Genomic DNA, 115,343 nt, shown 5'->3' with positions numbered 1-115,343 from the left:
TTTTTTACGGTCTACATAATTGAGGCCACCGCCTTCTGTACCAATCCATAAAGCACCATTATCAGCCTTAAGGATTGAGCTGACCACACGATGGGTAAGTCCGGGTTTTTTACCCGCCTGTTCACCAATATAGGAGAAATTGTTACTGCCTGAACTTAAAATATTCAGTCCACCTGCGTAAGTACCGATCCATACATTGCCTGCACGGTCCCTCAAAATGTCCCTGATGGAATTGTGGCTGAGTGTTTTGGGATCATAAGGGTTATACCGGTAATTTACAAAGCGGTTGGTTTGCAGGTTCAGCACACTCAAACCATCCCGGGTGCCTATCCAGAGTTCATCTTTTGCATAAGGGAACAGGGAGCGTACCACATTAACCGGCAAACTATTGTCGTCGCTCACATCGTGCCTGTAATTGGTAACGCTGCGGTTCAGGGGGTTAAATTTATACAGACCCGAAGATTCAGTACCAAACCAGTAATTGCCATAAGCATCCTGTTTAATAACCCTGACATTGCTTTTGCGGAGTGCAATGTTGTTTTTTATGCCATCTGGTAAGGGTAAAAACTGTTTGGTTGCCGGATCAAAGCACTTCAGGTCGTTCCCAATACTGATCCATAGTAGGTTTTGCCGGTCTTCAAAAATAGTCTGCACCTTATTTCCACCGTTAAGGTTGTTGCCGGTAAGTTGATATACAATGATTTTTTTGCTTTGGTAATCATAGCGTTTCAGCCCATCAAAGGTGCCGATCCATAAATTACCGCGAGTATCGTAGAGTAATGAAGTTACAAAATCGTTAGACAGGGTTTTAAAGCTTTCCGTATCCCGGTTTAATAAATTGAGTCCTTTCGAGGTGCCGACCCAAAGGTTTTCTTTGGGATCTTCACACAGGGCATTTACCTGGCTGTTGCTCAGGCTATTTTTATCGTTGTTCTCGTGTTTATAAATGGTGAAATCATAGCCATCATATTTGTTTAAACCATCTTCAGTACCTATCCATATATAGCCTGTTTTATCCTGTAAAATACAGAAAGCCGTGTTTTGCGATAAACCTTCATTTATGGTAAGCCGTTTAAAACTAAGGTTTTGTGCAAAGGTGGCGTTGGCGAAGAAAACTATAAAGGTCAGGAAGACCCCGGTAAGGGTAATGCGCATTTTTTCTCTGGTTAAGCGAATAAGGTTTCTATTTGGATACCTTAAAGTTACGGATTTAACTGTTCTTTTCCATGCGCGTAATTTTTTGGTCAACCAGAACTAAAGATTTATGGCCGCGATGCAAGTTTTTAAAAAATAAAAGGCACTTTTGCAAAACTGAAAATCGATGGTGTCATGATGTAAAAGAAGTATATTTATGGAAGAGGAAGTTGTTGACGAAATCGTTAAACTGATAGAACAGGATGACGATGCACAATTAAAAGTTTACCTGGATGATTTAAACATTTCGGATGTTGAACACCTGATAGATGAGCTTCCCCAGTATGCTGTAAAGATCATCGATACCTTGTCTGTAAAAAGGGCAGTAAATGTGTTCAGGATACTCGACTTTCCAACCCAGGAAAGAATCATTAAAAAACTTCCCGGCAATAAGCTGGCAGAGTTGATTAACTTGTTGCCCCCGGATGACCGTACTGCGTTGTTTAGCGAGCTGAAAGGGGATGCGGTTAAAAAGCTTATCATCCTGTTACCAGCAAAAGACAGGTTAGAAGCACTTTCGCTGCTGGGTTATAAAGAGGACAGTGTGGGGCGTTTGATGACGCCCGATTATGTGGCGGTCAAAAAGGACTGGACGGTGAGCCGGGTATTGTCACACATCAGACGTTATGGCAAGAATTCGGAAACAATTGACGTGATCTATGTTATTGATAAAGAGGGTGTATTATTGGATGACATCAGGATCAGGGAGGTTTTGCTGGCAGATCCTGAAGCTAAGATCGGGGAGCTGACCGATCACCGACTGATCGCTTTAAAAGTAACTGATCCGCAGGAAGAGGCCATCAATGTGTTCAGAATGAATAACAGGGTAGCCTTACCCGTTGTGGATGATCACAATGTATTGCTGGGTATTGTGACGGTGGATGATATTCTCTGGATTGCGAATGAAGAATATACCGAGGATATGCATAAAATTGGGGGTACTGAAGCTTTAGATGAGCCTTACCTGGATATGCCTATTTTAAGACTGGTAAAAAAACGCGCAAGCTGGCTGATTGTACTCTTTTTAGGAGAAATGCTGACTGCCACAGCCATGCAGCATTTTGAAATTGAACTGCAAAAAGCAATAGTACTGTCGCTGTTTATTCCTTTGATCATGAGTAGCGGAGGCAATAGTGGTTCGCAGGCTTCAACACTGATTATCCAGGCGATGGCACTGGGGGAAATTACCATTGCTGAATGGTGGAAAGTAATGCGCCGCGAAATTATTTCGGGTTTGCTGCTCGGGGCCACATTAGGCAGCATAGGGCTTTTAAGGATAGTGCTTTGGCAAAACCTGGATATTTACAATTATGGTGAGCATTGGTTTTTAATTGCACTGACTATATTCTTCACCCTTATTGGCATAGTGCTTTGGGGTAGTTTGATTGGTGCAATGATGCCGATTATTATGAAAAGATTAAAGCTGGACCCGGCTACATCTTCGGCTCCTTTTGTGGCCACTATGGTGGATGTAACCGGTATTGTAATCTATTTTAGTGTGGCGGTGCTGATTTTAAAAGGAGTATTGCTTTAAGGAGGATAATTAATACGTCCCAAATAAGTACTGTTACTAATCCTTTTTCGGTTTTCTGCTACAAAAGAAATATATACTTCCATATATGCTGTTAGCAGTTCAGGCTGCAACAGTAATACGTCAGCTCCTTTTATCCTGCTTACTTATTTCTTTCTTTTTCCTGAATTTGAAACTGCATCCCTTGTTGCGTACTTTTTTCATTATGTCGCCATAGCTCATCTTTTCAGTTCAGTTAAACGAGACGATTTAAAGGAAAGTAGGTGTTTTTGATCGTAAAACGTCAATTATAGAGAGTTTATATTAGATAATTAAATCTAATAATTCATGTTGCAATTCATTCCGCAGTTAGCAGAAATATTTGTAAGTTGCGGCTGACTAACGAAAAATTATATGAAGAAAACGATAGGCTTAATGGTTGGCCTGCTGCTGCCATTTTTAGGTTTTGCACAGCAGCAGCAACAACAGCAAGCGCAAAACTGGCATTTAAAATCTATAACTGAAGACAAAATTTATGGTACCGGAGTAATAAAGGCTTATGCTGAGTTGCTGAAGGGGAAAACGCCAAAAACTGTAATCGTAGCCGTTCTGGATGCGGGGATAGATACCCTGCATGAAGACCTGAGGGCTAATTTATGGAGAAATGTGGGGGAAAAACCCGGTAACCTGGATGTAGATGGTAATGGATATAAGGGGGATGTGCTGGGCTGGAATTTTTTGGGTGGTCCTGACGGACAGGTGACTACGGAAGTACCGGAACAACAACGCATTTATTTTAAATACAGACTCCTGTTCGAAAAGCTGCAAAATGAGCAGGACCTTAAGAAGAAAGACCGGAAGCTTTACCAGCTCTGGTTAAAAAGCAAAAGTTTATTGACCAGTAAGGACAGCGTTGCCCCGGTTGATTATCGTGGTAAGCAGGTGAAAGATGATTATATGAACATCAAAGACCGCTTTTACGGTAACTCCAATTTAATTGGCGATCCTTATTTTCATGGTACGCATGTGGCAGGAATTATTGGTGCTGTTCGCGGAAATGATAAAGGGATGGATGGCATTGCTGATGCTGTACAGCTAATGGGGATCCGGGTAGTGCCCAATGGAGATGAATACGATAAGGATGTGGCTTTAGGAATAAGATACGCTGTAGATAACGGAGCCCAGATCATCAACATGAGCTTTGGTAAAAAACTTTCACCTGAACGGAAAATGGTAGAAGATGCCATTAAATATGCTGAAAAGAAGGGCGTATTGCTAATTAATGCGGCCGGAAATGATGGCGTAAATGTAGACAGCCTGCCACATTATCCCACACCCTTTTATATAAAGGGAAATAAAAAGTTCGCTAATATGATTACGGTTGGTGCCAGTGGTGCTACTGCTGCCGCGCTGGTTGCTCCTTTTAGCAATTATGGCGATCAAACAGTTGATGTATTTGCCCCTGGAGTAGGGATTTATTCGACCATACCTGGCAATAAATATAAGCCTTTGTCGGGCACCAGTATGGCTACACCAGTGGTAGCCGGAATAGCAGCACTGATTAAAAGTTATTATCCGGAACTTTCAGCAAAACGTATAAAATTCATCATCGAACAGTCTGTCACGAAAATCGATTTCCCGGTAATCAAACCAAAATCAAAGGGTCAGAAAGTAGCTATGACCGAACTTTGTACTACAGGTGGAATCGTAAATGCCTATAATGCCCTGCAGATGGCAGCAGAAATGACCAAGCCCTAAACGTTAAACCTGAAGTGCATGATGTCCCCGTCCTCCACTACATAAGTTTTCCCTTCAACACCCAGCTTGCCTGCATCCTTACATGCATTTTCAGAACCTAAGGTTACAAAGTCGTTGTATTTAATTACTTCAGCGCGGATAAACCCTTTTTCAAAATCTGTATGGATCACACCGGCAGCCTGAGGGGCAGTAAAGCCTTTGGTGATGGTCCAGGCCCTCACTTCCTGTACACCTGCTGTGAAATAAGTATATAAGTCAAGCAAACGGTAAGCGGCCACGATCAGCTTGTTTACTCCAGACTCAGTCAGGCCAAGATCGGCAAGGAATTCCTGACGTTCTTCATAACTGTCCAGCTCAGCAATTTCTGATTCTATTTTGGCGGATATCACCAATACTTCAGCATTCTCGTCTTTTACGGCTTCTTTAACACGGTCTACATAAGCATTGCCGTTAATTACAGAACCTTCATCTACATTACAAACGTACATTACAGGTTTTTGTGTAAGCAAACCCATGTCTTGTATATAATCAAAATCTTCAGCAGATACAGCTGCTGAGCGCACAGATTTACCACTTTCAAGATGGGTTTTGATCAGGCTGAGTATATCGAATGTTCTTTTGGCATCCTTGTCGGTCTTTGCCATTTTCTCTACCTTTTGGATGCGTTTGACCACTGTATCCAGATCTTTAAGCTGTAATTCAGTATCAATGATCTCTTTGTCGCGGATGGGGTCAACAGAACCATCTACGTGGATTACATTTCCGTCATCAAAACAACGCAGTACGTGAATGATAGCATTGGTAGCCCTGATGTTGCCAAGAAACTGGTTACCCAGGCCTTCTCCTTTGGATGCACCTTTAACCAGACCGGCGATATCTACGATTTCGATGGTATTTGGAACAACGCGGTTTGGCTTAACCAATTCTGCTAATTTCGTTAACCTTTCGTCCGGTACCGTAATTACACCTATATTGGGCTCGATAGTGCAAAAAGGGAAATTAGCTGCTTGAGCTTTTGCGTTAGATAAACAGTTAAATAATGTAGATTTTCCAACATTTGGTAAACCAACTATACCACATTGTAATGCCATGAATGATTTTATTTCTTGATTTGGCGCAAAGGTATCAATTTTTTAAAAATATTTTTTATGTTTAGGGTAATAAACCCTATTGAACAATTAAAGCGCAATTATGGATAATTTTGAAGATGCAGAGCCGGTAGAAGAAGCAGGTCAGGAACAGGAAACTTTACTGGTAACCGAAGAGATCAGGAGCTATATTTATGAAACGGCGAAATGGACCAGGTTTCTTTCTATTGTAGGGTTGGTGTTTGCTGCTTTTCTGGCCCTTATGGCCCTGAGTGCAAACGGACTGATGGAAACAATGACCGCAGTGGCCCCTTCAAGTCCGTTGGTAAAGCTTGGTGCAGCGTTTTTAACTGTTTATTTTCTATGCATCTCACTGATGTTGTTTTATCCGAGCTATTTGCTTTTTAAATATTCAAATGCAGCGAATACGGCTGTACTATATGCTGATCAGGAAAATTTTACGGTAGCCATGAAAAAGATGAAATCAGTTTTTAAGTTTTGGGGTATTGTTACAATTGTTATACTGGCGATAAATGTGATCAGCATTTTACTTACACTAATTGCCAAAGTAGGTACGGCTTAATAATTTGCATGCCCGTTTACCGTATAAGGTTCACGTTCAATAACATGTTTGAAACTTTTGATCTCTTTTTTGAGGAGGCTTTCAAAATAAGGGTTCAATAGTTTGGCCAGGCCTAAACCAATGCCGCCTGCAGGTGGATGGTAGGAGAGTACAACTTTTAAGGTCGTGCCCAGCTGGTCTGCTGTTTCCCCGAATTCTACCCTGCCTACATGGTGGATCATCGTACCTGGTGCAGACCGCCATCCGATCAGACGGCCGGGTTCGTCTTTAACGATCTCTGCTTCCCAGTCGATCGCAAATACATTTCCCATCACATTCGATTTCCAGCGGGAAAGGTTTTCATCAACCATTTCAACATTTAGCAGGTGTTTGATACTCTCTGGGAGGTTTTTAAGGTTGCGCCAATAGGTATAAACCTCGTGTGGGGGGCGGTCGATCACAAATTCACCCCTTATGTTTACCGCGTGAGGCTTGCTCGCATCAATGCCAAGCCGCTCATAGATCAGACAGCGCCCCGTAAATGCACGATAGGCCAGGTAAGCGCCATAAAGGAAAGGAGCCCTGAAGGGGCGTGTAATGTTTCGGCTGACAAGTATACCGCCTAAAAACATGGAAACCATGCGCTCGTTTAAACCAATGTTTTCGTAATGATGTTTTTCAATAGAAAATTTCCCCGAACGCAGCTTTAGGTTAGTCTGATGTATGCTCATTATACTTTTGGTATTTAGATTTAGTTAATGCTTAGCCGATCTTGGCCGTTATGGCAGCACCGATCATATTTACTGTATGTGGGTCAAGTTTTCCCCATATTTGTTCCCAGTCGCCATCTTTCTCTTTTCTGATTTGGGTTATGTTTATATCATTTATGTTACAATCAAAAAACTCAACCCCATCTGTTGTCTCATTTGGGCTTATTTTGATGGTTTTTGACGCGCCGTTTAATTCAATCCGAATTTCAAATTCCTGTTGTTGTAATTTTTGTTTTTTCATTGTGGTAAAAATTCTACATATTGCGCTGAATATATGAGGCGTTAAATATTAACAATTGACTTAGATACTAACAGATTGTAGGATAATTATGTTTTATTTTTTTACTTTACAATACCAGACAACCAAAAATTGATCATTTCTATGGCATATGATAAAAACTATCCGGATGTGTATATGGGTTATTTCAATTACAGAGATCCTTTCACCGAGAAGCTGGAAAATATTTACCAGAATCCTGTAGTAATTCCCATCTATCACCTTGATCAGCTGTTTAATGATGAAGCCATGCAGACCATTAACAGACTGAATGAGTTAAGGGGCAAACCAGAGTTTAAAAATGAGTATGATACTTTAAATGCGGCGCTGGTTGAGCGTGACCAGCATATTTTTAAATACTTCCATTTTATTGCTGCCCAGCGTCATGTTTTGGATGAACTGAAGATGAAGTACCGCGATTTTTATGAACTGGAACACACTTTAAAGCAATTTGAAGCCATAGGTTATGACGTAAGTAAAGCCCGTGAAACCGATCTGGTTAAGCGTAAAAAGCAGTTGCTAGAGTTTCAGGCACGTTTATGCGTGCACCAGTACGCTTAATACTTTAGATTTTACTAGCTTTGCAGTGTAATTTACCTGTAATGAAACTTAGCTTTATATCTATTTTGCTGTATGTAGTGCCCGTAGCCTTGAAATTTGTATCGGTTATACTTTTTTTATTTCCTATAGCTTTGAAAGCGCAGCAAGACCAGGACACATTGACAAAAATTGGTGATCGGGTTCCGGAATTCTCTTTTGAGCTGGAGAAAGGTAAAATGGCAAACATCAGTGATTATAAAGGAAGGTTGATCTTGATTAATCTTTTTGCTACCTGGTGCCCACCATGTAATACAGAACTGCCATTGGTGCAAAAACAGATATGGGAGAAATATAAAGACAATCCTAAATTTGCTTTTTTTGTTTTTGGCAGGGAAGAAGGCTGGGACATCCTGGTACCCTATAAACAAAAGAAAGGCTTTACCTTCCCCATACTTCCGGATAAAGACCGCAGGATATTTAAAAAGTTTGCAATACAGTCCATTCCAAGGAACATTATTGTTGATCAGGACGGCAAAATTATTTACCAGTCTGTGGGTTATACTGAAAAGGAATTTGCAGAAATGGTGACACTGATTGAGCGGAACCTGAAACAACAGGCCCAGGGAAAATAGGCGCTGGTATGACCTTTTCGGAAGTTATCAGCCAATTAAGGCCAACCCTAAAAACTTATGCCTATCATATTTGTGGCTCTTTAGCCGATGCAGAAGATGTAGTGCAGGATGTATTGCTGAAGTTTTTGGCTCTGGATCAGGAAAATATCGAGCATGTCAGGGCTTACCTCATCAGAATGGTGATCAACCATGCAATCAATCAAAAGAAAAAACTAAAGAAGCAGGCACTGGATTATCCCGGAGAGTGGCTTCCTGAACCGGTGGCTACAGAAAAAGCAGATGCCGGAATTAACCGGAAAGAAATCCTTTCCTATTCGCTGATGGTACTTTTAGAAAAGTTAAACCCCAGACAGCGGGCGGTATTTATTTTAAAGGAGGCTTTTGATTATGAGCATGCTGAAATTGCAAACGTACTGGATATTAAGCCCGATCTTTCCAGACAGCTACTTGCAAGAGCGAAAAAAAGCATTGGGAACCCAAAGCTGCTGCAGCCTGACCGGGTGCCGCAATCTTTTTTAGGCAGGTACCTGAGTGTTCTGCAGTCTGGTGATATGCAGTGCCTGGAGAATTTACTGAACGAGGATATTGTATCGGTATCGGATGGTGGCGGTAAAGCCAGGGCGGCCATTAAGCCGGTGCATGGCAGAAAGTCTGTAGCCGCCCTGTTAATGGGCCTTTATACCAAATTTTATGAGGATTCTATTATAGTTGAAGGCTTTGTTAACCAGGAACCAGCTTTGTTTTACTACCAGGGCGACAAATTGGTTACCTGTATTACTTTTGTCCTTACAGCAGGGCAGATCATCCGTACGTTTATCATCAGGAATCCGGATAAACTGAAAAATTTAAATTAATTCCATCAAACTGTCACATCTGAAGTTGTCTTTTTGTCTGTAAAGGATAAAAAAATATCATTATGGAAAGAATTAAAAACAATGAAGTTCCGCAAGGTTTAATGGCGGCATTAAGAGGCGTTCAGGATTATATTGATCAATGTGGCCTTAACCACAACCTGCTTGAATTGATGAACATCCGTATTTCGCAGATCAATGGCTGTGCGTATTGCCTGGATATGCATTCCAAAAAAGCCATGCATTCAGGGGAAACCGTTCAGCGCCTCATTTCTGTATCGGCATGGAGAGAAGCGCCATATTATACACCTGAAGAACGTGCAGTACTTGAATTTGCAGAATTGCTAACACGCATGGAGGAAGGATCGGATATTGACCATGCTCATCATGAATTGCTTAAATACTATACAAAATCAGAAATTGCGAACTTTACAGTGGCCGTTGCCCAAATGAATTCCTGGAACAGAATTGTTAAATCGACAGGGATTGTTGCAGGAAGTTATACATTGACAAGATGACCGGTTTTTGCATGCCAGGTTATAATTTAAATTGTAAGGTCATGTAATAAGTACGCGGATCGGAAGGTAGTATTCCAGGCCCGGGATACCCATCTGCCCTGCGTGTAAAGTATTTTTCGTTCATCAGGTTATTGATGCTGCCCGACAGGGTAAACCATTTCCAGTTGTAACTGGCCGAAAAATCGACAATTTGGTAGGCAGGCACAATACCGTCTACCGCTGTTGGTGTACTTTCTGCATTGGTAGCATCAGAAAAATGTTGTGCTACGTAAGCATATTGTAAACTGGTATTAAATGTTTTATTCCCGAACGATAGCCCTGTACGAAACAATAGTGGTGGTACAAATTCTACTTCTTTATCTTTTATTGCTGTATTATCTGTATGGATATACCGCGCATTTATTAACGAAAAATTGGTATAAGCCATCAGTTTATACTTACTTGCACCTTGAGTAAAAGCCTTTAATAAATCAGCTTCTATCAAACTTTCGAAACCAATATTTCGGCTATCTGCTACGTTTGTTCTTAAACGGTATATCATATTGTTGGCATCGGTGGTAAAAACTGAGCCAATCCTGTCGTTGTATTTAAGATAAAATACACTTAAATCATAATACAGCCAATCTTTTAAATTCCCTCTTACACCACCATCAGCAGTGTAGCCTCTTTCATCTTTCAATAAAGAATCAACCCTTGCATTTTGATTCTGTACCCTTAAATCGGTAAAATTGATTGACCTGTAGTTTTGGGAAATATTGGCATAAAGTTCAATGGTAGGGTGTGGTTTATAAGAAGTGCCTATGCCAAAGAGAACAAATGAGCGTGGGTTGCTTTTGTTGTCTGTTCTTGTCAAATCGGGAACACCAAATTGAAATTGTGTGTAATTTCCTTTAGCGCCGGTATAAATATACTCGAATCGGGCACCGGGGGTAATACTCAATTTACTGGTTATCTGAAAAATGTTCTCCGCAAACAAGGCTAAATTTGTACCCGGAAACCGGAAATCGGACTTATTGGGTTGACTGTTTAAAAAGTTAAAATCAGGTCCTAATCCCCTATCTGCATCGCCCTGTTTTTTAAATGTTAACCCCTTATATGCTCTTGCACCTATGAGTAAACTGCTGGTCTGGTTGTTAAATAAACTGTATTGGTGCAATACCCTGAGTTCTGAACCGTAATTGTCATATTTATCAGCCATCAAATCCCTTGGTGTGCCTTCACCCGGATCAGGGCGATTGATATAGCTTAAAACCCCTAAGGCTTCCCTGCCAGCAGCTAAATGATAGTTTATCCAATTGAGTTTGGTATGCTCGCCGAGCTGGTAATCAAGGCTTAAGTTAAATAAATTCCATTTTACCTTAAACCAGTTTCTAGCCCTTACAGATACTGAAGGATCTGCTTCAAACTGTTCATCGGTTAAGCCTCCTGGTTGTTGTGCCAGGTAGTCCATATGGGTATATTCGGCAGTTAACTTTAGTTTGTTGGTAAAGGCATAATCTAGGTGGGCATAAGCGGTATTTTGGTCAAAGTGACCGTTTGGTCGCCAGCTATCACCCTTTTTATATTGATAAAAAGCATAATAATTTAGTTTTTTTACTTGTCCGCCAACGCTGTTAAAAGAGTTGAAAAAACCAAACGAGCCGAGGGTTTGCCTGCTTGTAAACTCAAGTTGCTTATCTGTAGGACCCTTTTTCATCTTAAAATTAATCATACCGCCAAATTGTGTACCGTATTGTAAGCTTGCGGCACCCCGTACAATTTCTATTCTATCTAAAGCTTCGGTTGGTGGGGTATAATAGCTTTCGGGATAGCCCAAAGCATCGGCACTAATATCATATCCGTTTTGCCTCATATTAAAGTTTGATACCCTGCTGGGGTTCAGGCCACGACCACCAATACCCAATTGTAGCCCAGCACCATCATACTCCCAGATATTCAGACCGGCAATCCGGGCGTATACCTGCCTTGCATTATTGGTAGCCAGGTTGGCATTGATGTTTTTTAAATTGATGACCTCAGTCTTTTTTCCGGCATAAATTGCAGTTCCTTCTACCTGCATCAGCTTATCGGCAACCCGATCGTTAACCCTGGTGACATCAACTTCATCCAACTGCACAGCTTGTGCTTCCTCAAGCGTTACAACAATATCAATGCTTTTATCTTTTATTTCAACAGTTTGATCAAAGCGCCTGGCTCCCGTAAAGGATACACGGACATGATATTTTCCGGATGGCAGTCCTTTAAAACTAAAGCCACCATTCGCATCACTTATTGTACGCTGATTTACTGTAGTTAAAGTTATGGTTGCACCTTCTGCTGCTGTTTCACGGAATTTAATTTTTCCGGATATTTCCAGTTGCTGTGCACGGATAAAAAAAGGCAGAAGACAAAAAAACAAGATGCCGGTTATTCTCATAAGTCGTGATTTATATTAAATGGCAAGATCCATTTGTAATGTTTAAAACTAAGTTGTTGATCGGCAAGGTTCACCTTGCTGTCAATAAACGGGGCAGACCTCCTGCCGTTCAGCGTTACATAAACTTCGCCATAAACCTGGGGTTTTTTGATTCCTCGCCGCACATAAACATCCGCAAGATAATGTGCGTACTTCAGGATCAGATCGGGCTGGGTACTCATCATTTTTTCCTGTTGCGTGGTCAGGAATTCTGAGTTATTAACTTCGTAACGATTTCCTGTCTGACTATCACGAATGGAGAATATCGCTGTCCCCACCTTTTCCATCAACATCACCCGCCAGGAAAACCGGTACCCCTCTTCAGTCCAGAACAAGGGGCCTGGATAAGCGAGGTATCGCATAGGCAAAACGATCTGAATAAGAAAAAACAAGCCGAAGATCCATAAGCGTTCATTTTGGTAAACCGGCTTGAAAAAAACAGATCTATTCTCAACACCAGAAAAGAGAGGGTTAAAAAAACGGATCAGCTTTAAATGAAAATCCCCACTAAAAAATACCAGGGTACAAACCATCATGATATAAGGGAACATGCCGATAGCCGGAAAAAATATGGCAGTAGCGATGTGAAATATCAGTACCATCAGGTACCCGATAAAACGGGTACGGCGGATCAATAAGAAGAAAACAATAAAAAGATCGTAAGCCGCTCCAAACCAGCTAAAAAAATAAGCCACCCATTCCTCATACATCAATGAACCAATTAAGGGAAGGTGGCTCTTTGTAGGCAGCCATATTTTCATAGGCTGGGCAGCCAGTAACCAGTCTGAATTTAACTTTGCCAATCCTGCAAAAAAATATACCAACCCAAGTTGAAGGCGGATAGACCCGACAGTCCACCTTGGAACCTCAGTAACCTTTAAGGCCGGATTAAATTTTACATCAAGAGAAAAAAAACGGCCTGCCGGAAGCCAGATCATTAAAAAACCGACTACGCTTATAAAGTAATAATGGTTAAGATAATAGGTAACATCAATTAACTCTACATAGGTAAACAGCAGAAAGAATGTAACCATTGCGAACCTGTAACAAAAGCCCAATGCAATGAACAAAGATGAAACTGCAATGGAAAAGAATACCAGGTGCATGCCAACATTCCCCAAAGGATGGATCCAGTCAAAGCCCATGAATGTAAAATGAAATGTCGGATCAACATATTGTGTGGTGATCCATCCCCTTATCCAGAAACGAATGGTACTTAACAACATCAAGATACCAAACAGCACCCTGAAAGTAACCAGAGGAGCAATAGATGTGGGTGATTTTATCCATTTTATGGCTTTGTTAATCGCCGTCATTATCTACATAAGAAATCTGTACGCCTAATTTAGATACCGCATCTGTTTTAATAAGCCTCAATAAAAGCTGTATTTCTTTGTTTGCATCTTCAATAGCGGGCTTATTGTTTGCTAATGCTGATGATAAGGGGGCCGGAATGGCTTTTAATTTTGAATCAACCACATTAAACTGATTTAATATTTCGTCTTTTAGCGATGTATTGCCAAGCGCTGCCAGCAAATCAGCAATTCCTTTACCACTGTTACCACCAGTAAACATATTTTTAAGGCTGTTCATGTTCTCAATGGCCAAATCAAGAGATAGACCGGAATAATAAGCTTCGCAAAGTTCGGGAAATTGAATACCCCCAGATTGGGTGCCAAAAGGCCATCCGATGCGTGGACCTTTAAGCATATCCATTTCGTAAGCAAACTGGTTTAGCAGGTAACTAATCGGACTGCCAGAGTTGCTTTGTGTGTTTGCTATAAACTGGCCACGGTAAGTATTTTTCCAGGTTGACAAAGTTTGATCTAAAAGAGATTTTATCCTGTTTAATACATCTTGTACATATTTTTTACGGTTGGCACTATTGGCATCTGTAAATTTTGCAAGGGCATCATTAGCGAAAAATAAGTAGTCTAAAGCCGGGAAACCTTGTTGGTGTACGGCCGAGTTTTGCACCAAATTCCAATTACCGCTGGCAATATTCTCTTCCATTATAGCCAGATCAGTTTTTTCACCAATTTTTTTCATTGTGTTGGCAGGTAGGGTATTGATAAAACCTACCAAAGAATTATCCCGGGAAGGACCAAATTCCAGTACAGAAATACGCTCGATCTGTAAATAAGTATCCTTAAAAACAATTTTTAACGCAGCCTGATTGGTTAGGTTCGGTGTAGCCAGAAAAGTATTTACGGAAGTTTGTAACCCTGTTAATTTTTGCTGTGCCTGCTCGTATGCCGGAATAATTAATTTATCGGCATAATTGGTTAACATTGTTGTTTTATCAAAACCATTTGTTGTTTTATCATCAGCAGGGTTACTTTTTTTAGAGCACGAAATGTAAAAGAGTATCAATAACATTGATAGAACAGCGATTCCCGGTTTATTTATTTTACCCATCATATTTTTTTTAAACTCAAAAACTCTCCGTACTTTATGGTACAGAGAGTTTTAATATCAATATATTTTAGCTGAATATTAAAGGCCGTATGTTGCTTTTAATATCCCCTGAGCTTCAACCAGTTTTGGATAGCCAGGCTCGTTTAACAATGTATAAAAGCTGGTGTTGATGATATCATTCAGCTTTGTGAAATTCGCTGCCGTAAGTTTACTGCTTGCGGGTCTGTATTTAAAAGCAGCGATGAAGCCCCAACCTTCAGATAAGGCGTGTAACTTAACACCTGGTAAGGCACCTAAACCAAGATCTCCGGTAGTAGGAGAGGTAACATATTCTAATGCAGCAGCAGCAGCTAATTGCTCCCATTTCTCTAAAATAATCTGGATCTGCTCGTCACGTACTTTAACATCTTTGGCACCAATAGCAGCTCTTCCTTTTAAAAAGGCATTAAAAATTACTTCACCAGCTTTAATACCTTTACCACGTTCGGCCAAATATCCACCCCAGGCCAAAGGTCTTTCGGCTGCCGGAAGTGTATTGGCATAAGTAATAGTAGGATCGTAATTTACAGGAACTCCCAAATAACCGAATGCTTCATCAAAATGTTGTTTTTGTAGCGCTATGGTAGCATCTGTTTTTACAGCAGTTAACAAATCAACAGCTTGCTTAAACAATAAACTTCCCATTAAGCCTTTTGCAATAGCCTGAGTATATTCTACACCTTTTGCATCAACAGCTATTTTACCAGTTGCTGTACGATTAACGAAACCTGCAGTTCCATTACTGGCAGCAATAGCTCCTAAAGACTGGCTAACGGTAACCAATCCATCAAAATAGGCTTTGTAGGTAGGACCATCGGTAATTTTTCCGGCTATATTTACGCCGGAAGTGTTCAGCGTAGCATCTGTAAAAGGATTGTTGGTGTTGTTCCAAAAATCGTTTGCCTTTGCAGCGGTTAAAGCCGCAGCACCGGTATTACCGGTTCCTGCATAAGTATTTTGTTCCAGCCACATTCTAACCCTGCTTGTAGAGCTTGCATAATTGGCATCACTGAAGTTATAAGTTGTCGGAACATCATAAGGAGGGATATCATCATTTTTGTCTTTCTTACAAGACGCAAGACCTACTACCGCCAGTGCAATGAACATAGAACTTTTGAAGTATTTATTTTTCATTTCTTATTGGATTATGTTATTTTTATAATATTGTTTGTATTAAGTCTAAATAAGTACTAATCTTGCAGCAAAGATGTAAGGAGATTCTAAAGAAGTTCTAAAGAATGAAAAAAAGTATCAAAGCATAAAAAAGAGGTCGGCAGTATGAAGTTATTATTGGTAGAAGATGAACCTGTGCTGGTTGAAGAAATGGAGCAGTACTTCAGGTCACATGGCTTTTCCTGCGACCAGGCAGTGACTTTTTCGCAGGCCGAAGACAAAATATTAAACAGCCGTTATGATGTGGTGGTGCTTGACATTACCTTACCGGATGGCACAGGTATGGACTTGATTGCCGACATCAGGCAACGGGACGCCGAAACGGGCATCGTGATCCTGTCGGCCCGGAATTCCCTGTCGGATAAGCTGGAGGGACTTGATCTGGGGGCCGATGATTACCTGACCAAACCTTTTTTTCTGGAAGAACTGAGTGCCAGGATCAATGCCCTTTACCGCCGCAAAACCCTCAGGGGTACAGTCGAGATCCTTTTTGATGATTTTACCATTGAACCCCTCGCTAAACTGTTCTTTTATCTTGGTGAGCCGGTATCATTAACTAAAAAAGAATTTGAAATGCTGGTTTACTTTGTGGTAAACAAAAACCGTGTATTGAGCAAAGCGTCCATTTCCGAGCATCTGTGGGGCGATCATTTCGATCAGCACGTAAATTTCGATACGCTTTATATGCACCTCACCAATCTGCGAAAAAAATTAACCCGGCTATCGGGCAAACACTATATCAAAACGGTTTATGGGATTGGTTATAAATTTACCTGCTGATGCGGCTGGTAACTAAAATAAGCCTGTACCATTTTCTGCTCAGCGCTGTCGTGTTGGGGCTTGCCGGGATCCTGCTGTTCATTTTTCTCAGAAATGAAATCTCCCGTGAGATAGAAGAACAACTGGAACTTCAGTTAGATATGGTTGCAGAAGAACTGGGCCGGGGGAAGCAGATTGATTTTCCTTTGGTTACAATCAGAAAAGATAACGAAAAGCTGATGCAGATGCCTAAAATGTTCAAAGATACACTGATCTATGATCATGTGCAGAAAGTAAATGAGGGGTACTATTATTTTGAGGAAAGCAAAAGGATAGGGAGAATGCCTTATCGGATCAGGGTGATGACTACTTACATAGGCTGGGAAAATTATTCTAAAACCATTGCTATTATTTTCATTTCCATTGCGGTAACCCTGGTTTTAATCGGAATACTTTTCAACTATTTTATCAGCCGGCAGATCTGGAGACCATTTCTGATCAATTTAAAACGTATGAAAGGTTATTCTGTAAGTTCAAAGGAAGAATTGCAGCTTATCCGTACCAATGTAACCGAATTTAAGGAAATGAATATGGTGCTTACCGACCTTGCGGCAAGGGGAAAAAGAGAGTATACAGCACTAAAAGAATTTACCGAAAATGCATCGCATGAAATACAAACCCCATTGAGCATTTTAAAGGCCCGGCTGGAAAGTATGAGCCAGATTGCGCTTGACGCGAACTTGGTTAAGCCGTTGAATGATGCAAAACTGGCAGTTACGCGTTTGAGTAAAGTGAATAAAGGTTTGTTGCTGCTGGCCAAGCTGGAAAATAATAGTTTTGCGGATAAGCAAAGCTTGCAACTGGATGAATTGCTGAAGAACAGTTATGAAATGATGGAAGACCTTTTTCAGCATAAAAATCTTTCTGTTAAATTTCAACTTAAGGATAAACAGGTATTTGCCAATCTGTTTTTAATGGAAGTACTGATTACTAACCTGCTTTCCAATCTTTTGTCGCACACGGCATCAGGTGCAAAAATAGGCATAGTATTAAATGATAAAGAATTTACTTTTTTGAATGAAGGCGCAGTTCTGGCATTTCCCGAATCGAAATTGTTTTCAAGATTCGGCAAGGGGGCACCCGGTTATAAGGGGAATGGCCTGGGTCTTTCCATCGTAAAGCAAATATGTGTATTAAATGACTGGCAGATTGGGTATACTTATCAGGATGGGATGCATGTTTTCAAGGTGCAGTTTTAGCTGTAACCAATAATTCTGGAATGGATTTGCGCAGCAATTCAATTACATTTTTTAATGCCGGGTTCCGGTTTGATGCTTTCCAGGCCACGTATAGCTCTGTTCTTTGGGGGATGTTTTTAAGTTCAATGAACCTGACGTTCAGGTTGTACCCGTATTGCAGGGAAGTGGGTACAATGGCAAGTCCCATTCCTTCTTCTACCAGTTTGAATATGGTTAAGGCATTTACAGACCGGTGAAAAACTTTGGGGCGAAAGCCATGGTCTTCACAGATACTGGTAATCAGGTCATGGTAAAAAGGACTGTCCTCACTGGAAAAAAATATAAAAGGCTCATTACCGAACTCAGCTATCCCCTTAAAATTAAGCTCATTTACGGGATGTTGCTTTGGAAGTACCAAAGAGAAGGTCTCTTGCTGAACCAGGTGCCGGGAAATCCCCTCAGGAAGACGGTGCAGCCGAACGAAACCCAGGTCTAATTTATCCTTTTCCAACAGCTCGATTTGCATTTTATTCGGCATTTCGTCTAAAATGGTCTGTATGCCGGGATATTCCTTATTTAAACCGAGTACCAGTTCCGGGACAATCTTTTGTGCTGCCGAACCCAAAAAGCCTATCCGGAGTTCAGTTTCCCTGCCCTGTCCAATGTTATCCAGCTGACGTTTGACGGTTTCGAGGTGGTTGAAAAGAAAATCTACCTCATCTTTTAAATATAAGCCGGCTGCAGTAAGTTCTACTTTTTTCTTGCTGCGGTCAAACAGGGCAACATTGAATATTTCTTCCATCTGCATGATCTGACGGCTAAGACCGGGCTGGGAGATAAACAGTCGCTCTGCGGCCTTTCTGAACTTCAGTTCTTCGGCCAGTACCTGGAAATATTTCAAGTGTCTGAGTTCTATCTGATAACCCATGGTTATTGTTTAATGATGTAAATGGTATTTATACGAATCAAAGATAGGGTTTATCTCTGTGTAAAAGATGGTAAAAATGAGTGCTAAACAGGTTTTTAATTACGGATCAGACTTCCTGACGGCCAGTAAGGCCCTGGAGATCAGCAGGGGTACGATAAGAGGTGTATTAAATCCGGATACCCGCATGAAGGTACAGGAAAGCAGCAGGATAGTGGGCGCAATTGCTTTGGCCGACAAAGCTGTTTACGGCATCAATACAGGCTTTGGTCCGCTGTGTACCACCATGATCTCTGCCGAAGATACCCGTAAATTGCAGGAAAATATTTTAAAGAGCCATGCTGTAGGCATTGGTGAACCCATAGATGAAGAACTCTCGAGATTGATGCTGGTGCTTAAATTGCATGCCCTGGCTATGGGTTATTCGGGTATACAGGAAAATACGCTGGATCGGATCATCTGGCATCTGGAATCCGGGGTGATACCTGTGGTACCTACACAGGGTTCTGTAGGTGCTTCCGGCGATCTGGCGCCTTTATCCCATCTTTTTCTTCCTTTAATTGGCCTCGGAAAAGTACATTATAAAGGGAAGATCATTTCAACAGAAAAGCTGTTGAAAGAACAGGGGCTAGAACCCATTGTACTGGCCGCAAAAGAAGGGCTGGCCTTAATCAATGGTACACAATTTATTGCTGTCCATGCAGTAAAAGTGGTTTCCCGTTTTCATAATGTGCTGGCTACAGCAGATATTGTTGCAGCAATGATGCTGGAAGGGTTAATGGGCTCTGCAAGACCTTTTGATGAACAGCTGCACCTGCTGCGGCCATATAAAGGCAACCAGCATGTTGCAGCCAATATCCGCAATTTGCTGACTGGTTCCGAAATTGTAAATGCGCATAGAGATTGTGCAAAAGTACAGGATCCGTATTCGTTGCGCTGTATCCCTCAGGTGCATGGTGCTTCAAGGAACGCATGGTTACATTTAAAGGAAATACTGGAGACAGAGATCAATTCGGTAACAGATAATCCGGTTATTTTTAGCGAAGAGCTGACCATAAGCGGTGGAAATTTTCATGGGCAGCCTATAGCTATGCCACTGGATTATGCTTGTTTGGCAGCTTCCGAGATGGGCAACATCTCAGATCGCCGGATCTATCTTTCGCTGGAAGGGAATACAGCGGCTGTGCCCAGGCTTTTGATGCGGGAAACGGGACTAAATTCAGGGTTTATGATCTTGCAATATACTTCGGCTGCTTTGGCAAGTGAAAATAAAGGCCTTTGTTTTCCAGCAAGTGCCGATAGTATTCCTACCTCATTGGGGCAGGAAGACCATGTAAGTATGGGTTCTATTAGTGGGCGTAAGGCACTACAGGTAATAGAAAATGTAGAAAAAATATTGGGTATAGAGCTTTTTTGTGCTGCACAGGCCATGGATTATCATGCGCCACTAAAATCGGGAAAGCTCATCAGCGCCATACATGATTTTGTACGTTCAAAAGTTGTTCACCTGGAGCAGGACCAGGTGATGTATGAAATGATGCAGACAACCATTGATCTGGTACAATCAGGAACGATCGTAAAGCTGGCCGAAGCTACTGCGGTTAAAGAACAGCTGATTTACAGTACTGCATTTCAAACACAATTTGAAACATTTTAGCTATGGACTTTAAAGCACAGATCTTACAGGGGATACCAAGGGCACTGCCTAAAAAAAAGGTTTATGATACGCAGGTAAACCACGCGCCTAAAAGAAAGGCCATTTTAACGAAGGAAGAAAAAAAACTTGCTTTACGCAATGCGCTGCGTTATTTCCCGGAAGGCTGGCATGCTGAACTGGCCACTGAGTTTTTAGCAGAACTGGAAACCTACGGACGCATTTATATGTACCGTTTCAGGCCGGATTATGAGATGTATGCCCGGCCAGTACAGGAGTATCCTTTTCAAAGTTTGCATGCTGCCTGTATACAGCTGATGATCCAAAATAATCTTGATCCGGCAATCGCCCAGCATCCGCATGAACTGATCACTTATGGTGGAAATGGCAGTGTTTTTCAAAACTGGGCACAATACCTGATCACAATGCAATACCTGGCCGGAATGACAGATGGCCAAACCTTAAATATCTATAGCGGGCACCCGCAGGGCTTGTTTCCTTCTTCGCCGGCAGCACCACGTGTAGTGGTCACAAATGGCATGATGATCCCGAATTATTCTTCGGCTGATGACCTGGAAAAATACAATGCCTTAGGGGTAACCCAATATGGGCAGATGACTGCCGGTTCATATATGTATATTGGTCCTCAGGGGATTGTGCATGGCACTACAATTACACTGATGAATGCTTTCAGGAGAAAACTGGGGATGTCAGAAAGCCCGGCAGGCCGGGTTTTTCTTACCGCAGGTTTAGGGGGCATGAGCGGCGCACAACCTAAAGCAGGAAATATCACAGGTTGTATTACCGTATGTGCTGAAATTAATCCTGAAGCGGCAAGAAAAAGGCATCAGCAAGGCTGGGTAGATGAGCTCATTTTCAATTTAGATGCTTTATTGCAAAGGGTAAAAGCAGCAAAGGAAATAAAAGAAACAGTATCGCTGGCTTATATTGGAAATGTGGTAGATGTTTGGGAAGGTTTTGATGCCGCAGGTGTTCTGGTAGAGATCGGATCCGACCAGACTTCGCTCCATAACCCCTGGTCTGGCGGCTACTATCCTGCAGGGCTTACTTATGCGGAAGCGAACCAGATGATGGCCGAAGCGCCTGCTCTTTTTAAAGAAAAGGTAGAGGCTTCATTGATCAGGCATGCTGCAGCCGTGAACCGGCATGTAAATAAGGGTACATATTTCTTTGACTATGGGAATGCCTTCCTGCTGGAATGCAGCAGGGCTGGAGCGGATGTAATGGCTGCTGATGGCGTAGATTTTAAATATCCTTCATATGTAGAAGATATTTTGGGGCCGATGTGTTTTGATTATGGTTTTGGCCCCTTCAGATGGGTGTGTACTTCGGGTGACCCTGAGGATCTGGTAACAACGGACGTGATTGCCATGGAGGTTTTGCAGGAGATCAGGGCAGAAGCCCCTGTTGAAATACAGCAGCAGCTGCAGGACAATATAACCTGGATCAGGGAAGCCGGGGCCAATAAGCTGGTGGTGGGTTCCCAGGCCAGGATTTTGTACGCAGATGCTGAAGGCAGGGCCAAAATAGCAGCGGCGTTTAATACCGCTGTTCAGGAAGGCAGGTTAAAAGCACCCATTGTTCTGGGCCGTGATCATCACGACGTGAGCGGCACAGATTCTCCTTTCAGGGAAACGAGTAACATTTACGATGGCAGTCGTTTTACGGCCGATATGGCTATTCAGAACGTTATTGGTGATAGTTTCAGGGGCGCTACCTGGGTGTCGGTCCATAATGGTGGTGGTGTAGGCTGGGGTGAAGTGATTAACGGAGGCTTTGGAATGGTACTGGATGGTACCGCTACAGCTGCTGAAAAACTGAAAAGTATGCTCTTTTTTGATGTAAACAATGGCATAGCAAGACGAAGCTGGGCCCGGAACAAAGAAGCCAGGTTTGCGATTGAAAGGGAAATGGGCAGGACGCCGGATTTAAATATTACCCTGCCAAACCTGGTTGACGATAACCTGCTGGATGCACTGGTTTAACTCAAAACAATTTCCCTGCACCTCTGTTGATAGCATTATAATAAGATGGCCAACAACCAAAAATCAATTTATAGTGCACTTGCTGCTAATTTGCTGATTGCAATAACAAAGTTTATTGCGGGGGCATTTACCAACAGTTCATCTATGATTTCTGAAGGTATACATTCGACAGTGGATACCACCAATCAGCTGCTGCTTTTGTATGGGTTAAAAAGGAGCAGAAAACCAGCAGATCAATATCATCCTTTCGGTTATGGAAAGGAACTTTATTTCTGGTCCTTTGTGGTTTCCATCCTGATATTCGGTTTGGGGGGCGCTTTGTCAATTTTTCAGGGAATTGTACACATCAGGGAACCGGAGCTGATGAAAGATCCAATCTGGAACTATGTGGTATTGGTCCTCTCCCTTATTTTTGAAGGTACATCTTTGTTCATCGCAGTTAAAGCGTTTAACAAGACCCGCAACGGGGCAGGGTGGTGGGACGCCATTATTAAAAGCAAGGACCCTTCCAGTTTTCTGGTTGTTTTTGAAGATGGGGCAGCAGTGGCAGGTTTAATCATTGTGATGATACTGATGGGCCTAAGCCATGCCTTGCAAATTCCGGAACTGGATGGACTGGCATCGGTCATTGTGGGCTTATTGCTGGTTTTTGTTTCTTTTATCCTGGCCAGGGAAAGCAGAAGTTTGCTCATGGGAGAAGGGATAGCTCCGGAAACCAGACAGAAGATTGCAGAACTTGCAGAAAAAGATGCAGCAGTGCTGAAAGTTAAAAATATACTTTCCACTTACCAGTCACCCGAGGAAGTTGTATTAATGCTCATCATAGATTTTGAAGATCATCTGGATACAGAGGAGATTACAGGGGCCATAGAACGCATTCGCGAAAACATAAAAAAAGAGTTTCAACTGGTCCGGTTTGTGCTTATTCAGCCGGAATAAGCTGGTACGGATAATCACTGCAAACCCTGGTTACGCCCAATGCCAGTACTTTTTCGATATCTTTTTTATTGTTCGTATTTCCGCACAACAGTTTTATTCCTTGTTGCTTACAGAAATCTACCACTTCTTTATTGATCAGGTTAGGTGACGGTGCATAATAATCCGGAAGGAAGCTCAGTTTTTTCATATTATCTGACAAGCTGCCTTTAACGGTAATGAGCATTACAGCAACTTTCGGGTAATCCCTTCTTACAATTTCAAGTGTTCTTGGATCGAAAGACTGGATAATTACCCTATCCTGCACTTTAGCTTTATAAATGACTTTCATTAGCCGTTTTACAAATTCTTCGGGCGCTGGCTGGTAAATGCCATCCCTGGCTTTGGATGTTTTGGTTTCTATATTGTAAACAGGTTTTTGATAGCCCTTCAATGTCGCATAGTGTTCAACCGAATCCAATAGTTCTTTCAATAAAGGCATGTGTGCTTTAAAATTCTTTTGCCCGGGAAAATCCTTGTGCTGTTTAGAACCAATGTCGTAAGTTTTAAGTACTTTATATTCCATCTGATAGATGGCCAGATTAGCTGCTTTAGGAATTTCTTTTCCGTCTTTGTCGAGGGTAATGAGATAGTCGAGTTTAGGATCATGAGACACTACTGCCTGTTTATCTTTGGTAAAGGTGATGTCGAATTCCAGTACATCAGCTTTAAGATCCAGGGCATTCTTCATGGCAGGGATTGTGCTTTCTGCCATCAATCCTCTAAAACCCCTGTGGGCATGCCATTCTGGTTTGGATTGTCCATATGCACAGTATAGGAAAAGACAAAAAGTAAAGGAAATTAAAAGTTTCTTTTTTAACATAGTGATAACATTGTGTGTGTGAAATCTGCTGCAATACTAGCTTTTTTTGTTGTTAAAAAATATTGTATTTTGTTATTTTTTGTTTAAAATTATATTAAATTCTACTTGCATTATGCTTCGTTTGTGAGGTGACAAGATTTTTGTGCCATGTATTTGTCGCGAATACCCCTCTTATTTGTCATGTTGAGACCGCATACGCGATGGGCTTTGCCCTTAAATTTGTAATACATATAAAGCGTAACAGATGACACTTCATAATAAAAATGCAGTAATCTATGGTGCAGGCGGATCAATAGGGGGAGCTGTTTCCCTTGCACTGGCTGCCGCAGGAGCGAGGGTGTTTCTTACCGGGCACCGGCTGGCTTCTCTTCAAAAGGTAGCAAAGGAGATTGAGGCTCTTGGCGGGCAGGCTGAAATAGCCGAAGTAAATGCCCTGGACCCAACAGCGATCAATGAGCATATCCATAGCGTAGTCCGTGAAGCGGGGAGTGTTGATCTCTCTTTTAACCTGATCAATACCCAGGATACCCAGGATATTCCCCTGGTAGAAATGTCACTGGATGATTTTACACGTCCCATCAATATCGCTATGGAAACTCACTTTTTAACCACAACAGCTGCGGCCAGGGTGATGATGAAACAGGGATCGGGGGTAATCCTTTCTCTTACAGCAACACCTGGAGGAACAGCTTATCCACTGGTTGGGGGCTTTGGTCCAGCCTGCTGTGCGCTTGAAGGTTTTTCCAGAGACCTGGCTACGGAACTTGGGCCACACGGGGTGCGGGTAGTGAACATCAGGTCGGCCGGATCACCGGATTCAAGACCATTTACGGAAGCACTCGCCAATGGGGGAGCTGAGGTTGCTGCCTTTATCAAAAAGCTGGAAGATGACACCATGCTTAAAAAGCTGCCCATGATGAAGGACATCGCTAATGTAGCTGTATTTCTGACTTCAGATTTGTCGGGAAAAATAACAGGGGTTACCATTGATGTAACTGCTGGCACCACAAATGCATTAAATTATAAAGCAGCAAGGGTACCTTTTGTTTTTAAATAGTTATTGACACTACAAATTTTCTTCAAAATTGTATATTAGCTTTGAAGCTGATTTTTTTGAAGATGATTAGATTGAAATGTCTCCTGTTACTGGGCCTGTGTTTTCCTTTATTAACCCTTGCCCGGCAAGCTGCCCCTATTGATACAACAGCTAAAAAAACGAGCTTTAAAATTGCCCCTTTTATCATTCCGGCCATTTTTTTAGGCTATGGGGCAATGGGCGGCGGCCATAATTTTGTTCATGACCTGGATGTAACAACAAGGAACGAACTTCAGGAAGATCATCCGCTGTTCTCTGTTCATGCAGATGATTTTATGCAATATGCACCGGCTGCGGCTGTTTATGCCTTAAATTTATCAGGAGTAAAGGGCAAACATAACCTGGTAGATGCAACAGGCATTTATGCCATTTCTTTTGGATTGATGAAAGCTTCAACGCTTATGGTGAAATCTGCTACAGGACGCCTGCGTCCCGATGGAAGCACTAACGATTCTTTTCCTTCGGGCCATACGGCAACTTCATTTGCTGCAGCCGAATTTCTGAAACAGGAGTATAAAGATGTTTCTCCCTGGATCGGTTATGCCGGCTATGCTGTAGCTGGTACAACCGGCATTTTCCGGTTGTACAACAACAGGCATTGGGTAAGCGATGTAGTGGCGGGTGCGGGCTTTGGTATCGTGTCAACCAAACTGAGCTACCTGGTATACCCTGCACTGAAAAAATTAATCAGTGGCAACAGATCAGCCAATTTTTCACTTGTACCAACCTATCAGGGCAAAGCGCCAGGTTTTTCATTTGCCAGCCGGTTTTAGGCTGCTGTGGCATTAATGTTTTAAATGGGCCATTCTTTTGTGATAAGCCCAGTATACAACTATCGGGTATACAAAAAGATTGAAGAATGTATTGGTAATCAGTCCGCCAATTACCACTATGGCCAGTGGTTTGGAAGCTTCCGAACCTATACCTGTTGATAAAGCAGCAGGCATCAGTCCTATAGCAGCCATCATCGCGGTCATAATTACCGGTCTTAACCTTGTGGCTACACCATCCCGTATGGCATCTGCAAAGGTCCAGGTCGGATGGTGCTTCAGCTCGGCCATATTGCTTTTGAACCTTGTAATCAGGATCACCCCATTTTGAACACAGATACCAAACAATGCAATAAACCCTATTCCTGCCGAGATGTTGAAGTTTACTTTGGTAATGAGCAGGGCAAGTATGCCGCCAACCATGGCAAAAGGTACGTTATTTAAAACAAGAAGCGCATCTTTTATATTTCCGAACAGCACAAACAGGATAAAAAAGATCAGCAGTAAACTGATCGGAACTGCGGTCGACAGTCTGGCCGTTGCCCTTTGCTGGTTCTCGAAATCGCCTGCCCATTCCAGCTTATATTCTTTTGGCAGTTTGATCTCTGCTGCTACTTTTTTTTGCGCTTCGGCTATGGTACTGCCCATATCCCGGCCGCGGATAGAAAATTTTATGGCACCATACCTTTGGTGTTTATCCCTGTAAATGATGCTTGGACCGGTGATCTTCCGGATAGTGGATATTTCACTGAGTGGTACTTTTGCCCCTGAAAGGGTAGGGATACGCAGGGCAGCTATTGAAGCCTCATCATTCCTGAAATCTTCAGGATAACGGATCCTGAGGTCAAATTTTCTTTCGCCCTCATAGATCTGGGTAGCCGCTTTACCGCCAATGGCCATTTCGATAATGGAGTTGGCATCTTCCGTGGTTACCCCATACAGAGCCATTTTGCTCTGGTCCAGGTTAATCCTGAGTTCCGGCTGGCCCAGGTTTCTTAAAATGCCAAGGTCTTCAATGCCGGGAACAGTTTTTAAAATGTGCGCTATTTTTTCTTCCTGTTGTTCTATAAAACTGAAATCATTGCCAAACATCTTTACCACAATAGAGCCTTTTACACCCGATACGGCTTCTTCAACGTTATCAGATATCGGCTGGGAAAAATTCAGGCTGATGCCGGGGTAACGTTTCAGCTTTTCCTGCATACGTTGTACCAGTTGTTCTTTGCTCTCTTTTCGTTTCCACTCCGATTTGGGATAAATATCTACCAGGAACTCCATATTATAAAAACCTGTGGCATCGGTACCATCGTTTGGCCTGCCTGTTTGCGACATCACCTGTTTTACTTCTTCAAAGCTCAAAAAGATCTTTCGCATCTCATTGCTCAGTTTTTTTGTTTCATTCAGGGAAACGCTAAGCGGGGCACTGGCCCTTACATAAATAGAGCCTTCATCCAATGAAGGCAGGAACTCAGTACCCAGGAACCTGAAACTGAAAAAACCGATGACCAAAACGACCAAAGCACTGATAAAAACAATTTTTCTGGCTTTAAATGCCCTGTTGTAAGTTTTCATTACCCCCCTGGTAAGATATTCCAGAAAGATATTGTGCTTTTCCTTTACATTTTTGTTTAGCAATACGCTGGCCATGGCAGGTACAAGGGTAAATGTCAATAACAAAGCACCCAGTAGGGCAAAACTTAAAGTCCAGGCCAGCGGAGAAAACATCTTGCCCTCTACTTTTTCGAAGGTGAAAATGGGCATCAGGCCGGTAATGATAATCAGTTTGGCAAAAAAGATGCCCTTGCCGTTTTCCAGGCAAGCTTTTTTGATGATGCCAAGTTTGCTCATGCGGTTGAATTTCTCTGTCCCATTTTTATGGGCACTATAGTCGAGCGCCACAAAAATCCCTTCTACCATGACTACTGCACCATCAATGATGATCCCGAAATCAATGGCACCCATAGAAAGGAGGTTGGCCGACATCCCCTTTAGCTTTAAGCAAATAAAAGCAAAAAGCAATGCAAGCGGGATAATCACTGAAACAATAAGTGTGGTACGCCAGTCGGCCATAAAAAGGAACACGATCAGTGTTACGAAGATGATACCCTCCAGCATATTGTGCATTACGGTATGGGTTGCAAAATTGACCAGATCTTCACGGTCATAAAACGGGCTTATTTTTACATCGCCCGGTAAAATGTTGTCATTAACATCTTTTATTTTCTCCTTCAGGGCGCGGATCACTTCGCTGGGGTTTTCGCCCTTACGCATCACCACAATACCCTCTACCACATCCGGATCACGGTCGCGGCCTACCTGTCCCAGGCGGGGAAGGGCAGCTTCTGTTACCTCGGCGATGGTTTTAACATACACAGGTGTCCCATGAAAATTATCTACAATAATGTTTTTAATTTCATCAATGTTATTGAGCACCCCTATACCCCTCACTACATAGGCCTGGCCACTTTGTTCTATTACATCACCTCCAACATTGATATTGCTTTTGGAAACAGCATTGAATAGCTCAGTAGCGGTTACGCCATATTGTAACGACTTTTGAGGGTCTACCGTAATCTGATAGGTTTTAACTTCGCCACCAAAACTAACCACATCGGCAATTCCCGGAACAGAGAGCAGCTCGCGTTGTACCACCCAGTCCTGCAGCGTTTTTAATTCCCTTACCGATTGCTTATCACTTTTTAGTGTATAGCGAAATATTTCGCCTGTAGGACCGTAAGGGGGCTGTACTTCGGGTCTGGCTCCAGATGGGAGGTCTGCCTCGTCAAGATGGTTGTTTACCTGTACGCGGGCAAACTGGTAATCAACATTGTCTTCAAATGTGATCTTTACCACCGATAAACCAAAGAGGGAAGAGGAGCGGATACTGGTCCTTTTTTCGGTAGGGTTCATGGCAATTTCCAGCGGACGTGAAACAAATTTTTCAACCTCTTCAGCACTTCTGCCAGGCCATTGGGTAATAATGGTGATATTGGTATTGGTCACATCAGGAAAAGCCTCAATAGTGGTATGCTTGAAGCTTAAATAACCGGCAAGGACCAGGATAAAAGTTGCAAAAAAAATGAAGTACTTATTCTTAAGGGCAAAATTTATGATAGACTTAATGAATTTATTCATTATAGCTTGTATTTAAAGGTGATGAATTTATGGTTTGAGGCTATCGTAAAGGAAGAGCTGTTTAGAAGCTACCACACGGTCGCCGGCATTCAGCCCTTTGCTCACATAAGCTTTGTCTTCAAATTTCCTGCCCAGCTCTATTTCCTGGATCCTGATTTTCTTTACTTTGTCCAGCACCAGTACAAAATATTTATTGTTGTCGAAAATGAGACAATTGGCATTTACCGAGGGTAAACTGGTCCCGTTTTTTGTATTGATCTGTACACTGGCCATCATGCCTGGTTTTAATAAATAACCGGGATTGTTGATCAGCACCCGTGCATTCATTACTTTACTGTCGTTGTCGAGCATGTTATAGATCTTACTGATCCTGCCTTTAAAAGGTTTGTCCGGATAGGAAAGAATGGAAATGTTCACTTCGTCACCTTCTTTTACCTTAGAAATGTCGCTTTCATAAATGTTGATCAGGGCCCATACATCGGAAAGGTCGGCCACCGTAAACAGGTTTTGGTTGTTGTCTGGCCTTACCTGCATGTTACTGGTTACATTTTTTTCGATGATAAAACCAGATAAAGGTGATCTTAAGGTATATATCCCATTTTTATTGCCCCCGTTGAGGTTCAGAATAGAACGGCTCCTTTTATCTTCAGCTTGTTTTACCAGCAGTTCATTTTTGGCCTGTTCCAGTTCCCGGGCTGATGCAAGGCCGCTATTGTACAGGTCTTCGGTAAGTTTCAGGTTGTGTTGTGCATTTCGTAATTCAGCCGAAGAGCTGATGGCCTCTTTGTCAAAGCCGGCCATTTCGGCACTGGTCATGGTAGCCAGTAACTGTCCCTTGTTTACACGGTCGCCCAGCTTTGCCGGTACATTTTGTAGCTGTCCGCTTACCATGGGGTATATTTTAGCCATTTTTTCTTCGTTGGCCGTAATTTTTGCCGAGAAGTTGATGTCGGTCTGGTTATCGGCACCTTTTACCGTATCTATCTGCAGTCTTTCCAGCACTGCGTCTGTCAGTTCAAACTTTTCATCTTTAGGCGTTTCATTTACCTGTTCTGTGCAGCTGGATAGGAACAGCGCAACAGACAAAGTGATGGACATACCGATGTTTTTTAATGTATTTTGCATGATGTGCGTTTATTTAAAAATGTTAGATCCGGTTACAAAATTGATTTCTTCTTTGGCGTTCATACGTTCGTATCTTAAGTTATTCATCTGCAGGGTGCTGGCCTTGTAGGAGTCGTAGAAGTCCAAAAACTCAATAAGGCTGATGTTTCGGTTTTTGAAATTTTTGATCACTTCGGCAATCAGCTTATCAAAATCAGCATTGAAATTCTTGTCAAAACCCTGATATAAGTTTTCGGTACGCAGGGCCGAGGTATAGCTGTTGTATACTTCATTTTCCAGTTGTGCATCCTGTTGCTTCAATTGGGTTTTCCCGGCTTCCAGGGCAATCCTGGCTTTTTTAAGTTCTCCCTGGTTGCGGTTGAACAGTGGCAAGGGCATTTTAATGCCTATACCCGTATAGTTTTCGGGATAACTTCCTTTCATATCATAACTCAGTGAAAGCTCTACATCGGGTACGGCATTGGCCTTTTGTAATCTGAGGTTGTTTTCTGCATAGGTAATTCCGCTTTTAGCCAGCTGCAGGTCTGCACGGTTGTTTCGTGCCGAATCCAGTAAATTGGTATATACCTGTTTGTCAGGTTGATAGTTTTGCTCTTCCTCCGGAGATACAAGCAGCAACAGATCGGAATTTGCCGGCAGGCTGATCAGTATTTTAAGTTCCGTTTGTGAATCTTCAATTTCATTCATCAGGGTGCTGTACTCACCTTGCAAGGTATAAAGCAGAGATCTGATCCTGATGATGTCTTTAAGGGCTACATTGCCCAGTTTTAACTGTTGCTCATTGGCGCTTAGCAGCAGCTTTAACGAGTTGATCTGTTGTTCGTAAACTTTGGCCGACTGCTGGTTGTAATAGGTTTTGTAGAAAGTAGAACTGAGGTTAAAGCGCAGGCTACGCATCAGGTCAAAGTACTGATATTCGGCCATTTTAACCCCGGATGCGGCCAGCTGGATGTTTTTATTCCGCTTCCCTGCCAGCCTGATCAGTTGTGATACCGAGGCCTGGTACTGGCCGGTGGCCCAGCTTGTACCCAGAAATCTCCTGGTTTCAGGATTGTACAACAGGTTTTCATAACTGATTTCAGGATTGTCAAACAAGCGGGCAGTAATTACTTCGGCCCGGGCCTGATCGGTTTGGTATTGCTGAACAAGGAGCTGATAGTTATTTTGTACAAAAAGTTTTTCAGCCTCTTTTAAACTGAGCTGAATGGTATTTTGCGACTGGGCTGTTACAGTTACCGCTGTAAGCAACAGCAACAGTATGCTCAACAGGATTTTGCGTTTTAACGATATGCGGACCATTTGTATAGTGTTTGGTCAAACCTATCGCTATAGCATTAAACAAAAATTAAAGTGAAATTAAAACGGGATTAAAGTTTAGGGAAAACCACCTTAATGGTAGTGCCATGGCCTTTTTCCGACATTACACTGATTTGGCCTTTATAAAGAGTAATGATTTTATGGGCCATATAAAGCCCCATGCCATTTCCCCTGTGCCTGCTTTCTGTGGCAGCACTGTAAAAGGGCTTAAATATTTCTGTAAATGCGTCTTCTGCTATGCCGGGCCCTTGGTCTGTAAAAGAAAGTTCAATTGCTGTGTCCTGCATATCAAGCAGGCAATAGACGGGTTTGTTGTCCGAAAACTTAAAAGCATTGGATATGATGTTATTGAGTGCAATATGAAGCAGAACAGGGTTGGCTTTAATCAGCAGTTCACGCTCATTTTCAGGAAGGTTCCGCATGTCGATCCGGAGGTTAAGTGCGGCCGACTGCTTCCATTCATTTTGCAGTGTCCATAAGGTTTCATCAATGCGGACCGGGCTAAGCTGTGATGAGGCAAATTCCAGATCGGTCTGCGCAAGGTTCACCAATCCTGTAATAATACCTTCCATCTTTTCGGCATCTTCCAGTACAGAACTTAAGGCTTTACGGTAATCCTGTTTTTCCCTTTCCTGAGAAAGGGAAAGCTCGGCAGAAATGATCATCCTGGTAATGGGTGTCCTCAGCTCATGCGAAGCATTGGCCACAAAGGTTCTTTGCAATACAAAAGCCTGTTCCAGGTGCTCCATCAGGTTATTGAAATTTTGGGCCAGTAAGTTAATTTCATCTTTGTTTTTCCCTTCATGCACCCTGAAATGAAGATTACTGGATTTAATCTGTTTTACCTCCTCAATAAAATGTGCCAAAGGGCTTAAGATCTTGTTGGCAATCCAGCGGCCCGACAGCAGCAGTCCGATAACTACGATCACAAAGATGATCAGCATGATCCTGCGCAATTTATCAAGGCGGTAATGGGTGCTTTGGTCTACTGCCGAAGCAATGATCACAAAATCGCCCTGGTTATCTTTATAGTAAATGCCCACAACCTGTCTTTCTCCGTCTTTAAACCTCAATTTACCCGCATCTCTTACTTTATTGATGGTGCTATTGCTCCAGTATTGCTGGTCATCGCCAATAAATGCCGCAGTATTTTTTGAATTATAGATCCTGATCACCTCTCCGTTTAATTTTTCCAGGTACATGCTTCTTACCTTATTGAGCGAGTCCTGCGAAATTTCATCCGCCTCCAGGTACAGCTTTGCCGTAACCATGGTACGGTCGGTTAGGCGGGCAAAAAAATCAGCCTCCAGAAATTTAAGGAAGGTAAAATAAATGGCCGATAAGATGACCATCATGATCAGCGTGCTGCTTAAGGTAAAATATAAGGCAAGACGGTCTTTTATCTTCATGCCTGCTATTTAAGGATATAACCCATATTTATTTTGGTGTGGATCACTTTTCTGTCAAATCCCTTTTCAATTTTATTGCGCAGAAAATTTACATATACATCAATCACATTGGTGCCGGTATCAAAGTTAATGTCCCATGCGTTTTCAGCAATATACTGTCTGGACAAGAGCCTGTTGGGGTTTCGTAAAAATAATTCAAGAAGTGTAAACTCTTTTGCCGTAAGCTCAATATTGATGCCGGCCCTTTTTACCTCTTTGCTGTAGGTATTTAAAGTAATGTTTTCAAAAGTAAGTTCATGTTGGTGTTGCTTTTGGATAGTACCGGTGCTGTACCTGCGTAAAAGCGCTTCAATTCTGGCAAGCAGCTCTTTAAAATGGAAAGGCTTGGCCAGGTAATCATCGGCACCCGCCTTTAAACCCATTACCTTATCGTCTACCGTACTCAGTGCGGTAAGCATCAGGATGGGCAGGTTTTTATGGCTGCTGCGGAGTTGCCTGCAAAGCTCTATTCCATTAAGTCCCGGCATCATAATATCCAGAATAACAAGGTCAAAATGGTTTATGCCAAAACTTTCCAATGCCTGCTGTCCATCGGCAATACTGGTTATTTCATAGCCTTGTTCTTCCAGCCCGCTTTTAATCAGATCGGCTATTTTAGGGTCATCTTCTGCTAATCCAATCTTAAACATATTTCCAAATATAAAAGGACGGAATGTAAGTGCCTTAAATAGTGATCCCGAGTTTATTGATTAAATAATCGCGGGTAATCTGGCCACTTTCCAGGGGCGTGCGGCCTTTTACCGGAACTGCATCCAGTTCAACAATAGCATATTTACTGTAATTAATTGCTTTTAAGGCCGAAAATACCGCAGGCAGATCAACACGCCCCTGCCCAAGCTCTACAAATATAAAACCTTTGGCGTCGCTGGTATCTTTTACGTCTTTAATGTGCAGGCATTCCAAACGGTCTTTATAATTTTTTATGGCCGTTACAGGGTCTCCGCCACCTTGCTGATAATGACCGATATCCAGCAAAAGCTTCACTAATTTCGGATCTGTATGCTTTAAGATCACGTCCACTTCTTCAGGGGTTTGTCCCAGTTGCCCCATGTGGTTATGATAAGTTGTTTTTATGCCAATAGCAGCAGTGCGTTTGCCGATCTCATTTAATAGTTTAGCGTATTTTACAAGGTCTTCATTGCTTACCTCACCAGTTTTAGGTCTTGATGAATTGGTCAGCTGAATGCTGCTGCCCCCTAAAATTTTTACAAAACGGGCACTTTCAACATGCTTGGCAATTTCGGCCTCATCGTTTCCGGTATTGATATTGGCATTGCCACTCGAATACATGGCCAGCTTCAGTTTTGCCGCTTTCAGCAGCTGGATCAATTCTTCAGGTTTCTGTCCAAATTCTGTAAAGGCATTTGCCCTCAGCTGAATTCCCTTAAATCCAAGTGAAGAAATGTCAAGAATGGATTGTTTGATATCATTGCCCCAGGTAATTGCGGCATACCCATATTGAATTGCCGGAGCAGGCAATGTTGAGGCCAGTAAATCAGAGGATGCGAGTAATGGACTGGCTGATAAAAGACCGATTTGGGTCAGAAAACTGCGGCGTGATTGTTTCATGAGGTTCTTTTTTGTAATTAAGTATGCGCTGAAATGAATTTAGCTGCAGGCAAATTATGTTTTTTTAGGGTATAAAAAAAGAGGTGCCGAAAAACACCTCTTTCACATCAAACCATTAAACCACTATTTATTTTTTTTTGCTGCAGCTTTATTTTCTTTGTAGCGCATGTCGGGCGTGCCGTCTTTTTTAACAGGAGCAGCTGGTTTTGTTACTGCTTTGGCTTTATTTGCTTTCAGGCGCATATCAGGGGTGCCATCTTTTTTTAAGGTGCTGGCTGCAGTTGTTGTAGTTGTTTTTACAGTTGTTGTGGCTGCTTTAGCGTCTTTTTTAACTGGGGCCGCAACTGTTTTAACTTCTTTTTTTACCACTTTTTTTGCCGGAGCAGTAGCAGTAGCCGGGGTTTGGGCAAATGTTGTTGTTACACCCAGTGCCATAATTGCGATTAATCCTAATAACTTTTTCATGATCTTTTTATTTAAAATTCTATTCGTTAATTGTTGATGTAAAGTTGAGGTAATAGAATGAAGAATTGATGAAGAAATAAAATTCCTTACCTTTGTGTAATTTTATGAAGAAGATCACTGATTACAGAAAACTATTGGGTGTACAAAAGGATGCCGAATTGAAAGAATTAAAGACCATTTACAGGAATTTAATGAAAGACTGGCACCCTGACAAGTTTCAGGATAGTGAAGCCGCTAAGCTGGAAGCCGAAACCAAAAGCAAGGAGATCATTGAAGCTTATCATTTCCTGGTGAGTATTGCTCCTGAAACACTGGCCCTGTCTTTAGATGAATATACACAAACCATTACCAATTGTGGCATAGCCGATTATAACTGGGCTGGCCTGGTACTTACCGTACATTTTCTGGATGGCAGTGCTTATGAGTATTTTGGTGTTCCCAAAGCCATATATGTGAAACTGGTTAATGCCGATTCGCCGGGCAGGTTTGCAAGGCGTCATATTTTCCCTGCATTCCCTTACAGAAATATAGCAAAATTGCAAACTGCTTAAAGGCTGTAAAAAATGTTTTACTTATAGGTTAAGACCAATTATAGTTTGTAGCTTTGTGGTACATACAATAAGCCAATAAACTATTGAAAACTTCTTTTAACCTCCTTAAAAAAGGTCTGCTTGCACTGTGCTGCAGCAGCCTGTTTTTTTATTCCTGCAGTACCAGTAAGAAAGTTAGTACTGTTGCTGAGCCTAAGGTTCAGTCAGATCTGCCCAAGGCAGCCAAAGAGTTCAGGGCGGCATGGGTCGCTTCGGTCGCCAATATCAACTGGCCTTCAAAACCTGGTTTAAGTACTGCTGAACAGCAAAAAGAGGCCATCTTTTTACTCGATTTTCTGAAAAATAACAACTTCAATGCGGTCATATTTCAGGTAAGACCGCAGGCAGATGCACTTTATAAAAGTAACCTGGAACCCTGGTCTGTTTTTCTGACCGGTAAGCAGGGACAGGCTCCCGATCCTTATTATGATCCTTTGCAATTTTGGATCGAGGCGGCACATGATCGCGGACTTGAGCTGCATGTCTGGCTTAATCCATATCGTGCCCATCACAGTTCAGGAAAAACAATCACTGAAGCATCCATTGTTAAAAAGCGTCCCGACCTGGTGGTTAAGCTGAAAGATGGACAGTACTGGATGGATCCAACCAATAAAGGTACACAGGACCATGCTGCTGCAGTGGTTAAAGATATTGTAAAGCGCTATGATATCGATGGTGTACATTTTGACGATTATTTTTATCCCTATGACTCTTATAATGGAGGGGCAGATTTTCCTGATGAAGCTGGCTGGGCCGCTTATCAGAAAAGTGGAGGTAAACTTTCCCGTGGCGATTGGCGCAGGCAGGGGGTAAATCAGTTTATAGAAAGGGTTTATAAAGAGATTAAAGCTGAAAAGAAATATGTAAAGTTTGGTTTAAGTCCTTTTGGTATATGGAAACCAGGTTATCCTGCGTCTATTGAGGGTATGGATCAGTACAATAAATTGTACGCTGATGCAAAATTCTGGTTAAACAAAGGCTGGATTGATTATTTTACCCCACAATTGTATTGGGGCGTAAATACGATAAAGCAAAGCTTTCCGGTATTACTAGGCTGGTGGGCAAGTGAAAATACGATGGGCAGGCATTTGTGGCCGGGTATGAACGTAGGTTTAGGTGGTGATGACAAAAATGTAGACGAGGTGATCAACCAGATCATGATTACACGTGGTATGGTCCCTAATAGTATGGGGGCGGTACACTGGAGTATTGCCGGTTTAACCAAACACGAAAAACTGATTAAAGGAATTGTAGAAGGCCCTTATAAAAAACAGGCCCTTGTTCCGGCCAGCCCATGGCTGGATGATAAGGCCCCGGCGGCCCCTGTTGTAAAAACAGATGTGCAGCAGGGACAGTTAAAGATCAGTTGGAACCATGCTGATGCGAAAGATGTATTCAGATGGGTGGTTTATTATCAGTATGGCAATACCTGGAATTATGTGGTGTTGAACCGTCAGGACAGATTTTTAGTGAAGTCTATACTGGAGGCTGGTGTTAAACTGAATAAAATTGCTGTAAGTGCAGTGGACAGAACGGGGAATGAAAGTGAAAAAATGGCCGTTTTGCTCTAAGGAAGAGAATGGTCAATTTTCTTTTTAATACCCAGAGATAATATTCTTTCAAACACAGTTATTAGCTATAAGCCTGCTGGGCTGCTGTTGTACTGCTGTCATTGGTCTTCAGGTTTATGGCATGCCCGGTTCACGCTCGTTTCATGGCCGGCGTTGGTTCGGTTGTAATTGAGTGTATACCGGGCATGGACTGGTTGTACTAACTGCTTACGGAACAATAGCAAACGGACATCAGTAGGGTAGGGGTAAATTGATGACATATAATGGATGTAAGTCATAAAATGTGGGTTGATTTAGAGAATTCTGAGTGTGTAGTGGGAGAGTTTAGGAGGGACTGTAACTTTATTCCTTCTGTTGACTCTAATTAAATCAGATAAAATATAAACGATATGGGATTATTTTCAGCTTTAATGGGCAATGCAGGTGCGGTAAGTCAGGATGACCTCAGGAAAAACTACGGGACACTGCTTATAGATAATGAAGAGATTGAACTGGGTTTTAAATTGATACGGGATACTTTCATCTTTACCAATAAGCGGCTGATCATTGTTGATGTTCAGGGATTGACCGGCAGCAAGACAGAGTATGTTTCTATTGCTTATAAAGCGATCTCCAGATTTAGCATTGAAACTGCTGGTACTTTTGATCTGGATGCGGAATTAAAGATCTGGGTTTCCAGTGAAACTATTCCAAGTATCAGGAAGAAGTTCAATAAATCAGTAAATGTTTTTGAGGTACAGAAAGTACTTGCACACCATATTCTTGGATAGTAACGCTCATTGCCATTTTCAAAAGAGTAAATTTGGTTGACGTTAGGGAATCATTCTTATTAAGTTGGATATTGCAGGTGGGAATGTTTAATTTTGAGTATGTTAAGGCATCTGGGTATTAAACGGACTTACCGGCATAACGTTAAACTGGCATCGTTGCTTTGTATTACTGCCGGGTTTGTAAATGCTGCCGGATTTCTGGGATTTTCGGTTTTGACCACTAATGTTACTGGTCATGCTGCATTGTTTGCTGAGCGGATTGCCATGGGCGACTGGTTGACGGCAAGGGTGGTGGCATTGTGGATGTTCCTATTTCTTGCCGGGGCTTTTATTTCCAGCATGATTGTTTCGCTAATTGGCCGTAACCAACGGTTTTCTTACGTGATTCCAATTCTGATTGAGCTGGGTGTTTTGTTGGTTGTGGGGTTAACTGGTTACCAATACGACGGAAGCCTGATGACAAAGGAGTTTTTTGCAGGGAGTTTGCTTTTTATAATGGGAATGCAAAATGCGCTGGTATCTATGATATCTGGCTCTGTGGTAAGGACTACGCATCTTACCGGTACTTTTACTGATCTTGGGATCGAGCTTGCCCAGGCAATTCAAACAGGGAACTGGGCTAATGCCGGTTTACGCTCGAGGATAACGTTGCGTATGGTAATTGTGCTGTTCTTTTTGCTTGGGGCAATTCTGGGTGCTTACCTGTTTAACCATTTTCACTTTCATGCCTTTTTATTTCCGGTTGCTGTGTTGCTGTATACTTTAGTGTATGACATTTTTAGGATCAGTATTAAACGTTTATACCGGCAATTGAGATTCCGGCGGAATGAAGGTGAATAGCTTTGGATTAAATTTTTAAGCGTTTTTTACAAACATTGATACTTTTTGTTTAATCTTGCTTTCTAAATGCATGAAACCACAGTAGCAGGTAAGATGAAGGATTATCAAAATCTCCGCGATTCTGAACTGGCCGTACTTTTGCGGAATGGAGATGATGCAGCGTTTATGGAAATCTACGAACGGTACAATAGTTTGTTATATGCTTATGCTTATCGTAAGCTGCAGGACAAACAAGAGTCGGAAGATGTGGTACAGGATGTTTTTATCGGCCTTTGGGAAAAAAGGGAAAAATTTGTGCTGAAAACCTATTTATCAGGGTTCCTCTATAAATCAGTACTGAATAAGATATTGGATATCTGGAAACACAATAAGGTTGTTACAGAACATGCAGCGTTACATACGTTGCAGATTAATACAGATACCATTGAAACTGATTATCTGATCAGAGAAAAAGAAATTGCGGCAATGATCGAGAAAGAAATTGCCGCCATGCCACCAAGAATGCGGGAAATTTATGAGCTAAAATATAAGCAATATGAAAGCACCAAAAATATTGCATCGCAACTGGGTATTTCTGAACATACGGTATCAAATCAATTAAAAAATGCCACCAAGCACCTGAAAAATAAATTAGGTCTTATAGTTTTTGTGATCTATATCTTAAATAAATGATTTTTTTTGATTAAAAAATCAGGTTCTTTTTTATTTAATTTTATTTAATAAAATTTATTTCACTTTCATATAGCCAATCGAATCTTCTGAATCGTCTATACCATATGTTAAGCCATTGATCGTATTCTGGAAAATGCGGCAATTGACACATGCTACAACATATGGATAAGACTTGTAAAATTAATTTTAAGCTAGAAGTAAAGGAGGGAAATTATGATCAGATAAGTACGAAACAGAATTCTTGTAAATAGACCGGAATGGTGAGACATTTCCGGTCTGAAGTCAAGTCAAATCATCGCTGCTAAGCAATTAATCAATTATAAACTTAACCGTACAAATGTATGAATTTTTACGTTCCCTCCAAGAGAACGATATTGGGGTGTATTGCCTTAAAAAATCTTTCAAAAACTAACCAAACTAAATTTTCACTGGCAATGAAGATGACCATATTTTTAATAACAGTGTTCACAATTCAAAGTTCTGCCACTGTGTTTTCTCAAAAGCTAACTTTATCTGTCAAGAATGCCGGATTAGGACAAGTAATCAGGGAAATCAGAAAACAAACTGGATTCACCTGTTTATACGAAAAGGAAGTCTTAAGGGATGCCAGACCAATTACCGTCAATTTTAAGAACGCTGATCTGGACGACGCACTTAAAAAGGTATTTGGTGATCAGTCCTTTACTTATCAGGTTGTTGATGGGACCATAGTGCTCAAAAGCCAGGATTTACAGATAGCGCATGCGCTACAAAATACGATAAGCGGAATTGTTACGGATAGTAAAGGTGTCCCTTTAGCTGGTGTGAGTATAAAGGTGAAAGGAAGTAGCACAGGTACAAGTACAGATAGTAATGGTGCATTTACAATTAATGTACCTGCAAAAGCGATAATCGTGTTTTCTTACATAGGATTTGTAAGCCAGGAAATTCCTGTTGAAGGCCGCAAATCAATTCAGGTTCAGCTAACTGAACAGAATAGCGAATTGAATGAGGTAATGGTGGTGAGCTACGGTACACAAAAACGCCGTGAAATTACCGGGTCTATTGCCCAGATCAATGCCGAACAATTGCAGGATATGCCGGTTGCACAGTTTGCCCAAAAACTTCAGGGTAAAATAGTCGGCGTTCAGATCAACCAGAATACCGGAAAACCGGGACAGGGCATGGGTGTGCGCATACGTGGAGCTGCATCTGGTAGTGGGAATAGTACTCCGCTATATGTGGTTGACGGACAGCCACTTGAAGGAGAGGCTGCCATCAATAATATAAATCCGGATGAAATAGAATCGTTTACGGTCTTAAAAGATGCTGCATCGTCTGCAATGTACGGTTCCCGCGCTTCAAACGGAGTGGTCATTATCACCACCAAGCGCGCGAAACCCGGTAAAACCCGGTTAGAATTTAATACCTATTACGCGACATCAGCTTTAGACAGAAGCCAGGATCCTAAGGTGAAGAACGGGCAGGAGTTCGCAGCATATATGAAAGGTGTTTATGAAGATAAAATAAAATATGAAGGATTTACAGGAACAATTCCGGAAGAATATCAAAATCCTGAACAATATGGCATTGGAACAGATTGGCTGGGAACGGTGCTTCGTTCAGCACCAACTCAGAACTATAGCCTTTCATTTTCAGACTATAGGGATAAATCGTCTACAAGTGTAATTGCTGGCTATTTTAACCAGCAAGGGATTGTAAAAAATACCGGTATTGAACGGTATTCCTTTAGGGCCAATAATGAGTTCAGGCCAACGGACAAATTAAGGATTGGATTTAATATTGCACCTTCTATACAATTGGACAATAATGCTGCAAACGTTGCTACTGATGGGCAGCGGCAAATTATTGAAGGTGCCTTGCTGTCATCTCCCCATATGCCCCGCTATAATGCAGATGGCAGTCCGGTGATAAAAACCAGTGGCTTTGGCCTTTTAAACATGCCAAACTGGGAGACCAAGGCCCTGAATACAGATAATAAAGTTAAGCTGAGCCGTGTGCTGGCAAATTTCGATGTAGAGTTTGAGATCCTTAAGGGCCTGAAGATTAAAACAGGAGCAGACGTTGATTATGCAAGTGCCGTTCAAAACATTTTTGTGAACCGTGAAGCTTCAGTAGGATTTAACGCCATTAATCCCCGGCCTTTAAGTGCAGTTACGGCACAATACAATACCTCTAATTATTACTCCTGGTTAAATGAGAATATATTGACCTATCAAACCAGCTTGTTTAAAGACCATCATATAGACGCACTGGCAGGTTATACCATTCAAAATTACAGACGTGATGCCAATGCAATTACCGGATCCAATTATGCAGATGAATCGCTAAAAACCGTAAATGCTGCCGGAACCAAGACTGCAAGTACGAGTATGAACGCAAACAGGATGTTGTCGCTTATTGGCCGCTTAAATTACAATTACAAGGGCAAATATTTTCTATCCGGTACCATCAGGCGGGATGGCTCATCCCGTTTTGGTTTTGACAGTCAGTACGGTACATTTCCATCCATTTCTGCTGGCTGGATTGTAAGTGATGAGGGCTTTATGGCAAAGTTGCCTGTAATCAGCTATCTGAAACTGAGGGCAAGTTATGGGCTTACAGGCAATGACGAGATCGGAGATTATACCGCTCAACCGCTGATCAGCAGTTCCAATTATGTATTTAATAACACATTGGCCCAGGGAAAAGCATCCAGTACCATGGGTAACAGCCTGTTAAGATGGGAGAGAAACAAGCAGTTTGATGCAGGTATAGACATTAATGTATTTAACGACAGGATTAGCCTTACCTACGATTATTATCGTAAAGTTTCGGACGGGATGTTAGCTACAGTTCCGGTTTCCCGAATTACCGGTTTCACCAGCTTTACTTCTAATGCCGGAGAATTCAGGTTCTGGGGGCATGAATTTGCTTTAAGCACTAAAAATCTGACTGGCGCTGTGAAGTGGAACAGCAATTTCAATATATCTTTTGACAGGAACAGGATCATTCACTTAGGTGCCAGTGACATACCCAATCTTCCGGCTAATGAATACAGTACGCCCTTTATCAATCAGGTTGGTTCCCCATTGTCATTGTATTACGGTTACATTAACGATGGCGTATACATGACCCAGGCAGAGTTTGATGATCCCAAGGTTGCAAAACATGCAACTTCACGCGTAGGAACCGTTAAAATGAGAGATGTAAATGGCGACGGAGTAATCACTTCCGCAGACCGCACAATTATAGGAAATCCTAATGCTGATTTTCTTTTGGGCTTTACCAACGATCTGACCTATAAAAATTTCGATCTGAGTATTTCGTTTTCAGGTTCCATTGGTAATGATATGCGTGACGGTATGTACGAGAGTGCAGGTAATTTAGATGGAAATGCATTTAACGTATATAAAAATATCGATCCCTGGCGTTCAGAAGCAAATCCAGGTGATGGACGGACACCACGGACGCTGCAGCTGCCGGGGGTAAATACTACAGCTTTATACAGAACGATCAATACCAATGCCATCCACGATGCCTCCTATCTGACCTGTAAAAACATTTCATTAGGATACACCTTAAAGCTGCCTGTAAATAAATACATCAGCAAGTTGCGGCTGTACGCCAGTGTACAGCAGGCATTTGTGATTACCAATTGGCCAGGGTTTAGCCCGGAAGCAAGTAACTCAAGTGACAATCTGAATGGTTTACAACTAGGTAACGACGTGGTAACTTACCCGATTCCAAGAACAATTTCATTTGGAATAAATATGGGATTATAGTATCGGCAAACTTCCGCTCAAATATTAAAATATAAACAACGATGAAAATCAAAAACTTTGGATAAATGAAAAATAAGATTTTATATATTTTCTTAACCTTATCGTTAAGTATGAGTTCCTGCTCTAAGGACTTTCTTGATCTCGCTCCCGAAAACCAGCTAAATACAAAGACCTACTTTCAAACTGAAGATGAATTTAACCAGGCACTGATCGGTGCATATGCAGCGCTAAGAGGATATGCGGGAACACACGGCTGGTTAATGGGCGAAATGCGATCAGACAATACCACCTACGAATTTTTTCCGCAAAACAGGGGCGTGGCCATAGTTCAAAAAGAGAACGTAGCGGAGTTTCTGGATGATGCATTAAATGCACAAACCCCAGGTAAGTATTATGCTGCTTACGAATGCATAGCCAGGACCAATTTGATTCTTGACAGGATTGGAGATGCCACTTTTTCTGCTACTTCCAGAAACGCCATAGAAGCGGAATCGAAATTCCTGCGTGCATTTTTCTATTTTGACCTGGTACAATTTTACGGAGGTGTGCCACTATTATTGCACCAAGTTACCAATGCTGAACAAGCCCTTATTCCACGCGCACCCGTAGCTGATGTTTATGCGCAGATAGTAGCTGATTTAACGGACGCAATTACCAAGTTGCCCCCAACCGTAACTTTTCCTCAAAGTGGCAGAGTGACCATTGGTTCCGCAAAAACATTGCTTGCAAATGTTTATATGGTGCAAAAAAAGTATGCAGAAGCAGAAGTATTGCTTAAAGCTGTTACACAACTTGGCTACCAGATCATGCCTGATTATGCTTCCGTTTTTCTTCCTGCCAATAAAAATTTACGGGAGTCGGTATTCGAAATACAATACAAACAAGGCGCTACAGAAGGACAGCAAAGTAATTTTCTTTACCAGTTTATCCCTGCAACTGCCAATACAACAGTAATTACAGGGTTTAACAGTAGTTTGATTAACGGTGCCGGAGGAAATTTTCCTACTCAGGATCTGATTGGAAGCTATGAGCCAGGTGACAAGCGACTGGATGCTTCAATTGCTATTGTTGAAGGTACAAATAATTCTAATGGAGATTTTGTATATGGTGCCGTAAAAAGCGTAGTAGGCTACGTAACCCCTGCCGGAAAAATTGCAAAACCCTTTATCAAAAAGTATATGCATCCGCATACTATTGTAAATAATATGGACGACAACTGGCCAATTTACCGTTATGCAGAAGTGCTTTTGTTTCTTGCCGAAAGCTTAAATGAACAAAATCGTGCACCTGAAGCACTTCCATATCTTAATCAGGTAAGGACGGTACAAAGAACAGGACTGAGCCCGATAACGGAAACCAACCAGACTTTACTACGCGATATCATTGCTAAAGAAAGACGTATCGAGCTGGCTTTTGAAAATAAGAGATGGACTGATCTGTTAAGAACAGGCAAGGCCATTCAGGTGATGACTGCCTTTGGTACAAAAATGAAACTCGATTCAAGGGTGAACCCTGCTGCGTATAATTTGACTAATGATAAGTTGTTATTTCCGATCCCGAAGGCAGAGCTTAATATTAATCCTTTGCTGGTGCAGAACCAAGGTTATTAATATATAAGCTGTGCTCTACTGGCGTGAAAGCGTATAGGCTGATCCTGTCCTTTCATGCCTTTTATAGGCCTTATTCAATAGACACAATATGAAATTAAGAAACATCACGTTTGGCGCTGTAATCGTTACCATCACTTTGATATTTGGCTTTCAAACCAAACCTATACCTGGGAGCGACTTTGAATTGCTTCAAAAGAACTTTAAAAATCCATCAAAGGATTATGGCTCTGTTCCGTTTTGGGTATGGCATACTAAAATGACCAGAGGCATCATCGATTCTATAATGCTGGATTTTAAAACTAATGCATTTGGAGGGGTGATGGTACATCCCCGGCCGGGTCTGATCACTGAATATTTATCAAAAGAGTGGTATGATCTTTTTCAATACACCGTGAAAAAAGGTAAGGAGCTGGGTTTAAATGTATGGATTTATGACGAAAATTCTTACCCAACAGGCTTTGCGGGAGGGCTTGTTCCTGAACAGATGCCCGAATCCTATAACCAGGGACAAATGTTAAGGATGACAAAAACATCCGTGTTTCCGACAGCAGATCATGAGGTGTTTATTGCCTTAAAGGAAATGAACGGTAAATTGATTGATATCACTGCTGAGAAAAGCAAAGAGCAAGGAAAGTCGGGAAGTTATTATCTGTTCAATAAAGTGTATTACGGAAAGCAGGCCGGAATGGTTGGCCCCCCGGATTTTCCTTATGTAGATTTAATGGTAAAAGGTGTGACGCAGAAGTTTATAGATGTCACTTTTAAAGGGTACGAACAAGTAGCAGGTAAGGAATTCGGCAAAACTGTACCTGGAATTTTTTCAGACGAACCAAGCATACCCGCACAGGGAGCAGGAAATGTCAGATGGACACCTGATCTTTTTACCGAATTTAAGGCTACCTGGAACTATGACCTTATTCAGCACCTGCCTTCACTTTTTGAAGAAACCGGAGACTGGAGAAAAGTAAGACATAACTATTTTACTGTGCTGTCACAATTGTTTATAGACCGCTGGTCTAAACCAATGTATGCCTACACGGAAAAAAATAAACTTAAATGGACCGGCCATTATTGGGAACACGGCTGGCCAAATCCAAATGACGTACCGGATAATATGGCAATGTATGCTTACCACCAGTACCCTGGAATTGACATGTTGTTTAACCAGTTTGATGAAAAAAGCCCTAATGCACAATTTGGCAATATACGGTCAGTTAAAGAGCTGGCCAGTGTGGCCAATCAGCTGGGAAAAGAGCGGACTTTGAGCGAAACGTATGGTGGTGCAGGCTGGGAACTGACTTTTAAGGAGATGAAGCGACTTGCCGACTGGCAGTATGTACTTGGTGTTAACCTGTTGAACCAGCATTTATCGATGACCACACTTACAGGTGCCAGGAAATACGATTATCCACCAAGTTTTTCTTATCATGCACCCTGGTGGTCTCATTATAAGCCTCTTAACCAATATTTTGCACGGCTGTCCCTTGCTTTGTCTACGGGTACACAACAAAATAAAATACTGGTCCTGGCACCCACCACATCTGCCTGGATGTATGTTTCCAGGAGCAGGAAGCTGGATAGATTTAATGAGATAGGAAACGCTTTTCAGGCTTTTGTGACCAGGCTCGAAAAAGCACAGGTAGAGTATGATCTGGGTTCAGAAAATGTGATCAAAGATCACGGGAATGTCTCGGGTGGTCAATTTATGGTTGGCAAAACGGCTTATACAACGGTAGTCATTCCACCTGGAATGGAAAATATTGATGCTGCTACTTTCAGTCTTCTGAGGGATTATGTTGCTCAGGGAGGAAAAGTGGTCCAGTTTGCAACGCTGGATTTTCTTGATGGCAGGCATACAGACGTTGTGAAGAATCAACTGGCCAATAAAAAAAATGTACGGCAATTTCCGGACCTTAATGAACAGCTGATAGCTGAACATTTTTCTTCCAGGGATTTTAAAATTTCCAGAAGTGCCGAGGATTCGATTGGAAACCTCTACCACCACCGCAGGCAGCTAAATGACGGACAGCTGATCTTCCTTGCGAATGCCAGCATGACCGGCCCTGCAACAGGAAGCCTGGAGGTTAGCGGGCGTGACGCGATTCTTATGGATGCATTTACAGGTGAATTATCGGATTACCCGGAGGAGGTAATGAATGGGAACATTCTGGTCCGGTTTAACTTACCTGCCGCCGGAAGTCTTTTGCTGTTTGTTTCTAATCAAAAACGTTCAGGATATAGCGCTCAACGGTCATTAAAAAAAGGATCTGTAATGAAAACGGATGTATCTAAAGTGATCAGACCTGCTGAAAATACACTTATGATAGATTTTTGTGATCTAAAACTGAAGGACAGTTTAATTCGGGACTTACATGTTTCCACTGCTTCGAAACTGGCATTTACCCGAAATGGTTTTAAACGAAATCCATGGGATCACCAGATGCAGTTTAGAAAACGGTTCATTGAACGTGATACTTTCAAAATTGGTTCTGGATTTACAGCAAGTTACCATTTTAACATAGAAAAAAATACAGGGTTTAAAAAACTACGGGCCGTTGTAGAGCAAGGGTATTTATGGAACAGCATCCGGATCAATGGTGTAAAAATAGAACCCGCAAAAGGTAAATGGTGGTTAGACCGCTCGTTTTCGGTACTCGAAATTGGCAATTATCTACACCCCGGCGACAATACAATTGCCTTATCGGTAGATCCGATGCGGATATATGCCGAGATTGAGCCGATCTATATTCTTGGGGATTTCAATCTGCAATCTGCAAATAAAGGCTGGAGAGTTGTAGCTCCGGGGCCACTTAATTTTGGTGCCTGGAACCTGCAGGGACTGCCGATGTATGGGCATGATATCACTTACCAGAAAAATCTCAAATTGAGGGACGTTAATGCAAATTATGTGGTGCAGCTTGGTAAATGGGCCGGAACTGTGGCAGTTGTGCATGTCAACGGAAAAGAAGCCGGCCTTATTAGTTCCGAACCTGATAATTTAAATATCACCAGGCATTTAAAGCCAGGGAACAATACCGTTGAAGTTAAGGTTATTGGTAGTTTGAAAAACCTGCTGGGCCCTCACCACAATTCGCCAGAACCCGGTATGGTTGGCCCTGATCATTGGCGTGTGAAATCATACCCCCCCGGAGATCAATATGAAACGCTTCCCTACGGTCTAATGGAAGATTTTAAGGTTGTTAAATATTCTAAATAACTATAAAGTTTGCGCTGTTTTTATGAAAAATGTTACCCTGGCAAATTTTATCTCGATTGACCATAGCCTGGTGATGCCTAAGTATATGCAAATTGCCCGATTTATTAAAAGAGCTATTGAAACCGGCCTGCTTCAAAAAGATGATCCAATGCCATCGTTGAGCAAACTGGCGGAAGAAATTGCAGTTAAGCGTTATACCGTGGAGCTCAGCTATAAATACCTTAAAGAACTGGGCGTGTTAAAGACATGGCCCGGCAAAGGATATTTCGTCAGTGAGCTACCTTTCAGCAGGTCCATCCAGATTTTTTTGCTGCTCAACAAGCTAAGTGATTACAAAAAGGTCTTTTATGATCATTTTGTGGCAACCCTGGGCAGCAGGGCATTGGTAGATTTGCAGGTCTACTATAATGATACCGCCCTTTTTGAGAAGCTTATTGCTAAGGCTGGTAATGGATATACACATTATGTGATCATGGCCCATTTCAACGAACCTTTCCAGAAGCAGTATGAGCTCATCAATCGTTTGCCCAAACATAAACTGATCTTGCTGGACAGAAAAATTGACCAGATAAAGGGAAATTATGGTGGGGTTTATGAGGACTTCAAGGCCGATATATACCAGTCTCTCCAGAAATTGCTGAAGCCGCTGAGTAAATTTCATACCCTTAACTTGCTGCTTCCCTATCACAGTTATTATCCGGACCAATTGACGGAAGGTTTTAATTCATTTTGTCAGGATTATGCCTTTGAGCGCAGAGTTTTAATAGTGAATGAATTTATAGAGGTTAACAAGGGTGAAGTATTTATCTGTTTAAAGGATACGCAGTTACTTTTAGTTATTGAAAAGATGAAAACATTAAACTTTGTGGCCGGAAAAGATATCGGCATTATTTCATACAATGAAACACCGTTAAAAAAATATATCCTGGAAGGAATCACTACCATTTCCACGGATTCAGGGTGTATGGGCAGAGAAGCTGCCCATATGATCTTACAAAATTACAGAAAGCATATAGAATTAAAATGTGAAGTTAACTTAAGAAAGTCCTTATAACCGAAATTTAAACAAAACCTAAAATTAAACTAGAATGAAAAAAACAAATTTAATGCTTAAAAAGGCTTTGTTACTGCTGTGCTTTGGTTTTTGCCTTGCCGCGTGTAAAGAAAGCCAGCTTGCCGATGAAAAAGAAAATTCAGGGCATTTGAAGCCAAGGTCGACCGGAGATTTTCAGACAATGGCAGCAGGTGAAAACCCGTTTACCGTATTGTCTTTTAATGTAAGACATGATGAAGCGGGTGATCCTCAAACTATTGTGCAAAGAAGAGGAAACATTCGCCAGATTATTGTGAATGAGAGCCCTGATGTATTTGGCGTCCAGGAATTTTCTGACGATGGCCTTAAAACCTGGTTCAGAAACGAAATGTCGGCCTTGGGATATGGGGAATATTGCGATACAACGACAGTAGTCACTGTTACGCCCAAAGCAATTTTCTTTAAGAATTCAAGATTTGCGCTTCAGAGAAGCGGTACAGTAAAGTTGGGCGCACCACCGATATTCGATTTGGCCAGCTGGGTAGTACTGCAGGACAAAATTACCTCCAACAGGTATTTTATTAGCAATAGCCACTGGCGGTTCGACTCGGTAGCTACCAGAATTGCAAATGCCAACGCGCTGGTTGCTATGGTGAACAGTCAGAATACAGACAACCTACCTGTTATTGTATTCGGCGACTTTAACGCGATACCGGGAACAACTGAGGTTAATACTTTAAAGAATGGCCTGGATGTGGTTGATGCACTTGGTGACAATGAGGGTGATTTTACTTTTCACAGTTGGAAGGGAGTTGATATAAAAAAAATAGATTATATCATGAGTAACAGGAAAATGGCATTCACCAGCTGGGAAGTAATTAAAACAAAGTTTGGTGAATATTGGCCTTCGGATCATTACCCAGTTAAGGCCACTTATGTTCCCGGCATATTTGACGGACCACATACCGATGCAAATGGCAAGAGTGCGAACGCAAATACCAAATTTTACTTTGCCGATGTTAACGGAGATGGAAAAGATGACAAAATTTACTGGCTTCCAACCTACGATAGCGGAAAGCCGCAGGTGTTTTTATCCAATGGAAATGGCACATTTGCATCGCCAGCAGTTACACATGCCGCATCTGCTTCAACAGCAACTACCACCAGGTATTATTTCGCAGATGTGGATGGTGACGGAAAAGCTGACCTCATCCGCTGGGACCCAACTTTGAATAGTGGCCATACCAGGGTTTATTTGGCCACAAGTAACGGAAATTTCAGTTCAACTGTAGTTGATAATACTGAAGGCACCAGTGCCGGTACAACTACCCAGTACCATTTTGCCGATGTAAGCGGTGATGGAAAAGCCGATAAAATTTACTGGAACTCAACCTTTGATTCGGGTAAAACGCGTGTTTTTCTGGCTACGGGTTCAGGGCAATTTAATGGAACAGCAGTTGCAGGTTCTGTGGGGGCCAGCACAACAGCCGGTACCACATTCTGGTATGCGGATCTTAATGCTGACGGCAAAGCGGATAAAATACTTTGGCATCCTACGCTAAATGGGGGCCAGACGATGGCGTATCTTTCCAATGGAGATGGTAATTTCACGGCTTCATCATCATTCAGTTCCGGTGCTACGAGTGTATCTGCAAATACAAAATTCTATTTCTCAGATATAGACGGGGATGGCCGTGCAGACAAGGTATATTGGAATCCTGATAATTACCTGGGAAAATTAAAAGTATATTTTGCCAGGACCAACAATGCTTTTCAAGGCCCTTATTACAGTTTAAGGGGTACCTCACAGAGTGCCAATACCCAATTCTTTTTTGCTGATATCAGTGGTCAGGCAGGGGGAGTACGAAAAGCTGACCAGATCCGCTGGAACTATGCAGAAAATACCGGAGAACTCCGTAATTATTTTGCCTATTAACAGGACAGAGGTGGTTGTAACTGATTGTACAGTCACGTCGGAAAGAAGGGAATTTTCGATGTGACTGTTTAACAGAAAAAGGCCGTCCCATTAGAAATTATATTGAACTTTTTTAAAACGTACAAAAACAAAATGATGAATAACGCAAAATTAAAAGAATCAGGTGTTTATAGAAAGTACCTGAACGTCCTGGACAGCAGCATTAGTTATATTGAATCAGGCATTGGAAACCCGGTAGTGTTCCTTCATGGTAACCCTACTTCTTCTTTTTTGTGGCGAAATATTATTCCAATTGTCAGCAAGACCGCCAGGTGCCTTGCTCCGGATTTGATCGGGATGGGCGAGTCGGGCGAATCGTCCGGTGATCATCACGGATTCCATGATCATTTCAGATATCTTAATGAATGGTTTAAAAACATGGATTTTGAAGATCAGATTACGCTTGTATTACATGACTGGGGTTCCGCTCTTGGCTTTCATTGGGCTTACATAAACCCTGACAAGATTAAAGCAATTGTTTATATGGAAGCCATAGTTCAACCAAGAATCTGGTCAGATTTCCCGGATGGAAGGGACAAAATATTTAGAATGTTAAAATCTGAAGCCGGTGAAGGTTTAGTCTATGAGCAAAACTTCTTTATAGAAACAGTTTTACCGAAAAGCATCATCAGACCGCTTACTGAGGAAGAAATGGATGTATACAGAACGCCATTTACCAGTAAAAATAGCCGTAAAACAACATTGGATTTAGCCAGGGACCTTCCTATAGAAGGAGAGCCGGCAGATATAGTCAAAATCGTAGATGATTATGGAAAATGGCTTAAATATTCTGATATCCCGAAGCTATTAATTGTTGCAGAGCCGGGGGCATTATTACACGGACGTAATCTTGAATTTGCCCGCAGCTGGAAGAATCAGCAGGAAATTACTGTTAAGGGCATTCACTATTTGCAAGAAGATTCACCGGTTGAAATCGGGGAAGCTATTCGTGGTTTTTTGAATTCATCCGCTTGCAGCACAAATAACTCTACAGATTTGGACAAGTAATAAAAAAATATATAAATTGTAAGGATCTTAGCATGAATTACATGAGCCTGACTGAATTTGCAACCAATTGGATTAATGACTGGAACAGCCACGATTTTGAAAAAATCTTGTCCCATTATTCAGATGATCTCGAAATAACTACCCCGATGATTAAAATTGCGCTCGGCTCGGAAACGGGTACTTTGAAAGGTAAAATAACTGTAGCTAACTATTGGCAAGCTGCGTTAAAGAAGTTTCCGGATTTACATTTTGAGTTAATTGAAGTGACTGAAAGCGTCAATTCTGTTGCTATTTATTATAAGTCCGTGATGAACAAGAGGGCAATAGAAGTCATGTTTTTTAATGATCAGGGAAAAGTAAACAAGATGATCGCTTTTTACACCTCTTAATCCCGATGAAAACTTTCAAGCTGAATCAAAGAAACTAATAGGTTAAAGTTATTGGCGAGATTGGTGTTTGGCAGGGGCATTCACCGGATCAGCTTAAAGCCATGAAAGACGGACTGGAGAAATTGAAGTAACAAGGTATAAATGAGATTATAGATTAACTTTATGCCCATGGAGATAAATATAATTATAAAGGCATTTAAAGAGTTGACTATTGAGGAGCTTTATACGCTCCTGAAACTGCGAAATGAGGTTTTTGTAGTGGAACAGAATTGTGTTTACCTGGATACTGACGATAAAGACCAATCGTCTTTTCATCTGATGGTATTTAAGGATAATTTGCTTGCCGGTTACACGAGATTAGTCCCGGCTGGGCTTTCCTATCCTGAAGTTTCCATTGGACGTGTAGTTACCGCTGCGCAATTTCGCGGAAATGGCTTCGGTAAACAGTTAATGGAACTGGCTATTGAGGGCTGTTATGAAAAATTTGGCAAAGTTGATATCCGGATCAGTGCGCAACATCACCTGATAAAATTCTATGGTTGTGTTGGATTTGTTACTGTTGGAGATATGTATATGGAGGATGGGATACCACATATCGGAATGCTGAAACGTTACTTGTAATTAATTACCTGAACTGCCCCATTAGTACCGTTGCTACTTTCCGTTCGCTACGGAAATCATAGTAATGATAATCCGTGGGTTGGTTAACAATTCCGTTTTGTGGTTTCCCGTTAATGTACATGCTGGATGAACCGCCGCCGTCCAGGTTTAATGCATCAGTGCAATGGAGTGATTTCATCACTACTGCAAGTTCGGCAATGCTTAGCCCTGCTGAACTTGGAGAATTACCATCGGCTACTAAAAATATGAATTGATGGGAAGCTGTGATTCCTATAGCGGTACGACTGAACCTCTTTAAACTAAAACTATGTTTCAACTGCGATATGATCTGATTGTTGTTGATTAATACCGGCCCCCCACTTAATATGGTTGGGGTAGATTGAAGTGTATTCCAACCCCCTTGTGGTTTTACCGCAAGCTTCCATTTTCCCTTTCTTGTCTTTATCAGGGCGCCAGAGTCCAGTCCTTTAATAAAATAGTCTTCTCCCAATTCTTCCCTGGTTTGCCTGATAATTTTACCGTCTACTTTTAAAAAGCATACTGGGCCGCCTTCTTCGGGATGGAAAAAGCTACCATTGATGGCAAAATCTGCCTGAGCTGATTTTGCAAATGTGCTGGTTTTTTTTAGGGAATCGGCACTCCAGCCAATGGCCAGGTTTAATGTTCTTAAGGATTTAATTGTGATGATGTGTAATCTTTGTTTATCTCCAAAAAGGTTTTCAGTATAATATTTAGTATAAACAACACCTGGCCCCAATTGCGCTGAGGTCCATGTTCCCTTAGCGAATAGTTTTTCATCAGCTGTTTGATTTTTTTTAATGCTGCAGGATGAGCAAATGATCAACCAACTTAGGATGATATGAATAAGTTTCTTTTTCATTTTCGGGTATTTGGTGATTTAATTGATCTGTTAAGATCGGGGATATACCCCCGATCTGCTACGCTAATTCATTTTAATTGGCGGAATCCCACCAAACTTTTTTTCCTGTATAATCCGGAGCCAGGCCGCCGATAGCTTCAACCTGAGCTTTGTTATAGTCGATCTCGGTTGAAAAGGGGGGAAGTCTTCTTACCCAGGCGCCCTTCAAGGCGGGATTAGCGCCTGGAGGTTGTGCCAATCCGGGATAAATTTGAGGGCTGTAATCCATGCGCCGCATATCCACCCAAATTTCAGGCTGAAAAACTAAGGAAATATATTTTCCGATCATGATGTCTTTTAGTGAAAGACTGGCAGGATTCTGTGCAACTGCAGCGCTTTGCATATAAGTATTTTGTTCAGCAATACCCACCCCCATACGTTGCAGGTTATTGGTTATTGCACTTTTGTACGCGGTATGTGCACGCATTTTATCTCCTGTTCTGAAAGCCGCTTCTGCTTCAATAAATTTCAGCTCATCAAATGTGAGTAAGCAATACTCGCTGTTTTCACTGGTATAGAATTTACCCCAGAGCGACCCGATCAGCTCGGGGTTGAGGCCATCTTTTGTAATACCATTGGTAACCCCTCTGTACACTCCATCGCTTCCAGGATTTACGATCTTTTCCAACCTTGGGTCTCTTACGCCGTTCATGCCCTCTCCGTTTAATAAATTCACGAAATACTTGTTCCAGGTTTTAGCTGAACTTGGAAGGTTTCCATCGGGGCTCCATGGATGTGCATCCGGATAGGGGCCCGGATATATAAATATGGGCTCTCCGGAACGGTCCTGAAATGACTTGTCAATGAGAGAAAGTACCTCTTGAGGGTTATAATTAGGTTTTTTACTTAAATGGTTTAATAATCTCGCCTTAAGTGCAAAACCAAATTTTTTCCATTTGTTAAGGTCACCACCATAGAAAATATCCTCATCACCTACCGTTCTGAAAGAAGGTTTGTCGAATTGCTGTTCCGCATCGTCAATCAATCCTAAGATTTGCTGGTAAACATAATCCTGTGTATTGAATTTAGGTTGCGCAATTTCTTTATTTGCCTCATCGTAGTATACTTCACCAAAAAGATCTGTTGTATAAGCATAGCAAAGTGCTTTGATTAACTTACCTATCCCTACGTAAGCGAATGATCCTTCTTCCGTTGCCCATTGCATCATCGCTTCGTTATTAGAAGCTACAAAGAAATAATTATTTTGAAATTCATAGTTCACTGCTCCCAGATCAACCCAGTTATCAACATTTGGAGTAGTTAAGCGGCTGGTAGCCAATTGTTGTGTAATTGTGCTTGTAGGCAGGCCTGCGGTTGCCTGCAATTCTAAAGCCTGGCGAAGGACATTAGTGAGCATTTTATCAGGTGTGGTTTTAGCTGGCCCGTTTGGGTCTTCTATATCTAAAAATCCTTTTTTGCAACTGGTAATACCAGTTATGATGAGGATCAATATGTATATGGAATATCTTTTCATGATGAGCTGATTTTTAGTTAAAAAGTTGCGTTAATTCCGAAGGAGAAACCCCGGGTAGAGGGAAAACCTAAATAGTCTATGCCTACAGTACCTGTTCCCCCCACTCCGGCACCGCCCGAACTGAGCTCAGGATCAAAACCAGAATAGTTGGTAATTAAAACCAGGTTTTTAGCTGTTAGATTAAGGCTCAGCTTTTTTACCGGTGTTTGTTTCAGCAACTTTTGTGGAAGTGTGTAAGAAAGGGAAAGGTAGCGTAGCCTGTACCAGGTGCCATCTTCCAGGAAGTTTTCGGCGTTGGCCGCATAGATTGTGGTATAGTAATTCTGGTCCAATAAAACCTGTTTCATATTCGGCACATAGGATCCATCCGCGTTTTTTGTAACACCAGGTAAAACCACCATCTGGTTGCGGTTTAAAGTTTTTGTGCTTAATCCACTTTTTACCAGTTCGTATTCAGTACCGTTAAAAATTGTACCTCCTTTACGGGCATCTATTAAAAAGGAAAGGTTCAGGTTTTTATAGGTAAAGGAATTGCTGAGGCCCGCGATCCAGTCTGGTTGCCTGCTTACACCTAAATCAACCTGCTGGCTGGTATTTACAGTGGGATATCCATTGTCCCCGATAATTACCTGTCCATTCTCGTTTTTGGTATAGGTAGTTCCCCTGATGCCATAAAAATTGCCGTTTAAAAAGGAGCTGCCTTCTGCTAAATTAAAAACCGCAATTGCATTGCTGTTTCTAAATACACTTGTGCCCAATGGTAATTCAGTTACTGTAGCTTTATTTGTGCTCCAGTTCAGGTCGACAGTCCATTTAAAATCATTGCGGTTAACCGGCATAGCATTTAATGAGAGCTCAAACCCTTTGTTCAATATAGTACCGCCATTTATCAGTTTAAATATAAACCCTGTACCCTGACTTACCCTAGGCTGTGTGATCTGGTCTTTACTTTCTATACGGTAGTAGGTGATGTCGAAGTTCAGACGGTTGGAAAAAAAGCCTAGTTCTGTACCTATTTCAAGTGAATTGGTATATTCGGGCCTTAAAAATGAATTGTTGGCATAAAAGCCATAACCAAATCCATTTCCCAGAACGATGCCTGGATCTGTTGTTAGCTGCGTTTGCAACTTATTGGGCGGGGCATCTTTTCCGACTTTAGCATAGGTAGCCCTTACTTTGCCATAGCTGAATACAGCTGATTTCATGTTTAATAATTTTGAAAAGACGGCACTTCCACCTATGGAAGGATAAAAAAAGCTTCTGTTTTGTTCCGGAAGGGTAGATGACCAGTCATTTCTCCCTGTAACATCTAAAAAGAAGATAGATTTGTAATCCACTTGGAAGTTTCCGAAAACGCCGATCAGTTTTTTATCGGCAAGGTATTGAGTATTGAACTTATTTGCCGTATTGTTCATACTTACAAATCCGGGATTGAGAAAGTTGGTTCCAAAAACGGTATTATTGGTGTAATTGTTGAGTTCGAAATTTTGCCCTATTAACAGAGTTAGGCCGGTTGATTTCCCGATCTTTGTATGTGCATTGGCCAGAAAGGTAGAAGTAAGTATTTTATTGAAATATTCGGATTCCAATAACCCGCCGTTGCTATTTTGGTTTAAAGAAGTACCGGGCGAACGTAAGCTCTGATAGTTTTCCCTGTAAAAATCTACACCGATCCGATAGGTGAAATCCAGCCATAAAAGTGGTTCATATTTAACCTGCCCCGTTCCTATAAACCTGTCCAGTTTTGAACTGACAGGATTGTTATGGACGCTCCAGTATGGATTGTCGATATCTTCATTGATATTGGATACCAATCTCCGTCTTGTGCCATCGGCATTCAGGTAATTTTTCATGTCATCACTGAGCGGCCAATAGGCAATACTTCCAAATACACCTCCTGATCCGTTATTGACACCCGGTCCTTGTAAAGCTTGCTGAGATAGGGTATGGATGTAATTAGAAGTGAAGCCAACTTTCAACTTATCAATCACGTTAAGGTCTGAATTTAAACGAAATGATTTCTTTTTGAATCCGGTTTGAGGTACGATGCCCTTTTGGTCTGTATTTGCTGCGCTGGCATAAAATGTTGTTTTATCTGTGCCGCCAGAGAAGGACAGGTTATTTGTCCAGATCCGGCCTGTTTGAAAGAAACTTTCTGCATTGTTGTAAAGGGTAGCATTTTCGCCAGACAATGGCCCCCAGGATAATCTGGAATTCACATCCTGACCACCTGTACCCATTTTATATACATTTTGAAAATCCGGCAGTCGATTTTGTTCCTGAAGTTCAAAATCATTATTGAACGTAATTTTACCTTGACCAGATACTCCTTTTTTTGTGCTGATGATAATAGCTCCGGCAGCAGCTTTTAATCCATACAGCGCCGCGGCAGCCGGCCCTTTTAATACGGTCACAGATTCGATGTCATCCGGATTGATATCGACCGCCCTATTGCTGTTGCTCACTGTTCTGGCCAGCTGACCGCTTGACCCTTGTGGTTCGGCAATAGTGCTATTATCCACAGGAATTCCATCTATTACAAAAAGTGGCTGATTGTTACCGTCAAGTGAGGTTCCGCCGCGAAGTATGATGTCTGCCGATGCTCCCGGGGTTCCACTGGAACTGGTAATTTGTAGTCCTGCAACCTTGCCCTGCAATGCATTGCCGATATTGTATTGTTTGGAAGCCTGAATGGCCTGTTCATTTACTTTTTGAACGGCATAAGAGGTACTTTCTTTATTCCTTGTAATTCCAAATGAAGTAACCACAACTTCGTTCAGCAGCTCATTGTTTAACAGGAGCTGTACTTCAATTTCGGATTTTCCTGCTAAAGCGATTTCCTTAGTAAGGTAACCTACATAAGTGATAACCAATGTTTCCTGTGTATGGTTTACGGTGAGTTTAAAATATCCCTTTTCATCTGTGACTGTTGACGCGGAGCCAGATTTTGTTTTCACGGCGGCACCTGGTAAAGGCTTGCCGGTTTCGTCTGTAACTTTTCCGGTAATTACGGCATTGGCTATCGTTCGGGAAATGGTCGTTAAGTCTCCAGGTGCTGTGACCTTGATGACTACGGTATGGTCGAAGATTTTGTAGTACATGCCCGTACCTTTCAGGCACTGACCGATCGCCTCTTCAAGTGGTAAGGAATGAAGTGTGACATTGACTTTTCCTTGTTTAAGAACTTCATCCCGGTTATAGAAGAAATGATAGCCTGTTTGACTGGAGATTTCCTTAAAAATTTCCGGAAAAGTACTGTTCCGTTTTTGGATGGATACTTTTTGGCTATAGGTTTTAGCATTTAACTGCGTAAGTAATATTAAAATTAATAAACAGGTTAATTTCATAATTCGCAATACTTGATATAGCCCAGGAGGGTACGCCCCCCTGAAAAATGAATTTAAATTCATAATTTTACATAGTTTGAGTTGACATTTAGGTTCGTTACTTAATCAAGGCTCATTTTATCCGGGGATTGCTGGAACTTTCCCCGGTTTTTAGCCATTTATTTAGGTTATTTTTTTTTCATAGGCCCTTTTTTATAATTTGATTTATTCTACTATAATTTTATTTTTTTGAGTGGTTAATTTTAAACCGGAATAAGACAGCATCTTAATCAGCTCGTCTGAATTTATATTTCTGGAAATTACTCCATCAAAATGCTTGCTGGTCAGTTTTCCACGGTATTCGATATTCACGTTGTACCATCTGGAGAATTCCTGTAATACCTGATCTACCGGTGTGTTGTTAAAATGAAAGAATCCGTTTTTCCAGGCCAGGATCTGATTTTCATCAAATTTTTTCAGGACCTGAGCGGGTGAATGCGTAGAATCGGCATAAATTTCCTCTCCTGGTTGTAATAAATAAGTGCGTTCTTTGTGCCTAAAGGTAATCTTTCCTTCCATTAGGCTGGTCTTACTGATTTCATGGGGATAAGCTTTGATGTTGAAATGTGTTCCTAAAACTTCGACGGTATTTCCATCTGGTAACTGAACGAGGAATGGCTGATGTGGTTTCTTTTTTACTTCAAAATAAGCTTCACCGCTGAGCGTGACTGTCCTGTTATTTTTATCAAACTGCACCGGGAATTTTATGGAGGAGGATGCATTTAGCCATACTTTTGTACCATCTGCCATCGTCAATTTATACTGGCCACCTCGTGGCGTGTAAAGTGTATTTATTTGATTCGAAGCAAGACCTGCGGCAACAGGTAAATAGTTCAGGCTACTGTCATTTTTTATTACATTACTGTTGCCTAATGTATTTGTGCCGTTTTGAATCGAATCTAAAAACATGGTGCGTCCATCTCCGAGTATTAGCATAGCTTTGTTTTTCCCCGGGGTATAACTAATCAGCTGTTTTGCGGATGCTCCTGATCTTTGACTGGTAGGGGCCAGGTTTTGATTCCGGTAATTAATGGAAAACCATGCTACAGTGATGAACAGTATAACTGATGCAGCAATTTTTGCGGGCAAATACCATTGTTTTGATGCATTCAGTTTACGTTCATTCCTTTCGATAAGCAGGTGGATTTTGTTCAGCAAATCCTGATCTGAGGGTAACAATGTTTCGTCAGAAGTGTGTTGCTTCATCAGGTTTTCCAGATGATATTGATAAAACCTGATTTCCTGTTCGGATGCTTCCCCTTTAACTATTTTATCTGCAATTTCTTTAATGTCCATCGAATTTATTTAGCCGCTTTATGACTCAGTCGATTTGCTGATGGCCAGCCCCCAAAGGGTTTGGAAATTTAATTCGATTTAGAAAAACGGAAATAGTGTATTCAACCTGTCAAGCGATAAACGAAGCTTTTTAAGGGCGATAGATATTTGATTTTCAACCGTTTTCTCTGAAACCTGTAGTTTTTCGGCAATTGCCTTATTGGGCAATCCCTCAAACCTGCTGAGCTTGAATATCATTTGACAGCGTTCGGGTAGGTTGGAAGTGAAATCTGAAATGATGGCCTGTAAATTCCTCAATTCAATTTCAAGCACTGGATCGGGGGATTGATCCTGTTCGGGAAGTTGTTGAAGATATTTAGAAACCACTTTGACCTTACGGAAGATTGAAGCTATTTTAAATTTTAATATCGCATTTAAGTAAGCTGATAAATTTTCGATTTGATGCTTTTCCCTCTTCAGCCAAAGATAAGCGAAGATATCCTGGATCAGATCTTCACAAACTTCCTGTTCGCTAAGCAGGTAATAGGCTTTTCTGTATAGTAATTTCCAGTATCTATGGTAAATTTCATCAAAAGCATACCCCTCGCCTTGCTTTAGCAATTTTGCCAATTGTGAATCAGAAAGATTATGGTAAGCAACATTTGGCATTAAAGATTCGCTTTAAATCAATGATATACATGAAACTAACAGTAATATTAAGAAATCTTTAATTAAAAAAGAAAATTTGGGTAGTGACGCCATACGATCGGCTGAGCGTATATCACAAAAAACCCGGAATTGTTGCTGCAACTATTCCGGGTATCGTTAAACTAATATATAGGTAGAAATGGGGGGCAATTTTAATTTGATGAAACAGTTCCATCCGGATTTAAAGATTTGTTTTGTTTTACAGAGCCGTTAGCAACATGGAATATAAAATCCTTAGGATCCTGTTTGCCTAATATTTTACGTAAATTGACCTCAATAGAGAGCGGGGTGTCAGGGGCGCAGTTTCCGGCGTTGTCGTTATTCAATACCAATTTTATCTGACCTGGATAAGATAATAAAATAACCCCATCCCATATAACCTGAAAGTCTTCTTCGGTGCATCCTCCTTTTACATTCAGGGTTAGAATATCGCCGTTTCGATGGATGTTCTCTATAGTAAATTTGCCTTCGCCATCAGTTCTTTGTTCAACTAAAGCGGCATACTTTTCAGCACTTTTCAGCAGGTTTTTATCGAGCGTCATTTCAGCATCTTCTGATGATTTTTTACATGAAAAACATGTTATTGCAATTGCAGCGATCAGGATAATGTAGCGTAAATTAATTTTCATTGGTTTAGGTTTAAAGGTGAATTATTTGTTTTTGCATAAAACGAGGATTACCTTCCAAACGCTACACCTTTATTAACGGTTAACGCATTATTAATAAAAAGATCAAAATAGGATAGTAAATCTATCTATATCGGGTAGTAATACGGCAGCATTCCAACCTATTATTGTATAATGTTATAAATTGAATGCACTAATTTACCTCTTATGAAGTATAGCAGATCTTCCTTTTTTGCAGTAATAACTCGAAAACAATGAATAAGATAAAATTTAAACGTAAAAAACAAAATAGGATATATATTTAACTAAATAGGTTAAAATACATGGTAGCAAATGAGAATATATTTGCTTTAGTATTGCATAACGACAAGAAAAAATACAGATTTAACTTAAACACTTTTTAATTATGATTGTAGATATTCACACCCATGTTTTTGATCCAAAGAAAGATTTAGGTCCGAGACTGCTTGCTGACATGAAGAACGTTGGTGTAGATCCGGCTCCTTGGGGGGGGGATATTAAACAAGCGCATTTGGAATCAACCCTTGTCGCTGACGTGGCTGTAGTATTTGGGTTGAAGGCTAGGGCAACAGGATGGAATATTCCAAATGAAGATGTTGCAGCACATGTCGCCAAAGCAAAAAATCGTTTACTTTTTTTCGCTTCAATCGATCCCTCAGAATCCGACTATATGGAGGAATTGGAAAAATGTCATCAGGATTTGGGTGCTGTGGGAATAAAAATGGGACCGCTATATCAAAATGTTCCTGCTGGAGACCCCAGATGTTATAACATATATAAGTATTGCGTAAAACATGGCTTACCAATTCTTTTCCATACAGGGACAACTTATGCAAGCGGTGTTCCTTTAGAGTATTCAAGACCCGTTCATTTTGATGCGGTCGCCCATGATTTTCCCGATTTAAAGATGATTCTTGCTCACTTAGGTCATCCATGGGAGGGTGAAGCCATTTCAGTTATCAGACGTAATCCCAACGTATATGCGGATTTATCAGCTTTATATTACCGCCCATGGCAATTTTATAATTCTATGCGCCTGCTGGTGGAATACCGTGCAGAACATAAACTTCTTTTTGGTTCCGATTTCCCGGCTACTACTACTCAGGGATCGTTGGATGGAATCAGGAACGTAAATGCCGTAATTGGCGAAAGTGGATTGCCATCAATTCCAAAGGAGGTTATAGAAAACATCATTAACCGTAATTCATTAGAATTGTTGGGACTGCCCAATCCAAAATTTCTTTAAGTGATACCAAAATTTTGGGGCCTTATTAATCACAAATAATAAAAAAATACACACTTTAATTTTTAACATATGAATATAATATGTATTGCTGCGCATCCAGATGATACGGAGCTTCAATGTGCCGGTACGCTGGCGCGTTATGCCAAAGAAGGGCACAATGTTACGATTGCCGTTTTTACAGACGGAAGTATGGGGGATCTGGTAATTAAGCCTGCTGAACTTACTGCTATGCGAAAGCAGGAGGCCAAAAATGCCGCGGATGTTATTGGTGCTCATTTTATTTGGGGAGGCATCGTTGATGAGCATGTATTTACCGATTTGGAATCCAGGCGCAGAATGATTGACATTCTCAGAGAAGCTGACCCTGATGTTATCTTCACACATGCCCCTAATGATTATCATCCGGACCACAAATATGTAAGCCAATTGGTATTCGATTCTTACTTCCAGAAAGGATTGCCATCTATGCCTAATCAAAATCTTCCCGCTTGTCGTTTCGGGCAATCGCAACTTTATTACATGGATAATCTCTGTGGAATAGGATTTAATCCTACGGAATATGTTGACATAACCGAAACATTTGAAACGAAAAAAGAAATGTTAGCTTGCCATATAAGTCAGGCTGCTGCATTCGAGGATATGGCGAATACGGATATGATGGCAATGATAGAAATTCAGTCCAGGTTTCGCGGATTGGCTGCCGGATGTAAATATGCTGAAGGATTTACTCGCGTAGATGCTTATCAGAGAGGACTAACCCGAAGAATATTACCCTAACTCAAAACCTCAATTTTAATATTATCGTTTATGGATAATTTTCATTTATCAGCACTTGATGTGACTATCATAATAATAATGACATTATTTGTTGTGGTAATTGGCTTAATCGCAGCTGTAAATACCAATAAGACATCGAGCGGCTATTTTTTAGCAACGGGAAAGATGCCCTGGTACCTTATTGGGGCTGCCTTTGTGGCCACGAGTGCAGGAAGTGAGGCCCTGGTTGGATCGATTGGTGCTACTTATAAACATGGTTTAGGGATCGTTAATTGGGAATGGTGGGCTTTGCCCACTTATTCACTGCTAATTATATTCTTTGTTCCAATGTATTTACGCAATAGAATTTCTACCGTTCCTGAGTTTTTGAAGAACAGGTATGGTCCGGTTTGCGCCAATATATATAGTGTGGTGATCTTGTTTGGTTATATTTTTGTATTCCTTCCTCCTGTTATCTGGGGAGGCAGTATCACTTTTAGTGACCTTACCGGATGGGATATAAATTATGTTATGGCTGGTATCGTGCTGCTCACTGCAAGTTATACCTTACTCGGGGGGTTGACTTCAGTGATGTGGACGGATGCCATTCAACTTCTTTTTCTTATCGGAGGTGGAATAGTATTCTATTTCGTTGCACTTAATCATATTCCAGGAGGTTGGAGTGCAATGGTTACCGCAACTCCGGAACGATTTCATTTGGTCCATCCTCCTTCAGATCCTAATTCACCCTTATTGGGACTTGCTGTAGCATCTTTTGGGGTATTCTTGTTTTATCAATCTTCTAACCAGGTAATGATACAGCGTATCCTCTCAGCCAGATCTGTATGGGATGGCATGATGGGTGTTATATTTGCGGGTTTTGTTAATTTGATCCGCCCCACAATAACTTGCTTACTTGGTCTGGTTGTGTATCATTGGTTGGTTGTAATGCGTCAAGGACCACCTTTGACTAATCCGGATGACGCTTTTGCAGTAGCCTTAAAAGCCTTTGCACCCTCTGGACTTAAAGGTATCGTTCTGGGAGGTTTTCTCGCTGCAATTATGGCTTCCATTAGTTCACTGGTAAATTCCATTTCTACCATATTTTCATTAGATGTATATAAAGGATATATATCGAAAAATGCAGAAGACAAAACTTTGGTTAAAGCTGGCCGGATATCGGGAGCAGCCGCGCTGTTAGTTGGAACTTTGATATCACCGCTGGCCGGAACAGTAGGTCTTTTCACCTATTTCCAAATGGGCGTAACCTATATCGCCACACCATTCATTTCGGTAATGTTATTGGGGATATTCTGGAAAAGAACCAGTTATAAGGCCGCAATTTATGGACTTATTGGCGGTGTAATCATTCAAATCATTATTGTATTGGTTTTTTATTTCCTGGACATTGAGCTTCATTGGTTATACATTGGCGCTATTGCAGAAGTCCTGACAATTGTCCTCATTATCCTTGTATCACTGCGTTCAGAATCACCACCTGTTGTACAAACAAAACCATACACATGGAACTTGTCCTGGCTTAAAGTTCTCGATGACGGGGCTGAAAGACCATGGTACCAACATGTTAAGTGGTGGTTTCTTTTATATGCCATAACATGGGGCATTGTCTACTGGTCCTTCAGATAAGTTCATAAACGTTAAATCTATAAAATTGGTAATATGGTAAAATATTTTAAAAAAGGGGTGAAGACGCCTGAAAAAATTAACTCAAATCAGCAGGTTAAAAAAACGGTTGAAGAAATTCTTAGTCAAATAGAAAAAGGAGGTGATCATGCATTGAGAACAATTTCAAGATCCTTGGACAGCTGGTCTCCTGATAATTTTCGGCTTTCTGATCTTCAGATAGCAGAGATTATTGAAGAAGTGCCTATCGGCACAAGAAAGGATATTCTATTTGCTCAAGAACAAGTCAGAAATTTTGCCATAAAGCAAAGGTCTACTATTTTAGATTTGGAAGTAGAGACACTACCTGGTGTTTTTCTCGGCCATAAAAATATTCCTGTGGAAGATGTTGGATGCTATATTCCTGGGGGTAGACATCCTATGGTTGCTTCTTCACACATGAGCATAGTAACTGCAAAGGTGGCCGGGGTAAAAAGAGTAATTGCTTTTACACCACCCATCAATGGTGCTATTCCCAAGGCAACAGTATGTGCCATGCATTTTGCAGGTGCAGATGAAATATACATTGCTGGTGGAGTGCAGGCATTAGCTGCTATGGCTTTTGGTACAGAGTCCATAAAGGCTGTAGATATGATTGCCGGCCCCGGGAATGCTTACGTAGCTGAAGCTAAAAGGCAACTTTTTGGAATAGTAGGAATTGATTTGTTCGCAGGACCAACGGAAATTTTAGTTATAGCTGATGATACTGCCGATGCTGAAATGGTGGCCTGCGACCTGCTTAGTCAAGCTGAACATGGACCTACTTCAGCAGCAGTATTAATAACTACCTCTGAAAAACTTGCACAAGAAACTGTATCTGAAATTGAGAGACAATTAAAGCTCCTTTCTACTGCTGAGGTCGCTAAAATTGCCTGGAAAGATAATGGCCAGATTATAATTGTTAATAGCGATCAGGAAGCAGTAATTGAGGCTAACAGTTTGGCTTATGAACATGTGCAGATATTAACTAAAGACCCACATTTCTATTTAGATAATTTAACAAACTATGGAGCGCTTTTCCTAGGGCCGGAGACCAATGTTACATTTGGGGATAAGGTGATTGGAACGAATCATATTTTGCCGACAATGAAAGCGGCTAGATACACAGGGGGACTCTGGGTAGGGAAATTTCTTAAAAATTGTACATTTCAAAGATGTGTTCCGGCAGCTAGTGCAATGATAGGGGAATATGCAGTTCGTTTGTGTGAACTGGAAGGATTTGCGGCTCATGAAGCTCAGGCGGCTTTAAGGGTTAAACGATATGGGCATCTATTATAAGAATTGTTTGATTTATATTAACTACATACTATTTACTTTAATTCTTTTTTATGAGCAAAATTAAAATTAACCATCCAGACAGGGCTGATTTTATAACAGGGGCATTTTCTGATGGTGTCGTAATTGATGGCTTTTTATTTGTAAGCGGGCAGGCTTCTGTTGATTTTAAAACTTCAAGATTTGTATTGGGAACAATAGAGGAAGAAACCCATTTAACCCTGCAAAACATAAAAGCTGTTGTTGAGGCTGCTGGTGCCACAATGGATGATGTAGTGAAATGCACATCACATTTAAGTGATATCAATGATTTTGACCGTTATAATGAGGTGTATGCTCAATATTTTACTGGTGTACGGCCTGCTAGAACTACGGTTCAATCTGTAATGGGTAAGGGCATTAAGGTTGAAATTGACTGTATTGTTAAATTGCCGGGGTAAAGCATTTAATTTAACGCCTTAAGGTGGTTAATGCGGTATTGCTTGGGTTGGCAGTTCTTGAATTTCTTGAACTGCCGGTAAAAAAAAGGAATACTTTCAAAGCCTGAATCATAGCAAATCTCACCTATTTGCTTGTCTGTGTCAATAAGTAATTTGCAGGCTTTGCTGATTTTGTATTCATTAAGAAATTCAAAGAAGGATTTCTTCATTACCTTACTAAAAAATCTTGAAAAATATTCGGGGCTCATGTAAACCTGTGCAGCCACATCGCTTAATGATATCTTTTCCTGATAGTGCGCATCAATATATTTATAAACGGTATTGATGCGCTCGTTGTGGAAATTATTCAGTTCACAGGAAAAGCCTTGTTCACATAACAAACTATACTCGGTAGCTTGACTCAGTTCTTGCAGGACCTCGATCAACAAGATCAATTTTTGCAGCGGAGGCAGCTTAGTTAGTTTAAGGCATTTATCTTTCAATTGGTTGGCAACTGATGGACTAAATTTGATTCCTTTGCCTGACAATTCCAGCAGGTTACGTATGGTAGTAAATTCATAACTTTGCATCCAGGTTTTATCACAAAATTCTTCTTTTAAATAAATGACTATGGCATTAGGTGTACTTTTTTCCTGATTCGTTTCATCAATCCAGCAATGTGGTAGATTTGGACCTACCAATACCAGGTCGTCATTAAAATAGTTTTCTATACTATTTCCCACATATCGTAGACCCTGTCCGGCGGGAATATAAATCAGTTCGTATTCCTTGTGGTAATGCCAGGGATAGTCAAATTCTTTCTTATTCTCTTGAGAAACGACATTAAATAAGTTCGATTCAACAAAAGGAATGGGTTTATAGTTCGGTTTCATAACTTAAAAATACAATTTTTTAGTTTGTGATGATTGTTGCTTGCTGGAAAAAGACAAAATAGGGTAATGATTTGGCTATATCGGTTAAAATACTGGAAAACGGATCAGGTATAATTGTATTATATTTATGTATTTGTAGAACCGTATTTTTTTCGCTGCCGGGCCTACCAGATCCAAAATTATTTAAAAAATGAATTTACCAATAACAATGAAGGCATTACAATTGCAGGGTATCAACCAATTGGTACCTGTAACATTACCGGTACCGATTCCTAAGGCAGATGAGGTATTGATACGTACCATGGCCACAACAATATGTACTTCCGATCTGCATGATATTAAAAGCAACCCATTCGGCATTAAACTGCCGGGTGTGTTGGGGCATGAAGGTGCGGGTATAGTGGTCCGGTGCGGGGCAGCTGTAAAGCAGTTTTCTGAAGGCATGCATGTGGCGGTGCACCCTGTAGTCCCCTGTGGCTACTGTGTGGAATGTCAGCGTGGCTTCGGGCATCTTTGTTTGAATATGGGACATCTCGGAATAGACAGGGGCGGAACTTTTGCAGAATATTTCGTTCAGCGTTCAGATCGGGTAAAAGCACTTCCTGATCATATCTCTTTTCCGTTAGGTGCCTTGCTGGAACCGGTTGCAAATTGTTTGCAAGCCATATCACGTGCAGGTGACATTAAAGGAAAGGTTGTTTTTGTGGTAGGGGATGGGCCGTTCGGCAACATCATCGCCCGTTTGGCCTTAAGGGCCGGAGCAGCCCGTGTAATGGTTGCAGGAAAAGAGCCGTTCAGGCTTGGTATGATACCAGGCGCAGAGGTTGTGGATAGTAATCCTGTAGCATCAGTTGATGTAGCCATACTGGCCGTAAGTGCTGCAGATGCTTTTTATTCTTGTATGGCCGCTTTGCGTAAAAGGGGCAGGCTGGTTGTGTTCAGTTTATTGAAAGACGCCGTTCCTGTAGACCTGTTTGATCTGCACATTTCCGAATTGGAAATAGTTGGCTGTTGTAACGATGAGGATAAAATAGAGGAATCGCTTGCGTGTTTGCAAGACCCTGTTCTAAACCTTTCAGAACTCATAACACATCGTGTCCCTTTTGAAAATTGGGAAGAAGCCTTTTATCTGGCAAGGGACAGACACGACAAAGCATTGAAAGTCGCTATCACATTTAACTGAAATAGATTTTAAACTTATTAAATATGAAGATTACTAATATAGAGGCATTTATTCTTGAATCTCCTTATGAAAACCATGCGCCGGAAGGTAGTGAAGAAGCAAGGGGTGTAAAGCACTGTTTTTTATTGAAGGTAAGTACAGACGAAGGAATTACCGGCTGGTCTGATATAGAAACCTCCTCACATGTTGGCGCGGCTGTAGTAGATGCCCCAGATAGCGGATCCGGTGCTTTTGAAGGACTGAAGGTACTGGCAATCGGTGAAGATCCTTTTGACGTGGAGCGGTTATGGGACAAAATATACAGAGGCTCTATTTACTACGGTAGACGAGGTGTGGCCATGCAGATGCTATCCGGATTTGACATTGCCTGTCATGACATCATCGGAAAGTCGATCGGGAAACCCATTCATAAAATACTTGGAGGTGGCAGACGTGAGCAGGTGAGGGCTTATGCTTCTACGCTTTTCAGACCCACACCACAGGCAATGAAAGAGGCTTGCGCCTTTTATATGGAACGTGGTTTTACCGCAGTTAAATTCGGCTGGGGTGTTTTTGGCCGGGATCCTAAACAGGACATCAAACTGGTGGCCGCAGCCAGGGAGGCACTGGGGCCGGATATAGAACTGATGGTAGATCCAGGATGGATGGTTAACCGCAGTGCTTATGATGCTGTGCAGCTTTGCCGTAACCTGGAACCCTACAACATTTACTGGCTCGAAGATTTTCTGCATCCCGAAAATTATGAAGGTTATGGGAAGGTTAAAGCTGCCGGTGTGAAGACCCGGCTGGCTGCCGGTGAACAGGAGGCAACGGGCTGGGGTTTCCGCGAGCTGATACAAAGGGGTGGGATAGATGTGGTACAACCAGATCTTACCCGTTGTGGTGGATTCACCCAGGCGCGAAAGATCATGTGGGAAGCGGAACATGCCGGCGTAGATGTATGTCCGCATGCCTGGCTTACCGATTTGAATACTGCTGCCAGCTTACACATCAATGCAGTGCTGCCCAGGTCGCTATTTTTAGAATATAATGTAAGCGACAGTCCGATGTTGCGCGAGGTGATCCAAGATCCTGTTCAAATGGACAATTCGGGCTATATCCCCGTTCCCCAGGGCCCAGGATTGGGTATAGAGATCAATGAAGCGGCAGTGCGGAAATTTTCGGTAAACCTATAGATCGCTGAAATGAAAACGATACTAGATCATACACTTGCTGAATCGGAAGCCGCATTATGGTGGCTAGGGCAGGCCGGATATGTAATAAGGGTAGCAGAACTTACTGTGGTGATCGATCCTTACCTTTCTGATTCAGTGGCAAAAGATGCTCCCGAATTTTCGCGTCTCTATCCAAGTCCTATACCTCCGGACGAATTGCACGCTGATATTTTCATCATTACCCATGATCACCTGGACCACCTTGATCCTGATACCATTTTACCTTACAAAAAAAAGAACGAAACCTGGTTTGTTGCACCAAGACAGGCTGCTAAAAAGCTGAGGTCACTGGGTATTCCGGCCCGCCGAATCGTGGTCTTGCACGCTGGTGATACCTGGTGTTTTGGTTCAACGGAAATAACCGGTGTATTTGCAATTCCAACGGGAGCAGATGTATTAGATACTACAGGTTATTTTGTAAAGTTTGGGAACGGCAGAAATTTTTATCACACCAGTGATACCGAATTTCATCCACTGGTAGTTGCTGCAGCACCAAGAAATCCTGAAGTGATGCTGGTGCCCATCAATGGGAAATGGGGCAACCCCGGGCCAGAAGAAGCAGCAGCTTTTATACATGCAGTACAACCTACATATGCGCTGCCCAATCATTACGATCTGATGGAATTAAATGCTGAAAATCCTGAGATTTTCAAATGGTTTTGCATGCAAAAAAAAATGAATACCCAATGCATTGTACCGGTTAGGATGCAGTCTTATATATGGGACCAATAATCCACTTATAAAATTTAAGCTTATTAATCAACTCAAATAAATTAAAATGATGAACTCAAAAATGATTTCGTTCGCAAACGATACTGAAAAGTTTAACTGGATAAAAGAAAATCTGTACGTGCCCATTGTTTGCGATGTTTTAGATGCTCTGGGATACAGAAACTGTGCAATGCACCAGCGTTTAAGGCCCCTGGATCCCGCTAACTGCATCATAGCCGGGCGGGCAAGAACCTTTAGATGGATGGAGACGGACTATATTGAAGAGGGGGCCTACAACCTGGAAATTGAGGCGGTCGATTCACTTAGCGAAAATGATGTAGTGGTGCATTCCAGCGATTTCGCCTGTACCAATGCACCATGGGGTGAACTGATGAGCACAATTGCGCAGCGTAACGGCTCTGTCGGATCTATATGTGACAGCATGATCAGGGACTGCAGTAAAATCATAAAAATGGGTTATCCCTTGTTTTATACAGGTATTCGTCCCGTAGATAGTTTGGGGCGGGGGCAGGTGATGGCTTATGATGTGCCTGTAAGATGTGGCGATGTGGTGGTGCAACCCGGCGATTTGGTCTATGCAGATTTTGACGGTGTGGTTGTTGTGCCTCAGGAAGTTGAAGACAGGGTGCTGGAACTGGCATATGAAAAAGTTTTTAAAGAAAACCAATCAAGGGCAGACCTGCTAAAAGGTGATACTTTAAGGGCGGTATACGATAGGTACGGAGTGCTTTAACTCACCATCAATACCGGCTGCCGTTATGCCAAATATTTTAAAGCATGAATAATTTTCAACTTTCTTTTAGGAAATAAAATTTGTGTTGATGAGAGGTGTCTTTTGAGGTGAACAAAATGACAAAATAAGGTATTTATTTGTCCAGATCGGTTAAAAAGACCGGATTTCTGTTGACTAATTTTATTAAATGATTAGATCATCTATCGCTATTGTTGTGAAATAACCTTTTTATAAACCCAATTTTTAACCAAACTATGACCAAAAGAATTTTAAAAAAACCAAAGCTATTGCTCACCTTTTTGGGTAGCTTTTTACTGTTTTTTTCTGTAAAAAGTGTGCAAGGACAATCTGTTTCAGGACTGGTACGTTCCTCAGCAGATAACCAGCCATTAAGCGGTGTCACGGTATTCGTTCCTGGAAGCAAACAGGTGACAACTACAAATGGGGAAGGGCATTACCAATTGACCGGGGTAAATTTAAACGCTTCCCTTTCTTTCTCCTTTATAGGCTATAAAACGCAGACGATTCCGATCAATGGGCGCAATAAAGTAGATGTGAGTTTAGAAAGCACTATCTCAACCCTCGACGAAATGGTAGTAGTAGGTTATGGAACCCAGAAAAAGGAGAACCTTACGGGAGCAATAGCTACTGTTACCGCAAAGGATTTAACCGCTGTTCCTACGCCAAATGTATCAACACTGCTTTACGGTAAACTTCCGGGATTAAGCCCCAATCAGCGGAGTGGCGCACCTGGCGATGATAACGTTGCTTTGCAGATCAGGGGCCTGGGCGGCGCGCTGGTTGTTGTTGACGGGATTCAGAACAGGAATTTTACACGCCTGGACCCAAATGAGATTGAGAGTATTACCATACTGAAGGATGCAGCCTCGGCTGCCATTTACGGAGTAAGTGGTGGAAACGGTGTGATATTAGTGACCACAAAGAAGGGGACACTTGGAAAACCAGTATTTTCTTATAGCACAAATTTTGGTGTACAACATATCACCAGGTTTCCGGAGCCGGTTAATGCAGAAGGATATGCCATATTGATGAACCAGGCTGCAGTAAATATTGGAGGTACACCAACCTATACTCAGGAAGAGGTCCAAAAATTCAGGGATGGGACAGATCCTAAATATCCAAATTTTAATTATTACGATTATTGGATGCGCGATTATGCCCCACAAATGCAACAGGACATATCTGTCAGGGGTGGCAGTGAAAAAATAAAATATTTTTTCTTGCTTGGCCAGTCTACCCAGGCTTCTATATTCCGTGGTGGCAATCAGGAATTTAAGAAATATAATTTCAGGACAAATATCAGTGCAAATATCACTGATAATCTGGAAATTTCGGTTAATCTGGGTGCACGTACCGAGAACCGTAACAATATGGTACAGTCGCCATACCTGATGGCTGCCTGGCTGTATTATCAAGCACCTATATACAGACCCAGAAATCCAGATGGAACAATTGCCTCTACAAATTTCGGGCTTTCGGCCTACCTGGATCGCGATTTAACAGGTTATGTTAAAAACGACCGTAATATCTTTGAAGGTTCCCTGAATATTAAGTATAAGGTCCCTTTTATAAACGGACTTGGGCTCAATTTACTGGCGTCCCGTGATATGGTATTTGAAGATAATAAAAACTGGGAAAAGATATTTGGACTCTATACCTGGAACGAAACTACACAGACTTCAACCCAGGCGAGTACCCGCGGCGTGAGCAGGCTGATTGTTTTAGCAGAAAAACAGGCAACCATGTATGTAAACCCAAGTTTGACGTATGAGCAGACTTTTGCCGGAAAACACCATGTTAAAGGATTGCTTGCCTATGAGGTAAGTGACATGCTGGGTACCAGTTTGTCTGGAACCAGGCAAAATTACGTGACCACTATTGACCAGTTGTTCGCAGGTCCTGACCTGGCCAAAAACAATACGGGCACTACCACTGATGGTGGGCGCGCAAGTTACTTTGGCCGTTTAAATTATGATTACAGCGGGAAGTACCTGCTGGACTATATGTTTCGTTTTGATGGCTCAGCGAAATTTCCCCCAACAAAAAGATGGGGCTTTTTTCAGGGGGTATCTGCTGCCTGGCGAATTTCTGAGGAAAAGTTTTTCAAGAACAAAATTTCAGCTGTTGACAACCTGAAATTGCGCGGTGGATGGGGTAAACTTGGAGATGATGGTTCGGTTAACTTCCAGTATCTGACAGGATATACGTATCCTTCAGGAAGCTATATTTTTGGCGGTAGTGTATTAAGTCCTGGCTTAACGTCAAACGTAATCCCAAATCCGAATATTACCTGGGAAGACCACCAAAGTTTCGATCTGGGGTTTGACATGAGCATGTGGAAGGGTTTGTTTACGATGGAAGCTGGTGTTTTTTACAAAACCAGCAAAGGGATTTTGGCCACGAGGGCTGATGCCATACCCAGCACATTTGGCTCGGGGCTGGCACAGGAAAACCTGAATTCATTGAATTCAAGAGGCATAGAACTGGCTTTTGGGCACAGCTCAAAGATAGGAAGCGTCAGCTATTCCATAAATACGAACGTATCCTATGCCAGGCTGAGAAATGACCATGTCGAAGAAAGGGGATTTAACAATTCCTATGATCGCTGGAGAAACAGCAACGAGGGAAGGGAAGGCAGCGTCCACTGGGGATATAAGTCTATCGGGCAGTTCCAGTCTTATGAAGACATTTATTCCTCACCTATACAGGATGCCCGTGCAAATTCTACGCTGAGACCGGGGGACATCAGGTATGAGGACTTTAACGGTGATGGTGTGATAGATGGGGGAGATATTCAGCCCATTTCAAGGGGCTGGGACACCAGTTCCGGGCCGTCGGCGGTGTTTGAAAGTAACCCTTTGCTCAATTTTGGCCTGGGAATCAATGTTAGCTGGAAAAGGTTTACCCTGGACATGAACTGGGCAGGTGCGGCTTGGGTATATTCGAAATTATCATTCAATGCAACCTCTCCGTTTAAAGATGGCAGAAGCGCCAATGCCTATTTGCTGGACAACTGGCACCGTGCTGATCCTACAAATCCAAATTCTGCATGGGTTGCCGGTACATATCCGTCTACTGTTATTGGGGGGGCAGCAAATAACCTGCTGAATTCTGATTTCTGGATAAAAGACGCAAGTTATCTGCGGCTGAGATCGGCAGGTATAACTTATAACCTGCAAAACAATTTGCTGAAAAAGCTTGGGATAGGAAGTTTTGACCTTATGCTGAGTGGCCAGAATCTGCTGACGTTTTCTGGTTTAGGAGAGATAGATCCTGAAAACAGGAGTGCGAGCGGCTCTAATTATCCTCAGATGATGACATTCAATGCTGGTGCAAGAATAACATTTTAAATATAAGATGATGAAAAATACAATAATTATTTTATTTTTTTCGATAGCAATATTTCTATCAGGGTGTATTAAAGATACACTGGACAGAAAGCCATTGAACCTGATTTCGGATGCTGATATCTGGGTATCCACTACAATGGTTGATATATATATGGCTGCGCTTTACGATAATATACAAATTGGTCATACCGGTCAGAATTACCAAAGTATTTTTACAGATGAAGCGGCAACTGCACTGCAAGCTAGCCCTGTTTTGCAAAGAAATTATGGAGCGATCAATCGTTTTCTGAATACTACACAGTATCTCTGGATCCGAAGGACCAACTACTTTTTAGAACGTATCAAAACAGCCACTATACCAGCCAATGATATTACGCAGTATACTGCAGAGTGCCACTTTATACGTGCTTACTATTATTTCGATCTGGTAAAAAAATATGGCGGTATGCCTATTATTGAGCAGGTACAGGATTTTACAGGTAATAATCTCGAAGAACTGAAAGTTCCGAGAAATACAGAGGATGAAGTATATGGTTTTATTTTAAAGGAACTTGATGAGGCGATTGCCGGTCTTCCTGAATCCCGGGAGGCCAAAAATGCGAATCGTGCCACTAAAATGGTAGCCCAGGCCTTAAAATCCAGGGCCATGCTGTATGCAGGTTCTATTGCGAAGTATGGTACGGTACAATTGAACGGGCTGATCGGCATTCCGGCATCAAAAGCAAATTTTTATTTTACTGAGTCGTTAAACGCTTCAAATGCAGTTATCCAAAGTAATAAATATGCGCTTTATGACAAAGTTTTTAATCCAGCTACCCAAACGGGTGACCCGGTTAAAAACTACACCGACATTTTTCTGGATAAGAACAATAAGGAAATCATTTTTCAGCGGGCCTATATTGTTCCAGATAAAGCACATGGTTACGACTTTGATAATTTGCCAATTGCTTTTCTTTCGAGTAACGGTTCTTTAATCTGCCCCCTTCTCGAACTGGTGGAATCTTACGAATATGTAGATGGTACACCGGGTATATTAAATGTGGACGGCAGGGAATTTGATTCGCCCGATGAACTGTTCAAAAATAAGGATCCGCGTTTTGCAGCGAGCATATTCAGATCGGGATCACCGTTTATAGGTCGGCCTATTCAGATGTGGGCTGGGATTTACGATACTGATGGGAAACTTTACCAAACTCCGGACCAGAAATTTCCTAAAGATAATAATGTTTTACAGGTTGGATTAGATGGTCCACATTCCAGAGGCCGCTATACAAAAACAGGGTTTTATATCAGAAAGTATATCAATCAAAATCAGATAATAAATGCTGCTAATCTTTCCGACCAGAGTTATATTGATATCAGGTATGCTGAGGTATTGCTGAATTTCACAGAAGCTGCACTAGAGCTGGGAACCAGTTTACCGGAGGCGCTCACGGCAATTAACCTGCTGAGGAGCCGGGCTGGTATTAAAACGCTTACTGTAGGGGAGCTTACTATGGAAAGGTTGCGCAATGAGCGCAAGGTAGAGCTGGCATTTGAAGATAAACGGTTCTGGGATATGAAACGGTGGAGAATTGCGAAAAGCATATTTAACAATAGTTTTATGCATGGGTTATATCCATATCTCAGATACACAGGTTCCGGCTATAAATATCAGTTCAAAAAAATTACCGGTGCACCTTTAGACGAGGGCTTGACAAGAACATTCGAAGAAAAAGATTATTATAGTAACCTTTCTGGTTATATCAGTACCAACAGTAATATCATAAATAATCCAGGATGGTAATGTGTACAATAAATAAAATGAAAATGAAAAAGATATATTATTTCCTATATGTTATCCTGGCAATAGTAGTTTCTGCCTGCAACAAACTGGATAATTTTGAGCCGCCAGGTGCAACATTATCCGGAGCCGTAGTTGACCATGTTACAAACGAAACGGTGCAAAATGCAGGCGTAAATACTGGCACCAGTATCCAGTTGTTTGAAGGAAACAGCAAGCAGCCCATCTTATCCAATTCTTTTCCAGACGGTCGTTTTGTAAATGCGGCACTTTTTGCTGGCAATTATAAACTGTATCCGCTGGGTGCTTTCAAAATTGTAGGAGATACGGTCAGGGTAAAGATCTCGGGTGAAACGACCACTGAAGTCAGGGTATTGCCAAACATCAGGTTAAAAATAAATGACCTGACCATCTCAGGAACTACAGGGTCTGTTAAAATAGCCTATGAGAAAGTCCATAATACTGAAGTACTGAACCAACTGGGGGTAGTCTGGAGCACGATAGACAACCCCAATATCACCACTTTTTTTGGTGGCGGACAAAAGATGGAAACGGTTACCCCGCTTAACCTGAGCAGTGGTGAAAGGACCATCAGCATTACCGGTCTTGTGGCGGGAACAAAATATTACGTCCGTGCAGTCGGGTTGAGCAATAACGCAGGCAAGTACTATAATTATAGTGCTACTGTTAAAACACCTTGATTATTAATGATATTGCATGTAAAGAAACACAAATGAAATATTAACCTATAAACCATTTTTAATATGAAAAGTAACAACGATCGCAGATCTTTTTTAAAGAAAGCAGCAATCAGTAGCGTTGGTGCTACGGTATTACCACAAGCGCTTGCAGCCTGGGGACCACCTGCATCTGCAATGTCACAAAACGAGTTAATGGCCTCGGGCTACGCCGATGATGAAGAAGTTAGCTACTGGCTTGAAACTTCTCTTAATAGGGTATTTCCACAATCTCAACCCAAAAAAACAGCAGCATTTGAGTTATTAGCCGCCCGCAAAAGCAGGGTGTCTTTTCAGGTATGTTTTCGCAATAATACAAACAGAGTTAAGCGTGTAGCGTGCAGTATAGATGGTCCGGACGACCTGAAACCGGTTATCCGTGTAGTAGGTTTGGTGCCAATGCCAAAATTTACCCCAATTACAAATCTTAAAGAATTAGATGGAGTTGGCCATTATCCTGGGATGGCACCAGATCCGCTGCTGCCGGAGCAGAAGTTAGATGCTGCTCCGTTTTCTAGCAGATCTTTTTGGATAACGCTAAATATTCCTGAAGGAATGAGACCTGGTAAACACCAGCTTAAAGTAACCGTGGATTGGGAAAACGTCTGGTTTGGCATAGAAAAGGGGAAAAAAGGAAGGATGGAATTACCCCTGGAGATTAATATTGCTGAAATGGTTGTAGAACCCAGAAAGAATTTTCATGTAATACATTGGGTGCGCCACGAGGCTACCTGGAACTATTATAAAACGGAAATGTTTGATGACAGGTGGTGGAAGCTTACCAGGGCCCAACTGGCAGATCTTTTAGACCATGGTACAGATGTGGCTTCTGTGCCGGTACTTTTCATTATCAAGACGGTATTTAAGCGCCCATGTCAGTTACTGATCATAGATGAGCCTTCACCAGGAAAATATGTATTTGACTGGTCGAGAGTTGAAAAGTTCTTACTTATGTGTAAAGAGCTAGGCTATAAAAAATTTGAATGGTCTCATCTTTGGGTATATTGGGGGGTAAAAAACCCTTCACGTATCTATAAAAAAGTAAACAATGAATATGTGTTGCTTTGGCCACCAGATATTTCGGGCTTTTCGGATACTTTTATAAACTTCCTTAAACAGTTTTTACCACAATTTCACAAGTTCCTGCTTAAACACAATGTCCTTAATGATTCTTACTTCCATCTTTCCGATGAACCCGGTGAAAGGGATATCGAAAATTATCGTAAAGCCCAAAAGGTACTTAATGAACTCGCCCCATGGATGCATCCGATAATGGATGCTTTAAGTAATATTAAGTATGGCAGAGAGAAACTTGTGGATATACCTATTCCGCAGCTTCCGGGTGCAAAAGCATATTATGATGAAAAGATACCGCATTGGGTGTATTTTTGTACATCTCCGAAAGGAGATTATCTGAACCGGTTCTTTGATACCCCGTTGGCGAAATTACGAATGGCCGGTTTTTTATTTTATCACCTTAAAGCAGATGGGTTTTTACACTGGGGATATAATTATTGGAACAAAGTGGAATCAGAAGAAATATTAGATCCGTTTAAGAACGGCGACGGTGGAGCATATCCTGAAATACCTTTCGGTGATCCTTTCGTAGTGTACCCGGGACCAGACGGACCAATAAGTTCTATCCGCTGGGAAGTTTTTGCTGAAGCTTTACAGGATTTCGCTATTCTACAGACAGCAGGTATTGATAAGGATGATAAACGTTTTGCTGAACTGAGAACTTATGCTGATTACCCAAAATCAGAAGCATGGATACAAAGGAACCTGGCTGATATATTAAAATAAACTGGAATAATTATTTAATGATGCTAAGAAACATTGTCATACTTATTACGCTCTCAATGGCTGGAAAGCTTTCTTATTCCCAATCGGCTACAAAGCGTTTGCCAGGGACAATGGAAGCAGGAGTAGCTCGCGTAGACATTAGCCCGGTAGGACCGATCCGTCTTACCGGCTATGCCGCACGCGGGAAAGAGGAATCTACGAAAGTACTCAGTGGGCTATCTGCCAAAGCCCTGGCTTTTGGTTCCGGGCCAAAACAAACTTCGTTGCTCATCACTGTAGATCTGGTGGGCATCAACTGGCGGGTAACAAAGCAGGTTGTTGACCAGCTTTCCAAAAAAACAGGGCTTAACCCTGCCCATATTGCTATCTGTGCATCTCATACCCATGGCAGTCCTGAAGTTGGGAACCTGATCAATATTTTACAATGCAGGGGAGATTATCCACACGATTTCAAATTCAACGATTCGTTAATAAATCTTGATCAATTGCTGCATATTGCCCGGTTTAGTGAACAATTAACCGTTAAACTTGTAGAAGTAGCCCTGGCTGCACTCAAAAACCGGAAGCCGGCTTTGGTATCCTGGGGACAGGGGACAGCTTCGTTTGCAGTAAACCGCAGACCTGAAGGCGGACCTGTTGATCATTCGTTACCAGTTTTACAGGTTACAGATCTGGAGGGTAAGGTAAAGGCTATTTTTGTAAATTATGCCTGCCATGGCATCACACTTGGACCAGAAGTAAATGAAGTTCATGGAGACTGGATGGGAGAAGTACAGCATCAGCTTGAAAGTAAATATCCGGGTGCAATAGCCATGGTGTCTGTTGGTTGCGGTGGGGATGCACATCCCGGTAAACAGGGAAAGATCGAATATCTACGGGCTCATGGGCAAGAGATTGCCAATAATGTGGAACAATTGTTCAAATCAAAGTTGCAGCCATTGAAGTCAGCTCCTGTGGGGAGGATGAAATGGGTAAGCTTGCCTTTTTCTAACATACCAACCGTTGCAGAGCTGATGAAAATGACCGAAGACAAGACTGTTAAAGGTTATTATGCCCGGCTTGCGTTGGAGCGAGTAATCAGGGGAGAAAAGCTTCCTGCATCATTGGATTACCCGATTCAGGTATGGAATTTTGATAATAAGCTGTTAATGCTGAATATGGGTGGTGAGCTGGTTGTGGATTATGCTATCCGGTTGAAGCGTGAGCTGGGCGCAGAGCGGCTTTGGATCAATGCCTATGCAAATGATGTATCCTGTTACATTCCTTCCCGCCGCATATTAAAGGAGGGAGGATATGAGGCTGATGCCAGTATGTATTGGTACAATATGCCTGCCCCGTTGTCTGAGGTTGTGGAGGATATTGTGGTAAGTGCTGTCCGTGAACTGGTGCCAGATTCGTTTAAGAACAGTAGTAAGAGGAGATTCTGAAGTGCATACTGGTACTCAGGTAGATGCAGCGGATTTGTCTGGTTGCCTAATCAGGCCTTTAACCAGTTTTTAAAGTGCATGGCCTTAGCCTTGCTGACTACGACTTTATCTTCTGGTTCAGGAATTAGGTTTACCTGTAGCCTGCCGTTGAAATAATAGTGTACATCCCGGATTGCTTTGCGGCTGATCATATATTGCCTGTTTGCCCTGTAGAACATACTGGGATCAAGCAGGTCTGACAGTTCGTCCAGGCTTTTCTCTTCCAGAATGTGAGTGGTGTGATTTGAGGTAACAGCCTTTACCAGGCCATTACACAATTCAAACCAGGAGATCTCGTTTACGTTTAAAGGAACCAGCCTGTTATTATAAGGAATTAAAAAATTCTGTTTATAGGACATTTGAGCTTGCAATAGCGCTGTTATTTTTTCAATAGCCATGGAGCTGGAAAGTATCGGCTGTCTGTTATTTAAGCGCCTGAATTTTTCCAGCGCGGAGACCAGTTTCTCTTTTCGGATCGGTTTCAGCAGGTAGTCAATACTGTTTAGTTCAAATGCCTGTACCGCATAATGATCGTAGGCGGTCGTAAATATAACCGGGATGTCGATTTTAACGTCTTTGAATATTTCAAAAGAAATTCCATCGGATAGATTGATGTCCAGAAAAATGAGGTCAATTGCTGGTTTTGATGACAGGTATGCTTTCGCATCGGTGATATTGTCAATTACCGGAGCAAAACTGGCCGACGGACAGTATTCAAGCAGCATTGCGGATAGTTGTGATGCGGCATTTTCTTCATCTTCAATTATCAATATTTCCATCTTATTCCATGTTTTTTAATAAAGGAATGGTGACCATAAACTGTTGATCTTTTTTGCAGATGACAATGTACCTATCCGACAAATGGGTATACCGCTCATCCAGATTGGACAGCCCTATACCCGTAGAAGGTTGTCGCATCAATTTCTCCTGAATGGGATTGGTGACGGTCAATGTGGTCTCATCGGTCATAAATGCTGAAATTGTGAGTGGTAATTTTGTAGAAATGACATTATGTTTCGCTGCATTTTCAATCAGGATCTGAATGGCCAATGGAGGAATAAGCAGATCATAAGCATGATCATCTATGTCAAATTCAATGGTTAATTTACTTCCATATCTGGCTTTTAACATTTTAACGTAAATATGTACAAACTCCATTTCTTCAGCAACCGTAACCAAATTCTTTTTGCTGCTTTCCAATACGTAGCGGTAAACATCAGATAGGTTATTTACAAAGTTAACTGCTTCTTCTTTATTGCTGTTGATCAAAGCATTAATTGTATTAAATGAGTTAAACAGAAAATGTGGATTTACCTGGTTCATCAACACCTCATACCTGGTCTCTGCATTTACTTTTAACAATGCCTCATTTGCCAGTTTGATCTGCTGGTTATAAAATACGAGCCTGTAAATATGCGAAATCAATACGGTTAGCATGAATTCCAAAAAAAGATGCAGATTAAAGAAGAACCTGAAAAGCCGTTCCTGCAGGTAAGGTTCAAAAAGCTCCAGGTGTATAGGGACCAATACAATATAAAAGATGGCCAATAGCATGACATTATAAATTACCTTCTGGTAATGGTTAGCCGGATCATAAACTATTGGCCCCCATATCAGTTTCCTGCTGCATAAATTCAATGCCAGGAAAGCGATGGCGACGATGTAGGAATACAAGGACCTGGCCATAAATTCGTAAAATCTGAAATCCATGTTCAGGCTGTACTTCATATGACGGAAGATTGCCAGCCTCGGCAGTGAGAACAATATGGTTATCGCCAGGGCAGTGATAACTATCAGTTTCGTTTTTGAAGGGACCTGATATATACGGCTTGATTTCATGCTTCAGAAATATACGAATTTTCAATCTTGAACAAAATTTTCAGGGCAGGCTGTTGCCCTGAAAAAAATTACAAATCAGCTCAGAAGCATTAATCGCACTTGAGGGTTCATCACCACGAGGGTTGCTCTTTTTTCCGCCAGGCCAGGAATGCCCGCCATCCCTGGTCAGGTAGCAGCGTATCGTTGCGGCATTGCTGCAGTCTTTCCATTCTGTCAGTTTATAATGCTGGTCATCAACAATGACCTGCGGACTTGCAGCACATGCGTTTTTGGCTGCCCAGACCCTCAGGACGGAATCAACGGGTGCGAAAGTATAACCACCTAATCCGACTCCCCCCGCATAAGGCACAATGGTATCTTTTACAGAATGTATATGTAAAATTGGAACAGGACGTGAGGGCTGAATGGCTCCTGGCAAAACCATGGTTGCACTTACCGGTGCCACTGCAGCAATTTTATCAGATAATTCAGCAGCCAACCTATAGGCCATCATGCCACCATTAGACATACCTGTCACATATATTTTTTTAGTATTGATTTTATAAGTGCTGATCAGATGATCTATGAGTGTCCTGACATACTTTACATCATCGACATTTTGTTCATAAGCATAGTGGCAGCAAGTACCAGCATTCCATGTTCTGAGTTTTAACACCCCATCGCTTCTTACCCCCTCAGGATAAACTACTGCAAATCCGGTGCGATTGGTTTGGTCAGTAAACCTGTAGTCACGTTCAAATTGAGCAGCACTGCCCCCGGTACCATGTAATGCAATGACCAGGGGCACCGTGCTTTCATTGTTGTAATAATCCGGGGGCAGGTTAAGCAGATAAGTACGGTTGCGGTTATCAATATTCATTTTTCCGGCTATCCGGTAAATTTTTTCGGGCTCCTCATTTTTTGCACAGCCTAAAAAAATAACAAGGCATATTCCGGCAACGAGTGTTTTAAATAAGGTTTTCATGCTACTGTCTTTTAGACTTTAAGTTACTCTTCATCTCTTTTTGCTGCGCTTTATACCGCTTATATTGTTCTTCATCCAATATGTTTTTTACCTTTTCATCCCGTTCGCTGCTCAGGCTTTTAAATTTCCGGTATTTTGAGATTTTCGAGTCCGAGGATTGCTTCAGGCCGGCAAGTCCTTCAAAATAAGCAGTATTGATTTCCTCCATTTTGACAGCCTGTTCTTCATTAAGGTTGAGCTGAGCTTTGTATGCTTCATACTTTTCCTTCATTTCTTTTTTCTGCGTTTCCGTCAGTTTAGATTGGGCGTAGCCTGTCAGCGAAATCATTGTCGCCATTACCATTGTGCATATCAGTTTTCTTTTCATCTTTTTATTTTTTTACTTTATCAAAGAAAATAATCAGTTTATATTTTAACAATCCTAAATGTGCCGAGCCTGTATTTTTCAGGTTTAAAACGGAAATTACACAGGTCGAAATACCTGTGTTAAATGATGCTTTCTTATTCATTGTGTGCGCTTTTGAAAGCAAACAGATGGCCATTAAACGTAGGTACATATATGTTGCCCTCAGGCCCAATCGTAGTGCCTACTGTAAAATAGGTTTTACCGGGGAGGGGTTTTCTATCCAGAACTTTTCCCGTTCGCACGTCAACCACCAGAAGATCATTATAGAATGCGCCCTGGCTTGATGCTGATGTGGGATAAGCCAGATGCCCGGCTGTCTGTGTAGCAATCCCCCTGTTGTGTATGGTATCTAAACGCCAGATTAACCGGGCTGAATCTCCTTCATCTTTGAGGCACATCAGCTTTGCGTCTTTAGCCCCGGAAGGCATAATATATCCCTCGGGTGAGGTCGACTGACTTCCTCCGGGATTGTATCCCAGTTCATATTGCCAGACTTGTTTACCATTGGCGCTGTTTAAAGCGTGCAGGTTTCCGGCGTTATCATTGATGTATACTTTTTTTCCATCGGCGGATATATCAGGGCTTGAAGCACTTCCCCCGGATAATCCCTTATTTTCCCATAGTTTGGTGATCCACGCTTTGCTATTTTGTTCATTGTATTTCATAGCCCATAACGACGCAGCTGAGGTGCCAGGCTGCCAGTAAGTAAAAAAGAAGTTTCCAGTTTTGGTGTCGTATGCCAGGGTATTGGCGCAAGGGCAATCCCTGGTACCTTTCATACAGGCAACCGGATCGAAGTTGCTTGTAAGCAAGGGCTGAGGTGTAAGTGGCTGTCCATCTATCAATGGGGCACCTGTTTCTCTTTCCAGGACATATATCTTGCCAATGTGCGTGATGAACAACAGCCGTCCGGAATTGGTAAACTGGGCTGATAAAGGGAAACCATTGATGCGCCTTTTCCAAAGCTGATTGCCTTTGTCATCAAAGGCGTACATCGCGCTGTCATCGGCTATAAAAAGATGGTTCTTTTTATCTATCAGTGCAGCTGATGCTACCGCAAATTTATTCAGCTTGTCAGTGCACCAAAGTGCTTTACCGTTGCGGGAATCCAGTGCGAAGAGATGACACCCGGGGGCGCTGGTAGTTATATATACCCGGCCATTTGCATCTGTAGTTGGTCCCAGATTGATGGTGCCGTTAAATTTTTTATGCCATAACAGTGATACCTGGGATCCAGCCTTGATATTACTATAATCCGAATTCCGGGCATCAGCGTGTACTGCCGGCCAGCTACCGCCGTATGTAAATTCGTTTTTTCTTAAAGTAGTACAGCCCAGCATGAGCGCAGCGCCGACAATAGTCATCGTATATTTCATGTTACCGATAAATTATAGTTCTTCTGGTACGTGTTACAACTACCGGTGGGCGCAGCACAATCAACCGGTTTACAGGTACGATAACCTTTACCCTGGCAGGTGGCGGTACCAATACTATGCGCCGGACAGGGTGACTTACAACTACTGTCTGGGCCTTTAGTTTAGTGGTAATAAGACCTAGTCCTATCACCAGTAAAATGAACAATCTTTTCATGTTTTTATATTTTAACTCAATTCCTATCATCTCACATTTACCCAGAGCGTATCGGCGGCATTTACAGCCGTAAATATCCCAAGGCCATTTTCAATATTGGAGGCTGCGGTTACAATACTGCCCGAATGATTGCTGTTGTCTTCGTAAAGTGCTGCATATTCAGGCTGTATGCGATAAAGGATCACAGCATGTCTTCCATAATATGAAAATCTGCCTAAGGCCAATTGTTGCTGCCCGGATTTTATTGGAGGTAGCCTAAAGACAGGCGCGGGTTTTTCAATGATTTTGTCCCCAATGTTAAAAGTGATGGGTTGCGGGTTTGTCTCAATATTCTTTACTACCATTAAATGATAGGCCTGTTCTGGATTTTGCCAACGGAAAACGATAGGATCCGGGATTTGCATACCCGGACCTATTTGTGGCACTACCATTTCAGTGGCTGTAGCTGTTATTATGCCCGGTGACATGGGCACTTTCGTTTCAGCACTAATTTCCCGGCCATTATATATAAAAGATAATCGGTAGGTATCCCCGGCAACAACATTAGCATGTAGCAGTTCATATTTGCCCGGCATGGTCTCTGATAACGTTTCAACCTTCCCGGAATGAATAACCTGCACCTGCAAACCACTAACAGGCATAAGAGTATCTGTGCTGCCATACAAAATTTCGCGGGTAACGTTTACTGTTATTGGTTTACCAGGAGCAAGATAGCTTTCTACTACAGCTAAGGGATCTGGTACTGTGTTATTCTCTTTTGTGCAGGAAACACCGGCAATACACATGAGTATGGCGAATGTTATTGCTTTAAAGGGTTTATAGTTTTTCATGATGATCTTTTATTATTTTAGTTTTATACTCAAGCTGAGATTCGGTGTAAATCCCAGGTATTTTACATCCGTTTCAACGATTTGGTCTTCCACAATGTCATAGTTTTTATACCAGATATTGGTTTGGTTATATAAGTTGAAAAAAGATATGCCCAGGGCCCCGTTAAATTTGCCAGGCCTCCCAAAATTATAGGTCACAGCTGCATCCAGGCGATGGTAGTCTGGTAGTCTGAACGCATTTTTTTCTGATACATTAAGGTAGGTCTGTTTGCTGCCGTCTAACAATGTGACCTGGTAACCTCCGGTTGGTGCTGTGTAGGGTTTTCCGGTAAGGTACATCCAGCTCACCGAGAGATCAAACCGGCCAAACCGATAACTCTGCAGGATTTTAAATTCATTTCTAATATCATTGGAAGCATAGAAAGGGCCAGATCCGTAGATATCAAAACTATTGGTCACTTCTGCCAGGGTATAACTTATCCAGCCGTTATATCGTCCTGTTTTCTTTTGCAACAGCAAATCAATCCCTTTCGCCAGGCCTGTCCCTTCATAAAAAAGATCGGCAACCTCAGTTATTCCTGCACTGGGCTGGAACCTCATCGTGTACTCAGATAGCCCATTCATTTGCTTTACGTAGGCCTCAGCATCTAACAGGAAGGAATTGTTTTCCCAGCTCATTCCTGCCGAATACTGTGTGGAAGAACTCACAGGCACCAGGTCGTTGTCTGTAAGCAGCCAAAAATCCCGGCTTCCGCGCAATATATCTTCCCGTATGACCCTTTTTGCAAACTGGTAATACCTGCCTGCAGTACCTTTTAATTTCAACAGCTCTGTAAGCTGGTAGTGTGCCCGCAAACGTGGTTCCGTATACCAATTTCCGGTGGGAGAAAACCAGGTTGTCCGTATGCCTGGAACCACATGAAGCTTATAGTCAAGTAATTTGATCTCATCTTCAAGGTACAGGGCAACCGTACTTCCGGCAGACTTTCGGTCAATCAGCTTTGTAGTGTCGTTACGGGAGTAATTGTAAGAAACATCCTGATAGTTGTATTGTATGCCGAAACCCAATAGTTGTGCTTGCGAAACCGCCCATTTCCAGTCTGTTCTGAGAGCATAATCGTATAGCTTATTGTCTTCAATGGTGCCACTCCGGAAATTCCGCTGCACACCCAGGGAGTCAGTAATGCCGCTGCTGAAGGTATTGGTACGCTCACTGTAATAGCTGGAATAGCTGAGCAGCGTGTTGCTGTATACCCTTGGGTTCCATTGTTTGCCCCACTTTAAGCTTGTGCCGGTATTGCCCCAGGCCGCCTCATCCGTATTGCTGGTAAAAAAAGAAGAGAGCCTGCCCAGACGCCCACCTCCAGCCGCCTGTATATTATTATCCATATAATCATGGCCGTTATATATGCTCCAGGTAAACACGTCACCACTATCTAACCTGTAGGTAAGCCTGAAATTCAGGTCATCAAAAAATGATTTGACCTCAGATGTTCCCCTGAACCGCTCACCAATTCCCCCAACAGTACGCTGTGGCTTGTCGTCAATTGTAGCCTGGTTTTTTAGCTTGTCATAAAATGAGGTTTCAAAACTGCGTCTATAAGTAAAAATTGCTGACATTTTTTTCCCGACAGGCGTTTCAATGAATCCGTTTAAACTCAATAGTCCCATGTCCAAGCCTGCATTAAACGTATTTTTGTTTCCTTCTTTGCCGGTGATGTCCATTAAAGCGGAAAGCCGTCCACCATACTTCGCATCGAAACCGCCCTTAAACAACTGAACATCTTTGATCGCGTTGGCGTTAAAAGCACTGAAAAACCCAAATAGATGGTCTACATTGTAAACCGTGAAACCGTCGAAAAGAACAAGATTCTGATCGGGTGTTCCACCTCTCACGTATAATCCAGCCGACTGCTCATTTCCGGCGCTTATCCCTGGCATCAGTTGGAATGCCCTGAAAATATCTTTTTCACCCAAAGAAGGGAGTGAAGCAATCAATTTAGGGTTCATACGGATCATTCCAGCTTGCTGGTTTAACTTAAAAGGGGCCGCGGATCCGGCACTAATCTTTATTTCCTCAAGTATACTGCTATTCGTTTTAAGGCGGATGTCAAGGTTGTGCCTGTTTTCGGCCAGGCCAATAATCCGGTCAAAAGCGGGATAACCAATGCAGGTGAAGCGCAGGGTTAAAATTTCGAAATTTCCGGTAAGCACAAAATAACCATCGGCGTTGCTAGCCGTGCTGAATCTAGTACCAAGGGCCGAAACGGTAACCGAGGGTAAGGGTTCTCCGGTTGCTGCGTCGGTTATTCGTCCTGATACCTGGGTAATCTGAGCACGACAAAATAAAATGCTGAACAATAGCATCACTGTAGTAAATGTAAACTTCATATCCTCATTTATAATTAATTAAATTCAACCATTTTTTAAATGGATGATGAGGCAAAGAAAAATTACGCCTGCATTAACAGCAATGATAAATGTAGGGAAGCAGTAAAAATAGACACCGAAGCGGAATATAGAAGAACGAAAAACTGACTGGGATATTGGAAGATAGGTCAGCGCATTATATTTCGACAAGATTAGTTTTAGCTATCAGCTGTTTGTCTACATCATATGCAATTATCCCTTCCTTAGTGGAACTAAGTTGTTCAAGAAGCTTTCCTTCAGCAGACCATATGGAACTTGTTCCTGCTGCATCAAAGTCCTCGCAAGTGCCAGCAAAATTTGCCATTAGTACAGGAATCGAGTGAAGCTTTGCAAGGGAAGAGTAAATTGGTCCAGCCTTTTTACAACCCTCCTCAGACTTGGCGACGCTTACTAAATAGAAATCTGCGCCTAATTTTTTTGCGTTTTGGCAATGCATATTATCTAAGCTCTCATAACAAATCGCAGGGGCAATATTTTTACCGTGAACATCTACAATTGTTTGTGTTTGTCCGGCTACAAAATAAGGTAATTCGTCAGGATGTAATTTTTGCTTGGCGTAAATCTGCATTGACCGGTCGGGCTGAAATATCAGCAAGCTGATATTAATACCCTCCATGCATCGTACCGGAGCACCAAGAATAATTGTGAGTTTATGCGCATTGCTCATATGCTGGAAAATTTTTAGTCTGGAATCTTCTGGTTTAATCACTAAGTTTTTAGCCATTCGTGGTTCATATCCGGTTAATGAAAGTTCCGGGAACAGAATGATATCAGCGTCCATTTGAATTGCCCTGGTTATAAATTTGATGTGAGCATTAATATTTAGCGAGATATTCCCCCTAAACGGTTTTGTCTGAGCAAGAGCTATTGTCATATCATTTTTGAATTTAAATCCGGGACGTCAATTTAGCATATTCTTACCAAATCTTCGGAATGGTTATCCTAATTTTTACACGAACTGGCCTAATACTTTATCTGATGCGATACAGGCTTATGGGATGAAAGCGTCGTGCCAAAAAATGACAAAATAGAATAGTAATTTATGGCTATCAGATAAGAATTCTGTAAGGACACCCCTTATTTTTATTACGACATCATCAATCATTATCGATGTAGAAATTATTTATATAAAGGTTAATATGAAAAGAACAAATTTAATGCTCAAAAGTGTTGTGGTAATACTTGGCATATCATTTGGCATGGGCGGATGTAAGGAAGCCGAACTTACCGGTTTACAAGACGAGGAAGGCAGTCCAGTGTCAAGGTCGACCGGAGATTTTCAGGCCATGTTAGCTGGAGAGAATCCCTTTACCGTATTGTCTTTTAATGTAAAGCATGATGCGGAAGGAGAAACGCGCCTGTCGCAGCGGAAAGATTATATCCGCCAGATTATTGTGAACAAAAGCCCGGATGTTTTCGGAGTTCAGGAATTCTCTGACGACTTCTTTAAAACCTGGTTCAGGAACGAAATGTCTGCTTTGGGATATGGAGAATATTATGATGACTCAACGATAACTACAACTACTCCGAAAGCTATTTTTTTTAAAAATTCAAGATTTACGCTTCAACGCAGTGGCATGAAAAAATTGGGTCCATATCCCATTTACGATTTGGCTAGCTGGGTGGTGCTACAGGACAAAATTACTTCCAACAGGTATCTAATTAGTAACAGCCACTGGAAGTATAATGATCAGACCACCAGAGTTGCCAATGCTAAGGCATTGTATGAATTGATTGATTCGGTAAATACCGATCATCTTCCTGTAATCGCATTCGGCGATTTTAATGCCCAACCAGGTACCAAAGAAATTGATACACTTAAAAATGGCCTGGATGTAGTTGATGCACTTGGTGATAGTGAGGGTGATTTCACTTTTCACAATTGGAATGGAGTTGATATCAAAAAGATAGACTGGATCATGAGCGACAGGAAAATGGCATTCACCAGCTGGGAGGTGATTAAAACGAAGTTTGGTAACTATTGGCCTTCGGATCATTACCCCGTTATGGCAATTTATGTTCCCGGCATATTTGACGGACCACATACCGATGCAAATGGCAAGAGTGCGAACGCAAATACCAAATTTTACTTTGCTGATGTTAACGGAGATGGAAAAGATGACAAAATTTACTGGCTTCCAACCTACGATAGCGGAAAGCCACAGGTGTTTTTATCCAATGGAAATGGCACATTTGCATCGCCAGCAGTTACACATACCGCATCTGCTTCAACAGCAACTACCACCAGGTATTATTTCGCAGATGTGGATGGTGACGGAAAAGCTGACCTCATCCGCTGGGACCCAACTTTGAATAGTGGCCATACCAGGGTTTATTTGGCCACAAGTAACGGAAATTTCAGTTCAACTGTAGTTGATAATACTGAAGGCACCAGTGCCGGTACAACTACCCAGTACCATTTTGCCGATGTAAGCGGTGATGGAAAAGCCGATAAAATTTACTGGAACTCAACCTTTGATTCGGGTAAAACGCGTGTTTTTCTGGCTACGGGTTCAGGGCAATTTAATGGAACAGCAGTTGCAGGTTCTGTGGGGGCCAGCACAACAGCCGGTACCACATTCTGGTATGCGGATCTTAATGCTGACGGCAAAGCGGATAAAATACTTTGGCATCCTACGCTAAATGGGGGCCAGACGATGGCGTATCTTTCCAATGGAGATGGTAATTTCACGGCTTCATCATCATTCAGTTCCGGTGCTACGAGTGTATCTGCAAATACAAAATTCTATTTCTCAGATATAGACGGGGATGGCCGTGCAGACAAGGTATATTGGAATCCTGATAATTACCTGGGAAAATTAAAAGTATATTTTGCCAGGACCAACAATGCTTTTCAAGGCCCTTATTACAGTTTAAGGGGTACCTCACAGAGTGCCAATACCCAATTCTTTTTTGCTGATATCAGTGGTCAGGCAGGGGGAGTACGAAAAGCTGACCAGATCCGCTGGAACTATGCAGAAAATACCGGAGAACTCCGTAATTATTTTGCTTACTAACGATTTCCTACAGTTAGGGTGGATTCGGAATTTCCGCCCTGACTGTTTTATAAAAATAATGTGTAAGTTGCTGTAAAATGTTATCACACAAGTTCACTGTTTTCTGGATTTCCTTATTACGATTTCTTATTAAACCAGATTGTTAATACGATTCCCATATATTGCATTTTCATTAACCAATCGCCAGCATGGACCAGTCCAAGTTGCCACTGCATATTGTCCCATATTATTGCACCGGCCATCCCTACTGCATGAAATGCTACCCAGAGTAAAAACATTAAGCCTGAGGTCCATCTCCAGTTTGATAAGGCCATCGAAATTATAAGAAACTCAATTACCAGGGCAGCAATAATTTCACGGACAGGTGCGAACACGATGGTCCACTTAGGAATGGCCGGATTGGGGGCACTTCTGTATTTTTCCCAAATGGTTCCAAAGAGCAACGGGCTATACCAAAGCATGCTTAAAAGAAATGCCGTTATTCCAGTCACCAATACAGCACTATAATTGATTGCTAGTTTTTTTTGATGCATTTTTTCTTGTAAAATTATTTGCAAAATCCTGTAAAAGATTGTCTGTTATGTTCCAGGTGAGGCAAGTTCTCTAATCTCGACACTTGTATTTTCTCCCTGAAGTATCGGACACTTCTTTGCGATTATAATTGCGTCATCAAAAGAATCTGCATAGATAAGTATATAACCTGCCACGGATAGGTTTTCTGATGTGTACGGACCTTCAATAGTTGTATCTTTAGGTTTAAGTACAACACCATCCTGTGAAAAATGATTTCCACCATCTGCCAGCTGTTGCGTGGCAGCGATCCCCTTTAGCCAGGCCATCCATTGCTCCATGTAAATTTTCATCTGTTCTTTGGAAGGCTGTGCCTCTGGATTGGTGATATCCATTCTGAATAGTAGTGCAAATTGCTTCATAGTGTTCTATTTTAATGAACACAAACATAAGCCACATTTACATTTTGTGAATTGATATAGGTCAAAATCGCTCTACTTCGATTTTAACCTGCTCAAAGTTTCTTCTCTGATATCCAGGTAAGAGGCCAATGATCTGTTTGACAGCTTTTGAATCAAGATGGGTTTTTCCTTTAGTACCAGATCATAACGTTGTTTGGCCGAAAGTGTAACCAGCTGTTCAATTCTTTGGTTTTGGTACGAATAGGCCATTTCCAGTATCTTTTGATAAAAAGATTTCCAGGCATCCATCTCTTTGTTCAGCCGAAAAAAGTTAGCGTGGCTGATAGCAAGCAGTGTTGTATCTTCAGTGGCTTCAATGATTTCAGCAGAAGGGGTTTGATTAATAAAACTTGTTAATGCAGTTCCAATATTACAGTCAGTCATTACAAAGCGTGTTTTCTCCATTCCGTTTTTGTCAAGAAAATAAGTACGCAAACAGCCGTTGTTAACATAATAGAAGGCATTACATACTTCGCCCTGTTGTAACAAGACTGTGTTTCGTTTTACAACCTTTAATTTGAAAAGTTCAGTGATGCGCTCAAGCTCTGTTTGATTAAAACCAGCGAGGTGCAGCAGTAAGTGTTTAAGTCTGTCTTTCATAATAAATGGTAATTCGAATTTAAGTAATTAATCAGGATTGTCTCGTTAAATCTCGTCTTCTAAAATGATTTATTTTACTTCTATATAGCCAATCGAAGGATCTGAGTCGTCTTATACTATATTAATCGATTGATAGCTGTACAATTCACATATGGAAATTAAAAACATTGGTCAGTTACTTGACAAAGTCAGATCAGGTAAATCTTCTGCTGAAGAGCAAGTTTTGCTTGAAGCCTGGCTTCATCAATACAATATGGAAGGGCCGACGGGATTGTCTGATGAAGATTTTCTGAATGCCAGGGCAAATATGCTTCATGCAATTAATCAGGCAAGATTGCATCCTGTAAAGAGAACCCGGTTATGGTATCGGCTTGCTGGTATTGCTGCTGCGGTTATACTAATGGTTTTTGGTGCCGGTCTTTATTATTATATAAACCATAAACCTGAATTTAAAGACGGCGCTGGTTATTCCAATGATGTGTCGCCGGGCAGGCAGGGCGCTACGCTTACGTTGGCCAATGGCAAAACAATAAGGTTAACTGATGCAGTGAGTGGCGAAATTGCAAAAGAAGCGGGGATAAGTGTAACTAAAACTGCCGATGGGCAGTTGATTTACGAGATGAAATCTCCTATGGAGCAGGAAAGCAAACAGGCTTATAATACCTTAACAACTTCCAGAGGGGAATCTTACATTCTGATTTTACCTGATAGATCAAAAGTCTGGCTAAATGCCGCATCAAGCTTAACCTATCCTGCTAACCTGGGCGAACAAAAGACGCGCAAGGTACGCTTAGAGGGGGAAGCTTATTTCGAGATTTCTAAAAATAAGGAGCAGCCTTTTAAGGTGGAGAGCAGGGGGCAGGAGGTAGAGGTACTGGGCACTCACTTTAATATAAATTCATATGCCGATGAGCGTACAGTAACCACAAGTTTGCTGGAGGGTAGTGTTAAGGTGATTGCTGAAAAAAATATGAATGCCCTTTTACTTAAACCTGGTCAACAAAGCAGATTGTCTGGTAATGCAGAACTTGACCTGATGCCGAATGTTGATGTGGAAGAAGCCGTAGCCTGGAAAAAAGGCTATTTCCAGTTTAATGGGGAAGACCTTCATGCCGTGATGCGGCAATTGACGCGCTGGTACAATGTAGAGGTTGATATGGTAAATATGCCACATAAGGAGTTTTATGGTGCAATCCGCAGAGATGTAAAATTATCTCAGGTATTGAAGATGCTGGAGTTAACCGGTAAAATTAATTTTAAGATAGAAGTTGAAAATAGTCAGGGTTATGAAAGGAGGAAAATTATGATCCGATAAGTACGAAACAGAAATCTTGTAAACAGATCAGAATGGTGAGACATTTCTGGTCTGCCATCAAGCCCTAATCATCGCTGCTAAGCAATTCATCAAAGCCACCTATAGTATAGGTGAGCTGGAACAGGTATGGGTTATCCACCAAATATAAACTAACAAAAAATGATCACAAAAAACCAAAAAAGAACAGCAATCTATATTGCAATTGTGCTAAGTATTGCCGGATGCAGGAAGGTTGAACAGGAAGTTACTACAGACCAGCGTTTGTCGCCGTATACCACATCAGATGCAAATCCGTTGATCGCAATCAGCGGACTCAACCCTTTTAAAGTCATGTCATTTAATGTGCGGCACAATGACCTAAATGATTCGCTGAGTATTCTGCAAAGAGCTCCCCTGATCAAACAAATTATAATTGATAATTCCCCCGATATTTTCGGCTGTCAGGAATATTCCGATAATGACTTTTCGTTTCCGTTTGCTAATGAAATGGCGACGCTTGGGTATGGTGTCTATTTTGATGAAGCTGCGTCGGGAGCGGGAAACCCAAGGGTTATATTTTTTAAAAACAGCAGGTTTACCATGGAGGGTAATGGTACCTGGGCTATTGGGGGAGGCAATACTGCCACTTGGGTAGTATTGCTGGACAACACGACCGGTAAAAAATACTTTGTGAGCAACAGCCATTGGCAATATGATTCTGCAGCAGTCAGGATAGCAAATGCGCGCAATCTGGCTATAGGAATCAATACCTATAATACGCAAAATTTACCAAAGATCGTATTTGGTGATTTTAACGCTGTACCCGGAACTGCTGAGATCGATACCTTAAAAAACAGGATAGACCTGGTGGATGCACTTAATGAGAACATTGGTGGTCCGACATTTCATGGCTGGACAGGGAATGGGATCAAGAAAACGGATTGGATGATGAGTGACAGGAGCATGGCATTCCTATCCTGGCAGGTAATTAAAACAAGATATTTAGTTGATGGCCGAGCAAGATGGCCTTCTGATCACTGGCCCATCATGGCAACCTATGTGCCTGCAGTACTGGGTGGCACACATACAGATGCCAACGGAGGAAGTGCGGTTGCTACAACAGACTATAGCTTTGCTGATGTAAACGGAGATGGGAAAGACGATAAGATATTCTGGCGGTATAACTATGACAGCGGTAAAGTACGGGTATTTTTATCTAATGGAAATGGTACTTTTGCTGCTGCAGTAACACATGCGCAGTCTGCTTCTTTAAAAACTACAACCAGGTTCTATTTTGCTGATGTAAACGGGGACCAGAAAGCAGATCTGATCAAATGGGATTATGATCTGAATTCCGGACACACTTTAGTGTACCTTGCTACCAGCAATGGTAGTTTTAGCGCTACTGCTATTGACAATGGCTCGGGACCAAGTGGTGTAGCTGCTACTGTTTACAATTTTGCAGATGTAAACGGTGATGGTATGGCTGATAAGATTTTTTGGCGACATAACTTCGATTCGGGCCGTACACGTATTTATCTGGCTATTGGTGGGGGGCAATTCAGTACTGCTGTGCAGGCAGGTACTGCTGGCGCCAGCGAAATTGCGGGCACCATGTTCTGGTATGCCAGGTTAAACAATGATAATTATGCAGATAAAATACTTTGGCACCCAACGGCAAATGGGGGACAGACCATGGCATTTTTATCCAATGGAGATGGCTTTTTTACAGCCTCACCTGGTTTTAGTTCTGGCGCGACAAGTGGACAGTCCGATACGAAATTCTATTTTGCGGATATAGATGGAGATGGTCTGGCCGATAAAGTTTACTGGAACCCCGGTGAGTATTTAGGAAAGTTAAAGGTTTATTTCGCCCAGGCCAATAATACTTTTCAAGGCCCGGTTTATTCACTGCGCGGAACTTCCCAGAGCGCCAACACCCAGTTCTTTTTTGCAGATATCAGCGGTCCGGTTGCCGGGCTGAGAAAGGCCGATCAGATCCGCTGGAATTATGCGGAAGATGGTGGAACAATGAAAAATTATTTTGGAAACTAATATTCTTATGCATAAAATCTTAATCTTTTTACTCTTGCTCGGTGGAAGTGCTTCCAGCGGGCAGGAGCATACTGCTTATACCATTATACCTACTCCTGTAAAACTTAATGCCGGAAGTGGAAGCTATCAGTTCGATAGTCATACGCCTGTCCAGCTTATTGGATTTGCAGCGAAAAGCAATCTGGAAAATTTCGCGAAGAAAATCTTCCAGAATACAACTGTACAACATGTTAAACAGATATCCCCTCCTAAGGCAGGGAGGGGACTAACACTGGTACTTGACCCTAAATTGCCGCTTCCGGAGGAGGGCTACCGGCTAACTGTTAACAGTGCTGGTATCCGGATTACCGCTCAAACAGAACGGGGGGCTTTCTACGGTTTGCAGACTTTACTTCAGCTGATGCCTGATACTTTGGCAAAGGGGAGTGGGCGGCTTCCTTTTGTGCTTATCGAAGATTATCCGCGTTACGCTTACCGGGGACTTCACCTGGATGTTGGCCGGCATTTGTTTCCTGTTTCCTTTATTAAAGAATATATTGACCTGATTGCCCAATACAAGCTGAATACTTTTCACTGGCATCTGACCGAAGACCAGGGCTGGAGAATAGAGATCAAAAAATATCCGAAGCTAACCCAGGTTGGTGGTTTCCGTGCGCAGACATTGATCGGGCATCACAGAACCGGTCCGCAGGTATATGATGGTATGCGTTACGGGGGATTTTATACGCAAAATGAGATCAGGGAAGTTGTTGCTTATGCGAAATCACGTTATGTGACTGTAGTTCCGGAAATCGAGATGCCAGGGCATTCGGTTGCGGCACTTTCTGCCTATCCGGAGCTGGCCTGCGGAAAAGAACCGGGGCCATTTAAAGCGAGGGAGAATTGGGGCATCGCTGATGATGTATATTGTGCTGGTAAAGAAGAGACCTTTAAAATGCTGGAGGATATTCTTGATGAAGTATTGCAGTTATTCCCTTCTCCCTACATCCATATCGGGGGTGATGAGTGTCCAAAAGCCAAATGGCAGGCCTGCCAGTTTTGTCAGGAAAGGATAAAAAATGAAAAGCTAAAGGATGAGCATGAACTGCAATCCTATTTCATTCAGCGAATTGAAAGATACCTGAACAGCAAGGGAAGAAAGATCATCGGCTGGGACGAAATTCTGGAAGGCGGGCTGGCGCCAAATGCAACTGTAATGAGCTGGAGAGGTATCAAAGGTGGTATTGCTGCTGCCCAACAAAATCATAACGTGATCATGACACCTGGCTCACATCTGTATTTTGACCATCAGGAAAGTAAATCAAAAGAAGAGCCCTTAAATATTGGTAGTTTTTTGCCCTTGGAAAAGGTTTATTCCTATAACCCCAGCCCGGTTGAGCTGAATGTGGAACAACAGCGATTTGTACTGGGTGTACAGGCCAATATGTGGACCGAATATATGCCGACTGCAGATAAAGTGCGGTATATGCTTTATCCCCGTCTTTTTGCCCTTTCAGAAATTGCATGGACGCCCCTTGAACGGAAAAACTGGAAGCAATTTTCTGAACAAAGTGTTTCCAGGCACCTTGCTAAACTTGATGCCAAAGGCATTATGTTCCGGGTACCAGTACCAATTGGAGCACAAGATACCACTATATCTGCCAATCAGTTTACCCTTAACTACAAAACGCCGGTAAAACACGCGAAAGTATTTTATACACTTAACGGCTTTGAACCCAGTGCGATTGACCAATTATACACAGGTCCGGTAATATTAAAAATACCTTCAGGAGAGGAAAGAACAGTGAAATGTGTGGTGATTACTGCATCGGGGAAGCGCAGCGTGGTAACGACTACCATCATTAAGGGCTTACCCGGGCAAACAGAAATTTCACCAGTTATAAACCAATAAAAGTAGCTTTATGAAGCGATACAGATATTTAATTGCCCTTGCTTTTTTTTTCGGTTTAGCCGCATCATTTGATGGCTATGCGAATGTTCCCGGAATAAAGATCATCCCCCAACCGGTAAGTGTGCAACCAGGCCCTGGTGTATTCAAGCTGAGCAGCGCGACCAATGTTACGGGCAGTAATGAAGCCGCCCGCGAAATTGCGGGGCTTTTTGCAGAGATGGTTCGGCCATCAACCGGATATGCGTTGAGGCAGTTGGGGAAATCGAAGTCAGAGATCTCGTTTTCCCTCAACAAAAGTCGGAATGCGGTTATAGGGAACGAAGGATATGTGTTAACGATCAGCCCTTCAAAAATTGAAATTACTGCTAATGCACCTGCAGGTCTTTTTTACGGTATGCAAACAATTATGCAGCTGCTTCCCAATGAAATTGTGAGCCCGTTAAAGTTGAACAACACCTGGAACATCCCCTGTGTTCAAATTACCGATTTTCCGAGATTTGGCTGGCGGGGACTGATGCTGGATGTGAGCCGTCATTTCTTTTCCAAAGACTTTGTCAAAAAATATATAGACCAGCTGGTCAAATATAAAATGAATGTTTTCCACTGGCACCTGACTGACGATCAGGGCTGGAGGATAGAAATTAAAAGCTTGCCAAAACTTACTGCTATTGGTGCCTGGAGGGCCCCGAGAATGGGTAAGTGGTGGACAAGGGACCCGCAGTTTGGAGGAGAGGAACCGAGTTACGGAGGCTACTATACCCAGGATGATATCCGAGAAATTGTGCACTATGCCAGTGCGCGTTATGTAACCATATTGCCCGAAATAGACGTTCCGGGACATAGCATGGCGGCGCTGGCTGCCTATCCGGAATTGTCCTGTACAGGGGGGGATTTCCGGGTAAATGTTGGCAATAGGTTTTATACGCTGGAAGACAATGCACTGTGTGCGGGCAATGAGCAGACTTATGCATTTATGGATAAAGTACTTTCGGAGGTTGCGGCACTGTTTCCGGGGCAGTACATCCATATCGGCGGGGACGAGTGCTATAAGGGTTTTTGGAAAGGTTGCAGCAAATGCAATAAAAAGATGGTAGAGGAAAATCTGAAGAGCGTGGATGAGCTGCAGAGCTATTTCATCAAACGGATGGAAAAGACCATAATATCCAAAGGAAAAAGGCTTATTGGCTGGGACGAGATCCTGGAGGGTGGATTAGCACCTGAAGCTGCAGTAATGTCCTGGCGTGGATTTAAAGGGGGTATTGAAGCCGCTAAAATGAACCATCCAGTAGTGATGACGCCTACAGGCCATTGTTACCTTGATCTGTACCAGGGCGACCCGATCATCGAACCTCCAACCTATTCCATGTTACGCTTAAATAGCGCGTACAATTTTGATCCGGTACCTGAAGGTGTCGATCCAGCCCTGATATTGGGTGGCCAGGGTAACCTGTGGACCGAATCGGTGCCTAACATCCGGCATGCAGAATACATGACCTGGCCCAGGGCATTTGCATTAGCAGAATCTTTATGGTCGCCTAAAGCGGCTAAAAACTGGGAAAATTTTGTATTACGGGTTGAACATCACTTTAAACGCTTTGATATTGCGGGGACCAATTATGCTACCAGTATGTATGATGCGATCATAAAAGGTGTTAAGGCCCCCTGGCCGGAACCATTGAAAATAGCCTTATCTGCGGAAGTTAAGGGCATGGACCTGTATTATAGTTTTGATGGTACCTATCCCGATCAGTATTCGTCGAAATATACTGATACGTTAAGTATCCCACGTGGAGCAGATTTGTTCAGGGTAGTGAGCTACCGTAAGCACAAGCCTGTTGGGAAAATGATCAGCATTAGCATTAAAGATCTGGAAGCGCGTAAGTGACCATGCCTTATGATGGATCAAGGCAGCCGGTTCATAAATATGAGCCGGCTTTTTTATGTGCGATGCTTATGTTTAACTAACTTAGTGTTTTGTTTACCTATGAAATTAACTGATAACGCCCAGCTTGGGATGATCGTGGATAGTGCTCCCATTGGCATATGTATCCTTAATGCAGAAACGCTGGTTGCGGAGATGCTAAATGATAAGTTTTTGGAGATTGCGGGGAAGCCCAGGGAGGCAATCCTGGGCAAATGGTACTGGGAGGCTTTTGCCGAAGCAAAAGAATATTTTGAGCGGGCCTTAGCTGAGGTGGTGATATCAGGTGAGCCTTATTATGCCGATGAGGTTAAGCTCATGCTGGTCCGGCACGGCAAACAGGAATGGATCTATGTGACATTTGTTTATGCTCCGGTAAAAAATACGGATGGGCAGGTAACCAAGGTTGCGGTATGGGTGCTTGAACATACTTCGCAGGTACACGAGCGCCAGAAAGTAACTGCTGAACGCGAGGCTGCCGAACGCGAACGCGACAGGCTTTACAATTTTTTTAGGCAGGCTCCGGCTGGGATCTGTGTGATGGCTGGCCCAGATTTTGTCTATGAGCTGGTTAACGTCAATTATCAGGCGCTGCTTCCGGGACGTGAACTGCTGGGCCGGCCAATGTTCGAGGCGGTGCCGGAACTGATCGGTACACCACTGGAACAGGTGCTGAAAGAAGTTTATGCTACCGGCAAGCCCAAAGAGTTTTCAGAGCTTCTTGTCCCATTTAATGAATATGAAGGTGGCCCTACAGTGGACCGGTATTTTACCTTTAGCTATGTACCGCGGTTTGATGCACAGGATATGGTGGACGGGATTTTTGTGTTCGCTTATGAGGTTACCCATATTCTGCAGAGCAAGTTTGCAGCCGAGCAGGCGGTAAATAATTTACAGCAGATCATTGATATCCTTCCAGCCTCAGTGGTGGTGATCAGGGGGGATGACCTGATTGTAGAAATGATCAACAACTCCAATCTCAATTATTGGAAAAAAAGCAAAGAAGAGGTGTTGGGAAGGCCATTCCTGGAAATTCTGCCAGACCTTGCCGATCAGCCATTTGCCGGACAGCTTCGCGAGGTGATGCGCACAGGCGAAGTGCTGGATGTTAAGGAAAGCCCTGTGTTGTTTACCATGGCTGATGGATCTATCCGCGAAACGTTTGTGGACTATACCTATCAGCCCTTATCGGACATTAAAGGAAACATTACAGGTGTACTGGTCATGTCCTTTGAAATTACAGACAGGGTTCATTCGAAAAGGATGCTGGAAAAATATGCAGAGGAACTGGCCATTTCCGAAGCAAGGTTCAAGTTTGTGATCCAGGAAGCGCCTGTTGCAATCGGCGTTCTCGCTGGCAGGGAGCTGATCGTAGAGTCCGCAAACGCCAAGATACTGGAGGTTTGGGGCAAGACAAAGGAGATTGTGGGAATGAAATTGGAAAAAGCGCTTCCAGAGCTTCAGGGGCAGCAATTCCTTGGTATTCTGGATGAAGTTTTTACTTCAGGCATTGCATTTCATGCCGAAGAGATCAAAGCAATGCTTGAGCATGATGGTGAGCTGAAAGAATTCTTTTTTAATGTGGTGTATCAGCCAGTGGCAAACGCTTCGGGCGCAACCGCTGATATCCTTGTAGTAGCGGTTGATGTTACTGCACAGGTCCAGGCCAGAAGAAAGGTTGAACACGCAGAGGTGATGTTGCGTCATGCGCTCGAGGCTGGTAATGTTGGCACCTGGAATATACATACCGAAACCCGGAAAATGATTGCTTCTCCGAGGCTGAAAGAGCTTTTTGGTTATGACCAGGAAGATGAAATGGAGCTGGCCCACGCCATAGCACAGATCGATGAGGAACATAGGGAAGCGGTTGCCCATGCAGTCGATGATGCTATCCAAAATGGTGGAAACTACGATATTTCCTATAAGGTGATCGGATACAGGGACAAAAAGGTTCGCTGGGTGCGGGGCCTTGGCAACCTTGCTGTAGATGAATCGGGTAAGTTTACAACATTTACGGGAGTGATCATGGACATCACTGATATCAAAGAGGACGAAATAAGAAAGAACGACTTTATCGGCATGGTGAGCCATGAGATGAAGACTCCCTTGACCTCGCTCAATGCCTATCTGCAGCTAATGCAGCGCAAGGCCGGCAAAGGCGAGGTGATTGCTGGTCAATCCTTTGAGCAACCACTTAAGCAGGTTCGTCAGCTGACAGCTTTGATCAATGGTTTCCTGAATGTCTCGCGTCTGGATGCGGGTAAGATCCACATTGAGAAGAGCCGTTTTGATATTGCCGAAATGATTGCGGAGGTTTACACCGAGCACATTGATCTTTACAGTACGCATCAGATTACCAGTGATCTCAAAGCGGGAATTTATGTGGAGGCTGATCGGGCAAAGCTTTCCCAGGTGGTCAACAACCTGATGAGCAACGCGGTGAAGTATTCTCCTGTAGGGTCAAAAATTATGATATCCTGCGCTCCGGTTGGCGATTTGGTAAGGGTTGCTGTTTCAGATCGGGGGATAGGGATTGATCAGGCTGATCTTGAAAAACTCTTTGAGCGTTTTTATCGTGTAGAGAACAATACGAATATATCGGGTTTTGGGATCGGACTTTATCTCAGTGCAGAGATCATTGATCGTCATGGTGGGAAGATCTGGGCGGAGAGCGAACGGGGCAAGGGTTCAACGTTTTACTTCGAACTACCTATTGCTGAGCATGACGGAGGATAGGTTGATCAAAATGGTTTAATTCTGATATATATTGCCAATCAAAAAGCATTTTCAACGATATAGATGAATTATTTTATTTAGTTTTAAGGTATGCAACGGAGACAATTTTTAAAAACTTCAATCCCTGTGCTGGTGCTACTGGCAAACGGGGAAATTGTTCAGGGTACAGGTAAATACCTGGCTGAAAACGGCAAAAAAAGCAAACTTCGTTTTGCAGTGGCATCCGATGGGCATTACGGTCAGCCAGGCACGGAATATGCAAAGAACTATCAGCAAGTAGTGGAGCAGATCAATCTGCAGCATAAAAAGAAACGTTTGGATTGCTGTATCATCAACGGTGATATCATTCACAATTCACCCTCTTTTCTTGCACCTGCCAAAAAATGCCTGGATCAGTTGAAAATGCCTTATTATGTTACCCAAGGTAATCATGATATGGTTACCGAAGCAGTTTGGACAGATACCTGGAATATGCCATTCAACTATGCTTTTGTGATGAAAGGCCAGGTGTTTATATTGGCCAGTTCCTCGAATGAAAAGGGCGATTACCTTTGCCCGGACCTGATTTGGATGAAAGCCCAGCTGGAAAAGCATAAAGCAGCTGAGAATGTATTTATTTTTGTTCACATTACCCAGGTTAAATGGACAAAATATGGCATTGACAGCCCGGATTTTATAGACCTGATCAGCCAGTATAAAAACGTAAGGACAGTTTTTCATGGCCACGACCACGACCAGGATGATGTAAAATCGAAAAATAATATAACGTTCCTTTTCGATTCTCATATTGGCAGCAGTTGGGGTACTGCTTATAAGGGCTACCGGATTGTGGAGCTGATGGACGACAACAGCATTGTAACCTATATGATGAATCCGATTGATAAACTGAATGAACTAGTGCTAAATTTGTCTGATAAGTAGGTTTACCATTGCTGAAGTATCTATATCATAAAGATCAATTGATAATGTAGCCTTACACCAGGTTTGATTTATTCTTTAACGATGCGACAGATAGAGTTAAACACACCCCATGAAATCAGGAGCGCGATACACGGTTTTTGGTATCGGAATATAGATATGGGTCCTGTAAAATCCGTTTTTGAAGTAATGCCTGATGGATCAATCTCACCTGAACCGGGACTTTAAACGGTATATCGGCATTACCGCTACTACATTTGCCCGTCAAATAAATGTGCGCCGGGAGGATCTTGGTGATGATTTTGTCGCAATTGTTCTATCTTCCTGAAGATATGTTGTGGAATTTTGCAACATGAAAAATCAAAAAGTCTTAGTATCAGGCGCGAGTATCGCAGGCCTTTCAACTGCCTGGTGGATGAACTATCTCGGTTATCAGGTCAGCCTTGTTGAACTGGCACCATTACCACGCACTAACGGGGCCGCTGTCGATCTGAATGCGCAGACGGTCGAGATCGTCAAACGTATGGGACTGTATGAACAGTTAAAGGCGCACCAACTCGGTGTCGATCAGATCGAATATAAAAACGCGGAGAACGTAACGGAAGGTTGTATTGTAATTGATCGTAGAGGTGAGACACAAAACGACGAGATCGAGATCGAACGGCATAAATTCGTTGAAGTCATGATGGCCGCACTCCAAGGAAAGGTCAATTTCAAGTTCAACGACAGTATTATCGGTTTAAAAGAGTTTTCAGATAGAATAAACGTTAGTTTCAAAGGAAGCAGCTCCCAGGATTTTGACATCGTACTGGGTGGCGATGGATCCCATTCGGGCACCAGGAAGATTTGGTTCGGACCTGAAACTGATTACAGCCATTTTCTTGGGGCTTATTTTTCCATCAGCATCATCCCCAAACTCCTTGTGCCGGAACGGAACATGCAAACATATAGTGTACCGTATAAATCAGTGATGTTAAATAGCTATAATAGAAAGACGGACATCATTTTTATTTTTCTGTCTGACAACGATATCCCTTATGACTATCGGGATGTGGCCCATCAGCGAACAATAATGGAGGAGCAATTTTCCGGTATCGGCTGGCGGAGTGCAGAACTACTCCAGGAAATCCAACAGGAACCGGATTTTTATTTTGATAGGTTTTGCCAGATAAAAATGCCTTCCTGGTCAAAGGGACGGGTGGCGCTGATTGGCGATGCTGCTTACTGCCCGTCACCGGCTTCAGGTCAGGGTGGATCGCTGGCGATCCAGGGTGCTGCCGCGGTAGCCGATGCGTTATTGAAAAACCAGGGGAATTTTCGTGAAGCATTTGCCGAATTCGAGCGTGTACTTCGTCCTCATATTGAGGAAATACAAAACATGGCTGAGCAAAATCTAAAAACGAATTTTGTACTAAGATCGGAAGAAGCCATTCGGAAACGAAATACCGAAGCAGCGTTGTTTTAATCGGGGTTCTATGGCGTTGAAAAGACAATCCCATATATGGTTCCATAGAGCCATCATTTCAGCCTTTGTATGAAGAGTGTCTTCAAATTCATCATCGTTTCACTTATTTAGAAATCTTTTGATGTTTTCGTCATTGACATCTTCCAGACCGGTAATTGACTGGACAACGCCTTGTCTATCCAGCCACACACAAAAGGGCAAATTTCTGTTTGGAAATCCGGATTTGGCCAAACCTGTTTCCAAAACTACCGGAGTTTGAATTCTGCCAATGCCAGACAGGCAGTCATTAACAGCAGATATATCCTCTGTACTATTGATTAAAAGGATTTCCATGTCATTCCCAAAATACAAATTTAATTTATTTATCCGGGCAATATCGTTCAACCCGGCTTTAACTGACCAGAAGGCGAGCAGGAGCATTTTTCCTTTATAATCTGATATCCACCGAGCGCTATGTGGCGAATTTATAATATTTTCTAATAAAAGATTTGGCAGGGAATCACCTACAGCAATTTGCGTTCTGCTGTATTTTTTGAAAGATTTTTTGTTTGCTATCGACTTATCCTGTTTCAATTTAATATGCAGCGTGTATACATCTGTATCACCATAGAGTATGGTCTGGGCCGTAAAATATGGATGCGAAAATGAGAGTTCATCTGATCCACCTCGAAGCCAAATCCTAAATCTACCTTTGTTATCGCTGAGCTCGTATGCTTGCGATTTTTTTAATTTTACCAGCGTACCCACTATTGGTTGCCCCTTTTCATTTTTGACATCCCCATATACATACACGCCCCGATGCTGTGCGGTGGTCACTTCAGTTAAGCTGAGACAGATGAGCAACAAAAATAAATTTTTCATCGTGTTAAATTTTGTTTATTTATGATAAAACCACCACGATCTTAGTTGTTCCACTAAAAATTTTTCAAAGATCATGATGGTTTGGTTTTTAATTATATGTTACTTAACGCTGTGGAATGAAGTGGCTATGGGAAGCCCTTTGATCGCATTACTGATGTTTTCTCCTGTTACTTCAGAGGATCCGGTGATGGCAAGGACCCTGCCTTCAGGGCCTATCCATGCTACAGCAGGAAATGACCTGATATCAAAATTCTCAGAAATTGCCGTATCAGGAAATAAAATGGGCAATATAAACGGTGTGCCTGTCCAAGAGTTGATCCTGTTAACCACTATTTTAACATTTCGTTCGGTGTCTTTGAGGCTTTTGGGATTTACCAAAAATATTTGAAGTTTTCCGGAATATATTTTTTGCAATGAATCCATCTTCGGAAATGCATCAATACAGCTTGAGCAGCCACTATGCCAGAAATCAAGCAACAAAATCTTACCCTTAAAATCGGAAACTTTTGCTTTAACTATGGTTGAATTCATAAAATTAGTGATCTCAATATCGGGCAGTTGATCTCCTATTTTCAAGTGCTTTATCATGGTGGGTGCTTGTGCATGTACATTTGAAAATAAGTGGCATAGGGCTAAAATAAATGGCAGGAAAAGTTTTTTAATTAATTTCATTTGCAAGAATATTAAATTATGGGTTTTGCTCCAGCCCGCTGATCCGCACGGCATTCTGGTCAAGCAGGTAGGTGTAACGGGCAGCACCGGGTTCGAGCCGCGATGTCTGGCCGTTGATGTTACGGTAAAGGACCTGAGCGGTTTCAATGTCCTTGTTCAGGCGCCGCAGGTCAGTCCAGCGGATCGAACGGAATACCAGTTCCTTTCTTCTTTCGGCAAGGAGACTATTCAGGAGTTTTTTAGGATCGCTCTCCGTAACGGGCAGGAATGTTCCGCTCTTCCAGCGCTTGGCCAGCAGGGTGTTCAGGCTTTGCTGCGCCCTTGGGATGTCGCCGTTTCGCACCGCGCATTCCGCTTTGTTCAGCAGCACCTCATCGGTGGCGATACCCGTAAACAGTGTAGGGGCACTTGTTCCCGAATAATTGCCTTTATAGGCCTGGCTGCCGTCCGCGTTGGCTTGGTAGAACAGTGTTTTTCGAAGGTCATTGTTGGCATAAGACCGGTACAAATTGGTGTCGATCTTTGCCCGCGATTGCTGCAGGGTTGGAGGGGGCAGGCTGCGCGCGTCATAGATCACTTCGGCATTGAATTGCGCGAAAGGGATGGCGGCGGCGGCGCTGAGCGTGTTATAATCGAGCAGCGTGCTGTACAGCGCCAGACAGGAGTCGGCGTAAAGTTCGCTTTGCCGGTAATCCCGCATCGACAGGTAAATACGGGAAAGCAGGCCAAAAGCGGCAGCTTTACCAGGCTGGTGTTTGACTGGCGAAACCGGGGGGAGCAACGCTGCTGCCTGCTTCAGGTCGGTTAGGATTGCGTCATACGTCTCCGCGATGCTGGCCCTGCTGACCGGGGCCTCTATGGCTGCTGTTGTGCGGACCGGTATCCCCGGTGAGTTGCCTGCTGTGCCTGCGTCATAGGGACCGGCAAACAGCTGGGCAAGCGCGAAATGATAACTGCCCCGCACAAAAAGGGCCTGCCCCCGTACAGCATTCTTCCGGTTGGTTTCGCCACCCATTTTCGGTTCGGCCTCCAGCACGATATTGGCATAGGAGATGATCTGGTAGGGGCCGGTATAATCGCCGCCGATATCCGCGGTTTTGTTCCAGAGATAAAAATCTCTTTGCCGCTGCACAAGGCTGTTCCAGTCCGCCGTAGTAAGGTAATAGTTATCTGCGCTACTCTCCGGCGCGGAGGGATAGCGGCAGTTGATAAAGCTGTAGTTGTTCAGGATGCCTTCCAGGTCTTCCAGTTTGGAAGGCGTGGTGATGGAGGCATCGGATTTGGCTTCCAAATATTTTTTACAGGAAGGCAATAGGGCGCTCAGGACACAAAGGCCGAGAAGTGGGAGAATAGATTTATGGTTTTTCATGGCTATGGATTTAAAGGGAAAGTTGAACACCGGCGGCATAGGTGGCGGGCGGCCGCAGGCCGTAAAGCACATCAGGATCCAGGCCTTTTTTATTGGCCCGCCAGAGGATCCAGTTGAGCTGGTTGAGGTACACGTTAAAAGTCAGTTTCTTCAGCCGGTAGCCCAGCGCGATGTCAGTCAGCTTGATGTTATCGGCTTTCTCCACGTTGATCTCCGAGTACTTATAAAAGTTGTCGCGCAACGTATTGACCGGGTAGGACAGTGAAGGAACGTTGGTCCGGGCCTCATCGCCTGGCTGCTGCCAGCGCTGATCATATTCGGAATAGCCGATCGCCCTGCTGAACAGATCGGTATAACTGATCGCCGGCCGTCGGAAAAAATAATTAAAACGGTAGCCGATGTTAAAGGAAAGCACCAGGTTCTTATAATCCAGTGCATTACGCAGCGTACCGAACAGCGGTGGTACCGCGGAGCCGTTGACCACCTGCTGGCTGGCCGGGTTCTGCGACATAGCCAGGTAATCCTTGCTCACCTGCCCGTTAAGATAGCCCTGCGGGTCGCCTGTGGCTGGATCAAGCCCCGCCCATTTATAGCTGACGATCACATAAGGGTTATAACCGGTTACCGGGAAAATAAACAAGCCATCGCTCACCAGACCTTCATCGGTCGGCGGGTTAAGGTTTTTAGTGGTTTTATAGGAAATATAGTTCAGCAGGAGCATGCTGCGCCAACTCAGCGCGCCTTTCAGGTTGACCGTATTCAGCACCAGGTCGACACCATGGGAGCGGATGTCGGCCGAGTTCTGGTCATTGGTTGAAAAGCCGACCGTGGGGTCGAGTTGCACACCATTGATCAGGTCAAGTGAATGTTTTTTATACACATCTACGCTGCCGCTGATGCGGCCATGCAGCAGGGAAAAATCCAGTCCCGCGTTCCAGGTCCTGACCTGTTCCCAGCGCAGGTCGGGATTGGGCGGGGAATCGATACCCACGAAAGGCACATTGATCTCGGACTGCGCTGCGGAATAATACTGGATGCGGCTGAGCGAGGTGGCATTAGGCGCAAGGTTGCCGCTCAAGCCGTAGGACAGGCGCATATTCAGCTGCTGCAGCCAGCTGAAGTGATAGAAGGGTTCTTCGCTGATGCGCCACAGGCCGCCAGCTGACCAAAGGGGTACCCATTTCTGGTTGGTAGCGACGCCGAACAGGTTGGAGGCATCCCGTCTGGCGCTCAGAGAGAGGGTGTATTTTTCCCGGAACGTATAGGCAGCATTGGCGAAAGTGGAGACAAAGCGATTCGTGTAGCGCTTGAACAGGGTACCGTCACTGATGAACGTAGTGCCGCTGATATTGCCATAGCTGGGATAAGCGCGGGTGTAGTCGACATTGACCGTGGTCAGGGAATTGGGGTCATATCCATAGGTCCGGTAGGTGTCTATAGCGATCCGGTTTTCGCGGAGCTCAGCACCAAGAATGGCGCTCAGCTGGTGATCGGTAGCAAATCTCCGGTTGACGGTCAGCTGCCCCCTGACGGACTGGGAACGGTTGATCGTATTACGGTCGAAAAGAATACTGTTTTTGGGGACGATGTAGGTAACCGTATTGCCGCTGATCTGCGTGAAGCGGTTGATATAGTCCCGGGTATAGTAAGTGTTCAGATTGGACAGATCCCGGTAATCGCTCCAGCTCTGCTGGTACTGGTACTTGATGTCAGCTGTCAGCCAGTCTGTGACTTTATAACTCATCCCCAGATTACCCAGGATATCGGTCATGTTCGTGCTCCGGTCCAGGTTATCCAATTCCTGCAACGGCCGGTATTTCCAGTCCAGCAGTTTGCCTTTGCCAGCGGTATCGGTATACAGACCTCTGCGGTAGATGTCGACGGCGGCAGGACTGCCGTCCGGGTTGATCAGCCGGGCGTAAGGGGACAACGAAGTACTGCTGCTGGTATAGGAACCATAGCCGCCCGGGCTGTTGTTGAGCGCCTTCGTCTTGGTCAGGATCAGCTCGGTTTGCAGCTGCCATTTGCTGGTCAGGTCGATCACGTTATTCGTTCGCAGGGTCAGCCGGCCGTTCTCATTGCCTTTCAGCGTGGCCAGCGCAGGGTCATAGCCTGCCGAGGCGAGGTAGCGGACTTTCGGCCCGGAGCCGCTAAGGCTGACATAATACTGCTGGCTGGCCTGCGGACGGTACAGGTATTTTTGCATGTCATTCCTCACATCCTGTGTTTTAAGTTGGGAAAGCTGTGCTTCGGCATCTGCAGCGCTAAGCTGACCAAGTTTCTGTTTTTGCAGGATCTCTACCGCCTCGGGGATGCCGGGGCGCGTGCGGGCGGTGAACTGGTTGTTATAATAGCCTTTGCCGAACAGGTAGCGCTGTAGTTCCACCATGCTGGCGGAGGATAGCTGACCGGCGGAGAATAGGTCGGGTCGCGATGACAGCGTCGTATTGACATTGGCGCTCACTTGCAGGGGCTGGTTCTTCCGGCCTTTTTTCGTGGTGACCACGATCACGCCGTTACCCGCCCGGGCCCCCCAGATGGAGCTGGCGGCGGCGTCTTTCAACAGCGTGATGTCTTCGATATCGTTCGGATTGATGTTGGTGATGTCCCCGCCATAGGGGAAATTGTCCAGGATAACCAGCGGGGAGGCTGCAGTGGAGGTCAGGGTGCTGAGGCCCCGTACTTGCAGCGTTTGCTGCGCGCCAGGACGGCGGTCGACCAGTAAACTGCTTGTTAAACCATCCAGTCGACTGACAAGATCAGGCGTATTTCTGGATTCCAATAAAGTTTTATCCAATTGGTAAAAAGAGCCTGTAGCCCGTTCTTTGGGAATATCCTGGTAACCGGTGCTTACCACACTCACTTCCTCCAGCTTTCCAACAGCAATCTGTAATTTTACCGTACCTATATCTGTGGCTGCCTTTAATTCTAATGGGGTCATCCCTACATATGAGATCTCAATCGTTGCCCTTTCATCTACATTTTTTACAACAAAAGTCCCATCCTTACTCGAAAAAACAGAAGTGTTTGTCCCTTTAACTTTTATAGTTGCTCCAGGGACAGGGCTTCCGTTTTCATCAACAATTTTACCAGAAACATCAATATTCTGAAAAATATTTTTTGCTGTGCTCTGGATGAAAAGAGTAGCTTTCTCCAAAATGGAAGGATCCTTTCTGGAAACTATAACCATTTTTTCTCTGATATAAAACTCCAATTGTTGGTTTTTAAAGATTTGCGGGAGCACCTCCTTAAGCTCAGTTTGTTTGACATTGATGGTTACCAGCGGAGCGCTCCTCAATAAAGTTCCGTCTGCTACGAAATCATAGCCCGTTTGCATTTTTATCTTTTCAAAAATGCTGACCAGTGTTGCATTTTGTTCAGATAGCGTAATTTTTTGTGCTATACCAGCAGCGCTGACATGCATAAGGGATGCTATAAGTAATACGGTGGTTAGGCGCATAATTAGCAGAATTTTGTGGTATAGCTGTTTGTGTATACCTATTTGTTTGGTAAATTTTTGATACATTCGTTCGTAGTTTGGTTTGATAGTGGAGTAGCTATTGCTTTTTGGAGCTATGGCTAACTTCACTGATATGCATCCGCCTCTACTTTCCAGGGAACAGGCGTTTGCGCTAAACAGTTGATACTAGATATTGGCCGTGGCCAGACTTAACCAGGTTCCGATCTAATCGGGATCTGGTTTTTTTGATTTACTTCGTCACCACTACCGTCCTTCCTTTTATTTCAAATTGAACCAATTTTGTGAGTTCCAGGGCCTGCAGTACCTGGCTTATCTTTTTCGAACGGGATACATTGCCCGAAAATTCGCCTGCAGGTACGTTTCCTTCATACTTTACTTCAATATTATACCACCTGGCGATATGCCGCATAACGGTTTCAATGTCTTCGTTATTGAATACAAAGTTTCCCTCTTTCCAGGCTATTGCTTCGGTCATGTCAGCTTTTTTTACAGTTATTCGGTTGGAGCCGGTCAAGACCGACTGCTGACCGGGCCTGAGCACAGTTTCTTCCACAGTTTTACCATGTTGTTTGGGCAGTCCTTCGTCGTAAGTAGGAGATGCCGTAACACGCACAGCTCCTTCCAGCAAGGTTGTCTTTGTTACTCCTTCATTTTCATAACTGTTAATATTAAAATGTGTACCCAGCACTTCAACTTCCTGATTGCGGCTTTTTACGATGAAAGGATGTGCCCTGTCTTTGGCTACTTCCAGGTAAACCTCGCCCGTCATTTCTATATGGCGATACTTATTTCCGGCAAAGCTGGACGGAAACCTGATAGAAGATGCGGCATTCAGCCAGGCTTTGGTGCCATCAGGTAAAACAATTTGATAGGTGCCACCGAGAGGGGTTGATGCGACAAGTGTGGTCATTGTTTTAACGCTGTCGGCAACTACTACACTTGTTTTGTTCGTATCTAAGGTGATGACTTTACCGTTTGCAAGAGTAAGAATTGCAGTGTTTTTACCTGGCGCGATGTCGTCGGCATCATTCAAGAGATTGTTGGTTACAGTACTTCCCTCGGGATTATCGCTTATAGATGATGTATAGAACCATACCCCCAGTGCAATTATTGCTGTCGCCGCTACGGCAGCAATAGCTCTACGCAGTCTGAATATCGACCAAGACTTCAACGTGTTCTTAGGATGGGAACCAGCTTCAACGCCTTGTTCCGTTTCGGCAGCAATGTATGCCCAGCTCTCGCGGCCTATCCTGTTAAAATCGACATCTTTAGCGCTGATGATTTTGGCCATTGCCACTTTATTATATACTTGCTCTACCAGTCGGCGCTCCTGATCTGTACAGTTGCCATCCAGATAACGGTCTATTAATTGTGCTGCTTTAAGTTTTGAATCCTTCATAATGCGTCCATTACTATAAAGACACATCCCGAAAGGGGTAGGTGGTATTGGGTGTTGAAATAAATTATGCCCTATGCTTAAGGAGTTCCAGGAGGATTACCGCAGCACCGGCATGCTGGTTTAGTTTCAATTTCAATGTCCTGATGGAATTGGAGATCTGTTTTTTCACCGTCTCTTCTGATGTGCCCAGCCTGGCGGCAATTTCTTTATTACTCAAAAATTCCTTGCGGCTCATCTCAAAAACAGCTTTCATGCGGGGGGGCAGTAGATTAATCTCCTGATCGATCAGGGCTATCAAATCTCTTTCTTCAATGGTTTGTACCGTATTGTCATCAGCTTCTTTCATTTCCCCGGCTATTATATTCAGGAAATCATCATTGATCCGATGTTTGCGTATATGATTGATTACCCTGTTGCGTGCGGTGACGTATAAATACGCTTTTAAATTGGTTTTGATCTGCAAATCTGCAGCCTTAGACCAAAGGGAAATAAAAAGTTCCTGTATGACATCTTTAGCTTCATCTTCATTGTCCAACATCTTATAGGCATGCAAAAACAAATTATGCCAGTGCCGGCTATAGATCTCTGAAAAGGCCAGGCGGTCACCCTGTTTCAGCAAAACAGTAAGTTCCCGATCCGTAAGTTTGCTAAAAGCCGACATCTACTAAAGTTATCCTAAACAAAAGTTAAAGAAATTCCAGGACAAACTTATTGAATATTTCTTGCAAAACAGATCATGACTAATTAAGCATCACTCCTCAATGGCTGCATGATTTGGCGCTGAAGGAAGCCAAAAAAACGCTATGCCTGTTCGCAGGATGCAGAATTATTGGTCAATAGTGCGGCTAAAGTTAATGAACAATTACCAGGTGTAACGTCAAGCAGAAACCTCATTGGTGCTGATCCGCGTGATGGGATATGGACTACTTGCAGGAATGTTAGGGACACTGATCTAAGCATGGATATTTGAGGTGCTTTGGCTTTCAAAAAATTATTTTGACTGATATGGGTATTGTGAAATATAATTGTATTTTTTTTAATTATTTAAAATAAAATTTTATATCTCAACTATTTGATTATCTTTGTGTATAATTTAAATATAATACAATGCAACAAGGAACAGTAAAATTTTTCAATGAGACAAAAGGTTTTGGATTTATCGTGCCAGCGAATGGTGATAGCGAAATTTTTGTTCATTCTTCTGGTTTAATGGACAACATTCGTGAGAATGATTCCGTAAGCTATGACATCGAGCAAGGTAAAAAAGGCTTGAATGCAATTAACGTTAAGATCAGCTAAACAGATTTCAATTATAATTGATAAGGCACCTGCTTTCGGCAGGTGTTTTTTTTTGTGCCAGTACTACTGATCTGGACGCTGTGACCCTTTGTTTCCTGACTAAGAGCCGCTGGTTTGCTTTGTTATCATTTATGAAGGAATTGATATTTAAAGACTGAAAAGCGTTCAAATTAATCAGCTCATTTAACTAAATTTTTAAGGGTTTTCGAAATTTAATTTGGTGGGTTAAATTACACTCGCTATCCGTAACCGTTTTTGTGTATGGCCTGTTTTGGCGTCACAGTTATTTAATAATTCCCAACGTGGATTTGATCTTCCATCTCTATTTGAGATAATCGTATTCGCCATCTCTCGATCTCGCGCTCCAGATCATCCGCTGGCAGTCGTGCAGGTCCGTAGACAACATGGGGCTCCAACACTGAAAATCCTGTAAATTCTAATATCCCCCGGTGCAATGGACG

Annotated in this window: 93 protein-coding genes and 1 pseudogene (1 of these 94 running past the window's edge); 51 read left to right on the top strand and 43 right to left on the bottom strand. The window is 42.5% G+C overall.

Features of this window, described 5'->3' with window-relative positions; genetic code table 11:
* Window positions 1-1,155: the beginning of a hybrid sensor histidine kinase/response regulator transcription factor gene (locus tag HDC92_RS12990; RefSeq protein WP_183875088.1), read on the bottom strand. Its footprint begins 2,958 nt before the window's first position; 1,155 of the gene's 4,113 nt are visible here — the first part of the coding sequence; it begins with the start codon at window positions 1,153-1,155; its stop codon lies off the left edge, out of view.
* A 196-nt stretch (window positions 1,156-1,351) separates the two neighbouring features.
* Here HDC92_RS12990 and mgtE point away from each other — a divergent pair, with 196 nt between their 5' ends.
* Window positions 1,352-2,728, top strand: a complete 1,377-nt coding sequence (gene mgtE / locus HDC92_RS12985) for a magnesium transporter (RefSeq protein ID WP_012781477.1) — start codon at window positions 1,352-1,354, stop codon at window positions 2,726-2,728.
* A gap of 390 nt (window positions 2,729-3,118) precedes the next feature.
* Window positions 3,119-4,462 carry a S8 family peptidase gene (locus tag HDC92_RS12980; protein WP_183875086.1) on the top strand — a complete coding sequence of 448 codons (1,344 nt, stop codon included), beginning with the start codon at window positions 3,119-3,121 and terminating at the stop codon, window positions 4,460-4,462.
* On the opposite strand, the gene ychF is transcribed toward HDC92_RS12980, so the two are convergent.
* The gene (gene ychF, locus HDC92_RS12975; RefSeq protein ID WP_183875084.1) at window positions 4,459-5,553 is read right to left on the bottom strand and encodes a redox-regulated ATPase YchF; all 1,095 of its coding nucleotides are present in this window, start codon (window positions 5,551-5,553) and stop codon (window positions 4,459-4,461) included. The genes HDC92_RS12980 and ychF overlap by 4 nt on opposite strands.
* Window positions 5,554-5,653: 100 nt before the next feature.
* Here ychF and HDC92_RS12970 point away from each other — a divergent pair, with 100 nt between their 5' ends.
* A complete protein-coding gene (locus tag HDC92_RS12970; RefSeq protein ID WP_012781480.1) occupies window positions 5,654-6,133 on the top strand; it encodes a hypothetical protein in 480 nt (159 codons plus the stop codon).
* Here the strand turns inward: HDC92_RS12970 and HDC92_RS12965 are convergent.
* Together HDC92_RS12965 and HDC92_RS12960 are read right to left on the bottom strand one after the other, a co-directional pair.
* Entirely contained in the window at window positions 6,130-6,843 is a 714-nt protein-coding gene (locus HDC92_RS12965) for an SRPBCC family protein (protein ID WP_183875082.1), read from the bottom strand. The genes HDC92_RS12970 and HDC92_RS12965 overlap by 4 nt on opposite strands.
* 31 nt (window positions 6,844-6,874) lie before the next feature.
* Window positions 6,875-7,123 (bottom strand): hypothetical protein, encoded by a 249-nt coding sequence (locus HDC92_RS12960; RefSeq protein ID WP_183875080.1) that lies wholly within the window; start codon window positions 7,121-7,123, stop codon window positions 6,875-6,877.
* A 141-nt stretch (window positions 7,124-7,264) separates the two neighbouring features.
* Here HDC92_RS12960 and HDC92_RS12955 point away from each other — a divergent pair, with 141 nt between their 5' ends.
* The 4 genes from HDC92_RS12955 (at window position 7,265) to HDC92_RS12940 (ending at window position 9,700) form a co-directional block, all read left to right on the top strand.
* Entirely contained in the window at window positions 7,265-7,720 is a 456-nt protein-coding gene (locus tag HDC92_RS12955; protein ID WP_183875078.1) for a hypothetical protein, read from the top strand.
* 41 nt (window positions 7,721-7,761) lie between these two features.
* Window positions 7,762-8,331 carry a TlpA family protein disulfide reductase gene (locus tag HDC92_RS12950; protein ID WP_183875076.1) on the top strand — a complete coding sequence of 190 codons (570 nt, stop codon included), beginning with the start codon at window positions 7,762-7,764 and terminating at the stop codon, window positions 8,329-8,331.
* A gap of 8 nt (window positions 8,332-8,339) precedes the next feature.
* Window positions 8,340-9,185 carry a sigma-70 family RNA polymerase sigma factor gene (locus HDC92_RS12945; protein WP_183875074.1) on the top strand — a complete coding sequence of 282 codons (846 nt, stop codon included), beginning with the start codon at window positions 8,340-8,342 and terminating at the stop codon, window positions 9,183-9,185.
* 62 nt (window positions 9,186-9,247) lie between these two features.
* Window positions 9,248-9,700: a carboxymuconolactone decarboxylase family protein gene (locus HDC92_RS12940; protein ID WP_183875072.1), complete on the top strand. Its 453-nt coding sequence runs from the start codon at window positions 9,248-9,250 to the stop codon at window positions 9,698-9,700.
* Window positions 9,701-9,719: 19 nt separating this feature from the next.
* Here the strand turns inward: HDC92_RS12940 and HDC92_RS12935 are convergent, their stop codons facing one another.
* The 4 genes from HDC92_RS12935 to HDC92_RS12920 form a co-directional block, all read right to left on the bottom strand.
* Complete coding sequence (locus tag HDC92_RS12935) at window positions 9,720-12,116, bottom strand: TonB-dependent receptor (protein ID WP_183875070.1); 2,397 nt, start codon at window positions 12,114-12,116, stop codon at window positions 9,720-9,722.
* A complete protein-coding gene (locus tag HDC92_RS12930; protein ID WP_183875068.1) occupies window positions 12,113-13,471 on the bottom strand; it encodes an HTTM domain-containing protein in 1,359 nt (452 codons plus the stop codon). The genes HDC92_RS12935 and HDC92_RS12930 overlap by 4 nt, the downstream gene beginning before the upstream one ends.
* On the bottom strand, window positions 13,458-14,447 hold the full coding sequence (locus HDC92_RS12925) for an imelysin family protein (protein WP_183875066.1): 990 nt from the start codon (window positions 14,445-14,447) through the stop codon (window positions 13,458-13,460). The genes HDC92_RS12930 and HDC92_RS12925 overlap by 14 nt, the downstream gene beginning before the upstream one ends.
* Window positions 14,448-14,651: 204 nt before the next feature.
* On the bottom strand, window positions 14,652-15,746 hold the full coding sequence (locus HDC92_RS12920; protein WP_183875064.1) for a DUF4856 domain-containing protein: 1,095 nt from the start codon (window positions 15,744-15,746) through the stop codon (window positions 14,652-14,654).
* A 144-nt stretch (window positions 15,747-15,890) separates the two neighbouring features.
* Between HDC92_RS12920 and HDC92_RS12915 the strand changes: the two genes are divergently transcribed.
* Complete coding sequence (locus tag HDC92_RS12915) at window positions 15,891-16,565, top strand: response regulator transcription factor (RefSeq protein WP_183875062.1); 675 nt, start codon at window positions 15,891-15,893, stop codon at window positions 16,563-16,565.
* Complete coding sequence (locus HDC92_RS12910) at window positions 16,565-17,803, top strand: sensor histidine kinase (protein WP_183875060.1); 1,239 nt, start codon at window positions 16,565-16,567, stop codon at window positions 17,801-17,803. The genes HDC92_RS12915 and HDC92_RS12910 overlap by 1 nt, the downstream gene beginning before the upstream one ends.
* Here the strand turns inward: HDC92_RS12910 and HDC92_RS12905 are convergent.
* Window positions 17,787-18,710 carry a LysR substrate-binding domain-containing protein gene (locus HDC92_RS12905; protein WP_183875058.1) on the bottom strand — a complete coding sequence of 308 codons (924 nt, stop codon included), beginning with the start codon at window positions 18,708-18,710 and terminating at the stop codon, window positions 17,787-17,789. The two genes, HDC92_RS12910 and HDC92_RS12905, sit on opposite strands and share 17 nt — an antisense overlap.
* A 76-nt stretch (window positions 18,711-18,786) precedes the next feature.
* On the opposite strand from HDC92_RS12905, the gene hutH reads away from it, so the two are divergent.
* The 3 genes from hutH to HDC92_RS12890 are packed head-to-tail and all read left to right on the top strand — an operon-like array spanning window position 18,787 to window position 23,306.
* Entirely contained in the window at window positions 18,787-20,364 is a 1,578-nt protein-coding gene (gene hutH / locus HDC92_RS12900) for a histidine ammonia-lyase (RefSeq protein ID WP_255484524.1), read from the top strand.
* 2 nt (window positions 20,365-20,366) lie between these two features.
* Window positions 20,367-22,367 carry a urocanate hydratase gene (locus tag HDC92_RS12895; protein ID WP_183875054.1) on the top strand — a complete coding sequence of 667 codons (2,001 nt, stop codon included), beginning with the start codon at window positions 20,367-20,369 and terminating at the stop codon, window positions 22,365-22,367.
* Window positions 22,368-22,412: 45 nt separating this feature from the next.
* Entirely contained in the window at window positions 22,413-23,306 is an 894-nt protein-coding gene (locus HDC92_RS12890) for a cation diffusion facilitator family transporter (RefSeq protein WP_183875052.1), read from the top strand.
* Here the strand turns inward: HDC92_RS12890 and HDC92_RS12885 are convergent.
* Complete coding sequence (locus HDC92_RS12885; RefSeq protein ID WP_183875050.1) at window positions 23,290-24,165, bottom strand: glycerophosphodiester phosphodiesterase; 876 nt, start codon at window positions 24,163-24,165, stop codon at window positions 23,290-23,292. The two genes, HDC92_RS12890 and HDC92_RS12885, sit on opposite strands and share 17 nt — an antisense overlap.
* 244 nt (window positions 24,166-24,409) lie before the next feature.
* Here HDC92_RS12885 and HDC92_RS12880 point away from each other — a divergent pair, with 244 nt between their 5' ends.
* The gene (locus HDC92_RS12880; protein WP_183875048.1) at window positions 24,410-25,222 is read left to right on the top strand and encodes an SDR family NAD(P)-dependent oxidoreductase; all 813 of its coding nucleotides are present in this window, start codon (window positions 24,410-24,412) and stop codon (window positions 25,220-25,222) included.
* Between the two features lie 62 nt (window positions 25,223-25,284).
* The gene (locus HDC92_RS12875) at window positions 25,285-26,034 is read left to right on the top strand and encodes a phosphatase PAP2 family protein (protein ID WP_183875046.1); all 750 of its coding nucleotides are present in this window, start codon (window positions 25,285-25,287) and stop codon (window positions 26,032-26,034) included.
* Window positions 26,035-26,046: 12 nt separating this feature from the next.
* Here HDC92_RS12875 and HDC92_RS12870 read toward each other — a convergent pair whose 3' ends face one another.
* From HDC92_RS12870 to HDC92_RS12840, 7 genes are all read right to left on the bottom strand, one after another.
* A complete protein-coding gene (locus HDC92_RS12870; RefSeq protein WP_183875044.1) occupies window positions 26,047-29,166 on the bottom strand; it encodes an efflux RND transporter permease subunit in 3,120 nt (1,039 codons plus the stop codon).
* 27 nt (window positions 29,167-29,193) lie between these two features.
* Window positions 29,194-30,291, bottom strand: coding sequence for an efflux RND transporter periplasmic adaptor subunit (locus tag HDC92_RS12865; RefSeq protein ID WP_183875041.1), 1,098 nt, complete (start codon window positions 30,289-30,291; stop codon window positions 29,194-29,196).
* A 9-nt stretch (window positions 30,292-30,300) separates the two neighbouring features.
* Entirely contained in the window at window positions 30,301-31,590 is a 1,290-nt protein-coding gene (locus tag HDC92_RS12860; protein ID WP_183875039.1) for a TolC family protein, read from the bottom strand.
* Between the two features lie 68 nt (window positions 31,591-31,658).
* Window positions 31,659-33,017 carry an ATP-binding protein gene (locus tag HDC92_RS12855; protein ID WP_183875037.1) on the bottom strand — a complete coding sequence of 453 codons (1,359 nt, stop codon included), beginning with the start codon at window positions 33,015-33,017 and terminating at the stop codon, window positions 31,659-31,661.
* 5 nt (window positions 33,018-33,022) lie between these two features.
* Window positions 33,023-33,706: a response regulator transcription factor gene (locus tag HDC92_RS12850; protein WP_183875035.1), complete on the bottom strand. Its 684-nt coding sequence runs from the start codon at window positions 33,704-33,706 to the stop codon at window positions 33,023-33,025.
* Window positions 33,707-33,740: 34 nt separating this feature from the next.
* Complete coding sequence (locus HDC92_RS12845) at window positions 33,741-34,646, bottom strand: sugar phosphate isomerase/epimerase family protein (protein WP_183875033.1); 906 nt, start codon at window positions 34,644-34,646, stop codon at window positions 33,741-33,743.
* Between the two features lie 123 nt (window positions 34,647-34,769).
* Window positions 34,770-35,111, bottom strand: coding sequence for a hypothetical protein (locus tag HDC92_RS12840; protein WP_183875031.1), 342 nt, complete (start codon window positions 35,109-35,111; stop codon window positions 34,770-34,772).
* Window positions 35,112-35,215: 104 nt separating this feature from the next.
* Between HDC92_RS12840 and HDC92_RS12835 the strand changes: the two genes are divergently transcribed.
* From HDC92_RS12835 to HDC92_RS12775, 13 genes are all read left to right on the top strand, one after another.
* The gene (locus HDC92_RS12835; RefSeq protein WP_012781507.1) at window positions 35,216-35,662 is read left to right on the top strand and encodes a KTSC domain-containing protein; all 447 of its coding nucleotides are present in this window, start codon (window positions 35,216-35,218) and stop codon (window positions 35,660-35,662) included.
* A gap of 83 nt (window positions 35,663-35,745) precedes the next feature.
* Window positions 35,746-37,272: a glycoside hydrolase family 10 protein gene (locus HDC92_RS12830; RefSeq protein WP_183875029.1), complete on the top strand. Its 1,527-nt coding sequence runs from the start codon at window positions 35,746-35,748 to the stop codon at window positions 37,270-37,272.
* 389 nt (window positions 37,273-37,661) lie between these two features.
* A complete protein-coding gene (locus tag HDC92_RS12825) occupies window positions 37,662-38,042 on the top strand; it encodes a PH domain-containing protein (protein ID WP_183875027.1) in 381 nt (126 codons plus the stop codon).
* A gap of 99 nt (window positions 38,043-38,141) precedes the next feature.
* Window positions 38,142-38,882, top strand: coding sequence for a YoaK family protein (locus HDC92_RS12820; protein WP_183875025.1), 741 nt, complete (start codon window positions 38,142-38,144; stop codon window positions 38,880-38,882).
* Between the two features lie 66 nt (window positions 38,883-38,948).
* A complete protein-coding gene (locus HDC92_RS12815) occupies window positions 38,949-39,554 on the top strand; it encodes an RNA polymerase sigma factor (protein ID WP_255484523.1) in 606 nt (201 codons plus the stop codon).
* A 434-nt stretch (window positions 39,555-39,988) separates the two neighbouring features.
* On the top strand, window positions 39,989-43,318 hold the full coding sequence (locus tag HDC92_RS12810) for a TonB-dependent receptor (RefSeq protein WP_183875023.1): 3,330 nt from the start codon (window positions 39,989-39,991) through the stop codon (window positions 43,316-43,318).
* Between the two features lie 65 nt (window positions 43,319-43,383).
* The gene (locus HDC92_RS12805; RefSeq protein ID WP_183875021.1) at window positions 43,384-44,928 is read left to right on the top strand and encodes a RagB/SusD family nutrient uptake outer membrane protein; all 1,545 of its coding nucleotides are present in this window, start codon (window positions 43,384-43,386) and stop codon (window positions 44,926-44,928) included.
* Window positions 44,929-45,016: 88 nt separating this feature from the next.
* On the top strand, window positions 45,017-48,145 hold the full coding sequence (locus tag HDC92_RS12800; protein ID WP_183875019.1) for a glycosyl hydrolase: 3,129 nt from the start codon (window positions 45,017-45,019) through the stop codon (window positions 48,143-48,145).
* A 22-nt stretch (window positions 48,146-48,167) separates the two neighbouring features.
* Window positions 48,168-49,199 carry a GntR family transcriptional regulator gene (locus tag HDC92_RS12795; protein ID WP_183875017.1) on the top strand — a complete coding sequence of 344 codons (1,032 nt, stop codon included), beginning with the start codon at window positions 48,168-48,170 and terminating at the stop codon, window positions 49,197-49,199.
* Between the two features lie 34 nt (window positions 49,200-49,233).
* Entirely contained in the window at window positions 49,234-51,114 is a 1,881-nt protein-coding gene (locus tag HDC92_RS12790) for an FG-GAP-like repeat-containing protein (RefSeq protein ID WP_183875015.1), read from the top strand.
* A gap of 132 nt (window positions 51,115-51,246) precedes the next feature.
* Window positions 51,247-52,161, top strand: a complete 915-nt coding sequence (locus tag HDC92_RS12785; RefSeq protein WP_183875013.1) for a haloalkane dehalogenase — start codon at window positions 51,247-51,249, stop codon at window positions 52,159-52,161.
* 41 nt (window positions 52,162-52,202) lie between these two features.
* Window positions 52,203-52,550 (top strand): nuclear transport factor 2 family protein, encoded by a 348-nt coding sequence (locus tag HDC92_RS12780; RefSeq protein WP_183875011.1) that lies wholly within the window; start codon window positions 52,203-52,205, stop codon window positions 52,548-52,550.
* 168 nt (window positions 52,551-52,718) lie between these two features.
* Complete coding sequence (locus HDC92_RS12775; RefSeq protein ID WP_183875009.1) at window positions 52,719-53,171, top strand: GNAT family N-acetyltransferase; 453 nt, start codon at window positions 52,719-52,721, stop codon at window positions 53,169-53,171.
* Window positions 53,172-53,175: 4 nt separating this feature from the next.
* Here HDC92_RS12775 and HDC92_RS12770 read toward each other — a convergent pair whose 3' ends face one another.
* From HDC92_RS12770 to HDC92_RS12745, 6 genes are all read right to left on the bottom strand, one after another.
* The gene (locus HDC92_RS12770; protein ID WP_183875007.1) at window positions 53,176-54,051 is read right to left on the bottom strand and encodes a phosphodiester glycosidase family protein; all 876 of its coding nucleotides are present in this window, start codon (window positions 54,049-54,051) and stop codon (window positions 53,176-53,178) included.
* A gap of 73 nt (window positions 54,052-54,124) precedes the next feature.
* Window positions 54,125-55,564 carry a SusD/RagB family nutrient-binding outer membrane lipoprotein gene (locus HDC92_RS12765; protein ID WP_183875005.1) on the bottom strand — a complete coding sequence of 480 codons (1,440 nt, stop codon included), beginning with the start codon at window positions 55,562-55,564 and terminating at the stop codon, window positions 54,125-54,127.
* Window positions 55,565-55,581: 17 nt separating this feature from the next.
* Window positions 55,582-58,911 (bottom strand): SusC/RagA family TonB-linked outer membrane protein, encoded by a 3,330-nt coding sequence (locus HDC92_RS12760; protein WP_183875003.1) that lies wholly within the window; start codon window positions 58,909-58,911, stop codon window positions 55,582-55,584.
* Window positions 58,912-59,115: 204 nt separating this feature from the next.
* The gene (locus HDC92_RS12755; protein WP_183875001.1) at window positions 59,116-60,246 is read right to left on the bottom strand and encodes a FecR family protein; all 1,131 of its coding nucleotides are present in this window, start codon (window positions 60,244-60,246) and stop codon (window positions 59,116-59,118) included.
* 78 nt (window positions 60,247-60,324) lie between these two features.
* Window positions 60,325-60,894, bottom strand: coding sequence for an RNA polymerase sigma-70 factor (locus tag HDC92_RS12750; RefSeq protein ID WP_183874998.1), 570 nt, complete (start codon window positions 60,892-60,894; stop codon window positions 60,325-60,327).
* A 191-nt stretch (window positions 60,895-61,085) separates the two neighbouring features.
* Window positions 61,086-61,562 carry a hypothetical protein gene (locus HDC92_RS12745; RefSeq protein WP_183874996.1) on the bottom strand — a complete coding sequence of 159 codons (477 nt, stop codon included), beginning with the start codon at window positions 61,560-61,562 and terminating at the stop codon, window positions 61,086-61,088.
* A gap of 403 nt (window positions 61,563-61,965) precedes the next feature.
* On the opposite strand from HDC92_RS12745, the gene HDC92_RS12740 reads away from it, so the two are divergent.
* The 5 genes from HDC92_RS12740 (at window position 61,966) to HDC92_RS12720 (ending at window position 66,980) form a co-directional block, all read left to right on the top strand.
* Window positions 61,966-62,826 (top strand): amidohydrolase family protein, encoded by an 861-nt coding sequence (locus tag HDC92_RS12740; protein ID WP_183874994.1) that lies wholly within the window; start codon window positions 61,966-61,968, stop codon window positions 62,824-62,826.
* Window positions 62,827-62,895: 69 nt separating this feature from the next.
* Complete coding sequence (locus HDC92_RS12735; protein WP_183874992.1) at window positions 62,896-63,603, top strand: PIG-L deacetylase family protein; 708 nt, start codon at window positions 62,896-62,898, stop codon at window positions 63,601-63,603.
* Window positions 63,604-63,681: 78 nt separating this feature from the next.
* On the top strand, window positions 63,682-65,229 hold the full coding sequence (locus tag HDC92_RS12730) for an SLC5 family protein (RefSeq protein ID WP_183874990.1): 1,548 nt from the start codon (window positions 63,682-63,684) through the stop codon (window positions 65,227-65,229).
* 33 nt (window positions 65,230-65,262) lie between these two features.
* Window positions 65,263-66,543: a histidinol dehydrogenase gene (gene hisD / locus HDC92_RS12725; protein ID WP_183874988.1), complete on the top strand. Its 1,281-nt coding sequence runs from the start codon at window positions 65,263-65,265 to the stop codon at window positions 66,541-66,543.
* 50 nt (window positions 66,544-66,593) lie between these two features.
* Entirely contained in the window at window positions 66,594-66,980 is a 387-nt protein-coding gene (locus tag HDC92_RS12720; protein WP_183874986.1) for a RidA family protein, read from the top strand.
* Between the two features lie 5 nt (window positions 66,981-66,985).
* On the opposite strand, the gene HDC92_RS12715 is transcribed toward HDC92_RS12720, so the two are convergent.
* Window positions 66,986-67,852, bottom strand: a complete 867-nt coding sequence (locus tag HDC92_RS12715) for an AraC family transcriptional regulator (RefSeq protein ID WP_183874984.1) — start codon at window positions 67,850-67,852, stop codon at window positions 66,986-66,988.
* Window positions 67,853-68,042: 190 nt separating this feature from the next.
* Here HDC92_RS12715 and HDC92_RS12710 point away from each other — a divergent pair, with 190 nt between their 5' ends.
* The 9 genes from HDC92_RS12710 to HDC92_RS12670 all read left to right on the top strand — a co-directional run bounded on the left by HDC92_RS12710 (window position 68,043) and on the right by HDC92_RS12670 (window position 80,835).
* A complete protein-coding gene (locus HDC92_RS12710; protein WP_183874982.1) occupies window positions 68,043-69,035 on the top strand; it encodes a zinc-dependent alcohol dehydrogenase in 993 nt (330 codons plus the stop codon).
* A 23-nt stretch (window positions 69,036-69,058) separates the two neighbouring features.
* Window positions 69,059-70,210, top strand: coding sequence for a mandelate racemase/muconate lactonizing enzyme family protein (locus HDC92_RS12705; protein WP_183874980.1), 1,152 nt, complete (start codon window positions 69,059-69,061; stop codon window positions 70,208-70,210).
* 9 nt (window positions 70,211-70,219) lie between these two features.
* Window positions 70,220-70,981, top strand: coding sequence for an MBL fold metallo-hydrolase (locus tag HDC92_RS12700; RefSeq protein ID WP_183874978.1), 762 nt, complete (start codon window positions 70,220-70,222; stop codon window positions 70,979-70,981).
* 46 nt (window positions 70,982-71,027) lie between these two features.
* Window positions 71,028-71,714: an RraA family protein gene (locus HDC92_RS12695; protein ID WP_221270961.1), complete on the top strand. Its 687-nt coding sequence runs from the start codon at window positions 71,028-71,030 to the stop codon at window positions 71,712-71,714.
* 254 nt (window positions 71,715-71,968) lie between these two features.
* Window positions 71,969-75,085 carry a SusC/RagA family TonB-linked outer membrane protein gene (locus HDC92_RS12690; RefSeq protein WP_183874976.1) on the top strand — a complete coding sequence of 1,039 codons (3,117 nt, stop codon included), beginning with the start codon at window positions 71,969-71,971 and terminating at the stop codon, window positions 75,083-75,085.
* A gap of 10 nt (window positions 75,086-75,095) precedes the next feature.
* Window positions 75,096-76,871, top strand: coding sequence for a RagB/SusD family nutrient uptake outer membrane protein (locus tag HDC92_RS12685; protein WP_183874974.1), 1,776 nt, complete (start codon window positions 75,096-75,098; stop codon window positions 76,869-76,871).
* A 23-nt stretch (window positions 76,872-76,894) separates the two neighbouring features.
* Window positions 76,895-77,569: a DUF3823 domain-containing protein gene (locus tag HDC92_RS12680; protein WP_183874972.1), complete on the top strand. Its 675-nt coding sequence runs from the start codon at window positions 76,895-76,897 to the stop codon at window positions 77,567-77,569.
* Window positions 77,570-77,632: 63 nt separating this feature from the next.
* On the top strand, window positions 77,633-79,408 hold the full coding sequence (locus tag HDC92_RS12675; RefSeq protein WP_183874970.1) for a DUF4091 domain-containing protein: 1,776 nt from the start codon (window positions 77,633-77,635) through the stop codon (window positions 79,406-79,408).
* 17 nt (window positions 79,409-79,425) lie between these two features.
* A complete protein-coding gene (locus HDC92_RS12670; protein WP_183874967.1) occupies window positions 79,426-80,835 on the top strand; it encodes a hypothetical protein in 1,410 nt (469 codons plus the stop codon).
* Window positions 80,836-80,885: 50 nt separating this feature from the next.
* On the opposite strand, the gene HDC92_RS12665 is transcribed toward HDC92_RS12670, so the two are convergent.
* The 9 genes from HDC92_RS12665 to HDC92_RS12625 form a co-directional block, all read right to left on the bottom strand.
* The gene (locus HDC92_RS12665; protein ID WP_183874965.1) at window positions 80,886-81,653 is read right to left on the bottom strand and encodes a LytR/AlgR family response regulator transcription factor; all 768 of its coding nucleotides are present in this window, start codon (window positions 81,651-81,653) and stop codon (window positions 80,886-80,888) included.
* Between the two features lies 1 nt (window position 81,654).
* Window positions 81,655-82,713: a sensor histidine kinase gene (locus HDC92_RS12660; RefSeq protein WP_183874963.1), complete on the bottom strand. Its 1,059-nt coding sequence runs from the start codon at window positions 82,711-82,713 to the stop codon at window positions 81,655-81,657.
* A gap of 40 nt (window positions 82,714-82,753) precedes the next feature.
* Window positions 82,754-83,677 (bottom strand): alpha/beta hydrolase family esterase, encoded by a 924-nt coding sequence (locus HDC92_RS12655; protein WP_183874961.1) that lies wholly within the window; start codon window positions 83,675-83,677, stop codon window positions 82,754-82,756.
* Window position 83,678: 1 nt separating this feature from the next.
* Window positions 83,679-84,044: a hypothetical protein gene (locus HDC92_RS12650; RefSeq protein ID WP_183874959.1), complete on the bottom strand. Its 366-nt coding sequence runs from the start codon at window positions 84,042-84,044 to the stop codon at window positions 83,679-83,681.
* Window positions 84,045-84,178: 134 nt separating this feature from the next.
* Window positions 84,179-85,459, bottom strand: a complete 1,281-nt coding sequence (locus HDC92_RS12645) for a PQQ-binding-like beta-propeller repeat protein (RefSeq protein WP_183874957.1) — start codon at window positions 85,457-85,459, stop codon at window positions 84,179-84,181.
* Between the two features lies 1 nt (window position 85,460).
* The gene (locus HDC92_RS12640; protein WP_183874955.1) at window positions 85,461-85,673 is read right to left on the bottom strand and encodes a hypothetical protein; all 213 of its coding nucleotides are present in this window, start codon (window positions 85,671-85,673) and stop codon (window positions 85,461-85,463) included.
* Between the two features lie 26 nt (window positions 85,674-85,699).
* A complete protein-coding gene (locus HDC92_RS12635) occupies window positions 85,700-86,503 on the bottom strand; it encodes a DUF4249 family protein (RefSeq protein ID WP_183874952.1) in 804 nt (267 codons plus the stop codon).
* A 12-nt stretch (window positions 86,504-86,515) separates the two neighbouring features.
* Complete coding sequence (locus tag HDC92_RS12630; RefSeq protein WP_183874950.1) at window positions 86,516-88,894, bottom strand: TonB-dependent receptor; 2,379 nt, start codon at window positions 88,892-88,894, stop codon at window positions 86,516-86,518.
* A 175-nt stretch (window positions 88,895-89,069) separates the two neighbouring features.
* A complete protein-coding gene (locus tag HDC92_RS12625; protein WP_183874948.1) occupies window positions 89,070-89,807 on the bottom strand; it encodes a carbon-nitrogen hydrolase family protein in 738 nt (245 codons plus the stop codon).
* A 265-nt stretch (window positions 89,808-90,072) separates the two neighbouring features.
* Between HDC92_RS12625 and HDC92_RS12620 the strand changes: the two genes are divergently transcribed.
* Window positions 90,073-91,950 (top strand): FG-GAP-like repeat-containing protein, encoded by a 1,878-nt coding sequence (locus tag HDC92_RS12620; RefSeq protein WP_183874947.1) that lies wholly within the window; start codon window positions 90,073-90,075, stop codon window positions 91,948-91,950.
* Window positions 91,951-92,066: 116 nt separating this feature from the next.
* On the opposite strand, the gene HDC92_RS12615 is transcribed toward HDC92_RS12620, so the two are convergent.
* The 3 genes from HDC92_RS12615 to HDC92_RS12605 form a co-directional block, all read right to left on the bottom strand.
* Window positions 92,067-92,483: a DUF1761 domain-containing protein gene (locus tag HDC92_RS12615; RefSeq protein ID WP_183874945.1), complete on the bottom strand. Its 417-nt coding sequence runs from the start codon at window positions 92,481-92,483 to the stop codon at window positions 92,067-92,069.
* Between the two features lie 45 nt (window positions 92,484-92,528).
* A complete protein-coding gene (locus HDC92_RS12610) occupies window positions 92,529-92,882 on the bottom strand; it encodes a YciI family protein (protein ID WP_183874943.1) in 354 nt (117 codons plus the stop codon).
* Between the two features lie 72 nt (window positions 92,883-92,954).
* Window positions 92,955-93,521, bottom strand: a complete 567-nt coding sequence (locus tag HDC92_RS12605; protein ID WP_183874941.1) for a Crp/Fnr family transcriptional regulator — start codon at window positions 93,519-93,521, stop codon at window positions 92,955-92,957.
* Window positions 93,522-93,672: 151 nt separating this feature from the next.
* Between HDC92_RS12605 and HDC92_RS12600 the strand changes: the two genes are divergently transcribed.
* From HDC92_RS12600 to HDC92_RS12570, 8 genes are all read left to right on the top strand, one after another.
* A complete protein-coding gene (locus tag HDC92_RS12600) occupies window positions 93,673-94,836 on the top strand; it encodes a FecR family protein (protein WP_183874939.1) in 1,164 nt (387 codons plus the stop codon).
* A 159-nt stretch (window positions 94,837-94,995) separates the two neighbouring features.
* Window positions 94,996-96,870 (top strand): FG-GAP-like repeat-containing protein, encoded by a 1,875-nt coding sequence (locus tag HDC92_RS12595; protein WP_183874937.1) that lies wholly within the window; start codon window positions 94,996-94,998, stop codon window positions 96,868-96,870.
* Window positions 96,871-96,877: 7 nt separating this feature from the next.
* Window positions 96,878-98,761 carry a beta-N-acetylhexosaminidase gene (locus HDC92_RS12590; RefSeq protein ID WP_183874935.1) on the top strand — a complete coding sequence of 628 codons (1,884 nt, stop codon included), beginning with the start codon at window positions 96,878-96,880 and terminating at the stop codon, window positions 98,759-98,761.
* Window positions 98,762-98,771: 10 nt separating this feature from the next.
* The gene (locus HDC92_RS12585) at window positions 98,772-100,646 is read left to right on the top strand and encodes a beta-N-acetylhexosaminidase (protein WP_183874933.1); all 1,875 of its coding nucleotides are present in this window, start codon (window positions 98,772-98,774) and stop codon (window positions 100,644-100,646) included.
* A 99-nt stretch (window positions 100,647-100,745) separates the two neighbouring features.
* Window positions 100,746-103,418, top strand: coding sequence for a PAS domain-containing protein (locus HDC92_RS12580; RefSeq protein ID WP_183874931.1), 2,673 nt, complete (start codon window positions 100,746-100,748; stop codon window positions 103,416-103,418).
* A 90-nt stretch (window positions 103,419-103,508) separates the two neighbouring features.
* Entirely contained in the window at window positions 103,509-104,339 is an 831-nt protein-coding gene (locus HDC92_RS12575; protein ID WP_183874921.1) for a metallophosphoesterase family protein, read from the top strand.
* Window positions 104,340-104,532: 193 nt separating this feature from the next.
* A complete protein-coding gene (locus HDC92_RS25150) occupies window positions 104,533-104,664 on the top strand; it encodes a hypothetical protein (RefSeq protein ID WP_255484522.1) in 132 nt (43 codons plus the stop codon).
* Between the two features lie 24 nt (window positions 104,665-104,688).
* Window positions 104,689-105,801 carry an FAD-dependent monooxygenase gene (locus HDC92_RS12570; RefSeq protein WP_183874919.1) on the top strand — a complete coding sequence of 371 codons (1,113 nt, stop codon included), beginning with the start codon at window positions 104,689-104,691 and terminating at the stop codon, window positions 105,799-105,801.
* On the opposite strand, the pseudogene HDC92_RS25370 reads toward HDC92_RS12570, so the two are convergent.
* The 7 genes and pseudogenes from HDC92_RS25370 to HDC92_RS12535 form a co-directional block, all read right to left on the bottom strand.
* A pseudogene (locus tag HDC92_RS25370) lies at window positions 105,748-105,885 on the bottom strand (hypothetical protein); the annotation flags it as partial. The gene HDC92_RS12570 and the pseudogene HDC92_RS25370 sit on opposite strands and share 54 nt — an antisense overlap.
* Window positions 105,886-105,900: 15 nt before the next feature.
* Window positions 105,901-106,662: a TlpA family protein disulfide reductase gene (locus HDC92_RS12560; RefSeq protein ID WP_183874917.1), complete on the bottom strand. Its 762-nt coding sequence runs from the start codon at window positions 106,660-106,662 to the stop codon at window positions 105,901-105,903.
* A gap of 99 nt (window positions 106,663-106,761) precedes the next feature.
* Window positions 106,762-107,334: a TlpA family protein disulfide reductase gene (locus HDC92_RS12555; protein ID WP_183874915.1), complete on the bottom strand. Its 573-nt coding sequence runs from the start codon at window positions 107,332-107,334 to the stop codon at window positions 106,762-106,764.
* 16 nt (window positions 107,335-107,350) lie between these two features.
* Window positions 107,351-108,703: a RagB/SusD family nutrient uptake outer membrane protein gene (locus HDC92_RS12550; RefSeq protein ID WP_183874913.1), complete on the bottom strand. Its 1,353-nt coding sequence runs from the start codon at window positions 108,701-108,703 to the stop codon at window positions 107,351-107,353.
* 10 nt (window positions 108,704-108,713) lie between these two features.
* Window positions 108,714-112,229, bottom strand: a complete 3,516-nt coding sequence (locus tag HDC92_RS12545; RefSeq protein ID WP_183874911.1) for a SusC/RagA family TonB-linked outer membrane protein — start codon at window positions 112,227-112,229, stop codon at window positions 108,714-108,716.
* Window positions 112,230-112,413: 184 nt separating this feature from the next.
* Entirely contained in the window at window positions 112,414-113,583 is a 1,170-nt protein-coding gene (locus HDC92_RS12540; RefSeq protein WP_183874909.1) for a FecR family protein, read from the bottom strand.
* Between the two features lie 64 nt (window positions 113,584-113,647).
* A complete protein-coding gene (locus tag HDC92_RS12535) occupies window positions 113,648-114,244 on the bottom strand; it encodes an RNA polymerase sigma factor (protein ID WP_183874907.1) in 597 nt (198 codons plus the stop codon).
* A gap of 446 nt (window positions 114,245-114,690) precedes the next feature.
* Here HDC92_RS12535 and HDC92_RS12530 point away from each other — a divergent pair, with 446 nt between their 5' ends.
* Entirely contained in the window at window positions 114,691-114,882 is a 192-nt protein-coding gene (locus tag HDC92_RS12530) for a cold-shock protein (protein WP_048905418.1), read from the top strand.
* Window positions 114,883-115,343: the final 461 nt, after the last annotated feature.

Origin of the sequence: Pedobacter sp. AK017, assembly GCF_014200825.1 — a bacterium.
Taxonomy (GTDB): Bacteria; Bacteroidota; Bacteroidia; order Sphingobacteriales; family Sphingobacteriaceae; genus Pedobacter; species Pedobacter heparinus.
Note: the sequence above shows the minus strand (reverse complement) of the source record. Positions and strands in the feature narration are given on the sequence as shown.

Coding starts and splice junctions, on each gene's coding strand:
- mgtE (WP_012781477.1), top strand. CDS start 1,352: ATGGAAGAGGAAGTTGTTGACGAAATCGTTAAACTGATAGAACAGGAT.
- HDC92_RS12980 (WP_183875086.1), top strand. CDS start 3,119: ATGAAGAAAACGATAGGCTTAATGGTTGGCCTGCTGCTGCCATTTTTA.
- ychF (WP_183875084.1), bottom strand. CDS start 5,553: ATGGCATTACAATGTGGTATAGTTGGTTTACCAAATGTTGGAAAATCT.
- HDC92_RS12970 (WP_012781480.1), top strand. CDS start 5,654: ATGGATAATTTTGAAGATGCAGAGCCGGTAGAAGAAGCAGGTCAGGAA.
- HDC92_RS12965 (WP_183875082.1), bottom strand. CDS start 6,843: ATGAGCATACATCAGACTAACCTAAAGCTGCGTTCGGGGAAATTTTCT.
- HDC92_RS12960 (WP_183875080.1), bottom strand. CDS start 7,123: ATGAAAAAACAAAAATTACAACAACAGGAATTTGAAATTCGGATTGAA.
- HDC92_RS12955 (WP_183875078.1), top strand. CDS start 7,265: ATGGCATATGATAAAAACTATCCGGATGTGTATATGGGTTATTTCAAT.
- HDC92_RS12950 (WP_183875076.1), top strand. CDS start 7,762: ATGAAACTTAGCTTTATATCTATTTTGCTGTATGTAGTGCCCGTAGCC.
- HDC92_RS12945 (WP_183875074.1), top strand. CDS start 8,340: ATGACCTTTTCGGAAGTTATCAGCCAATTAAGGCCAACCCTAAAAACT.
- HDC92_RS12940 (WP_183875072.1), top strand. CDS start 9,248: ATGGAAAGAATTAAAAACAATGAAGTTCCGCAAGGTTTAATGGCGGCA.
- HDC92_RS12935 (WP_183875070.1), bottom strand. CDS start 12,116: ATGAGAATAACCGGCATCTTGTTTTTTTGTCTTCTGCCTTTTTTTATC.
- HDC92_RS12930 (WP_183875068.1), bottom strand. CDS start 13,471: ATGACGGCGATTAACAAAGCCATAAAATGGATAAAATCACCCACATCT.
- HDC92_RS12925 (WP_183875066.1), bottom strand. CDS start 14,447: ATGTTAACCAATTATGCCGATAAATTAATTATTCCGGCATACGAGCAG.
- HDC92_RS12920 (WP_183875064.1), bottom strand. CDS start 15,746: ATGAAAAATAAATACTTCAAAAGTTCTATGTTCATTGCACTGGCGGTA.
- HDC92_RS12915 (WP_183875062.1), top strand. CDS start 15,891: ATGAAGTTATTATTGGTAGAAGATGAACCTGTGCTGGTTGAAGAAATG.
- HDC92_RS12910 (WP_183875060.1), top strand. CDS start 16,565: ATGCGGCTGGTAACTAAAATAAGCCTGTACCATTTTCTGCTCAGCGCT.
- HDC92_RS12905 (WP_183875058.1), bottom strand. CDS start 18,710: ATGGGTTATCAGATAGAACTCAGACACTTGAAATATTTCCAGGTACTG.
- hutH (WP_255484524.1), top strand. CDS start 18,787: ATGAGTGCTAAACAGGTTTTTAATTACGGATCAGACTTCCTGACGGCC.
- HDC92_RS12895 (WP_183875054.1), top strand. CDS start 20,367: ATGGACTTTAAAGCACAGATCTTACAGGGGATACCAAGGGCACTGCCT.
- HDC92_RS12890 (WP_183875052.1), top strand. CDS start 22,413: ATGGCCAACAACCAAAAATCAATTTATAGTGCACTTGCTGCTAATTTG.
- HDC92_RS12885 (WP_183875050.1), bottom strand. CDS start 24,165: ATGTTAAAAAAGAAACTTTTAATTTCCTTTACTTTTTGTCTTTTCCTA.
- HDC92_RS12880 (WP_183875048.1), top strand. CDS start 24,410: ATGACACTTCATAATAAAAATGCAGTAATCTATGGTGCAGGCGGATCA.
- HDC92_RS12875 (WP_183875046.1), top strand. CDS start 25,285: ATGATTAGATTGAAATGTCTCCTGTTACTGGGCCTGTGTTTTCCTTTA.
- HDC92_RS12870 (WP_183875044.1), bottom strand. CDS start 29,166: ATGAATAAATTCATTAAGTCTATCATAAATTTTGCCCTTAAGAATAAG.
- HDC92_RS12865 (WP_183875041.1), bottom strand. CDS start 30,291: ATGCAAAATACATTAAAAAACATCGGTATGTCCATCACTTTGTCTGTT.
- HDC92_RS12860 (WP_183875039.1), bottom strand. CDS start 31,590: ATGGTCCGCATATCGTTAAAACGCAAAATCCTGTTGAGCATACTGTTG.
- HDC92_RS12855 (WP_183875037.1), bottom strand. CDS start 33,017: ATGAAGATAAAAGACCGTCTTGCCTTATATTTTACCTTAAGCAGCACG.
- HDC92_RS12850 (WP_183875035.1), bottom strand. CDS start 33,706: ATGTTTAAGATTGGATTAGCAGAAGATGACCCTAAAATAGCCGATCTG.
- HDC92_RS12845 (WP_183875033.1), bottom strand. CDS start 34,646: ATGAAACAATCACGCCGCAGTTTTCTGACCCAAATCGGTCTTTTATCA.
- HDC92_RS12840 (WP_183875031.1), bottom strand. CDS start 35,111: ATGAAAAAGTTATTAGGATTAATCGCAATTATGGCACTGGGTGTAACA.
- HDC92_RS12835 (WP_012781507.1), top strand. CDS start 35,216: ATGAAGAAGATCACTGATTACAGAAAACTATTGGGTGTACAAAAGGAT.
- HDC92_RS12825 (WP_183875027.1), top strand. CDS start 37,662: ATGGGATTATTTTCAGCTTTAATGGGCAATGCAGGTGCGGTAAGTCAG.
- HDC92_RS12820 (WP_183875025.1), top strand. CDS start 38,142: ATGTTAAGGCATCTGGGTATTAAACGGACTTACCGGCATAACGTTAAA.
- HDC92_RS12815 (WP_255484523.1), top strand. CDS start 38,949: ATGCATGAAACCACAGTAGCAGGTAAGATGAAGGATTATCAAAATCTC.
- HDC92_RS12810 (WP_183875023.1), top strand. CDS start 39,989: ATGAAGATGACCATATTTTTAATAACAGTGTTCACAATTCAAAGTTCT.
- HDC92_RS12805 (WP_183875021.1), top strand. CDS start 43,384: ATGAAAAATAAGATTTTATATATTTTCTTAACCTTATCGTTAAGTATG.
- HDC92_RS12800 (WP_183875019.1), top strand. CDS start 45,017: ATGAAATTAAGAAACATCACGTTTGGCGCTGTAATCGTTACCATCACT.
- HDC92_RS12795 (WP_183875017.1), top strand. CDS start 48,168: ATGAAAAATGTTACCCTGGCAAATTTTATCTCGATTGACCATAGCCTG.
- HDC92_RS12790 (WP_183875015.1), top strand. CDS start 49,234: ATGAAAAAAACAAATTTAATGCTTAAAAAGGCTTTGTTACTGCTGTGC.
- HDC92_RS12785 (WP_183875013.1), top strand. CDS start 51,247: ATGATGAATAACGCAAAATTAAAAGAATCAGGTGTTTATAGAAAGTAC.
- HDC92_RS12780 (WP_183875011.1), top strand. CDS start 52,203: ATGAGCCTGACTGAATTTGCAACCAATTGGATTAATGACTGGAACAGC.
- HDC92_RS12775 (WP_183875009.1), top strand. CDS start 52,719: ATGGAGATAAATATAATTATAAAGGCATTTAAAGAGTTGACTATTGAG.
- HDC92_RS12770 (WP_183875007.1), bottom strand. CDS start 54,051: ATGAAAAAGAAACTTATTCATATCATCCTAAGTTGGTTGATCATTTGC.
- HDC92_RS12765 (WP_183875005.1), bottom strand. CDS start 55,564: ATGAAAAGATATTCCATATACATATTGATCCTCATCATAACTGGTATT.
- HDC92_RS12760 (WP_183875003.1), bottom strand. CDS start 58,911: ATGAAATTAACCTGTTTATTAATTTTAATATTACTTACGCAGTTAAAT.
- HDC92_RS12755 (WP_183875001.1), bottom strand. CDS start 60,246: ATGGACATTAAAGAAATTGCAGATAAAATAGTTAAAGGGGAAGCATCC.
- HDC92_RS12750 (WP_183874998.1), bottom strand. CDS start 60,894: ATGCCAAATGTTGCTTACCATAATCTTTCTGATTCACAATTGGCAAAA.
- HDC92_RS12745 (WP_183874996.1), bottom strand. CDS start 61,562: ATGAAAATTAATTTACGCTACATTATCCTGATCGCTGCAATTGCAATA.
- HDC92_RS12740 (WP_183874994.1), top strand. CDS start 61,966: ATGATTGTAGATATTCACACCCATGTTTTTGATCCAAAGAAAGATTTA.
- HDC92_RS12735 (WP_183874992.1), top strand. CDS start 62,896: ATGAATATAATATGTATTGCTGCGCATCCAGATGATACGGAGCTTCAA.
- HDC92_RS12730 (WP_183874990.1), top strand. CDS start 63,682: ATGACATTATTTGTTGTGGTAATTGGCTTAATCGCAGCTGTAAATACC.
- hisD (WP_183874988.1), top strand. CDS start 65,263: ATGGTAAAATATTTTAAAAAAGGGGTGAAGACGCCTGAAAAAATTAAC.
- HDC92_RS12720 (WP_183874986.1), top strand. CDS start 66,594: ATGAGCAAAATTAAAATTAACCATCCAGACAGGGCTGATTTTATAACA.
- HDC92_RS12715 (WP_183874984.1), bottom strand. CDS start 67,852: ATGAAACCGAACTATAAACCCATTCCTTTTGTTGAATCGAACTTATTT.
- HDC92_RS12710 (WP_183874982.1), top strand. CDS start 68,043: ATGAATTTACCAATAACAATGAAGGCATTACAATTGCAGGGTATCAAC.
- HDC92_RS12705 (WP_183874980.1), top strand. CDS start 69,059: ATGAAGATTACTAATATAGAGGCATTTATTCTTGAATCTCCTTATGAA.
- HDC92_RS12700 (WP_183874978.1), top strand. CDS start 70,220: ATGAAAACGATACTAGATCATACACTTGCTGAATCGGAAGCCGCATTA.
- HDC92_RS12695 (WP_221270961.1), top strand. CDS start 71,028: ATGATGAACTCAAAAATGATTTCGTTCGCAAACGATACTGAAAAGTTT.
- HDC92_RS12690 (WP_183874976.1), top strand. CDS start 71,969: ATGACCAAAAGAATTTTAAAAAAACCAAAGCTATTGCTCACCTTTTTG.
- HDC92_RS12685 (WP_183874974.1), top strand. CDS start 75,096: ATGAAAAATACAATAATTATTTTATTTTTTTCGATAGCAATATTTCTA.
- HDC92_RS12680 (WP_183874972.1), top strand. CDS start 76,895: ATGAAAAAGATATATTATTTCCTATATGTTATCCTGGCAATAGTAGTT.
- HDC92_RS12675 (WP_183874970.1), top strand. CDS start 77,633: ATGAAAAGTAACAACGATCGCAGATCTTTTTTAAAGAAAGCAGCAATC.
- HDC92_RS12670 (WP_183874967.1), top strand. CDS start 79,426: ATGATGCTAAGAAACATTGTCATACTTATTACGCTCTCAATGGCTGGA.
- HDC92_RS12665 (WP_183874965.1), bottom strand. CDS start 81,653: ATGGAAATATTGATAATTGAAGATGAAGAAAATGCCGCATCACAACTA.
- HDC92_RS12660 (WP_183874963.1), bottom strand. CDS start 82,713: ATGAAATCAAGCCGTATATATCAGGTCCCTTCAAAAACGAAACTGATA.
- HDC92_RS12655 (WP_183874961.1), bottom strand. CDS start 83,677: ATGAAAACCTTATTTAAAACACTCGTTGCCGGAATATGCCTTGTTATT.
- HDC92_RS12650 (WP_183874959.1), bottom strand. CDS start 84,044: ATGAAAAGAAAACTGATATGCACAATGGTAATGGCGACAATGATTTCG.
- HDC92_RS12645 (WP_183874957.1), bottom strand. CDS start 85,459: ATGAAATATACGATGACTATTGTCGGCGCTGCGCTCATGCTGGGCTGT.
- HDC92_RS12640 (WP_183874955.1), bottom strand. CDS start 85,673: ATGAAAAGATTGTTCATTTTACTGGTGATAGGACTAGGTCTTATTACC.
- HDC92_RS12635 (WP_183874952.1), bottom strand. CDS start 86,503: ATGAAAAACTATAAACCCTTTAAAGCAATAACATTCGCCATACTCATG.
- HDC92_RS12630 (WP_183874950.1), bottom strand. CDS start 88,894: ATGAAGTTTACATTTACTACAGTGATGCTATTGTTCAGCATTTTATTT.
- HDC92_RS12625 (WP_183874948.1), bottom strand. CDS start 89,807: ATGACAATAGCTCTTGCTCAGACAAAACCGTTTAGGGGGAATATCTCG.
- HDC92_RS12620 (WP_183874947.1), top strand. CDS start 90,073: ATGAAAAGAACAAATTTAATGCTCAAAAGTGTTGTGGTAATACTTGGC.
- HDC92_RS12615 (WP_183874945.1), bottom strand. CDS start 92,483: ATGCATCAAAAAAAACTAGCAATCAATTATAGTGCTGTATTGGTGACT.
- HDC92_RS12610 (WP_183874943.1), bottom strand. CDS start 92,882: ATGAAGCAATTTGCACTACTATTCAGAATGGATATCACCAATCCAGAG.
- HDC92_RS12605 (WP_183874941.1), bottom strand. CDS start 93,521: ATGAAAGACAGACTTAAACACTTACTGCTGCACCTCGCTGGTTTTAAT.
- HDC92_RS12600 (WP_183874939.1), top strand. CDS start 93,673: ATGGAAATTAAAAACATTGGTCAGTTACTTGACAAAGTCAGATCAGGT.
- HDC92_RS12595 (WP_183874937.1), top strand. CDS start 94,996: ATGATCACAAAAAACCAAAAAAGAACAGCAATCTATATTGCAATTGTG.
- HDC92_RS12590 (WP_183874935.1), top strand. CDS start 96,878: ATGCATAAAATCTTAATCTTTTTACTCTTGCTCGGTGGAAGTGCTTCC.
- HDC92_RS12585 (WP_183874933.1), top strand. CDS start 98,772: ATGAAGCGATACAGATATTTAATTGCCCTTGCTTTTTTTTTCGGTTTA.
- HDC92_RS12580 (WP_183874931.1), top strand. CDS start 100,746: ATGAAATTAACTGATAACGCCCAGCTTGGGATGATCGTGGATAGTGCT.
- HDC92_RS12575 (WP_183874921.1), top strand. CDS start 103,509: ATGCAACGGAGACAATTTTTAAAAACTTCAATCCCTGTGCTGGTGCTA.
- HDC92_RS25150 (WP_255484522.1), top strand. CDS start 104,533: ATGGATCAATCTCACCTGAACCGGGACTTTAAACGGTATATCGGCATT.
- HDC92_RS12570 (WP_183874919.1), top strand. CDS start 104,689: ATGAAAAATCAAAAAGTCTTAGTATCAGGCGCGAGTATCGCAGGCCTT.
- HDC92_RS12560 (WP_183874917.1), bottom strand. CDS start 106,662: ATGAAAAATTTATTTTTGTTGCTCATCTGTCTCAGCTTAACTGAAGTG.
- HDC92_RS12555 (WP_183874915.1), bottom strand. CDS start 107,334: ATGAAATTAATTAAAAAACTTTTCCTGCCATTTATTTTAGCCCTATGC.
- HDC92_RS12550 (WP_183874913.1), bottom strand. CDS start 108,703: ATGAAAAACCATAAATCTATTCTCCCACTTCTCGGCCTTTGTGTCCTG.
- HDC92_RS12545 (WP_183874911.1), bottom strand. CDS start 112,229: ATGTATCAAAAATTTACCAAACAAATAGGTATACACAAACAGCTATAC.
- HDC92_RS12540 (WP_183874909.1), bottom strand. CDS start 113,583: ATGAAGGATTCAAAACTTAAAGCAGCACAATTAATAGACCGTTATCTG.
- HDC92_RS12535 (WP_183874907.1), bottom strand. CDS start 114,244: ATGTCGGCTTTTAGCAAACTTACGGATCGGGAACTTACTGTTTTGCTG.
- HDC92_RS12530 (WP_048905418.1), top strand. CDS start 114,691: ATGCAACAAGGAACAGTAAAATTTTTCAATGAGACAAAAGGTTTTGGA.